Source organism: Microbacterium sp. CR_7, from assembly GCF_041954755.1.
Classification (GTDB): Bacteria; Actinomycetota; Actinomycetes; order Actinomycetales; family Microbacteriaceae; genus Microbacterium.
On record NZ_JAVAYF010000002.1, the window covers coordinates 169,143 to 284,485 of the forward strand.

Sequence of the window (115,343 nt, forward strand, 5' to 3'; positions counted from 1 at the left end):
GAATCCGAGGCCGATCGTGAGGATCGCGAGCCCTGCGAACAGGAGCCCGATCTCGCCCGTGTTGACCAGCGGGAACAGCGTGAACACGGCGACCAGCTGCATGACCCAGCCGATGATGTAGGTCGTGCGGCGGCCGATGCGGTCCGAGATCCAGCCGGCGAGCAGCGTGGTCAGCAACCAGGTCACGGCGGAGCCGGCGACGGCCCACAGCACGGGTCCGCGCTCGAGGCCGATCGGCCCCTCCGGGTTCGTGGCGTATCCCTGGATGTACCCGCCCGTGGTCATGTATCCCACGGCGTTGTTCCCGGCGAACACGAACGCGGCGATGACCACGAGCAGCAGGTGCTTCTTGAAGAGCTGCACGATCGGCATCCGCGCCCGCTCCTTGCGCTCGGCGAGTTCGGCGAACACCGGGCTCTCCTCGACGCGACGGCGCACGTAGTAGCCGACGAGGATGAGCACCACGCTCAGCAGGAACGGCACGCGCCATCCCCAGGCGAGGAACTGGTCGCCCGGCGCGATCGCCGTCATGAGGGCCATCACTCCCGAGGCGAGCAGCAAACCGAGCGGCACCCCGATCTGCGGCGAGGCGCCGAAGATGCCGCGCTTGGTCTTGGGGGCGTGCTCGACGGCCATGAGCACCGCACCGCCCCACTCGCCGCCGGCGGAGACGCCCTGGATGATGCGCAACAGCACCAGCAGCACGGGGGCGGTGATGCCGATCGCCTCGTAGGTGGGCAGGATGCCGATGAGGGCGGTGGCCGCACCCATGAGGATCAGGGTCCACATGAGCACGGTCTTGCGTCCGAGCTTGTCGCCGTAGTGGCCGGCGAGGAAGGCGCCGAGCGGACGGAACAGGAAGCTCACCCCGACCGTCGCGAACGCGATCAGCGCGCTGTTCGCGCCGAGCGGCGCGAAGAACAGCTGGCCGAACACGAGGCCGACGGCGGTGGCGTAGATGAAGAAGTCGTACCACTCGACGGTGGTGCCGACGACAGTGGCGAACACGACGCGTCGCCGGTCGGTCGCGGAGGCGATGGTGCCGGTGGGGGTGAACCCCGCCTGTGGCTGCCCGCTCATGGGTATCTCCTTTGATGGTGACGGCTCTGTCACGGCATCCGCGCGATCCGACTGAACGGGGAGGGCATGGTTGCCGGGGGTGATCATGATGATATACGATTTCGGATACGACGCAACACGGCGTCTGACAGAGCGCGAGGAGGCGCCCACCGTGACGGCACCTGTAACCCGCCCCGGCAAGATCATCGCGATCCATCTGAGCTACGGGTCCCGCGCCGACCAGCGCGGCCGGCGCCCGGCATCCCCCTCGTACTTCTTCAAGCCCGCGAGCTCGATCGGCGTCTCCGGCGGAACGGTCGAGCGCCCGGTCGGCACCGAGCTCCTCGCCTTCGAGGGTGAGATCGCGCTCGTGATCGGCGCGCCCGCGCGCCGCGTGTCACTCGCCGACGCGTGGGACCACGTCGCCTGGGTGACCGCCTCGAACGACCTCGGCCTCTACGACCTGCGCGCCAACGACAGGGGCTCGAACGTGCGCTCCAAGGGCGGCGACGGCTACACCCCGATGGGACCCGGGCTGATCGACGCCCGCGCGGTCGACCCCGCGGCTCTGCGCATCCGCGCCTGGGTCAACGGAGAGCTGCGTCAGGACGACACCACCGCAGGCCTGATCTTCCCGCTCACGCAGCTCGTCGCCGACCTGTCGCAGCACTTCACGCTGGAGACCGGCGACGTCATCCTCACCGGCACGCCCGCCGGGTCGTCGGTCATCGTGCCGGGCGACGTGGTCGAGATCGAGGTGGACGCGCCGGATGCCGAGGGCTCGCCCACCTCCGGGCGCCTCGTCACCACTGTGGTCCAGGGCGACGTGCCGTTCGACCCGGAGCTCGGGTCGCTCCCGGCGGTCGACGATCTGCAGCGCACCGAGGCCTGGGGGTCGCCCGAGGCAGCCGGACTCGCGGTATCGACCGACCGGTCGTTGGGCGAGGAGCGCAGCGACGAGACGAAACGCGGCGAGAGCCACGAGACCCTCTCCCCCGAACTCCGGGAGAAGCTCCTCGCGGCTCCGACCGCCGGCCTCTCGGCCCAGCTGCGCAAGCGCGGCCACCACGGCTGCTTCGTCGACGGCCTGACCGCGAACATCCCCGGCGCGAAGATCGTCGGCACCGCCAAGACTCTCCGATTCGTGCCGTTCCGCGAAGACCTGTTCGCATCGCACGGTGGCGGCTACAACGCCCAGAAGCGGGCGTTCGATGCGGTCGACGAGGGCGAGGTAATCGTGATCGAGGCGCGCGGCGACGCGACGAGCGGTACCCTCGGCGACGTCATGGCCCTCCGCGCCCAGGTGCGCGGGGCGGCCGGCGTGGTCACCGACGGCGGCGTCCGCGACTTCGATGCCGTGGCCGCACTCGGCTTCCCCGTCTTCTCCCAGGGCGGGCACCCCTCCGTCCTCGGCCGCCGGCACGTGCCATGGGAGGTCGACGTCACGATCGCGTGCGGCGGAGCGACCGTGCAGCCGGGAGATGTGATCGTCGGCGACGGCGACGGCGTGATCGTCATCCCGCCCGCTCTCGTCGGGGAGGTCGTCGACGCGGCGCTCGCCCAGGAGGACGAGGACTCCTGGGTCGCCGAGCAGGTCGCCGCCGGTCACCCGGTCGACGGGCTGTTCCCGATGAACGCCGAGTGGCGCGCTCGGTACGAGGCGCGTCGATGAGCACCACAGCGACGAGCAAGTCCGAGGTCGCGTACGAGTGGATCCGCTCGCGCATCACGGGTCATATGTTCAGCCCCGGGTACCGGCTCGTGCTCGGTTCGATCGCCGAAGACCTGAAGATGAGCGTCGTGCCGGTGCGCGAGGCGATCCGCCGCCTGGAGGCCGAAGGGCTCGTCACGTTCGAACGCAACGTCGGCGCGCGAGTCACGCTCGTCGACGAGAGCGAGTACGCGCACACGATGCAGACGCTGGGCATCGTCGAGGGCGCAGCCACCGCCCTGTCCGCTCCTCTGCTCGACGAGGACGCGCTGGATGAAGCGGTGCGCATCAACGACCGCATGGCGCGGATGCTGGAGCACTTCGACGCGCACGCGTTCACCGAGCTCAATCGGCAGTTCCACTCCGTGCTGTTCGAACCCTGCCCCAATCCGCACCTGCTCGAACTCGTGCATCGCGGATGGTCGCGGCTCTCCGGCATCCGCGACTCGACGTTCGCGTCGGTGCCCGGTCGTGCGCACCACTCCGTCGAGGAGCACACGCAGATCGTCGAGCTGATCCGCATCGGCGCCGATCCGCTGGAGATCGAACTCGCGGCCCGCAACCACCGCTGGCGCACGAGGGATGCCTTCCTCGACGCGCTGCACACCCGTACGCCTCACACCGGCATCCTTGACACCTCTGGAGACGAGTCATGACCGATTCCCGCATCCCCGCAGACCTGCCCGACCACATCCAGCACTACATCGACGGCGCCTTCGTCGACTCGGTCGACGGCGACACGTTCGACGTGCTCGACCCCGTCACGAACCGGGCGTACACGACGGCATCTGCCGGCAAGAAGGCCGACATCGACCTCGCGGTCGCCGCGGCGACGCGCGCGTTCCAAGATGGCCCGTGGCCGCGGATGCTGCCGCGCGAGCGCTCGCGCGTGCTGCACCGCATCGCCGACATCGTCGAGTCGCGCGACGCACGGCTCGCCGAGCTCGAGTCGTACGACTCGGGTCTTCCCACCACGCAGGCCCTCGGCCAGGCCCGTCGCGCCGCCGAGAACTTCCGCTTCTTCGCCGACCTGATCGTCGCGCAGTCCGACGACGCCTTCAAGGTGCCCGGCAAGCAGATGAACTACGTCAACCGCAAGCCGATCGGCGTCGCGGGGCTCATCACGCCGTGGAACACGCCCTTCATGCTCGAGTCGTGGAAGCTGGGCCCGGCGCTCGCCACCGGCAACACCGTCGTGCTCAAGCCCGCCGAGTTCACGCCGCTCTCGGCGTCGCTCTGGGCGGGCATCTTCGAGGAGGCAGGGCTCCCGCAGGGCGTGTTCAACCTCGTCAACGGACTCGGCGAGGATGCCGGCGACGCGCTCGTGAAGCATCCGGACGTCCCGCTCATCTCGTTCACCGGCGAGAGCCGCACGGGACAGATCATCTTCGGCAACGCAGCGCCGTACCTGAAGGGGCTGTCGATGGAACTGGGCGGCAAGTCACCCGCGGTCGTGTTCGCCGACGCCGACCTCGAGGCCGCCGTCGACGCCACCATCTTCGGCGTCTTCTCACTCAACGGCGAGCGCTGCACCGCCGGGTCCCGCATCATCGTCGAGCGGTCGATCTACGACGAGTTCGTCGAGCGCTACGCCGCGCAGGCGAAGCGCGTGAAGGTCGGGTACCCGCACGACCCCGCCACCGAGGTCGGCGCGCTCGTGCACCCCGAGCACTACGACAAGGTCATGAGCTACGTCGAGATCGGCAAGAGCGAGGCCCGCCTCGTCGCCGGCGGCGGCCGCCCAGAGGGATTCGACGAGGGGAACTTCGTCGCGCCGACCGTCTTCGCCGACGTCTCCCCCGACGCACGCATCTTCCAGGAGGAGATCTTCGGCCCGGTCGTCGCGATCACGCCGTTCGACTCCGACGAGGAAGCGCTCGCCCTCGCGAACAACACGAAGTACGGTCTCGCGGCGTACATCTGGACCAACGACCTCAAGCGCGCGCACAACTTCGCGCAGTCCGTCGAGGCCGGAATGGTGTGGCTGAACAGCAACAACGTGCGCGACCTGCGCACCCCATTCGGCGGTGTGAAGGCGTCGGGGCTGGGGCACGAGGGCGGCTACCGCTCGATCGACTTCTACACCGACCAGCAGAGCGTGCACATCACGCTCGGCGGGGCCCACAACCCCACCTTCGGCAAGAACTGACGCAGATACGAGACAGCAAGGACGCTGACATGACCGACCGCCACGAGATGACCCTCACCTCCGCCGGCTACTACGTGAGCCAGGAGGCGCCGATCCGCACGGAGAACCCGATCGCCACACCCCGGAGCACCCCGCCCGACGTGCTGCGCTGCGCGTACATGGAGCTCGTCGTCACCGACCTCGCCGCGTCGCGCGTGTTCTACGTCGACGTGCTGGGCCTGTACGTCACGGAGGAGGATGACGAGGCCATCTACCTGCGCTCCACCGAGGAGTTCATCCACCACAACCTCGTCCTGCGCAAGGGGCCGGTCGCCGCGGTGGCCGCGTTCTCGTACCGCGTGCGCACGCCCGAAGACCTCGACCTCGCCGTCGCGTTCTACAGGGAGCTGGGCTGCGACGTGCGCCGCAACCCGCAGGGCTTCGTGAAGGGCGTCGGAGACTCGGTGCGCGTGGTCGACCCGCTCGGCTTCCCGATCGAGTTCTTCCACCAGAGCGACCATGTCGAGCGGATGTCGTGGCGGTACGACCTGCACATCCCCGGCGAGCTCGTACGCCTCGACCACTTCAACCAGGTCACGCCCGACGTGCCGCGCGCGGTGAAGTTCATGCAGGATCTCGGCTTCCGCGTCACAGAGGACATCCAGGATGACGAGGGCACGGTGTACGCCGCCTGGATGCGGCGCAAGCCGACGGTGCACGACACCGCCATGACCGGCGGCGACGGACCCCGCATGCACCACGTCTGCTTCGCGACCCACGAGAAGCACAACATCCTCGCGATCTGCGACAAGCTCGGTGCACTGCGGCGTTCCGACGCGATCGAGCGCGGGCCCGGCCGCCACGGCGTGAGCAACGCGTTCTACCTGTACCTGCGCGACCCCGACGGGCACCGCGTCGAGGTCTACACCCAGGACTACTACACGGGCGACCCCGACAACCCCGTCATCACGTGGGACGTTCACGACAACCAGCGCCGCGACTGGTGGGGCAACCCCGTCGTGCCCTCCTGGTACACCGACGCCTCGCTCGTGCTCGACCTCGACGGCAACCCGCAGCCGGTCGTCGCGCGCACCGACAGCTCCGAGATGGCCGTGACGATCGGCGCCGACGGGTTCTCGTACACGCGCGCCGACGAGGGCGAGAAGAAGCTCGGCAACCAGCTGTAAGGGGAAACGGATGCTCTCTCACGACGACATCGCACGGATCGCCGCCGAGCTCGCGGAAGCCGACCGCACCCACGGCGTCATCCCGCGCATCACGGCCCGCTACCCGGAGGCGACGGTCGAGGACTCGTACGCCATCCAGGGCGTCTGGCGCGATGCGCAGATCGCGGCGGGTCGCCGTCTGGTCGGCCGCAAGATCGGCCTGACGTCGAAGGCGATGCAGCAGGCGACCGGCATCACCGAGCCCGACTACGGCGTCATGTTCGACGACACCGTGTACGAGTCAGGGGCCGAGATCCCGACCGAGCACTTCTCGAACGTGCGCATCGAGGTCGAGCTGGCCTTCGTGCTCGCCCGGCCTCTCGAAGGCCCCGACTGCACGCTCGTCGACGCGCTCGCGGCGATCGACTACGCCGTCCCTGCGCTCGAGGTGCTGAACTCCCACATCGAGCTCGAGGGGCGCACCATCGTCGACACGATCAGCGACAACGCGGCATACGGCGCGATGGTGCTGGGCGACGTGCACAAGCGACCCGACGAGATCGATCTGCGCTGGGTTCCGGGCGTGCTCTCGCGGAACGGCGACATCGAGGAGACCGGGGTCGCCGCGGGAGTGCTCGGTCATCCGGCGACGGGCGTGGCCTGGCTCGCGAACAAGTTCCACCAGCACGGCGCGCGCCTCGAAGCGGGCGAGATCATCCTGGCAGGATCGTTCACGCGCCCGATGTGGGTGTCGCGCGGCGACGAGGTGCTGTGCGACTACGGACCGATGGGAACCATCACATGCCGCTTCGTCTAGACCCGTCGTTCCGCGAGGCCCTCGCGGTATCCGCTCGCCCCCTCATCGGGATGTGGGCCTGCTCGGGAAGTCCGCTGGTGACCGAGGTCGCCGCGGGGTCGGGCCTGGACTGGCTGCTCATCGACATGGAGCACTCCGCCAACACCCTCGAGTCGACTCTCGTGCAGCTGCAGGTCGTCGCGGCGTATCCGATCACACCCGTCGTGCGGGTGCCGTCGAACGACCCCGTGTCGATCAAGCAGGTGCTGGATCTCGGGGCGCAGAACATCATCGTCCCGATGGTCTCCTCGGCCGAGGAGGCCCGCGCCGCGGTCGCCGCCACCCGCTACCCGCCGGAGGGCGTCCGCGGCGTCGGCAGCGCCCTCGCCCGTAGCGCCCGGTGGAACCGGGTAGACGGCTACCTCCGCGACTCCGCTCGGCACACCTCGCTCACGGTGCAAATCGAGACCGCGGCGGGCGTCGCCGCGGCATCCGAGATCGCAGCCGTCGACGGAGTGGATGCCGTCTTCGTCGGCCCCTCCGATCTCTCGGCGTCGATGGGGCTGCTGGGTCAGCAGACGCATCCCGACGTGCTCGCCGCCGTCGAGAGCGTATTCGCGGCCGTGCGGGCGGCGGGAAAGCCGGTCGGCGTGAACGCGTTCGATCCGACCGCCGCTGATGCGTACATCGCCGGAGGTGCCGACTTCGTGGCGGTCGGCGCGGACGTCGCGCTCCTCGCCCGGGCGTCCGAGGCCCTCGCGGCCCGGTTCATCCCGGCATCCGACGCGGCCGACCGCGCGAGCTACTGATCAGTCCCTTTCGAATCGCGCGAATGGCACTTTCGGCAGGTGTGCAGTCGCCATTCGCGCGATTCGAAGTCGGCCGGCCGGTGCCAGGATGGAGTGATGCACACGAGTGAGCCCGCGCGATGATCCGCGCTCTCGCCGCGATGCAGGACCGCGGGTTCCGCTGGTTCTTCCTCGCCCGCGCGATCACGATGATCACGGGATCCATGTCGTCCATCGCACTCGCGTTCGCGGTTCTCGAGATCGACAACGACCCGCAGTCGCTGTCTCTCGTGCTCGCCGCGTTCACGCTCAGCAACATCGTCTTCCTGCTGTTCGGCGGCGTCGTGGCCGACCGTCTGCCGCGGGCGCTCATCATCCAATCCTGCTACGTGATCGACATCGTCAGCATCGGCACGATGGCCGCACTGCTCTTCAGCGGTACCGCGACCATCCCGCTGCTCGCGCTGCTCTCGGTGCTGAACGGCGCATCGACCGCCTTCGTGCTCCCGGCGATGCAGGGCATCATCCCGCAGCTGACCACGCCCGAGCACCTACAGCAGGCCAATGCGATGCTGTCGTTCGTACGGTCGGCGACGACGATCGGCGGCCCCATCATCGCCGGCATCGTCGTCGCGACCGCGGGTCCCGCCTGGGTCATGGTCTCGCAGGCTGTCGCCTGGGCGCTCGCCATCCCGATCCTCGCGATGGTGCGACTCCCTCCCCCCGTGCACGGGGGCGGCACCTCCCTCTTCCACGATCTGCGCGTCGGCTGGCAGGAGTTCTCGAGCCGCACCTGGTTGTGGACGATCGTGGTGGCGTTCATGATCATGAACGCCATCCACATCGGCGCCTGGGGCGTCGTCGGCCCGTACATCGCGAAGAACGACGATCGGCTCGGCGTCGCCGGATGGGGGTGGGTCGTGAGCGCCGAGGGCCTCGGCATCCTGCTCATGACGCTCGTGCTGATGTGGTTCCCGCTGAAGCGCCCGCTGCGCTACGGCATGATCGGCATGGCGACGTTCGCCATCCCGCTCACGGTGCTCGGCGCTCACCCCGCCGTAGTGCTCCTCGCGATCGCCGCGTTCCTCGCGGGAGCGGGCGCCGAGGTCTTCAGCACCGGATGGAACGTCGCCATGATGGAGAACGTGCCGGGCGACAAGCTCTCGCGCGTCTACAGCTACGACATGCTCGGCAGCTACGTGGTGCTGCCGGTCGGCACCCTCGTCTACGGCTGGCTCGTCACGCACAGCGACGTCGTGACCGTGCTCATCTGGTCGGGTGCCGTGTACGCCGTGATCGCTGTGCTGGCTCTCGCCGTCCCCAGCGTCTGGCGCATGGGACGGCCCGCCGCGGCGCTCGGGCAATGACCCAGCGGGTTGGCGGATTCATAGCAATCCGGGTGAGACTGTGAGCATGACCTTCGCCGCGCTCCAGCCCCTCGCCGACCGTGCCGCACTGTTCACCGCCCTGCGTCAGGACGCCCTGGCGCAGGAGCTCGAGAAGCTCGGCGACAATCGCTGGGATGCCGACATGGCCGCCGGCACGATCACCTTCACGTCGAACGCCGACGCCGCGCGTCAGCTCGTCGCCCGTGTGCACCTCATCGCCACGATCGCCCCCGGTCCCCGCTCGCTGCTGTGGGCATGGGCGCACCCGCAGGGCGATGCCGCGGGGATCGCGGCCCAGCTGCGGGACTACGGCACCGAGCACGGCATCCCCGCGCTCAGCGACGCCGAGCTCCCCTTCCCCGCCGACGCCGGCGGCGACGAGTGGATCGCCTCGGCAGGCCACACCGTCGGCGCGGTCGCCGTCGAGCTGACCGGCCGCTCGCCCTACTACATCGCGCCGGTGGGCGGCGGGACCTCGGCCGTGTTCCTCCTCGACGCCCCGATCGCCCCGCTCACGGTCGCGTCCGCCGCGATCGCGCTCCCCCGCATCCTCTCCGGTCTCACTCTTCCCGACGCACGCACCTCCGTGTGGGATGCCGCGCGCCTCGCCGGCTGGAACCTCAGCTGGAGCGACGAGTCGTTCTCGGGCGCGACCGTGACCGACTCCAGCGGGTCGGCGACGTTCCGCTTCGACGACCAGGCTCGCATCACGAACATCGAGAGCAGCCTGCAGCCCCAGAGCTGAGAGAGACTCGTCGGCCCGTCAACGTCCCAGACGCTGGCGGGCCGTCTTCATGCCATCGCCGATCGGCACATGTCGGGTGGCGGCTGCGAGACCGAACTCCGGCATGTCGACGTACACGGCTTCCAGATCCTTCGTCGGCACCTGATACGTCTCGTGCCATACCCCCACGCTGCCCGTGCCCTGCAGCGTGCGCATGAAGTCACGCCAGGGCTGCAGGTGCGGCGCGTCGCGATCGGCCGCGAAGCGCTGCAGATGCTCGGGGCTCTCCCAGTACGTGAGCAGCAGCGTCGTCCTGCCGAACCAGTTCTGCATGCCGAGCATGCCCGCCTCGGGGTGCGTCATGAGGTGCTGCAACATCGGCGGCATCCTGCTCGCCGTCCACATCACCCGCCCGACCTGCCACCATCTGTTGGCGCGCATCCCGATCAAGAACACCGTGATGTCCGGGCGGTCGAGGGATGCCGTGAACCGACCGGGGAAGACCTGCTGAGCCACGAACGGCCACCTTTCGTCGACGTTTCGCTTACTGTAACGCTGTTACAAAACGACGTTACGGTATGCTCGCTCCCATGGCAAGGCCCCCGCTCTACGACGATGCTCTGCGAGAGCGCCTTCTTGCGGCGACCGCCGCCATGGTCGATGAGAAGGGCCCGGAGCGGGTCAGCCTCCGTGAGATAGCCCAGACCGCCGGCACGTCGACGTCGGCCGTGTACGCCCTGTTCGGCGGGAAGAACGAGATGCTCGTCGCCGTCATCGAGAACGGCTTCGCGTCGTTCGGCGACTCCCAGGCTGCTGTCGAGGCAGACGGGCTGCGCACGCTCGGTCTCGCCTATCGCGACTGGGCGACGAAGAACCCGGCCCTCTACCGGCTGATGTTCAACGGGTCCATCACGACGCTCATCGACTGTCGGCCCGACGACGAGAAGACCGGAGCCGCGATGGCACCGCTCATCCGCACGCTCGCTGATCGCGTTCCCGCAGACAGGGTGACCGCAGCCGCACTGACGGTCTGGGCGCAGGTGCACGGAGCCGTGAGCCTCGAACTCGCCGCCGTCACGCCGGTCGCGGTGGATTGGGATGCCGTCTACGACGAGGTCGTCACGGCTGTCGAACGGGCCTTTCCGGCATCCTGAGCCGCGACCCGCCGCCGGTCTTGCTGCCGATGTGCGAGTCTGGGCGCATGAAGAACGGAATCGTCCGGTTCGCCGCGCTCTATGTGTTCGACGTCGTCGTCCTGCTGCTGATCGGCTGGCTGTCGCCCGGCGTGTCCGTCGGCGTCAACGCCCTGTGGGCGTCGGTCATCCTGACCCTCGCGGCCCTCTTCCTCAAGCCGCTCCTGACGCGCGTGCTCCGGGGGATGGCGGCGAGGTCTGCGGCCGACCGTACGAGGGCGGGCGAGAAGGTCGTGCAGTACGTGCTCGTCTATCTCGTCGAGCTCATCGTCTGGGTCGCGGTCGTCTGGTTCAGCGGGGTGCGGGCGCACGGGTTCTGGAGCTACGTGCTCCCGCCGCTGCTCCTGCTGCTCGGCTGGGTGGTCTACGACCTCGTCGACGACCGGCTCCGCGCGAAGACGGGCGACCTGTATGACGTGGTGCGGTCGAAGATCTCGGGCAGGGCCTCCGACCACTGACCTGCGCGTCGCAGAAATGCGGCGGCGTCGCAGGAATCCGCAGAATCCCTGCGACGCCGAGACGCTTCTGCGACCGTAGCGCGCGTCAGACCAGCCGCTCCGCGGCCTCCACCACGTTCGTCATGAGCAGCGCGACCGTCATCGGCCCCACGCCGCCCGGGTTCGGCGACACCCAGCCCGCGACCTCGGCCACGTCGGGGTGCACGTCACCGAAGACGAGGTTCTTGCCCGTCTCGGGGTCGGTCTCGCGCGTCACTCCCACATCGAGCACCGCGGCGCCGGGCTTGACGTCCTCGGCGCGGATGAGGTGCTTCACCCCGGCGGCTGCCACGATCACGTCGGCCTCGCGCAGGTAGCGCGGCATGTCGACCGTGCCCGTGTGCGTCAGCGTGACGGTGGCGTTCAGGTCGCGGCGCGTCAGCAGCAGCCCGATCGAGCGACCGATCGTCACGCCGCGGCCGACGACGACCACGTGCTTGCCCTTCAGGTCGTAGTCGTTGCGCAGCAGCAGCTCGATCACTCCGCGCGGCGTGCACGGCAGCGGGGTGTGGATCGGGCTGTTCACGTTGAGCACGAGACGACCGAGGTTGGTCGGGTGCAGGCCGTCGGCATCCTTCGCCGGGTCGATCCGCTCGAGGATCGCGTCGGTGTCGATGTGCTTCGGCAGCGGCAGCTGCACGATGTAGCCGTGGCAGCTGTCGTCGGCGTTGAGCTCGTCGATCAGCGCCTCGACGTCGGCCTGCGTGGCATCGGCCGGCAGCTCGCGCTGGATCGAGTTCATGCCGATCGCCTCGGACTGCCGGTGCTTCATACCGACGTAGAGCTGGGATGCCGGGTCGGCGCCGACCAGCACCGTTGCGATGCCGGGGACGATCCCCTTCTCCTTCAGCGCAGCGACCCGTTCGGTCAGCTCGGCCTTGATCGCGGCGGACGCCGCCTTGCCGTCGAGAACGCGAGCAGTCACTGCTGCAGGTCCGGGTACAGCGGGAAGGCCGCGGCGAGCGCATCGACCCGTGCGCGGAGCGCCTCGATGTCGGCACCGGGAATGAGCGCCAGCGCGATCACGTCGGCGACCTCGGTGAACTCGGCGTCGCCGAACCCGCGCGTCGCGAGGGCGGGCGTGCCGATCCGAAGACCCGACGTCACCATCGGCGGACGGGGGTCGTTCGGCACCGCGTTGCGGTTCACGGTGATGTGGATCTCGTGCAGCAGGTCCTCGGCCTGCTTGCCGTCGAGCTCGGCGTCGCGCAGGTCGACCAGCACGAGGTGCACGTCGGTGCCGCCCGAGCGCACGCCGATGCCGGCATCCTTCACGTCCTGCTGCGACAGGCGCTCGGCGATGATCGAGGCGCCGCGCAGGACGCGCTGCTGACGCTCCGCGAACTCGGGCGTCGCGGCGAGCTTGAACGCGGTCGCCTTCGCGGCGATCACGTGCATGAGCGGGCCGCCCTGCTGACCGGGGAAGACGGCCGTGTTGATCTTCTTGGCGATGTCGGCGTCGTTGGTGAGGATGAAGCCCGAGCGCGGTCCGCCGATCGTCTTGTGCACGGTCGACGACACGACGTGCGCGTGCGGCACGGGGTTCGGGTGCAGGCCGGCGGCGACGAGCCCGGCGAAGTGCGCCATATCGACCCAGAGCAGCGCGCCGACCTCGTCGGCGATCGCGCGGAACGCCTCGAAGTCGAGGGTGCGGGGGTACGCCGACCAGCCGGCGATGATGACCTTGGGCTTGTGCTCGAGGGCAAGGCGGCGCACCTCGTCCATGTCGATGACGGAGGTCTCGGGGTTCACGCCGTAGGCGACGATGTCGTACAGACGGCCGGAGAAGTTGATCTTCATGCCGTGAGTGAGGTGGCCGCCCTGGTCGAGCGACAGGCCGAGCAGGGTGTCGCCCGGGCGGGCGATCGCGTGCAGGACGGCGGCGTTGGCGGACGCGCCGGAGTGCGGCTGAACGTTCGCGAACTCGGCGCCGAAGAGATCCTTCGCGCGCTGGATCGCGAGCTCCTCGGCGACGTCGACCTCTTCGCAGCCGCCGTAGTAGCGGCGGCCGGGGTAGCCCTCGGCGTACTTGTTCGTCAGGACAGAGCCCTGCGACTGCAGCACCGAGACGGGCACGAAGTTCTCGGACGCGATCATCTCGAGGAACGTCTGCTGACGCTTCAGCTCGCGGTCGAGGACCTCGGCGATCTCGGGGTCGACCTCGGCGAGCGGGGCGTTGAAGTAACGGTCGGTCATGGTGACATGCTCCTCTGACAACGGAATCGAAGGGTGTTCCTATCGGCCCAGGCGCGCGGTCGAAGTCCGTGGTCAGTCGCTCCCCGGTGGTAGTCCACCCAGACGCCAGTCGCGACGGTTCGAGCATACCGGATCGCCTCTGTCGTGGCGGCGTGTCCGCACGGTAGGTTTTGTTCATGGTCCTTCCCCTCCCCCTCGTCCCCCTCCCCGCCTCCGCCATCGTCGGCGAGGGTCGGATGCCGGTCACCGAGAGCATGCGAGTCATCGGCGACTCCCCCGCGGCGATCCAGCTGATGGATGCCGTGGCGCACCGCACCGGCATCCGTCTCACCACGACCGACGTCGCCGAGCCCGGCGCGATCACCCTGCGCGTGGAGTCCGGCGCCGCTCCGACGGAGGGATACCGCCTCTCGATCGGGGAGAACCTGCAGATCGTCGGCGGCGACGAGGCCGGACTGTTCTACGGCGTGCAGACGCTCGTGCAGCTGCTGACCGAGGAGAGCGGCGTCTGGAGCCTTCCCCGCGTCGAGATCGTCGACGCTCCGCGGTTCCCCCGCCGCGGAGTCATGCTCGACGTGACCCGCCACTTCTTCGACGTCGCCGAGGTCAAGCGCTTCATCGACGAGACGAGCGCTCTGAAGTACAACCACCTGCACCTGCATCTCAGCGACGACCAGGGGTGGCGCATCCAGATCGACTCGTGGCCGAAGCTCACCGAGCTGTCGTCGGCGTCTGCCGCCGACGGCGACCGCGGCGGTTTCTACACGAAGGACGAGTACCGCGAGATCGTGGCGTACGCGGCCGCGCGGCACATGATCGTCATCCCCGAGATCGATCTCCCCGGGCACACGCACGCGATCGGCGTCGCCTATCCCGATCTCGTGGAGGAGCCCGTGCTCAACGACGCCCTCGTGTCGCAGGCGAAGGAACTCGGCCAGCCGCTCCCCGTGAAGGGCGAGCCGTACCTCGGCTGGGGCGTCGGCCACTCGAGCGTCCGGATCCATGAGGAGCGCACCTACGAGTTCGTGCGCGACGTCATCCGCGAGCTCGTCGAGCTCACGCCCGGCCCGTACATCCACATCGGCGGCGACGAGTCGCTCGGCACGCCGCAGGCCGACTTCGATCTCTTCGCCGAGCGCGCCACCGCCATCGTGGTCGAGGAGGGGAAGATCCCCGTCGCCTGGCACGAGATGGGCTCGGCCGCCGGCATCGCCGAGGGCACCGTCGGTCAGTACTGGGGCATGACGACGCCCTCCGAGACCCACGCCGCCGAGGCGGCGCGCTTCGTGGAACGGGGCGGTGCACTGATCGTGTCCGCCGCTGATGCCGCCTACCTCGACATGAAGTACACGCCCGACTTCCCCCTCGGACTCACGTGGGCCGCCGTCGTCGACGTGCAGCGCGCGTACTCATGGGACCCGGTGGCCGTCCTCGACGTGCCCGACAGCGCCATCCTCGGCATCGAGGCACCGCTGTGGAGCGAGACCACCCGCACCTACGCCGACGTCGAGCAGCTCGTGTTCCCCCGCGCGGCGGCGCTCGCAGAGGTCGCTTGGTCGCCGCAGGAGGGCGAAGGCCGCGACTGGGAGTCGTTCCGCGGACGCATCGCTTCGCTCGCGCCTGGTTGGCGCGCCCGCGGCGTGAACTTCCACGCCTCCCCCGAGATCGACTGGGCCTCGCCCGAGATCGACTGGGCCTCGCCCGAGATCGACTGGGCCTCGCCCGAGATCGACGGGGTCGAGCAGTGACGGCGGAGCCGACCGGCTCGGGGTCGCTCGTCATCCACCGAGCGCGGCTGGTGGACAACGGCACCATCGCCGACGATGCCTGGGTGCGCATCGAGGACGGCCTCGTCGTCGCGACCGGCACCGGCAGCACGTGGGATCCCGCTGATCGCATCGTCGACGCGCGGGAGACTGCCGGGGAGGGAGCGGTCCTGACCCCCGGTTTCGTCGACATCCACGGGCACGGCGGCGCCGGCGCGGCCTTCGACGACGGGATCGACGCGATCCGCACGGCTCGTGCTCTGCATCGCGCGCACGGCACGACCCGCGCCGTGGTGTCGCTCGTCACGGCGCCGCTCGACGACCTCGCGCACCGCGTCGCCGAGATCGCGGAGCTCATGCGCAGCGACCGCGACATCCTCGGCTCGCACCTGGAGGGGCCGTTCCTCGACCCGGGACACCACGGCGCCCACGAACCGAGCCTGCTCCGGGCGCCGGTGGCGGACGACGTGAGCCGACTGCTCGACGCCGGCGCGGGCACCGTGCGCCAGGTCACGATCGCGCCCGAGCTGCCGGGAGGACTGGATGCCGTGCGGCTGATCGTCGAGTCGGGAGCGGCTGCGGCCGTCGGCCACACCGACGCCGACGCCGGGATGGCCCGCGCAGCATTCGACGCCGGGGCGTCGATCCTCACGCACGCGTTCAACGCGATGCCCGGCATCCATCACCGCGCGCCAGGGCCGGTGCTGACGGCGGCGGCCGACCACCGCGTCGTGCTCGAGGCGATCGCCGACGACGTGCACCTCGACCCGCACGTCGTGAAGCTGCTCTTCGACTCGGCTCCCGACCGCGTGGCGCTCATCACCGACGCGATGGCAGCCGCGGGAAGCGCCGACGGGCACTACGACCTGGGCGCCGTGAGCGTGACCGTGCAGGACGGCATCGCCCGCGCCGACGACACCGGATCGATCGCCGGTTCGACGCTCACGCAGGACGTCGCTCTGCAGCGCGCGGTGGCGGCCGGCATCCCGCTCTCTGTCGCAGTGCGCGCCCTCACCCGCACCCCCGCGTCCGCGGTCGGATACGGCGACCGGATCGGCGCACTCACCTCCGGGTACGCCGGTGACGCCGTGCTGCTGGATGCGGAGCTGCGCGTCGCGCGCGTCTGGGTGGGCGAACTCCCGTAGCCCGCTGCGCGACGACGCGCAGCTCTGCGCTCTCCGGTCTTCTTCAGGGTGGAGGGCCGCCTCTCCCCAGAACGGCGGCCCCCGCGCTTCCCCTCTCAGAGCCGGCGGGCCGGGAACTCCTCCCCCGAGGCGCCCGACCCGCCGTTCACCGGTGCTCATGCCCCTCGGCACCAGCGCCTGGTCCTACCGCCCCCGGTGGAGGACCATGGCTGTCTCTACGGGATGAGACGACGGCGCCGTCGATTCATTACGCGACTTCTCAGATTTTCTTCGGATTTATTTCCCGGCCCTGTGCGGAGCTTCTCTGACCGGGCTTTTTCCTGCACGCGCCCCGTCGATGAGAGTTCCATCCCGGGGTGGCGAACCTGGGAGATCGGAGGGAGAATGGGGGAGGCGCGTGATGAAGGACGGTCTCACGCGTCTCTTCATGTGGAGACGCATCCGCGCTCCATGACAGATGGATGACAGTGAGCCAGGACACCACCGCGAACCAGAGGGCCTCGAACGACGAGACCATCGCCGACGCCGACCTCGTGCTGCGCACCCGGTCGGGTGACGCCGCCGCCTTCGGCGAACTCTGGAGACGCCACTACCCGTCCGGCATGTCCGTCGCCCGATCGATCACCTCGTCCATCGACCCCGACGACCTCGTCCAGGAGTCGTACACGCGCATCTACCAGGCGATCATCAAGGGCGGCGGCCCCAACGGATCGTTCCGCGCGTACCTGTTCACCAGCATCCGCAACACCGCAGCCGCCTGGGGGCGCTCGCGCCGCGAATCGGCGATCGACGAGCTCGACACCGTCGCCGACCCCGACAGCACCGAGCAGGCCACCAACGAGGCCCTCGACCGCAGCCTCACCGCTCAGGCCTTCCGCAGCCTCCCCTCGAGGTGGCAGGAGGTGCTCTGGTACACCGAGATCGAGCAGATGAAGCCCGCCGAGGCCGGCCCCCTGCTCGGTATGAAGGCGGGCGCTGTCTCGCAGCTGGCGTTCCGCGCCCGCGAGGGTCTGCGCGAGGCATGGATCCAGGCGCATCTGCGCAGCGCGGAGCCGGGCTCCGACTGCCAGTGGACCATCGAGCACCTCGGCGCGTATTCGCGAGGCAACCTCGGTGTGCGTGACAAGAAGCGGCTCGAGGGACACCTCGAGGACTGCGCGCGCTGCATGATCGTCGCCGCGGAGGCCAAGGACGTCTCGACGCGCCTCGCCCTCGTGCTCCTTCCGCTCGTGCTCGGCGTCACTGGCGCGACCGGTTACCTGGCCACCCTGCAGGGCGGCGGAGCGCCGATCGTCGCGCTGGCCGCGATGCCGTCGGCTGTGACCGAGGGCGCCGTCGTCGTCGGCAGCGGCGCCGTGGTGGCCGGCGGCTCCGCGGGAGCGGGCGGCGCCGGAGCGGGCGCAGGCACCGGAGCAGGGGGCACAGGTGGTGCAGGCGCTGCCGGCGGCGGCGTGCTCAGCGGAGTGGGCGCCCTGGTCGGTGCGGGCTCGGCCGCCCTCATCGTCGCCGGTGTCGTGACCGCCGCGACCATCGTTCCCGGGCTCGTCGGCGCGAACCCGGCCGCGTCGTTGCCGAGCGCGGGCGACAGCGACTCGTCGTCGATCAGCGCCGATGTCGGCCCCGACGAAGCCATGGCCGCCGACGAGCCCGTCGTGGTCGAAGCCCCTGCGCCCGAGCCCGTCGTCCCCCCGGTCGAGACCCCGGAGACGCCCGAACCCGCCGAGGACCAGGCTCCCACGACGACTCCCGTCGCTGCCGTGCCCGTCGTTCCGGTCGCACCGCCCGTCACCGAACCCGGGAACGACGAGCCGGAGACCGAGCAACCCGGGAGCGGAGACCCCGGCACCGAAGAGCCGGGGACGGAGGAGCCCGGCACCGAAGAGCCGGGGACGGAAGAGCCCGGAACCGAAGAACCGGGGACCGAGGAGCCCGGCACCGAAGAACCGGGCACCGAAGAGCCCGGCACCGAAGAGCCCGGTACGGAGGAGCCCGAGACCCCCGTCGTTCCCACGGCACCACTGGAGTTCGGCGCGGCGGGCATCTGCCTCGACGACCGCCTCGTCACCCACGTCTCCGTCGGCGTGCTCGGCACGGCCGGCACCGAGGTGGACGCGCTCCTCGGAGGACAGACCGGCGGTGCCGACGGCACGCAGCTCGGAGCGTCCGGAGCCGGGACGATCAGCCTGCGACCGACTCTCACCCAGATCATCCTGGGCTCCACCGTCGAGGTGCACTACGTCACCCTCGACGGGCCCGTTCTGCCCAGCACGACGACGCTCGCGGGCCTGGGCGTGACCCTGGATGCCGTGCTCCTCGCGCCCGCCTGCGGGCTTCCCGCCGACGTCCCCGCCGACACCGAGGTGCCGGCGGACGCCGCGCCGCCGACGGATGCCGCGACGACGCCGACCGCAGTCGTCGAACCGGCGCAGGCACCGGCAGAACAGGCACCGGCAGAACAGGCGCCGGCAGAACAGGCGCCGACGCAGCAGGATCAGGCACCCGCCGAGCCCGCGCCCGCCGAGCCGGCGCCCGCCGAGCCGGCACCGATCGAGACCGAGACCGAGACGACCGTCGTCGAGGCTTCCGTCCAGGAGCTCCTCGTCGACGAGACAGCGGACTCCCTGCTCCCCCTCCCCTGAGCCGCGCCGGCACGACGGCGGGAGGCCTCGGAGGCGAATCGGCTCAGCCCCGGAGAATTAGACTGGGATCATGCCCGAGGAACCCTCCGCCGTACCCGGCGTGAACCGCCCGACCATCACCGCGCTCGACGTGATCCGCTCGATCGTCCTGGTGATCTCCGTCGCGACGCTCGCCCTCTGGGGCTTCGCCACCTGGCCGCTGCCCTGGAACATCGTCCTCGGCATCGGAGCACCGGTTCTCGTCATCCTCGTGTGGGCTCTGTTCCTCTCGCCGCGGGCCGTGCTCCGGCTGCATCCCTTTCTCCGGGCGGCCGTCGAGCTCCTCATCTACGTCAGCGTCACGATCGCCTGGTGGCTCATGGATCAGCCCGTCATCGGCCTGGCGTTCGCGCTCGTCGCCGTGGGCGCCGGGGTCGTGAGCGGCCGGCGGCGCATCGCATGACGACCCGCGCCTCCGGCATCCGCGCAGTCGAGCCCGCGCCTCGGGCGTGAGGGTGCGCCCATGACGACGGCGTCCCGCACCACGACCCTCGACCTGCTCGTCGACGCGCTCGGCGACCTCGTCGACACCCACAGCGCGTCGCTCGAACAGGCCAGGGCCGACAGCTCCGGCCACGCGGCGACGGGGCGACCGATCGCCGTGGTGCACGCGGAGACCGTGGAACACGTGCAGGCCGTCATGCGCATCGCCTCCGAGACGCGCACCCCGGTGGTCGTACGAGGAGCAGGCACCGGACTCGCCGGGGCGGCGAACGCCGGCGACGGCGAGATCGTCCTCTCCACACGCCGCATGACCGCGATCCGTGAGGTGCGCGCAGACGACCTGCTCGCGGTCGTCGAGCCGGGCATCCTCAACGCCGACCTCAACGCCACCCTCGCCGAGCACGGCCTCTGGTGGGCGCCCGACCCCGCGAGCCGTGCGATCTCGACGGTCGGCGGCAACATCGCCACGGGTGCGGGTGGCCTGTTGTGCGCGAAGTACGGCGTCGTGCGCGATGCCGTGCTCGGCGTCGACCTCGTGCTCGCCGACGGTCGCCTCCTGCACCTCGGCCACCGGAGCGTGAAGGGGGTCACCGGCCTCGACCTGACCTCCCTCGTCATCGGGTCCGAGGGCACGCTGGGCGTGGTCGTCGGCGCCACGCTGAAGCTGCGCCGCCTCGTCGCCGGGACGACGTGCACGATCGCCGCCGTCTTCCCCGACGTGCGCCGTGCGGCTGCCGCCTCCGCCGCCGTGACGGCATCCGGAGTCCAGCCCGCGATCATGGAGCTGATGGATGCCGCGAGCCTCGCCGCCGTCGCCGCGCTGCTCGACCTGCCCTCCCCCGGCGAGGGCAGCGCTCAGCTGACCATCCAGACCGACGGACCGGCCGCGGCCGCCGAGGCCGCGGTGATCGCCGACGTCCTCGCGGCCCACGACGGCGCGGTGCAGGTGTCGTCCGACCGCGAGGAGGGCGAGCGACTGCTGGCGATCCGCCGTTCTATGCACGCCGCGATGGCGTCGCTCGGCACGACCCTCATCGAAGACGTCTCCGTGCCCCGGAGCGCGATGCCCGCGATGTTCGACGAGATCGCCCGCATCGAGCAGGCGTACGGGATCACGATCCCCACCGTCGCGCACGCCGGCGACGGCAATCTGCACCCGAACTTCATCTTCGAGGGGTCGGAGACTCCCGCGCACATCTGGGCGGCTGCGGACGAGCTGTTCCGTGCCGCCATCGCCCTGGGAGGCACCCTGACGGGCGAGCACGGCATCGGCACGCTCAAGAGCCGCTGGCTCGCCGACGAACTCGGCGACGATCAGTGGCAGCTGCAGCGGCAGATCGCGCGTGTCTTCGATCCCCTCGGCATCCTCAATCCGGGGAAGGTGTTCGCCGCCCATGCCTGATATCCAGGTCAGCGCCGCCGTGATCGTCGACCCCGCCGGCCGCGTGCTCGTCGTCCGCAAGCACGGCACGACCCGGTTCATGCAGCCGGGCGGCAAGCCGGAAGCCGGTGAGACGCCGGCGGAGACGCTGATCCGCGAACTGCACGAGGAGCTCGGCCTCCGCCTCGTCGACGCCGACCTCGCCCCGCTCGGCCGCTTCGTATCGGCCGCCGCGAACGAGCCGGGTCATCGCGTGGTCGCCGACGCGTTCGCTGTCGACATCGCCCAGGCTGACGTGACCGTGCAGGCAGAGCTCGCCGAACTGCGCTGGATCACACCTCGGGATGCCGAGACGCTCCCGCTCGCCCCGCTCAGCGTCGAGCACCTGCTCCCGCTCGCCTGGGCGCGCCGGAGCTGAGAGCCCCCGGGGTCAGATGCCCTGCCAGGCGGGCTTGTTCGCGAAGGTGTAGCGGTAATAGTCCGCGAGCTTCAGTCGTGACGCCGCCGCCTCGTCGACCACGACGGTCGCGTGCGGGTGCAGCTGGATCGCCGAGCCGGGGAGGATCGCCGACAGCGGCCCCTCGACCGCATCCGCCACCGCCTGCGCCTTGCCCTCGCCGAACGCGAGCAGCACCAGGTGGCGTGCCCGCAGGATCGTGCCGAGGCCTTGGGTTATGCAGTGCATCGGCACGTCGTCGATCGAGTCGAAGAAGCGGGCGTTGTCCTCGCGGGTCTGCTCCGTGAGGGTCTTGACCCTCGTGCGCGAGGCGAACGACGACCCGGGCTCGTTGAAGCCGATGTGCCCGTCGGTGCCGATGCCGAGGATCTGCAGGTCGACGCCACCGGCCGCATCGATGGCCTTCTCGTAGTCCTCGCCCGCGTGCTGGATCGTCGCCTCGGCGCCGTTGGGCACGTGGATGCGCTGCGGGTCGAGTCCCAGCGGCTCCACGACCTCCCTGGTGATGACCGAGCGGTAGCTCTCCGGGTGCGCGGGGTCGAGACCGACGTACTCGTCGAGCGCGAAGCCGCGCACCCGCGAGACATCGCGACCGGCGAGCTGCGTGCGCAGCGCCTGGTACACGGGCAGCGGGGTGGATCCCGTCGCGAGGCCGAGAACGGCGTCGGGACGCGCGTCGATGAGTTCGACGATCTCCGCGGCGACCAGGGCGCCCGCGGCGGCGGCGTTCTCGACGATGACGACTTCAGCCATGGGTGACGATCTCCTTGAGTGGTGAGGTGGCTCCGACGAGCGCGGCGCCGACGGCAGCCGCCGGCGAGCCGAGCGGGAGCAGTTCGATCCGGTCGTCCAGGTGCAGGGAGCGCATGAACGCGGAGGCCTCCGCACCCGCGTGCAGGGCGTCTCGGACGCCTGCCTCGAGGCGGGCGCCGAGAGCCGTCAGGCCCCCGCCGATGATAACGCGCTCGACGTCGGCCGAGAGCACGAGTGCACGGACGGCCGCCGCCGCCCCGTGGAACAGGTCGGCGCGCAGCGACACCGCGAGCGGGTCGCCCTCGTCCGCGGCGTCGAGGATGTCGCGGACGGGGTGTGCGCCGGGGCGCCCCCAGGCCTTCGCCAGGGCACCGCCGCCGCAGAACGTCTCGATGCAGCCGCGCTGACCGCAGCCGCACAGGCGACCGGCCGGGTCGACCGAGAGATGGCCCACCTCCCCCGCCGTGCCGCGGGCGCCGCGCCAGATGGCGCCGTCGACGACGATGCCGGCGGCCACTCCCGTGCCGAGGTTCAGATACGCCATCGAACCCTCGATGCGGCGCAGTGCGGCGGCGCCGAGCGCGGCCGCCTTCACATCGTTCTCGACGCGCACGACCGCTCCGAGCCGAGCGGCGACGCGGTCGGCGAGGTCGAGCGACTCGACGCCGAGGTTCACCGCGTGCAGCACCCGTCCCGATACCGCGTCGACGAGTCCGGGGATGCCGATGCCGACCGAGTCGATGTCGGCGACGGTCAGACCCGCCTCGGCGGCGAGATCGACCACGGCCGCGGACACGCTCTCGACGACCGCATCCTCTCCCCACCCGGTCGGGCGGCGCAGGCGGGCGAGGATCTCACCCGATGGCGCGACGGCGACCGCGTCGATCTTGGTGCCTCCGACGTCGAGGCCGACGCGGATGCGTCGACCGGCGAGGTCGACGGTGATGGCATCCGTCATCGGATGGTGCTCCTGCCCGTGGTCGAGTCGAGGGCGCCGCTCACGAGACGCCCAGCTGGCCGGACAGGACCATCACGGCTGCACCGCGCAGCACGATGTCGGACTGCAGCGTGCGCCGGATCACGACGTCTTCGAACACGCCCTCGAGCGTGCGAGCGTGCAGGGTCTCCACCGCCGCGTCGATCAGGACGCCGTCGAGCAGGTCGCCCTGCCCCGACAGCACGACCTCGGAGAGGTCGAGGGCGGCGACGATGGGGGCGATGGCGATGGCCATCCGCGTCCCGGCGTCGCGGAGGATGTCGTCGCGGGAGTCCGGTGCGGCCTCGATGGCCGCGCGCAGGCGGCTCTCGCTGAGCCAGGCCTCGAGGCACCCGTCCTTGCCGCAGGCGCAGCGAGGGCCGCCGTCGGTGCCGACGACCACGTGCCCGATCTCGCCCGCCGCGAACCGGCTGCCGAGCAGCGGCTGACTGCCGGTGATGACGCCGGCGCCGACGCCCCGACCGATCTTGATCAGCATGAAATCGGCCTCGGCGTCGCCGAAGGTGTACTCGGCGAGCACGGCGGCGTTCGCGTCGTTGCGCACGAGCACGGGCAGATCGAGGTCGACGCCCAGCTTGGCCTCGAGCGGCAGGTCGGACCAGCCGAGGTTCGGCGAGCTGAGCACCATCCCGTCGGGGCGCACGACACCGGGCGTGCCGATGCCGACGCCGAGGATGGGCTGCGTGGCGTCCGCGACGAGCTCACGGGCGAGTTGGAGCAGGGCGGCGTACGCGGCGTCGCCATCCGGAGTCTCCGGGCGCGGCACCTCGCGGCGCCCGATCACGTCGCCGTCGAGGCTCAGCAGCGCGCCGGTGAAGGCGCTCGGGGCCGAGAGGTCGATGCCGATGATCTGGTGACCGACACGGTCGATGTCGATGAGGATGGGCGGCTTGCCGGGGCCCACCGTCTCGCGGACACCCATCTCGATCACGATGCCGTCGGCGATGAACTCCGCGACGAGGTCGGAGATCGTGACGCGGGTGAGCCCCGTCTCCCGGGAGAGGTCGGCGCGGCTCATCGCGCCGGAGTGATAGAGCGTCTGCAGCACGAGGGCCCGGTTGTGACCGCGGGCGTGCTCGGGCAGCACCTTGGCGCGCGAGCGCAGATGCCGCGCGGGGCCGAAGGCGTGTGCGTTCGTCCCGACGTACTCCGACGTCGTCGACGGGCGCGTTTCATCCGATACGGACATGTTTGTTAGTAGACCTTACGAACAAAAATTGTGCAACCCCACCGCGCAGAGCGCCCGGGAGGGTTACCGAAACGTTACATTACGATGACGGCCATGAGTCAGCCGTCCGAGTCGACCTCCCCCGCCCGCTCGACGAGCCGGGCGACGAGGCCTTCCACGATGTCCTCCCGCGCCTCCCGCGTGAGCGGCTTCCCGGGGATGCCGGGGCGGCGCTGATCGGGCGTCGGACCGTCGAGAGGACGATACCGCACCCCCCTCTCAGCCAGGCGTCGGAGGTGCGTCGGCAGCCGCCGCGCGAAGTCCTCGAACAGCGCCGGTTCCCCGCCCTCCCACAGCCGCTCCGCGACTGCGGACAGCCTCGGGAACATCGCGAAGTCCACACGGTCTCGCGACGGCAGATGCTCCGTCCAGACGTTCGCCTGCCCGCCGGAGGCCCCCTCCTCCACGCGCAGTCCGTACACCTGCTCGATCGGCAGCGGCGGTCCGACACGGATCGGCTCCTCCGCCGAGTCCGACTGCGGGTAGTCGAGGTAGACGTTCAGATCAGGGCACGCGATCACCGGGATGCCGCGGCGCAGCGCCTCCCGCATCGCGACCGGACCGCGCCAGGCGAGGATCTCGACGCCGTCGGGCACGTCGCCCTCCAGCACCTCGTCCCACGCGAGCGCCGTGCGCCCCCGTGCGCGGACGTGCGCGACGAAGTGCGCCGTGAACCACGGCTGCACGTCGTGGGCCGACGCGAGGCCCAGCTGCTGCATCCGCTCCTGCGCCGCCGCGCTGTGCTCCCACTCCGTCACGGGCACCTCGTCGCCGCCGATGCCGATCCACGGCGAGTCGAACAGGTCGCAGAGGGCGTCGATGGCCGCGCGGCCGAAGGCGAGCGACTCCTCGGTCGGCGCGAGCGTGCGGGGATTGACACCGAACCGCTCCCACGGTGCGGTGACGGGAGCGCCGACGTCGGTGTTGCCCAGCTCCGGGTAGGCGGCCAGGCCTGCCTGGATGTGACCGGGCAGCTCGACCTCCGGCACGAGCGTGACGTGGCGCGCTGCGGCGTACGCGACGAGGTCGTGCAGCTCGGCGTCCGTGTAATGACCCTCGTGCACGCCCGGCTCGATCGTCGCGAGCGGGCCGTGGCCGCGCTGCGTCGCCTCGCGTCGGGCACCCACCTCGGTGAGTCGCGGGTAGCCCGGCACCTCGAACCGCCACCCCTGGTCGTCGGTGAGATGCAGGTGCAGGACGTTGAGGTGGTGGTCGGCGAGCAGATCGACGAGTCGACGCACGTCGGCGGCCGGTCGGAAGTGCCGCGCCACGTCGAGCATCGCGCCGCGCCAGGCGTAGGCCGGGGCGCCGGCCCACTCCCCCGCGGGGATGCGTGACCACTCGGCGCCGGGCACGCGCAGCTGTCGCAGAGTCGTCGCGCCGCGGAAGACGCCCGCGACCGATGCGCCGGTCACGGAGACGCCGTCGGCGGAGACACGGATGCGGAACGCCTCCTCACCGACGCGTCCCTCGGCGAAGCGCGCGTCGGCCAGCCCGGCATCGATGCGGAGCGTGATCGCACGCTCGGCACTCCCGGAGGCCCGCACCCCGCCGAGACGCTCTGCACTCGCTTCCAGACCGTTCTCCGCGAGCACTGGCGTCTCCGCGGTCCAGACGAACGGAGCGGCCGCCGGGTCGATGCGCGAGTGCGCGAGCGGAACCGTCGCGCGATGAGCGGGCGGCGGCATGCGGAGCGCGCGCCCCGGAGTGCTGCCGGTGGCGCGCCCCTGCTGCACGACCGGCTCGCCGGCGACCAGCACCTCCACGACGCCGACGGACGCCGCGTGCGGGTCTTCGAACGTCGCGCCAGCGGCGATCGTCTCGGGGTCGAACAGCACGAGATCGGCCGTCGCCCCCTCGCGGATCACTCCGCGCGGCGCGTCTCCCCTGTCGAGACCCAGCCGCGCGGCCGGCGTGCCGGAGAGGTGCCGGACGGCCTCCTCGAGCGACAGGATGCCGAGGTCCCGCACGTAGTGCCCCAGGTAACGCGGGAAGGTGCCACGGCCCCGCGGATGCGGACGGGCGCCGATCAGGATGCCGTCGCTGCCGCCCGTATGACGAGGGTGCCGCATGATCTCGCGGACGTTCTCCTCATCGCCGATGTGCATGAGGATGCTCGTGGCACCGGCATCCTCGATGATCGTGTCGAGTACGACGTCGACGGCGCGCCGTCCCTCGGTCGCCGCGATCTCGGCGACCGTGCGGCCGACGAGCCCGGAGAGCGCGGCGTCGCCCGTGCCGGCGATCTGGATCGCCTCCCAGTCGGCTCGCTCGCCGTGGAAGCCGTCGCAGCCGATGTCCTCCAGCTCGACCCGCACCGCCTCGCGCCCTGCGGCGTCGAGCGCCGCGATCGTGCCGAGCAGGTCCCCGCTCTCCGACAGCCGGCTCGGCAGCAGCGCTGCGAGGGTCGTCGCACCAGGGAGGTACGGGTAGGTGTCGAGCGTGACGTCGACCCCGTCGGCGAGCGCCTCGTCGATGAGCGCGAGCAGCTCGTCGGCCCTGCCGCGGTTGGGGACGAAGTTCATGGTGGCGTGCGTGAGGTGGATCGGGCACCCGGTCCGCCGCCCGATGTCGAGCGCTTCGCGATACGCGTCCAGCGCCGCACCGCCGTAGCTGCGCGTGTGCGGCGACCAGTACCCGCCGCGCTCGGCGACCACGCGGCACAGGGCCTCGAGCTCCGCCGTGTCGGCGTACATGCCCGGCGTGTACGTCAGGCCGCTCGACATGCCGAAGGCGCCGGCGTCCATCGCCGCGCCCAGCAGCTCCCCCATCGCCGCGATCTCGGCATCGGTGGCTCGGCGGTTCTCGTGGCCGACCACCATCATGCGCAGGTTGCCCTGCGGCACGAGCACCGCGACGTTCGCGACCGCCGCGGCATCGAACGCCGCGAGCAGGTCGCCCATCGTGCGCCACGGCACCGACGTCGGAGCACCGTTCCAGCCGGCGATCTGCGCGGGGATGATCGCGGCCGCGGCGTCGTCGAGCGGCGCGTAGCCGAGCCCGTCCTGCCCGACGACCTCGGTGGTCACACCCTGCAGGATCTTCGCGGTGTGCGCCGCCCCCTCGAGCACCGCGAGCTCGCTGTGCGCGTGCATGTCGATGAACCCCGGTGCGAGGACCAGTCCCGCGGCATCGACCTCGACGGCGGCATCGGGCAGATCAGGCGCCGCGTCCACACCCTCTCGCACGACCGCGACGACGCGAGCGCCCTCGACGTACACGTCGGCGCGGTAGCGCTGCCCGCCCGTGCCGTCGACGACCGTGGCATCGCGGTAGACGCGCACCGGCTTCTCGCTGCTCAGAAGCACGTCGCCACCGCTCCGATCACGCGCGGGTCGTCGGCGTCGGGGTCGTCGATCACCGCGACCACCTTCCACTTGTCGAACGCGGTGCAGGGGTGCGAGAGCCCCAGCCGCACGACCTCGCCCTGCACGACCGACGCGTCGGCGCCGAGGCTAAGGAACGCATGCTGGTCGTTCAACGCGGTGATCGTGCCGGCCACCGACTGCGGGAGAGGCAGGTCGATGTCGAAGGGCACGTCGCGGCGCCCCGCGTCGAGCAGGGCGAGGCCCGGCTCGGGCTGCGAGACGACGCGCGACCACGCGTGCATGGCCGACCGCAGGGGCGCGGTGCCCGTCAGCGGACCGAACGGCGACATGCGGGAGTAGAAGCCGTCGTCGTGGATCTGGAACGCGCCGGAGCGCAGCACCACGTCGGCCGCGTCGGCGTGCGGTGCGAGCACGGCCGCCGCACGGTCGGGGAACGAGCTGCCACCGGCGCTGAGCACGGGCCGGACGCCGTCCGCATACGCCAGGCGCGAGTGCAGCTCGACCAGCGTGCCGAGATAGGCGTCGACGGCGGCGATGGAGCTGTCGCTGCGATCAGGGCCGAAGGGACCCTCGTAACCCGTGACGCCGGCGAGGCGGAGCCCGGATGCCGCGGCGATCGCGCCCGCGATGCGCTCGCCCTCCTCGACGGTCCGGGCGCCCGTGCGCCCACCTGCTCCGCCGAGCTCGACGAGCACGTCGAGGGGACGAGCGGCACCCTCGAGCGCACCCGCGAGGATCTCGACCGTCCGCTCGGAGTCGGCCCAGCACAGGATGCGCAGCTCGGGGTCGGCGGCGAGCATCTCCCCGAATCGCCGTGCTGCTGCCGCATCGGTGACGGCGTTCGCGATGAGCACGGTCGACACGCCGGCCTGAACCGCGACCTCCGCCTGCCACGGCGTGGCGACCGAGATCCCCCAGGCGCCCGCGTCCAGAAGACGCTGCCACAGCGCGGGAGCCATGGTCGTCTTGCCGTGCGGCGCGAGCCGGACGCCGTGCTCGGCCGCCCAGGAGAACACCGTCGCCTCATTGTGGGCCAGTGCCGCCTCGTGCACGGTGAGCACCGGCGTGACCAGATCCGAGAGGTGGAGGTCGGCGTCGGCGATCTCGGAGAGACGCAGTCCTCCCGCCAGGGCCGGGAAGCCCTTCGCCCAGGTGCCGATTTCGGGATCCGGAATTTGTAGAGGCATCTAACAAGGCTACTAGGCTTGCAGCATGACTTCGAAGACCCGCATCACGACAGACGCCGCCCCCGCCCCCGCCCACACCTTCTCGCAGGGCGTGCGCAAGGGCCCGTTCGTCCAGGTCTCCGGCCAGGGCCCGGTCGACGCCGTCACCAACGAGTACCTCTACCCCGGCGACGTCGCCGCGCAGACCACGCGCACGCTCGAGAACGTCAAGGCCATCGTCGAGGCCTCGGGAGCGACGTTCGACGACGTCGTGATGCTGCGCGTCTACCTCACCAAGCGCGAGGACTTCCCGATCATGAACGAGGCGTACGGCGCCTTCGTCGAGGCGAACACGCCGAGCGGCGTCCTCCCCTCGCGCACCACCGTCTTCACGGGTCTGCCCCGCGAGGAGATGCTCGTCGAGATCGACGGCATCGCCGTCGTCGAGTGACCGCGGGCGACTCCGTCGCCTGATCCGTGCGGGTCAGAGAGGGCCCGCACGACCGTTGCCCCCTCGTTACCTTCGATCCCGTAGCATTGAATGTGATAAAGGCCACGTGAGAACCGGGGGGTGAAGTTCGTGACCGATCTGATCTCAGCGCAGGATGCGAAGACTGAGAAACTGACCGAGGCGGGCTCCGCCGACACGGTCGCTCTGACTCCGTCGGGCGATGACGCCCCGACCGACTCGATGCCGCCGCAGAGCGGCGACCAGCCGTTGGCCTGGGCTCCCATCGAGCCCGCGCCCAAGAAGAAGCGCCTGGGACTGTGGATCGGCCTCGGCGTCGGCGCCGTCGTGATCGGCGTCGGTGCGGCCTCGATGATCCTCATCGCCCCCGGGACCACCGTGGCCGGGATCCCGGTGGGGTGGATGACGCCGGGTGCCGCCGCCGATGTCATCAGCGCCCACGTCGCCGAGACCGAGGTCACGCTCACCGGAGCAGGCGACGATGTCGTCCTCACCGGCGCCGAGCTCGGGGCTTCCGTAGACGCGAGCGCCCTCGCCGACAAGGCGTTCGCCGAGCACCCGATGTGGAACGTCGGCGCCTGGATGGGCGAGCCCGTCGCGGGTGAGATCACCCTCGACCCCTCGACCGCCGACGCCGCCCTGCGCGACGCTCTGCCCACGAGCTTCGAAGACCCGGTCGACGCAGGCGTGGTCTTCGACGCCGCCACCGGCAGCTACGTCATCACTCCGTCCGCGACCGGCACCGGCGTCGACGTCGCGGCGCTGAGCGAGGCGTTCACCGACACGATCGCCGGCGGCGGCAAGAGCTTCGAGTTCCCCGGCGGTCCCGCCGAGGCGGCTCCGGCCGTGACCGACGAGGACGCCACGACCCTGGCGACCTCGATCAACACGATGCTCGGCACGATCGGCTTCTACCTCGGCGAGGAGCGCACGGTCCCCGTCGACGCCGCCACCGCCTCGACCTGGTTCACCGTGGTCGACGACGACGGCACGCTCCGCATCGAGGCGGATCAGGCGGCGATCCAGGCGACCGTCGACGCGCTGCCCGCAGCCGTCGACCGCGCACCGGTCAACGCCACGCAGATCGTCGACTCGTCGGGCAAGGTGCTGCGCACCGAATCCGAGGGCGTCAACGGCCGCGCACTGAGCGACACCTCGAACCTCGCGTCCGACGTGGCCGACAAGCTCGAGGCCGGCGAGGGCGTGTTCCCGATCTCGGTCACCGAGACCCCGTTCACCGCCGTCACGCTCCTGCGCAAGATCGACGTGAACCTGAGCTCGCAGACCGCGACGCTCTACGAGAACGGCGCCGTCGTGCGGTCGTGGAAGATCTCCTCCGGCAAGGCTGCGACGCCGACCGACGTCGGCAACTTCAAGGTCTACGCCCATGTGCGCTCGCAGACCATGAAGAGCCGCGAGCCCGACGGATCGATCACCGAGACGCCGAACGTCCCCTGGGTCACGTACTTCAACGGCGACGAGGGCTTCCATGGCACCTACTGGCACAGCAACTTCGGCAACCGCATGAGCCACGGCTGCGTGAACATGCCGATCGATGTCGCCAGGTTCGTGTACGAGTGGTCCCCCGTGGGCATGGAGGTCTCGGTCCACAACTGAGTCGCTCGCCCGACGGGACGTCGGGGGATACGCGAAAGGGCCGGATGCTGAGCATCCGGCCCTTTCGCGTGCGTCAGCGCAGTGCGTCGACGATCTCGTTCAGCGTGGTCGACGGGCGCATGACCGCAGCCACGAGCGCGTCGTCGGGGCGGTAGTACCCGCCGATCTCGACGGCCGAGCCCTGCACGGCGTTGAGCTCGGAGACGATCTTCTCCTCGTTCTCGGCCAGCTTCGCGGCAACCGGCGCGAAGGCCGCGGCGAGCTCGGCATCCTTCGACTGCGCCGCCAGTTCCTGCGCCCAATACAGGCCCAGGTAGAAGTGGCTGCCGCGGTTGTCGATCGTGCCGAGGGCGCGGCCGGGCGAGCGGTCCTCCTCGAGGAAGGTGCCGGTCGCGGCATCCAGCGTCTCCGCGAGCACCCGTGCCTTCTCGTTGCCCGTGCGGTCGGCGAAGTGCTCGAGCGAGGCGGCCAGCGCGAAGAACTCTCCGAGCGAGTCCCAGCGCAGATAGTTCTGCTCGACCAGCTGCTGCACGTGCTTCGGTGCGGAGCCTCCCGCGCCCGTCTCGAACAGCCCGCCGCCGGCGAGCAGCGGCACGATCGAGAGCATCTTGGCGCTCGTGCCGACCTCGAGGATCGGGAACAGGTCGGTGAGGTAGTCGCGGAGCACGTTGCCGGTCACCGAGATGGTGTCGAGGCCGTGACGCATGCGCGCGAGCGTGTAGCGCGTGGCCTCCTCCGGAGCGAGGATCGTGATCGTGAGGCCCTTGGTGTCGAGCGTCGCGAGACCCTGGTGCACCTTCGCGATGATCTGGGCGTCGTGCGAGCGGTTCGCGTCGAGCCAGAACACCGCGGGCGCACCCGTCGCCCGCGCACGCGAGACCGCCAGCTTGACCCAGTCCATGACCGGGATGTGCTTGGTCTGCGTGGCGCGCCAGATGTCACCCTCGCCCACCTCGTGCTCGATGAGCACGGTTCCCTCGCTGTCGAGCACCTGCACGGTGCCCGCCGCGGCGATCTCGAAGGTCTTGTCGTGGCTGCCGTACTCCTCGGCCGCCTGAGCCATGAGCCCGACATTCGGGACGGTGCCGATGGTCGCGGGGTCGAGCGGGCCGTTGGCGATGACGTCGTCGATCACGGCCTGGTAGACACTCGCGTAGGAGGAATCCGGGATGACCGCGAGCGTGTCGGCCTCGCCGCCGTCCTTGCCCCACAGCTTGCCGCCGTTGCGCACGAGGGCAGGCATCGATGCGTCGACGATCACGTCGCTGGGGACGTGCAGGTTCGTGATGCCCTTGTCGGAGTTCACGTAGGAGAGACGCGGCCCCTCCGCGATCGCCTTCGCGAACGCGGCGGCGATTTCGTCGCCACCGGCGATGCCCTCGAGGCCTGCGAGGATCGAGCCGAGACCGTCGTTCGGGTTGAGTCCGGCGGCTGCGAGCTGCTCGCCGTACTGCGCGAACACGTCGGCGAAGAACGCCTTCACCACGTGACCGAAGATGATCGGGTCGCTGACCTTCATCATCGTGGCCTTGAGGTGCACGGAGTAGAGCACGTCGTCGGCCTTGGCCGTCTCGAGAGTCTCGGCCAGGAAGGCATCGAGGTGAGAGGCCGAGAGGAAGGTGGCGTCGACGATCTCGCGAGGCAGGACCTTGAGGCCCTCCTTCAGCACGGTGACCGTGCCGTCGGCGGCGATGTGGCGGAAGCTCAGCACGTCGTCGTGGGCGGCCACCCAGGAGCGCTCGTTGTGCTTGAAGTCGTCGTGACCGAGCGTCGCGACGCGGGTCTTCGACCCCTCGGCGAACGGCTTGTTGCGGTGCGGGTGCTTCTTGGCGTAGTTCTTCACGGCGAGGGGCGCACGGCGGTCGCTGTTGCCCTCACGGAGCACCGGGTTCACGGCCGACCCCTTGATGCGGTCGTAGCGGGCGCGGATGTCCTTCTCCTCGAGCGACGAGGGCTCGTCGGGGAAGTCGGGAATGTCGTAGCCCTGGGCCTGCAGCTCGGCGATCGCGCCCTTCAGCTGAGGGATGGATGCCGAGATGTTCGGAAGCTTGATGATGTTCGCCTCCGGCAGCGTGGCGAGCCCGCCGAGCTCGGCCAGCGCGTCGCCGACCTGCTGCTCGGGAGCCAGCTTCTGCGGGAACGCGGCGAGGATGCGACCCGCCAGAGAGATGTCACGCGTCTCGACGTCGATGCCCGCCTGGCCCGTGAAGGCCTGGATGATCGGAAGGAAGGAAGCTGTGGCGAGCGCGGGAGCCTCGTCCGTGTAGGTGTAGATGATGGCGTCGTCGGTCACCGGGAGGTTCTCCGTTCACGAGGGCAGAATTGTCTCGATACCAAGATACCTGAGCGCTTCTCGCCCCCGAGAATCTGCTCGTCTCTGGGACGCAGCGCACCGGAGGGGCTAGCCTGTCACTATGTCCGAACTGCGCATGGTCGAACTCTCCGCTGCGACGATCGTCGCCGTGAACAACCTGTCGCTCAAGCCCGGACAGGAGCAGTTCCTCGCTCCGGTGTCCTACGGCATCGCGGCCACCGTGATCAATCCGGCCACATCCTGGCAGCGCGTCGTGCTCGACGGCGACCAGGTCGTCGGCTTCGTCAGCGCGAACTTCGACCCGGAGGCACCCGAGGAGCACTTCCGCTCCGTCCTGTGGCGCATCAACGTCGACGCCGACGATCAGGGCAAGGGCGTGGGGCGCTTCGCCGTCGAGCAGCTGGTCGAGGAGGCGCGCTCGCGCGGCGTCGACCACGTCAACGTCATCTACGAAGCCGGGGAGGACGGGCCGGAGGCCTTCTTCCTGCGCGTCGGCTTCACGCCGGTCGGCGAGACCGAGTACTCCGAGGTCATCGCCGAGATCCGCGTCGAACCGTAGACCGGCGGCGGGGTCTCGAATCCCCTCCCCCATCGAGGCCCCGTCGCCCTGTCGGCGCGGGGCCGTCGGTCCGCCTGCGGTCGACATCACGGATTTGTTGCGAGTCGCCACAAAAAGCTTGCACGCGCTCGCGCGCCGTGGCTATCATCGCTTCAGAGCGCTGGCGAAGCGCTTCGATAATTTCCCCGAACGAGCGACGACGGAGTCCCGATGACGACGATCCATGAGGTGGCGCACGCCGCCGGTGTGTCGATCAGCACCGTCTCCTACGCGCTCAGCGGCAAGCGCCCGGTCTCCGAGAAGACGCGGCGCCGGATCGAGGACGCGGCTCGCACGCTCGGTTACGAGCCCGACGCCGGCGCACGGATGCTCGCGGGCCGCCGCACCCACATCTTCGCCCTCACCGAGCCGCTGCGCGCCGACACCCACGCACCCACCCATATGGCATTCGTGCTCGCCACAGCGGTGGCGGCGCGACGCCGAGGATACGACATCCTCCTCCTCACCGACGAGCAGACCTCGGACGGCATGAACCGTGTCGCCGCCAGCCGCCTCGTCGACGCGATCCTCGTGCTCGACGTCGCCCCAGACGACGATCGCGCGGCGATCGCGCGCAGTGTGCGCACGCCGACGGTGTTCATCGGCATCCCGAACGACGCCGAGGGCCTGACGTGCGTCGACCTCGACTTCGAGGCGGCGGGCGCGCTCGCGATCGACCGGCTCGCCGACGCCGGGCACCGACGAGTCATGCTGCTCGGCCAGACCGAAGTGTCGTACCGCAAGTCGAACTTCCCCCGGCGGCTGCTCGCCGGCGTCACCGACCGTGCCGCGCACCGCGACATCGCCCTCGAGTGGGCGACGACCGGCGACACGACGACGGATGCCGGGCTCGTGCGCTCCACGTGCGAGACCGCCCTGGACCGCGGCGACCGCGCGTTCGTCGTGCACGCCGTCGGCGACGTGCACGAGATCCTGCTCGAGACGATCGCCGCCCGCGGACTGCGGGTGGGTGAGGACGTCTCGGTCGTCTCGGCCGCGGCATCCTTCGACACGACCGAGCTGTCGGTCCCCGTCGACACCATCCCCCTCGTGCCGCAGCAGTCGTGCGAGCTCGCCGTCGACCTCGCGGTCGGCAGCGTCGAGAGCGGCGGCTCGACGCCTCGCATCCACCTCATCCCGCCCGAGTACCGCGCGGTCGGCTCGATCGCTCCCGCCCGGGAGTAGCGACCTGCTCCGCTTCCCGAACGCATGCGCATTGTCGAAACGCTTCGACGCTGCGCGTGATCCACAACTGAAGACGACCCGAAGAAGTGTCCCGGCCCGTGAGGCCACCGAGAAAGGAGTGCCGACGATGGCACGCAACATCCGCACGACCAAGACGCTGGCCGCCGTGGCTGCGCTCACAGCGGCAGGAGTGATCCTGAGCGGCTGCGGCGCCGGCTCAGGAGACGAGGGCGGCGACGGCCAGACCCTGAAGCTCTGGCACTACGAGGGCGCGGACAGCGCCATGGGCAAGGCCTGGGCCGAGGCCATCAAGATCTTCGAGGAGGAGACCGGAGCGACGGTCGAATTCGAGGAGAAGTCGTTCGAGCAGATCCAGAAGACGGCGAGCCAGGTGCTCGACACCGACGCCGCCCCCGACCTCATGGAGTTCAACAAGGGCAACGCGACCGCCGGGTTCCTGGCCTCGACCGGCCTGATCGCCGACATCTCCGACGCGGTCGACGAGTACGGCTGGGACGAGAAGCTCGCGCCTTCGCTGCAGACCACCGCGAAATACTCGGAGGACGGCGTGATGGGCGGCGACACGTGGTTCGGCATCCCGAACTACGGCGAGTTCGTGGGCGTGTACTACAACCAGGACGCGTTCGCCGAGGCCGGCCTCGAGATCCCCACCACGTACGAGGAGTTCGTGGCCGTGCTCGACGCGTTCGTCGCGAAGGGCGTCACCCCGCTCGCCGAGGCCGGCGCCGAGTATCCGCTCGGTCAGCTCTGGTACCAGCTCGCGCTGCTCGAGGGCGACCGCAGCTTCGTCGACGCCTACCAGCTGTACGACGGCGAGGTCGACTGGCAGGGGCCGGAGATCAGCTCCGCGACCGAGACGCTGAAGGAGTACGTCGACAAGGGCTACATCGCCTCCGACGTCTCGTCGGTCAAGGCCGAGGACGCCGGCGTCTCGTTCATCAACGGCACCTCGCCCATCTTCGTGTCGGGCTCGTGGTGGTTCGGCCGCTTCGTCGCCGAGGCGACCGGCTTCGACTGGACGATGACCGCGTTCCCCGGTGCCGACCTGTCGCTCGGATCCTCGGGCAACCTCTGGGTCGTCCCCGAGAACGCCGCGAACAAGGACCTGGCCTACCAGTTCATCGACATCACGATGCGTCCGGAGATCCAGGCCATCATCGGCAACAACGGCGGGCTGCCGGTCGCCGCCGACACGGCCGACATCACCGACGAGAAGAGCGCCGCGCTCATCGAGACGTTCAACGGCGTGCTCGACGCCGACGGCCTCTCCTTCTACCCGGACTGGCCCGCACCCGGCTTCTACGACGTGATCGTGCAGGAGCTCCAGGGCCTCATCACGGGATCGCAGGACGCGGAGACCACCGACAAGAACCTCGGCGAGCAGTACGACGAGGGCACAGCGGAATTCCGTTGATCGATTCGCGGAGGGCGGCGCCCGCGTCGCCCTCCGCATCCTTCCTGGAGAAGAACATGACACTCGCCACGCGCGAACCCCGCACGAGTACGGGCCGCACCAAGCTGCCGCCCGAACAGCCGTCGATCCCGCAGCGCCGCGGCGGCACCGGCGCCTACTGGATGTACCTGCTGCCCGGCTTCGTCCTGCTGCTGGTCGTCGTCATCGTGCCCCTGATCTGGAACGTGTACCTCACCTTCACGAAGTGGAAGGGCGTGCGCACACCGGAGTTCATCGGACTCGAGAACTGGCAGAAGATCCTCACCGACAGCGACTTCTGGACGTCGTTCGGGAACTCCGTGTGGATGATCATCGCGATGGTGGTCGTCCCCACGATCGTCGGCCTCGTCGTGGCCGCTCTCCTCTTCGACGTCGTCGGACGCAAGTTCGGCGGCAAGGTCGGCAGCTTCCTGCGGGCCACGTACTACCTCCCGCAGATCCTCCCCATCGCCGTCGCCGGCATCGTGATCGGCTGGATCGTGCGGCCGGGGGGCGACGGCGCCCTCAACCAGATCCTCGGCGCCTTCGGCATCCCCTCCTACGACTGGCTCGGCCAGATGCCCTCCGCGCTGATCGTTCTCATGGTCGTCATGGTCTGGGTGCAGCTCGGCTACCCCGTGGTGGTGTTCATGGCCGCCCTGCAGCGCGTCGATCCGGAGCTGTACGAAGCGGCCGAGCTCGACGGCGCGAACTGGTTCCAGCGCTTTTCGGCCATCACCATGAGCATCATCCGTCCCGAGATCTTCGTCGTGACGCTCACCTGCACGATCGCCGCGCTCAAGGTCTTCGGCCCGGTGTACATCATCACGCGCGGCGGGCCGGCAGGCTCGACTCTCGTGCCCGCGTACTACGCGTACCAGGAGTTCTTCACCAAGCGGAACGTCGGGTACGGCGCGACCATCGCGACCGTGCTCACCATCGTCGTGGTCATCGTGTCGATCATCTTCATCCGGGTGCAGAACTCGCTCGAGCGCAAGGAAAGGGCGGGTCTGTGATGCACGCCACCACCGCCATCGTCACCGGCAAGCCGGCCAAGACCCGTCCCCGCGGCGGCATGACCAAGAAGCGCCCGGTCGACTGGCTGCTGCTCGCGCTCATCGTGATCGGCGCCCTGCTCGTGATCGCGCCGTTCTACCTCGTGCTCGTGAACTCGTTCAAGTCGCCCGTCGACTACGCCACATCCGGGCCGCTCGCGTTCCCCGAGTCCCTCGACTTCGGCGGGATCATCAAGTTCTGGGAGCGCGTGAACTTCCCCGAGAAGGTCTGGAACTCGATCTTCATCTCGGGCATCGTCGCTGTGCTGGCGGTCGTGATCTCGATGCTGAACGCCTTCGCGATCGGCATCGGACGCGTGCGCGGTCGCTCCTGGATCGTGCTGCTCTTCCTGCTCGCGAACCTGCTGCCGCAGGAGGCGCTGCTTTACCCGCTCTACTACATGTTCAAATCCGTCGGGCTCTACGACAACGTGTGGTCGGTCATCATCGTGTTCACGGTGATCCAGGCGGCGTTCGGCACCTACCTGCTCTCGTCGGTCTACGGCACCTTCCCCAAGGAGGTGCTCGAAGCCGCGTCCCTCGACGGAGCCAACCGCTGGCAGATCCTCTGGCGCGTCGTGTTCCCGATCAGCCGCCCGACACTGTCGGTGCTGCTCATCTTCTTCTTCATCTGGACGTGGAACGAGTTCCTCATCCCCCTGACGTTCCTCGCCTCGAACGCCAACCAGACGGTACCGGTCGCGATCAGCGTGCTGCAGGGCGATCGCCTGATGGACGTCACCACCACGAGCGCGTCCGCGCTGCTCGGCATCATCCCCACGCTCATCTTCTTCCTCATCTTCCAGCGCACGCTGACACGCGGCATCACGGCAGGAGCAGTCAAGTAATGAAGTTCACCGACGGGTTCTGGCAGCTGCGTCCGGGCGTCACGGCGCTCTATGCGCAGGAGGCCTACGACATCGCCGAGACCTCCACCCCCGACGGTCCGGGCATCGTCGTCACCGCGCCGACCATGGTGATCGCCAAGCGAGGCGACACGCTCAACCGCCCCGTGCTCACGACGACGCTCTCCTCCCCCGCTGAGGGAGTGATCCGGGTGCGAATCGCCCACCACGTGGGCGGACGCTGGCACGGCGGCTTCGCTCTCACGGGCGCGGGGTCGGGATCGGCTCGCGTCATGCTCGACGACGCGGGCGGCGCTCTGGATGCCGGTGCGCTCGTCGCGCGCATAGCGCCGGGGGCGCCGTGGGACCTCTCGTTCGAGGTCGACGGACGCCGCGTCACGGGCAGCGGCCACAAGGCTCAGGGCTACATCCAGCTCGGCGCAGGAGCGCAGGTCGACCAGGGAATCGTGTCGAACGCCCGGCAGGGCGGACCCGCCCCTACGGCATCCGCGTTCGTGCACGAGCAGCTCGACCTCGGCGTCGGCGAGCTCGTGTACGGCCTCGGCGAGCGATTCGGCCCCCTGGTCAAGAACGGCCAGTCGGTCGACATCTGGAACGCCGACGGCGGCACATCGAGCGAGCAGGCGTACAAGAGCATCCCGTTCCACCTGTCGAACCGGGGCTACGGCGTGCTCGTGAACGATCCTGGGCACGTGTCGTACGAGATCGGCTCCGAAGCCGTCGAGCGGGTGCAGTTCTCCGTGCCCGGCGAGGTGCTGGAGTACTTCGTCATCGCCGGCCCCACCCCGAAGGACGTGCTCGGCCGCTACACCGCGCTCACGGGCCGCCCGCCCGTCGTACCGGCCTGGTCGTACGGCCTGTGGCTGTCGACGAGCTTCACCACCGACTACGACGAGCAGACGGTCACGTCGTTCATCGACGAGATGGCGGCGCGTGAACTGCCCGTGTCGGTGTTCCACTTCGACTGCTTCTGGATGCGCGAGTTCAACTGGTGCGACTTCGAGTGGGACCCCCGCGTGTTCCCCGACCCCGACGGGATGCTCGCACGCCTGCACGAGAAGGACCTGCGCGTCTGCGTGTGGATCAACCCGTACATCGGTCAGCGCTCGCCCCTGTTCCGCGAGGCGGCCGACCAGGGCTTCCTGGTGCGCCGCCCCGACGGCTCGGTGTGGCAGTGGGACCTGTGGCAGGCCGGCATGGGACTCGTCGACTTCACGAACCCCGAAGCGACGGCCTGGTACCAGGCGCACCTGCGCCGTCTCGTCGAGCAGGGCGTCGACTGCTTCAAGACCGACTTCGGCGAGCGCATCCCTACCGAAGTCGTCTGGGCCGACGGCTCCGACCCCGTCCGCATGCACAACCTCTACACCGACCTGTACAACCGGGCCGTGCACGATGTACTGACCGAGGCACGGGGTGCCGACGATGCGGTGCTGTTCGCCCGCTCCGCGACCGCGGGCGGCCAGAGCATGCCCGTGCACTGGGGCGGTGACTCGACATCGACGTACGCGTCGATGGCCGAGACCCTGCGCGGCGGACTCTCCCTCGCCCTCAGCGGCTTCGCGTTCTGGAGCCACGACATCGGCGGCTTCGAGGGCACACCCGACGCCGGGGTGTTCAAGCGCTGGACGGCCTTCGGTCTGCTGGGCTCGCACTCGCGCTTCCACGGATCCAGCTCGTACCGGGTGCCGTGGGCGTTCGACGACGAGGCCGTCGACGTGACCCGCCGGTTCACCCACCTGAAGATGCGACTCATGCCGTACCTGTACCAGCAGGGACTGGATGCCGCGGCGACCGGGATCCCCCTGATGCGGCCGATGCAGCTGGAGTTCCCCGACGACCCCGCAGTGGGCTACCTCGACCGCCAGTACATGCTCGGATCCAGCCTGCTCGTCGCTCCCGTGTTCTCGGCCGACGGGTCGGTGGAGTTCTACCTGCCCGAGGGCGAATGGACGTCGCTGCTCACGGGCGAGACGGTCACCGGGGGCGGATGGCGTCGCGAGACCCACGGCTTCGACTCGCTGCCCCTGTACGTACGCCCTGGCGCGGCGCTGCCGTGGGGTGCGCGCACCGACCGGCCCGACTACGACTACCACGAGGGTCTCGACGTCCGGGTCTTCCCCGGGGGGAGCGGTCACGGTTCGGTGACGGTCACGAGCCCCGACGGCGACCGGAGGACGTACGACGTCGATCTCAGCCAGGTCACTCGCTGAGGAGGGCGGGCCGCTCGGGACAGCTCGCTGGGGTGTCTCCCTGACGCTTGTCGGGCCGCTGCTCCGGCCAGATCACGCGGACAGCTCGCTGGGGCGTCTCCCTGACGCTTGTCGGGCCGCTGCTCCGGCCAGATCACGTGGGCCAGCTCGCCGAGGCCGGCTCGCCGAGGCCAGCTCGCGGACGCGTCTCCCTAACGCTTGTCGGGCCGCTGCTTCCGTTCGTTCCACGCGGCGAACGCGGAGGCAGCGGCCCCGGCGGCGCGGTCGAAGGCCTCCGCCGACCGCGAGATCATGTCCTGCGCGGCATCCTGCCAGGTCGATGCAGCCGGAGCCTCGCCCGCCTGCACTCGCGCCGCATACTCCGCCGCCTCGAACGCGCGCTCCAGGTCGGCGACTGCATCGCGATAGGCGGCGAACTCCGCCGGAGTCGTGACCTTGCCGCTCGCAGCACGGCGCGCGTCGACCGCGACACCCGCGGCACGCAGGTAGGCGGCCGTCGCGGGCTGCTTGACGTCGGTCATCGCGGGGTAGGCGATCTGCAGCGACGCATCCGTCTCGTACCGCATCCACCGTGCGGTGATCGCGTCGTGCTCGGCCTGCAGTCGCTCGAGCGGACGAGGAGCGGATGCCGCGGGCAGCGCTGCCCGCGCCGCGCTGAGCCGCACCTGCTTGGCACGGACGTCGGCCGCGGCGGCCTTGGCGTCGTTCTCCTTCTCGCGCAGCATCCGTTTGGCTCCGGCGACCTGCTCGGCCGTCGCGCGTCGCGCGCTGCGCTCGGCCGAGACGCGCGCATACTCCGCTCGTGCCAGCCGAGCGGCCATGCGACGCTCGGTCGCGAGCTGCTGCGCCTGTCTGAGGTCGTGCCGCGCGGCGTCGACCGCGAGCCGGCGTCCGCTCTTTATGCTCCGCCTCCGCATCCCGATGCCTCCCGCGGCGACCCCTCCGGCCGCGACGGGCGCGATCCACCACCACTCGATGAGCAGCAGTGGATCCATGCTTCGATGCTACCCAGTGCCCGCGACTCTGTCCCCGTCCCGTCCGCTGCGCTCCCCGCCCCGTCGCCTCCTCTGCTGCCTGCTCTTTTGCCCCGTCCGTTCTCGGACGGCCTCAGGTTCTTCGGATGATCGCGCCCGGACCATCCGATAAACCGCGATCTCCCCGCTCTACGCTCCGCGCGACGAGTTCTGCACCGACTCCCAGGCGCGACGGACTATAGACAGAGACCGCGTTTACGCGGAGACCGCGCACACCGTGGATCCCCCGAACACGGCACCGTGATCGCCATGGACCTCACGACATGGCTGCATGCACGCCAGGGCATCGCACATCGCGCCGACCTCCTCGACGCAGGATTCACGGTGAACGCCATCCGTCAAGCGATCGCCTCCGGCGTCGTTCGCAGACTGCGTGCGCGGTGGGTCGCCCTTCCCGACGCCCCGGTGTCGCTCGTCCGAGCCGCTGAGTCGGGCGGCCAACTGACGTGCGTGTCCGCCGGCCGACACCGCGGATGGTGGGTGCCTCCCGGCGTCTCCGACATCGTCCACGTGCACCTGTCTCCCCGATCAGCGTCTCCGACCGTCGAAGTCGTCGCACACTGGTCTCAAGCTCTCGCACCTGCTCGCCCGCGCGCGATTCTCGCCTCCGTCGAAGACTCGCTTGCTCACGCGGCCCGGTGCTTCCCTCTCGATCAGGCGGTAGCGATCTGGGAGAGCGCTATGCGAATGGAACGGCTGACGATCGAATCGCTGCGACTTGTTCGATGGCGTGACGCCGTCGCCAAGCGCTGTCTCAACCACTTGTGGCCGGGAACGGACTCATCCCTCGAAACGATCTTCCACGTTCGACTCAGCTCGTGGGGAGTCGCCATGCGAATGCAGGTACAGCTCGCCGGACATGCCGTCGACTTCCTCATCGGCACTCACCTCGTCGTCCAGATCGACGGGTGGAGCTATCACTCGTCCGCGTCCGACCGTACTCGCGATATCGCTCACGACGCCGCTTTGCGGATGCGCGGGTACACCGTCCTTCGCTTCTCCTATGACCAGGTCATCAACGGCTGGCCGCGCGTGGAACACGCACTCGCCGCCGCTGTCTCGCGCGGGCTGCACCTCGAACCCGCCTCGTGAAATCGGAGGGGCGCCCGATTTTCGGAAGCTTCCTGTCGGATGATCCGAAAATCCGGCACCCCTCCGAGAACGTCCGGCTAGACGAGCGTCTCCTGCCAGGCCGCATGCAGCTGTGCGAACTTGCCGGTGCCGCCGATGAGCGCGTCTGGGCTGTCGTCCTCGATGATGCGGCCGTGCTCCATCACGAGCACGCGGTCGGCGATCGCGACCGTCGACAGACGGTGCGCGATGATGATGGCCGTGCGGTCCTTGAGCAGCGTCTGCAGAGCATCCTGGATCAGTCGCTCCGACGGGATGTCGAGCGACGCCGTCGCCTCGTCGAGGATGAGCACCGACGGGTCGGCGAGGAATGCGCGCGCGAACGAGATCAGCTGTCGCTGCCCCGCCGACACCCGACCGCCACGCTTGTTGACATCGGTGTTGTAGCCGTCGGGCAGCGACGAGATGAACTCGTCGGCGCCGACCGCGCGGGCGGCCGCACGGATCTCGTCGAGCGACGCGTCGGGCTTGCCCAGCGCGATGTTGTCGGCCACCGTCCCGCTGAAGAGGTACGCCTCCTGCGTGACCATGACGATGGCGCGCCGCAGGTCCTTCGGGTGCAGGTCGCGCAGATCGACACCGTCGAGCGTGACTGTGCCGAGCGAGGGATCGTAGAACCGCGAGATCAGCTTGGCCAGCGTCGACTTGCCTGCGCCCGTCGTGCCGACGAGCGCGATGGTCTGCCCCGCGGGGATGTCGAGCGAGAAGTTCGGGAGGATCGTCTTCTCGCCGTTGTAGCCGAAGGTGACCTCGTCGAACCGGACATGTCCGCGCGACTCCCACAGGTCCACAGGCTTCTCGGGGTCGGGCACCGTCGGCACCTCTTCGAGGACCCCCGACACCTTCTCGAGCGCAGCCGTCGCCGACTGGTACGAGTTCAGGAACATCGCGATCTCCTGCATGGGCGCGAAGAAGTTGCGCACGTACAGCACCGCCGACAGCAGCACACCGACGGTGAGCGCATCGGCCGACACCCGGATGCCGCCCCACAGCACGACGATTCCGAGCACGAGGGCCGCGACCCCCATGAGCCCGGGCTCGAACGTGCCGAACAGCAGCATGGATCGACGGTTGACATCGCGGTACTCGCCTGCGATCTGCTGGAACGAGTCGTCGTTGCGGGGTTCCTTGCGGAACGCCTTGACCGCGCGAATGCCCGTCATGGTCTCGACGAACTGCACGATGACCTTCGCGCTGATGACGCGCGACTCGCGGTACACGAGCTGCGAGCGCGAGTAGAACCAGCGCATCAGGAAGAAGAGCGGGATGCCGCCGATGGCGAGGATCAGTCCCGACTGCCAGTCCCACACGCACAGGGCGATGAACGTGAACAGGCCGAACAGCACTCCGGAGACGAGCTCGTTGAGGCCGCCGTCGAGCAACTCGCGAATCGAGTCCAGGTCGCTCGTCTGCCGCGAGATGATGCGACCCGACGTGTACGACTCGTGGAACTCGAGGCTGAGTCGCTGGGTGTGCAGGAAGATCCGCTTGCGCAGGTCGAGCAGCACGGCCTGGGTGAGCTTGGCGGCGATGATGACGTACCAGGCGATCATGGCCGCGGCGACGGCACCCGCGAGCAGGTAGACGCCGCCGATCATGAACGTCGGCATCCAGTCGGCGCGGTCGAGCACGGCGGGCAGGGCGCGGTCCAGGCCGATGCTGATGAGGATTGGGCCCGACACCTGCAGCGCGGTGGAGATCACGAGCACGACCGCGGCGAGCACGATCTGCGGCTTCAACGGGCGCACGAGCGATCCGAGCAGACGCAGCGACCTGCGGCGGATCGCCCTGCTCTCCTCGCGCGTGTAGCGGGAGCGGTCCTCGTCCTGGGTTCCGGTGATCGCGGAGCTCATCGCTGCACCTCCTTCTCGGTGAACAGGTCTTCGTCGTCGGGCGTCTCCTCGCGGATGCCCTCGCGCACGGCATCCTCGATCTCGTCCTGCTCGTCGCGAATGATCGGGATCGCGCCGGTGCGCGCCGCCTCCTCGGCCTCGAGGCTCGAGATGACGTGCCGGTAGTGGCTGCTCGACTTCAGCAGCTCGGAGTGCGTGCCGACCGCCGTGACGCGTCCTGCCTCGAGCAGAGCGACCCGGTCGGCGAGCGCCACCGTCGAGGGGCGGTGGGCGACGATCAGAGCCGTCGTGTCTGCGAGCACATGGCGCAGCGCCTCTTCGACGAGCGCCTCCGTGTCGACATCGAGCGCCGACAGCGGGTCGTCGAGCACGAGGACCTTGGGCTTCGCGGCGACGGCACGGGCGAGGGCGAGTCGCTGACGCTGCCCACCGGACAGGCTCAGCCCCTCCTCGCCGATGATCGTCTCGACGCCCTCGGGGAGCGTGTCGACGAACGACGCCTGTGCGACCTCGAGCGCTTCGCGCAGCACCCGCTCGGCCTCGTCGCTGTGCACGTCGAGGTCGGCGCGGCCCAGCAGGACGTTCTCCCGCACGGATGCCGAGAACAGCGTCGCGTCCTCGAAGGCCATCGCTATGTGCTGACGCAACTCGGCGAGCGGCAGGTCGCGCACGTCGACGCCGTCGAGGGTCACGCGGCCGCCGGTCACGTCGTACAGACGCGTCGGCAGGGTCGTGAGCGTCGTCTTGCCGCTGCCGGTCAGACCGACGAGCGCCATGGTCTCACCCGGACGCAGCACGAGGTCGATGCCGTCGAGCAGGTCGCGCTCGTGCTCCCCTGCGTCCTGGTAGCGGAAGTGCGCACCATTGAAGGCGAGCTCGCCGCGCGGGTTCTCGATGTGCACCGGGTTCTCCGGATCGGTGATCGTGTTGATCTCGGCGTAGATGTCGAACACGCGGTCCGTCGCCGTGCGCGCGTCGAGCATGAACGAGAACAGGAACCCGATCGACTCGATGGGCCAGCGCAGCACGGTCGCCATGGCGAAGAACGCGAACAGCTCAGGCAGCTCGATGGCTCCCTGCGAGATCAGCCAGATGCCCGACATGAGGCTCAGACCGAACGCGATCTGCGGCATGAGGTCCAGCCAGAACCAGATCGACGAAATCGCTCCGGCCTTGCTCATCTCGGTCTCGCGCAGCGTCTCGGCCTGGCGGCTGAACCGACGGAGGGCGTGCTTGCCGCGCCCGAACGCCTTGAGCACGCGGATGCCGTGCACGCTCTCCTCGACGCTGGTGGCGAGGTCGCCGGCCTGGTCCTGGCTGCGACGGGTGAGGGCGCCGTAGCGCTTCTCGAACAGGTAGCCGCGGATCCACAGCGGGATCGCCGTGACGATGAAGATCGTGCCCAGCAGCCAGTGCCAGCGGAAGAGCAGCACGGCGCCGATGATGATGGTCAGGACGTTGACGACGAGCAGCACGAGACCGAACGCGAGCCAACGGCGGATCAGGCCGATGTCCTGCATCATGCGGCTCAGGAGCTGACCCGACTGCCAGCGATCGTGGAATGCGACGGGCAGTGTCTGCAGCCGCGAGTACAGCTCTGTGCGCATCTTGTACTCGACCTGGGTCGCGGGGTTGAGCACGAACTGACGGCGCAGCCAGACCATGAGCGCCTCGCCGAGGGCGAGGCCGAACACGGCGAGCGCGCCCCAGACGATGGCGTCGATGGCTCCGGTCTGCACGGGCCCGCGGATGATCTGCTCGAGAACGATCGGGATCATCAGGGCGATGACGGCGGCGGCGAGCGCGCTCAGCGCACCGCCCGCGAGACGCCAGATGACGGGCTTCACGAACGGCTTTAGCCGCCACAGGGCTGCCGGGGTGGAGAGGGATGACGAGGGTGAGCTGTTCGACGATGAAGGCGAGGAAGACATGTCTCTCAGACGAGTTTCGTATGGAAAGCGGTTACTGAACGGACGCGCGCGGGCGCGAAGAAGACTCTCGGAGCCCGGCGCCGGAACGGTGAAGTCGCGAGCGGTGAGTCGCGACGCGACTCCGAGGTGGGCTCTAGCGGAGCGGACGCGCCGGGGTCGAGCCGTGAGCGGCGATCGGCGCGATGACGATCGATGTCATGATGTCCTCCTCAGGGGCTCGGCGATGTCGTCCGGTCGGCGCGACAGCCCATCAGCCTATTCCTGAGAACCAGCTGAGCGCAAGAGAGATTCCCGATCTGCAGAAAGTTGCGGATCCGCCTCTCGACCCGGGCGCCGAGTCAGATCCCTGCCGCTTCCCGCGCGAGGAGGCTCTGCTTCACCGGCAGCCCCCACGCGAAGCCGCCGAGCGAGCCGTCCGTGCGCAGCACCCGATGGCAGGGCACGAACAGCGCCGGGGCGTTGCGCGCGCAGATCGAGGCCGCGGCGCGCACGGCTTTCGGGTTGCCGAGGCGGGCGGCGAAGGAGGTGTACGTCAACGGCTCCCCCGCGGTGATATCCCGCAGCGCCGCCCACCCCAGCTGCTGCAGCGCGGTTCCGTACTGCGCCACCGCCACGGCGTCGATCGCCGTCACGTCGCCGGCGTAGTACGCGTGCGCAGCCGCTGCGGCATAGGTCTCGCCGTCTCGCACGTCGACAGGGCGGTGCGCGGACGGGAGACGGACGAGGATGGCCTCGTGATCCCCCGTCCAGCCGGAGGCGAGCACGCGCTGCTGCTCGTCGGCGAGGATCGTGAACGGCCCGTCGGGAGTGTCGATGGTCTGGATGAGGGCGGTCATGAGGACTCCTTTACAGGGGACGGGACGCTCGCACGGGGCGGGGTGTCCGCGAGAGACGGCGCAGGTGCGAGAGACGGCATAGGTGGGACAGACGGCGCAGGTGCGCTCGCAGCCGCCGCACGACCGCCGCGGGTGGGACGCTCTCGCACAGGACGGACCGGTGCCGCGCGCCACAGGTGCGCGCTGAGGTAACTCCGCCACGGCGCCACGCGCTCCGCCCACGCCACCAGCGGCTTCGGGTCGACCGGCAGTCCCGAGGCCGCCGCGCCGGCGCGCAGCGCGACGTCGCCGGGAAGCATCACGTCGGGGTCGCCGAGCACCCGCATCCGCACGTAGTCGGCGGTCCACGGCCCGATGCCGGGCATGGCGAGCAGTGCCGCGCGCTGCTCGCCGGCGTCGTCGCCGACTGTGAGCGTCAGCGAGCCGTCGGCGAGGGCCCGCGCCGCTCCGACGATCGACCTGATGCGTGCGGCGGGCCCGCGGAGGACCTCGGCGCCACGCTCGGCGATCTCCGACATGGTCGGGAACAGGAGGCCGCCGTCGATGCGCTCGCCCAGTGCCTCGGTGAGCGCGGTCAGCGTGGTGCGGGCTGCGACCACCGTGATCTGCTGCCCCACCATCGCCCTGATCAGCATCTCGTGCGGGTCGGCCGAACCGGGTACCCGGATCCCCGGCGTGCGTGCCACGAGGGGCGCGAGCTCCTGGTGTGCACTCAGCGCCTCGTCGATCGCGAGCGGATCAGCATCCAGATCGAAGATGCGTCGTGCGGTCGCGACGAGCGGCGCGAGGTCGCCGAGTCGGCTGACGCGCGCTCGGAGGTGCAGGCGCTCATCGGCATCCCGCCGCACCTCGAACCAGGCGGGGCCGCCGCCCATTCGCAGGTGCCGGGAGAAAGACGCCTCTCCCGCCTCCTCCACGCCGGGAACCGCGCGCGCGGCCATCCACGCGAAGATCCCCGACGAGTCGAGCGGTCCGCGATACGGCAGCACCAGGTCGATGGACCCCGGCACGCCGGTGATGCTCCCCCGTCGCCGCGCGCGCAGCTCGCCCGGCGTGAGGCCGAACACCTCGCGGATCGTGTCGTTGCACTGCCGGATGCTCGCGAAACCCGCGGAGAACGCGACCTCCGACACCGCCATGCTCGTGCCGACGAGCAGCATCCGGGCGGTGTGAGCGCGATGGGCGCGCGCCAGGGCGAGCGGTCCGGCGCCGAGCTCGGCCGTGAGCAGCCGCGTGAGATGTCTGGTTGAGTATCCGAGGCGCACGGCGAGACCCGAGACGCCCTCGCGCTCGACCACCCCTGTGGAGATCAGGCGCATGGCCCGCGCGGCGACGTCGCTGCGCACGTCCCACGCGGGCGATCCCGGCGCCGCCTCGGGCAGACACCGTTTGCAGGCGCGGTAGCCCGCCTCGTGCGCGGCCGCGCTCGTCGGGTAGAACGTGACGTTCTCGGGCTTGGGCGTACGCGCAGGGCAACTGGGGCGACAGTAGATGCCGGTCGTGCGCACCGCCGTGACGAACTGCCCGTCGAAGCGGGTGTCGCGCGCACTGATCGCGCGGTACCGCTCGTCGAAGTCCACCACGGGGAAGGTCATGACTCCACTCTGTCACGCGCCTCCGACATCGGCTGGCGGAAATCGGACACAGCTGTGAGGGCTCACGAATGACCTGCGAACGAACGAGAGGACCCTGCAGCCAGAGCCGCGGGGTCCTCTCGTTCTCAGTCGGTACAGACGATCCGTCAGTTGCCGGGACCGTAGAGATCCCAGAGGATCTGCGCGTCGCAGGTCTGCCACCACGGGTCGTCGAAGGGCGGGAACTCGAACATGGGGACTCCTTGTGTCTGATAGCCACCCGTCAGGGTGACGCTGAGCGGCCACGCTCGACAGCGGGCACTCGGTCCACGGTAGGCGGGCGCCGCAGGGTGCTCAAGGGATCCGTCGTCGAGCATCCCGATACACCGGAATGCCTCATCGTCGCCGCACGTCTGACGCGCGGCGTCGAGACACCGAGACCTTTCACTCGCGCCGAGACCCCCTCCCGCCGACGTAGGCAGAAGGGGGTCTCGGCGCGGATGTGGGGTCTCGGCGAAGAGATCCCGAGTGTCAGTGGAAGAAGTGACGCTCCCCGGTGAAGAACATCGTCACGCCGGCCTTGCGCGCGGCGTCGACGACCTCCTCGTCGCGCACCGATCCACCCGGCTGGACGATCGCCGTGATGCCGGCGTCGATGAGCACCTGGGGGCCGTCGGCGAAGGGGAAGAAGGCATCGGATGCCGCGACCGAGCCGGCCGCACGGTCACCGGCGCGCTCGACGGCGAGACGGCAGGAGTCCACCCGGTTGACCTGGCCCATGCCGACGCCGACCGTCGCATTGTCCTTCGCGAGCACGATCGCGTTCGACTTCACCGCACGGCACGCCTTCCACGCGAAGATGAGGTTCTCCATCTCCTCCTCGCTCGGACGCTCGCCGGACACGAGCTCCCAGTTCTTCGCGACCGAGCCGATGTCGTCGGGGAAGCGGTCGGCGTCCTGCAGCAGCAGTCCGCCCGAGACGAGGCGCACGTCCATCCGCTCCTGCTGCCAGTCCGCGGGCAGCTGCAGCAGACGCAGGTTCTTCTTGGCCTTGAAGACCTCCAGCGCGGCCGGCTCGAACGACGGCGCCACGATCACCTCGGTGAAGATGTCCTTGAGGTTCTCCGCCATCTTCAGGGTCACGGTGCCGTTCGCGGCGATCACACCGCCGTAGGCCGAGACCGGGTCGCACTCGTGGGCGCGCAGGTGGGCACTGGCGATCGGGTCGAGGGCGTTCGGGGCGGTCGTCGCGATGCCGCACGGGTTGGCGTGCTTGATGATCGCCACGGCCGGCTTCACCATGTCGTATGCGGCGCGCAGCGCGGCATCCGCATCGACGTAGTTGTTGTACGACATCTCCTTGCCCTGCAGCTGCGTCGCCTGGGCGATGCCATGGCCGCCCGATCGCGTGTAGATCGCGCCGCGCTGATGCGAGTTCTCGCCGTAGCGGAGGGTCGCGAGGCGCTCCGCCTGGATCGTGAGGTGCGCGGGCAGGTCGTCGCCGTCGTTCAGCGTGCCCTCCGCGAACCACGAGGCGACGGCGGTGTCGTAGGCCGCCGTGTGGGCGAAGGCGCGCGCAGCGAGCTCGCGCCGCTGGGTGAGCCCCGTGCCCCCCGCCTCGATGGCGCTGATGATGCCGGGGTAGGACTGCGGCGAGACGACGATCGCGACGTTCGCGTGGTTCTTCGCCGCCGCGCGCACCATCGCCGGACCGCCGATGTCGATCTGCTCGACGACGTCGTCGCCCTCGGCACCCGAGGCGACGGTCTCGACGAACGGGTACAGGTTGACGACCACGAGCTCGAAGGGCTCGATGCCGAGCTCGGCGAGCTGACGCTCGTGGTCCTCGAGGCGCAGATCAGCGAGCACGGCGCCGTGCACCTTCGGGTGCAGGGTCTTCACGCGGCCGTCGAGCATCTCGGCGACGCCCGTCACCGCAGCGACGTCGGTCACGTCGAAACCCGCGTCGCGGATCGCGGCGGCGGTCGAGCCGGTCGACACGATCTCGACGCCAGCGTCGGCGAGCGCCTTCGCGAGCACGAGCAGGTCGGTCTTGTCGCTCACCGAGACGAGTGCACGGCGGATCCGGACGGTGTCGCGGTCGCGGTACAGCGAGTGGTCGTGGCGGGGGCCGGCCATGAAGTGCTCCTTCTGCGAGAGGTCGTGGTACGAGAGGTCGTGCGTGATGGGGTTCAGGAGGTGAGCGACAACTCACCGGTCGCGATGCGGCGCACCACGTCGATGAGCAGGCGCCGCTCGACGGGCTTGATGCGCTCGTGCAGGGTGTGCTCGCTGTCGCCGTCGAGCACGGGCACGCGCTCCTGGGCGAGGATGGGGCCGGTGTCGACGCCGTCGTCGACGACGATGACGCTCGCGCCGGTCTCGGAGACTCCCGCGGCCAGTGCATCGCGCACGCCGTGGGCTCCGGGGAACTCGGGCAGATATGCGGGGTGCGTGTTGATGAGTCGCGGCGAGTACGCGGCGACCAGGTCGTGCGGCAGCAGACGCATGAGACCGCTCAGCACCACGAGGTCGGGCTTCCAGACGGCGAGCTGGTTCCCCAGCTCCTTCCCCCAGGCCTCCCTGCTCTCGTGCTCGTGCCACGGCACGGTGAAGCTGGGGATGCCGAACTCCTCGGCGTGCGCGAGACCGTCGGCCTGCCGATCGGCGCCGACGACGACGACCCGTGCGGGGAAATCGGGGTCACGAGCGGCCTCGAGAAGGGCACGAAGATTCGAGCCGGTGCCCGAGATGAGAACGGCGACCGTGAGCACGCGCCCAGTCTACCCGGGGCCTCGCACCGCCCCCGACCGCGAGTCAGGCGAGCGGATCGTCGGGATCGCGGCGCGGCAGGCGGAATCCTGGCGCGTCGCCGGAGGGCTCTGGGTCGGTCCACGACGAGCGGTTCGGATCCTCCCAGGACCGACGGTCGGGGTCGTCCCACGAGATCGCGACCCCCTCGTCGGAGGAGATGTCGGATGCCGCCATCGCGGCCACCCACCGATCGGTGCGCTCCTCGGCGACCTCGTCGCGGTGGCGGGGGGACAGCAGCAGGATCGCCGCACCCAGCATCACCTCGCCGCCGAGCGCGAGCGCGAACGGAAGCGGCGCGGGTCCGGCCTCCGCCAGGCGGCCCGGCCCGATCGACCCGGAGGCGAGGACCGCGGCGAGCGCCGCGATGATCGCCGTGACGGCGCCCGTGCCGACCGCGATGACCGCACGAGGGGCGGTGCGGAGCGGGGTACCCTCCCACACGAGTCGCGAGCGGACGGCCCATCCGGCGAACGCGCCGGCGCCGATCGGGAGCAGCACGACGATCAGCATCCAGATCGTGGTGTGCTCGGGGAGCAGCCCGAAGACGGGAATGCCCGGCACGACTCCGAGCTGCGTTCCGGCGGGTGAGACGGCCGAGCCCACGCCCACCGAGAATCCGGGGCCGGCGATCCACGACGTCGCCCACACGAGCATGGTGGGCAGGTAGGCGAGCTGGCCGAGGGTGATCACCGTGGCGCCGAGAGCGTCGACCCGTGTCGCCTGGAACAGGGCGACGACCTCGCCTCCCCGGACGAGCGTGAGGATCGCGAGGGAGAGTCCGGCGATCGCGGCGGTCGTCATGACGGCGAACGCCGCTCCACGGGCGATGGATGCCGGCACCGGACCCCACTCGCCCCACGAGTCCACGACGTCGTGCACGCGGTCGACGACGCTGCCGTCGCCGTCCTGCCAGGCGACGCGCACCGCGCCGACGAGCGCTCCCACGAGATACACCGCGGGAGGCAGCGCGATCGCGAGAAGCAAGGGCGTCTCTGCGGCGGCGAGGCGGCCCGTGAACGCGACCGCCGCGGCGATCACCGCCATCGTCACGGTGCCGGAGGCCACGCCGAGCACCCACGCCCCCGCCCGGGCCGCGCGGGCACCGGAGCGCGCGGCGAAGAGCAGCGTGAACAGCAGGAAGGCGAGCGGTGTCACCGACAGGGTGAAGACCGCGGCATCCGGGGCCACGCCCGCCGCGCGCAGTACCTCCGTGCCGATCTCGATATCGACGGGAGCACCGTGGCCGTACTGCCACAGAGTGCCGGCGAGCGGCCACAGCGCTCCCCAGTCGGCCGTCGCACCGAACGCCAGCGTCCAGAGCAGGGTGAGCGGTGCCAGTAGCGCGGCGAGCCCGACCGCGGCCGCGATGGCGGCGTCGAAAGCGGCGAGGAGCGCGACGAGGAGGCGTTGCATGACGTTTCGAGACTACGACGAGATGCCGCCTGTCGCCCGCGGGCGCGCGCGGGGCGGCGGACACGATATCGTCTCCTCCGGAGGTTCCCCGATGTCAACTGCCCCGTCCCCCACCACCTCAGAGACCGAACCGGCGAACGCGCTCGATCGCTTCTTCGAGATCAGCAAGCGCGGTTCCACCCTCGGCACCGAGATCCGAGGCGGCCTGGTGACGTTCGTCACCATGGCCTACATCGTGATCCTCAACCCGATCATCCTGTCCGGCTCCGCCGACGTCGACGGGAACTCGCTCGACTTCAGCGCCGTCGGCGCCGCCACGGCCCTGACCGCCGGCATTATGACGATCCTCTTCGGCGTCATCACGCGCCTGCCGTTCGGTTTCGCCGCGGGACTCGGCATCAACGCCTTCGTCGCGTTCTCCGTCGTCGGCCAGGTCACCTGGCCCGAGGCCATGGCGCTCGTGATGATCAACGGCGTCGTGATCGTGCTGCTCGCCGTCACCGGCCTGCGCAAGATGATCTTCGACGCCGTGCCGTTCCAGCTCAAGATCGCGATCACGGTCGGCATCGGCCTGTTCATCGCCTTCATCGGCTTCGTGAACTCCGGCTTCGTCACCGCGACCGGTTCTGCATCCCCGCCCGTCGGCCTGGGCGTCGGCGGATCCGTCGCCACCGTGCCGACGGTGCTCTTCATCGTGACCCTGATCGTCACCGGCATCCTCGTCGCCCGCAAGGTCAAGGGCGGGCTGCTGATCGGTCTCGTCTCCGGCACCGTGCTCGCGGTGATCGTCGAGGCGATCTGGCACCTGGGGGCCGCCGCCGAAGGCAACGCCGGCGGCTGGGGCCTCACCGTGCCCTCCCTCTCGGGTGCGCCGTTCAGCCTGCCGGACCTCAGCCTGGTCGGCGCCGTCGACTTCGGGTTCGACCTGAGCAAGGTCAGCCTGGTCGCGATCGTCATGATCGTCTTCACCCTCGTGTTCTCGAACTTCTTCGACGCCATGGGCACCATGACCGGTCTCGCCAAGGAGGCGGACCTGGCCGACGAGAAGGGCGACTTCCCCCGCATCAAGTCGGCCCTGGTCGTCGAGGGCGTCGGCGCGATCGTCGGCGGCGGCACCTCGTCGTCGTCGAGCACCGTGTTCATCGAGTCCGGCGCCGGCATCGGCGAGGGCGCGCGCACCGGCTTCGCGAACGTCATCACGGGCGCGATGTTCCTGCTGGCGATGTTCCTCACGCCGCTCACGTCGATCGTGCCGACCGAGATCGCCGCCGCAGCGCTCGTGATCGTCGGCGCGATGATGATGGCGCAGATCAAGTACATCGACCTGACCGACTTCAGCGTGCTGCTGCCGGTCTTCCTCACGGTCACCGTGATGCCTCTGACGTACTCGATCGCCAACGGCATCGGAGCGGGCTTCGTGAGCTGGGTGCTCGTGCAGGCGCTGTCCGGCAAGGCGAAGCGCATCAGCCCGCTGCTGTGGGTCGTCGCGGTCGGCTTCGTCCTGTTCTTCGCCCGCGGACCCATCGAGGCTCTGTTCGGCGTCGCCTGATCCCGCGACGACACCAGAGGGGCGGATGCTGCGGCATCCGCCCCTCTTCGTCTATGCATGCCGAGGAAGGGCGCCCCGAGCATGAGAAAGGCCCCGGGGTGGAGCCCGGGGCCTTCTCGTACAGCTTAGCGCGTCAGAGCGACTCGACGATCTCGCGCATCAGGGCTGCGGTCTCGGACGGCGTCTTGCCGACCTTGACCCCGGCGGCCTCGAGGGCCTCCTTCTTCGCCTGCGCGGTGCCGGCGGAACCCGAGACGATGGCGCCGGCGTGGCCCATGGTCTTGCCCTCGGGAGCCGTGAAGCCCGCGACGTAGCCGACGACCGGCTTCGTGACGTGCGCCTTGATGTAGTCGGCGGCACGCTCCTCGGCGTCGCCGCCGATCTCGCCGATCATGACGATGGCCTTGGTCTCGGGGTCGGCCTCGAACGCGGCGAGCGCGTCGATGTGGGTGGTGCCGATGACCGGGTCGCCGCCGATGCCGATGGCGGTCGAGAAGCCGAGGTCGCGCAGCTCGAACATCATCTGGTACGTCAGGGTGCCCGACTTCGACACGAGGCCGATCGGGCCCTTGCCGGTGATGTTCGCCGGGGTGATGCCGACGAGCGCCTCACGGGGGGTGATGATGCCGGGGCAGTTCGGACCGATGATGCGGGTCTTGTTGCCCTTGCTCTGGGCGTACGCCCACGCCTCGGCCGAGTCGCCCACGGGGACGCCCTCGGTGATGACGACCAGCAGCGGGATCTCGGCGTCGATGGCCTCGATCATCGCGTCCTTGGTGAAGGCGCCCGGCACGAACGCGATCGACACGTCGGCGCCGGTCTCCTTCATGGCCTCGGCGACCGAGCCGAACACGGGCAGCTCGACGGCCGCGCCGTCCTTGTCGGTGTGCGAGACCGTGGTGCCGGCCTTGCGGGCGTTCACGCCGCCGACGACCTGGGTGCCGGCCTTGAGCATCAGTGCGGTGTGCTTGGTTCCCTCACCGCCGGTGATGCCCTGGACGATGACCTTGGAGTCCTTGTTGAGGTAGATCGACATTCTTCTCGTCCTTCAGTCTCAGGCGTTGGCGAGCTCGGCGGCCTTGTCGGCGCCCTCGTCCATGGTGGCGGCCAGGGTCACGAGCGGGTGCGCGTACTCGGCGAGGATCGCGCGTCCCTCCTCGACGCGGTTGCCGTCGAGGCGCACGACGAGCGGCTTGGAGGCCGCGGAGCCGAGGGTCTCGAGGGCGCCCTTGATGCCGTTCGCGACGGCGTCGCAGGCGGTGATGCCGCCGAAGACGTTCACGAACACGCTCTTGACCTGCGGGTCGCCGAGGATGACATCGAGGCCGTTGGCCATGACCTCCGCCGAGGCGCCGCCGCCGATGTCGAGGAAGTTCGCGGGCTTGACACCGTTGTGGTTCTCACCGGCGTAGGCGACGACGTCGAGCGTCGACATGACGAGTCCGGCGCCGTTGCCGATGATGCCGACCTCGCCGTCGAGCTTCACGTAGTTGAGACCCGACTTCTTGGCCTTGGCCTCGAGCGGATCGGCGGCGTCCTTGTCCTCGAGCTCCTCGTGCTCCGGGTGACGGATCTCGGAGGCGTTGTCGTCGAGCGTGACCTTGCCGTCGAGGGCGATGATGTCGCCCTCCTCGGTACGGACGAGCGGGTTGACCTCGACGAGCGTCGCGTCCTCGCCCTTGTAGACGTCGAACAGCTTCACGAAGACGTCGGAGACCTTCTCGACGAGGTCCTCGGGGAAGTTCGCCGCGCGGGCGATCTCGACGGCCTTCTCCTTGTCGATGCCCGTCAGCGGGTTGACCTCGACGCGGGCCAGGGCCTCGGGTCGCTCGACCGCGAGCTCCTCGATCTCCATGCCGCCCTCGACCGAGCAGAGGCTGAGGTACGAGCGGTTGGCGCGGTCGAGCAGGACCGAGAAGTAGAACTCCTCGGCGATGCGCGCACCCTGCGCGACCATGACGCGCTTGACCACATGGCCCTTGATGTCGAGACCGAGGATGGCCTTGGCTGCCTCGTACGCCTCGTCGGGGGTCTTGGCGACCTTGACGCCGCCCGCCTTGCCACGGCCGCCGGTCTTCACCTGAGCCTTGACGACGACCACTCCGCCGATCTTCTCGGCTGCCGCCCTCACCTCCTCAGGGGTGTCCGCGACGATGCCGGCGAGGACCGGCACTCCGTACTTCTCGAAAACGTCTCGTGCCTGGTACTCGTACAGATCCACTGTGGTTCCTTCACTGGGCTGCTGTCTGGTAATTCTCTCGATGTCGAGACATCGACCAGTCCCCCAGCCTACTACCTCGGCCTGAGCGCCCCCGAGCGCGGGAACCGCTGGCGCGAGGCCACGGAGGTTCTAGGCTTTCGCTATGCGAGACTTCTCCGATTCGCGCGACGCCGTCGTCGCCGCAGCACTCGAGCTCTTCCAGGCCCAGGGCTTCGATCAGACCTCCGTCGAGCAGATCGCGAAGGCCGCCGGTGTCTCCCGCTCGACGTTCTTCCGCCAGTTCGGCGGCAAGGAAGACGTCGTGTTCGCCGACCACGAGGTCATGCTCGGCCAGCTCCGCGAGTACCTCGCCGAGGGTCACGACGATCCGTGGGGCGCCGTCTGCGCGGCATCCGAGTCGGTCTTCGCGCATTTCGCGCGCGATCCCGAGCTGGCTCGCCGCCGCTACCAGGTGGTGCGGCAGGTGCCGGTGCTGCGCGAGCGCGAGATCATCACGGTGTTCCGCTACGAGCGCCTCTTCGACGACTACCTGCGCACCGCGCTGCCCGGAGTCGATCCACTGGATGCCGTCGGCTTCGCCGCCCTCGTCACCGCGGTGCACAACCACGTGCTTCGGCAGCTGCTCCGCGGCAAGAAGAAGGTGCCGCTGTCGACGCTGCAGACCGCCCTCGCCGACGTGCGTCGGCGTTACGGCGTGCCCGCCGAGGCCGAGACCGGCGCGCCCGACGACGTCGTGGTCGCCGTGTTCCCCCGGTCGATGCCGGTCGCGGAGATCACGCGCCGCCTGCGGTCGCAGCTCGACTGACCCGTCGGCTCCACGCACCGAGCGGTGCTTCGCACGCCCGCCTTCGTGAAACCGAGTACCGAGGAGTACGATACTCAGGTCCACGAAGGAGTCCCCATGAGCACCGAAGCCTCCCCCGTCCCCGGCGAGCGGATCGCCTCGTACGACATCACCGCCCGGCAGGACAGCGACTACTACGCGGTGTTCGCCGACATCCCCGAGGCCGACCGCGCGGCGTGGGACCGCGCCAAGGCCTACATCGACGAGGTCGGACCGCAGATGGCGGATGCCTGGGACCGGGCCGAGTACCCCCTCGACGCCGCCCGCCGCATGGGTGAGATGGACCTCGTCGTCGACGGGATCGAGCACCCGTCCCTCACGCACCTCTCGCCGCTCGCCGCCGGCCTCGTCAACATGGAGATCTCGCGAGGCGACGGGTCGCTCGGCACCGTGCTCGCCGTGCAGGGCGGTCTCGCCCTGCGCACCCTCGCCCTGTTCGGGTCGCCCGCCCAGCAGGAGCACTGGCTGACGGCGCTCGCCGACGGCTCGGTCCTCGGCTCCTTCGCCCTCACCGAGCCCGACCACGGCTCCGACTCGGTGTCGCTCGAGACGGTCGCCCGGCGCGACGGCGAGGAGTGGGTCATCCGCGGAGCGAAGAAGTGGATCGGCAACGGCGCCTCCGGCGGCATCACGTTCGTCTGGGCGCGCGTCGACGACGAGACCGCCGCGGAGCACGGGGCCGTGCGCTGCTTCCTCGTGGAGCAGGAGACCCCCGGATACACGGGCACCGCGATCCGCGGCAAGGCGTCGCTGCGGGCCATCCACCAGGCGCACATCCGCCTCGACGACGTGCGGGTGCCGCTCGACGCGGTGCTGCCGGGCACGAAGAGCTTCAAGGATGCCTCGACCGTCCTCTACGCGACGCGCTCCGGTGTCGCGTGGTCGGCCCTCGGACACGCGACCGCCTGCTACGAGGCCGCCCTCGCCTACGCCAAGACGCGGGTCCAGTTCGGCAAGCCCATCGCCGGGTTCCAGATGGTGCAGGAACGACTCACCCACATGCTGGAAGACCTCACGGCGATGCAGCTGTACTGCCGTCGCCTCGCCGACCTCGAGACCGCGGGACAGCTGCGGCCCACCCAGGCGTCGCTCGCCAAGTTCCACAACACCCGCGCGGCGCGGCGCGTGGCGGCGACCGCACGCGACCTGCTCGGCGGCAACGGCATCCTGCTCGAGTACGGCGTCATGCAGCACATGGCCGACATCGAGGCCATCCACACCTACGAGGGCACAGAGAGCGTGCAGGCCCTGCTGCTCGGGCGTGACATCACCGGGAAGAGCGCGTTCGCCTGAGCGCTCGCGTGACGCGGGGGCCGGTCAGTCGCAGCCGCAGCCGCCGGCCGGCGTCTTCACCATGAAGCACACGTCGCAGACGCCGTAGTCGCGCTCGACCGGCTTGGGCGTCGCCGCGACGCGGGGTGCGGCGGCCGCTCGAGGTGTCGAGGACCGCTTCGCCTTGACCGGGGCCATCGGGCGGAACTCGCTCGGGTGCGTGACGTAGAAGTACGGCGCGCGACCCTCGCTCGCCCGCAGGCGCAGCGGCGTCGACCCGACGACGACGAGCTCGTCCTCGGCGAAGCCGTTGGTGTAGGTCTTCCCGATGTGCAGGCTCGCACCCTCGCCGCGACGGATCGCCTCGATGTACCGGCCGCGGTCGATGTAGGAGGAGATGCCGACGGCATCCATGATCGCCGTGATGAACTCGTGGTTCTCTTCGGCGATGCGGTGGGCGCGGAGCGCCTCGCGGAGCGATCGGTACGGACGGGAGGTGCCGGTGGGGGTCGGGCCCTGGACTTCGTTCATCTCCTCCAGGATCTCACGTCCTGACGTGGAAGACTGGCGGCATGGTTCGCGCGACGATCATCGGATCCGGCCCGAACGGCCTCGCGGCGGGGGTCTCCCTCGCCCGAGCCGGCTACGAGGTGCGCGTGCTCGAAGCCGCGGACACGATCGGCGGCGGCGTCCGCAGCGCCGAGACGACGCTGCCCGGGTTCGTGCACGACATCTGCTCCGCCGTGCACCCCGCCGCACTGTCGTCGCCGTTCTTCCAGGCGTTCGGGCTCGCGGACCGCATCGACTGGATCGTGCCGGACATCTCGTACGCGCACCCGCTCGACGGCGGCCGCGCGGGCGTCGCCTGGCGCGACATCGAGAAGACCGCGGCAAGCCTGGGCGTCGACGGCAAGGCTTGGCTGGCGCTGCTGCGCCCGTTGAGTCGGCACATCGAGGGCGTCGTCGACTTCACCGGCAACCAGATGCTGCGCATCCCCCGGGAGCCGCTCACCGCGCTGCGCTTCGGCCTGCGGATGATCGACCAGGGCACGCCGTTCGCCCGCCTCTCGTTCCGGACCGATGAGGCCGCCGGTCTCATCTCCGGCGTGCTCGCGCACGCGCCGGCGCGGATGCCGTCGCTCGCCGCCTCCGCGGCGGGGCTGCTGCTCGCTGCCGCAGGGCACGCCGGCGGCTGGATGTACCCGCGCGGCGGTGCCCAGCGCATCGCCGACACCATGGTCGCCGACATCGAGGCGCACGGCGGCACGATCGAGTCGGGCGTCCACGTCACCGATCTCGGCGATCTCGACTGGGGCGATCCGGATGCCGGCGACCTGCTGCTGCTCAACACGTCGCCGCGCCTGCTGCTCACCCATCCCGAGATCCCGAGCCGATACGCCCGCGCGATCCAGGGCTACCGCTACGGCGCGGCTGCGGCCAAAGTCGACTTCGCGCTCGACGGCCCCATCCCCTGGACCAACCCCGACGTCGCCCAGGCGCCCACCGTGCACCTCGGCGGCACGAGGGCCGAGGTCGCCGCAAGCGAGAACGCCGTCGCGCGTGGCCGGGTCAGCGACCGTCCGTACGTGCTCACCGTGCAGCCGTCGGTCTTCGACCCGACCCGCGCCCCCGAGGGCAAGGCCGTGCTGTGGGCGTACATCCACGTGCCGGCGAACTCCGACCTCGATGCGACCGAGCTCATCACGCGGCAGGTCGAGCGCTTCGCCCCCGGGTTCCGCGACCGCATCCTCGCGCATCATTCGGTTCCGGCTTCGGCGCGGGAGGCGGTGAACCCCGCCGAGATCGGCGGTGACATCCTCGGCGGCGCATTCACGATCCCCCAGGCCATCCGGCGTCCGGTGCTGAGCGTCGCGCCGTGGCGCACTCCGATGCGCGGCGTGTACCTCGCCTCGTCGTCGACCCCGCCCGGTCCCGGCGTCAACGGCATGGCCGGGTGGCACGCCGCGCGCACAGCGCTCGCGGACGCGGGTGAGCGGGCCACGCTCGCCGACCTGTTCTGACGTCTCCGCTCGCCGTCCACCCCCTTCTGCGCCCGCCCATCCCGGGCCAGGATGGGTGCATGCGCTACGACATCCCCGCCCCCATGCTCGCCAAGGCGGCGGCATCCGTCCCCGACCCGGCGAAGACGAGCGGCGGGTTGCTGTTCGAGCCGAAGTGGGACGGTTTCCGCGGCCTGATCGCGTGGGACGGCGAGACGGTCGAGATCGGATCTCGGGGCGCGAAGCCGCTCACCCGCTACTTTCCGGAGCTCGTCGAAGCGATCCCGGACCTGCTCCCGGGTCCGTGCCTGCTCGACGGCGAGATCGTCGTCGCCAGCGGCCGCGAGGGCTCGCAGCGCCTCGACTGGGAGGCGCTGAGCCAGCGCATCCATCCGGCCGCGTCACGCGTCGCGAAGCTGGCGGCGGAGACCCCCGCGATGTTCATCGCCTTCGACCTGCTCGCCGAGGGCGACGACGACCTGCTGCAGACGCCCTTCCGCGAGCGACGAGAGCGCCTCGAAGCGCTGATGGCGGCGGTCGAGCATCCACTGCACATCACCCGCACCACCACCGACCGCGACGCGGCCGTCCGCTGGCTCGCCGAGTTCGAAGGTGCGGGACTCGACGGCGTCGTCGCGAAGCCGCTGGACCAGCCCTACGCGCCGGGCAAGCGCACGCTCATCAAGGTCAAGCACGCGCGGACGGCCGACGTCGTGGCGCTGGGCTACCGCATCCACAAATCGGGCAGCGGGGTCGGGTCGCTGCTGGTCGGGCTGTACGACGCCGACGGACGGCTGCGCCAGGTCGGCGGCGTCGCCGCGTGGAGCGACAAGCGACGGCAGGAGCTCGTCGACGAGCTCGCTCCCCTGGTCGAACGCGACGAGGACGGCGCCGCCGTGACGGGTGAGAGCGAGCGCTCGCGGTTCAGCGGGTCGAAGGACGTGTCGTTCGTGCGGCTGCGCCCGGAGCGGGTGCTCGAGGTGCGATACGACCAGCTCGAAGGCGACCGGTTCCGGCACACCGTGCAGTTCGATCGCTGGCGGCCCGACCGCGACGCGCGCTCCTGCACCTACGACCAGCTCGACACCGTCGCCGGATACGACCTCGCCGACGTGATCGGCTGACGCGCGGCATCCGGAGCCTCCGCTTCACTCCCCGGTCGGCTCGCCGTTCTCGTCCCAGTTCGCGGCGACCTTCTTGCTCGGCTGCACACGCGGCGGCTCGCCCGGCATCTTCGGGAACTCCGGAGGGAAAGGCAGCTCGCCGAGTCCGTCGGCCTTGTCGCGCTCCCACCACTCGAGCAGCGTGTCGATGCGCCCCGGGGACGTCTGCTTCTCGGCCCACGGGTCGCCGATCTCGTCGAGCCGCTTCGGGATGCTGCGCACGGTGAACTGCGACGGATCGAGATCGTCCAGCTCATCCCAGTGCACCGGCGTCGACACCGTCGCCTTCGGCAGAGCGCGCGGGCTGTAGGCGCCCGCCATCGTGCGATCCCGGTTCGCCTGGTTGAAGTCCACGAAGATCCGCTGACCGCGCTCCTCCTTCCACCAGTTCGTGGTCACCTGCTCCGGCATCCGACGCTCGAGCTCACGTCCGGCCGCGATCACCGCGTGCCGCACGTCGAGGAACTCGTGCGTCGGCTCGATCGGCGCGAAGACGTGGAGGCCGCGGTTGCCGCTCGTCTTCGCGAACGCCTCCAGACCGGCCTCGCGCAGCACCGTCCGCAGCTCGTGGGCGGCGGTCACGGCATCCGCGAAATCCGTGCCCGGCTGGGGATCGAGGTCGATGCGCAACTCGATCGGGTTGTCGGGGTCGGTCGCGAGCGACGCCCACGGGTGGAAGACGATCGTGTTCATCTGAGCGGCCCACACGATCGCGCTCCGTCGGTTCAGCACGATCTGCGGATGCCGTCGCCCGCTGTTGTACGTCAGCGTCACCGCGTCGACGAAGTCAGGCGTGCCCTTCGGCGGGTTCTTCGAGAAGAAGCCCTCGCTGCCGACGCCGTCGCGGAACCGCTCCAGTGAGACGGGGCGGTTGCCGTTGGCCGCGAGGAACGGCACACTCGCGAGCTGGAAGTACTCGGCCAGTTCCGCCTTGGTGATGCCGACCTCCGGCCAGACGACGCGGTTCGGGCTCGACAGCGCGACCTCGCGCTCTCCATCCGGATCGACGACGGTCAGGGTCACGCGTTCGGAGGCCATGCTCCGACCCTAGGGCGCGAGCGAGACGCGCGGAACCCCCGCGCACGGCGACGTGCGCCGAGCGTCATCCGCCGGATCGCGCGTCGGTCGCCCGGGTGGCGCGTCAGTCGCTCGGGTCGTGCGTCAGTCGCCGAGGTCCACCGCGAGCACCAGCACCGGCGCGAGGGCGTCGCGCTCGATGAGCAGCGTCGGCCCCGCAGGGTCGAGGATCACACCCGCCATCTCCGGGTGGCCGGCGAAGAGCTTGGCCAGCTGCTCGGGGTCGAACGGCAGCGGACGATCGCCTCGACCGAGCGCCAGCACCTCGAGGGGGTGCGAGAACAGCTGCAGGAACCGCTTGCCGTCGGCCGTCTGCGCCTCCGCGATACCGGGCTGGCCGGTGCCGGTGCCGTCGTTCACGGCCACCCACATCCGCTTGGTGGCGAGCGCCTGAGCGAGCTTCGCCGCTGTGTCCTGCTCCCGGGGCTGGGCGAGCAGCGACTTGACCGTCATCTCGACGTCGGCCTGTTCGAGCGCCTTCTCGAGCAGTTCGGTGGGGAAGACGACGCGGTGCGGCGCCGAGGCGTTGTCGACGATGAGCCCGGCGAAATCGCCTGCGACGACCTGCTGCAGCACCGAGGTGACCGGCTGGGCGACGGCCGAGGTCGCCGTGGGGTCCTGCTCGAGCTGCACGGAGTCGCGCACGGCGCCTGCGGAGCTGAACGCGAGCATGAACTGCCGGTCGCCATCGCGCACGACAGCGACCGAGAGCGGCTTGCCCTCGCTGATCTGCGCGCGCGCATCGCCGTTCACCCGGATGTACAGGTGCGCCTGCAGCGCCTGGCGCAGCAAGCCGAGGAGCTGCTCGTTCGTGGCACCCTGCTCGATCTGCGCCAGGGCCTCACGGAGCAGGACGTTGTCCTTCATGCCGGCGACGGTCTCGGTCTGCTCCGGCGGGAGGGCGGGCGCGAGCGGCAGCCGGCGTTCGCGCTGCGCGTCGGTCGGCGGCTGAGCCGGGGCTCCCCCGAAAGTGGGGGCGACGGGGGCCGTGGACGCCGGAGTCGAAGCGGAAGGCGCGACGTTCGGGTCGGGCAACGAGACCTCGGGACCGGCCTGCGCGCCGACCCCGCGGAAGGCCTGGACCGAGATCCCGACGGCAGGGGCTACCTCTTCGGCGGGCGCTTCCGTCGGACCAGGAGCCGCCTCCTCGGCGCCGGTCGCGGTGGTCGATCCGGAGGCGGTTGCCGAATCGGATGCGGTGCCGGTGGCGCTCTGCGGATCGACCGTCGCGGTGTCGCCCGACTGCAACGCGGTCCCGCCGATCTCGTCGATGGGCGCGGTCGCGTCTGCCTCGGTCTGGTCGGCGACGACGTCGTCAGCGGACTTCTTGCGGCGGGAGAACAGGGCCATATCAGCCAGCCTAACCCGCGATCCCGTCAGATCTTCTCGATCGGCGCGACCTTGATCAGCAGCTTCTTCTGCCCTGCGGAGTCGAAGCGCACATGCGCGATCCGCTTCGCGCCCTCGCCCGTGACGGCATCCACTCGTCCCTCACCGAAGTCGGAGTGGCGGATGCGGTCGCCCGCCGCCAGCTCGAGGTCGCCGTTGTCGCGCATCTTCGCCGTGACACGGTTCGGGAACTTGTCCATCGCGGTCGACAGGGGCTTCAGCGAGTCGCTGCCGGGCAGCGGCTTCACACCGAAGCGGTCGCCCGATCCGCCGAACCCGCCGCCGCCTCGTCGAGCGTTCAGAGCGCGCGACTGCGTGCCGCCGCGGGAGTTGACGTCGCCGGGCGACTGCCTCCAGTCGATGAGTCCGGCGGGGATCTCCTGCAGGAACCGGCTCGGCATCGCGACCGAGACCTCGCCGAACTGGGCGCGCGTCATGGCGAGCGACAGGTGCAGGCGCTTGCGCGCGCGCGTGATGCCCACGTAGAAGAGACGGCGCTCCTCCTGCGGCCCGCCCGGCTCGCCCGCCGAGATGCGGTGCGGGATGAGGTCCTCCTCGACTCCCGTCACGAACACCGCGTCGTATTCGAGCCCCTTCGCGGTGTGCATCGTCATGAGCGACACGGTGCCCGACTCGTCGTCGAGGTCGTCGGCATCCGAAACCAACGCCACCTCGGTGAGGAAGTCGACGATCGTGCCCTCGGGGTTGTTGCGCGCGAAGTCCCTCGCGACCGCGACGAACTCGTCGAGGTTCTCGACCCGCGCCTCGTCCTGAGGGTCGCGGCTCGCGCGCAGCGCGTCGAGGTACCCGCTCTTCGACAGCAGCACGCTGAGGCCGTCGGCGACAGAGGTCGGCGGCGGCACCTCCCCCGAAGCGGGGAGCATGATCTCGGTCGCCTCCGCGAGCGTCGCGTCGAGCTGCGCGATGGCCGCCTGGATCTTCGGCCCCACCCCGAGCTGACCGGGCACCGACAGCGCCTGCCGGAACGTGATGTCGTGATCCTCGGCGAACCGGGCGATCGCCGTCTCGGTCACGTCGCCGATGCCTCGGCGCGGCTTGTTGAGGATGCGACGGACCGCCATCTCGTCGGCGGGGTTCGCGACCGCCACGAGGTAAGCCAGCGCGTCCTTGATCTCGGCGCGCTCGTAGAACTTCGTGCCGCCCATGATCTTGTACGGCACGGCCGAGCGGATGAAGATCTCCTCCAGCGCTCGCGACTGCGAGTTCGTGCGGTAGAACACCGCGATCTCGGAGTAGGGCATGCCGGCGCGGCGCAGCGCCTCGATCTCATCGGCGACGAACTGGGCCTCGTCGTGCTGCGAGTAGCCCGTGAAGCCGATGATCTTGTCGCCGTCGCCCTTGTCGCTCCAGAGCTTCTTGTCCTTGCGGTCGAAGTTGTTGCCGATGACCGAGTTCGCCGCGGAGAGGATGTTCTGCGTCGACCGGTAGTTCTGCTCGAGCAGCACCACCTTGGCTCCGGGGAAGTCGCGCTCGAACTCGCTGATGTTGCGGATGTCGGCGCCGCGGAAGGCGTAGATCGACTGGTCGGAGTCGCCGACCACCGTCAGCGACGCGCCCTCGAGCTCGGGGGTCGTCTCGGGCTCGAAGATCATCATGCCGTTCGAGGCATACGGGTCGGGGGCGTCCCCGGAGACCGGACGCGTCAGCTCGTGGATGAGCGCGTACTGCGCGTGGTTGGTGTCCTGGTACTCGTCGACGAGCACATGACGGAAGCGCCGACGGTATGTGTCCGCCACCTGCGGGAAGGCGCGGAACAGATACACGGTCTGGCCGATGAGGTCGTCGAAGTCGAACGCGTTCGCCCTCTGCAGCTGCCGCTGGTAGTCGGTGAAGAGCTCGACGAAGATGCGTTCGGCGGGGTCGCTCATGTTCGCCTGGCGCGCGTACGCCTCGGCATCCGACAGCTCGTTCTTGAGCTTCGAGATGCGCCCCTGCACCGACGCGGGGGTCAGACCGTAGGCGTCGGCCTCGTGTTCCTTGACCAGGCGCTTGATGAGGGCGCGCGAGTCGCCAGAGTCGTAGATCGTGAACGACTTTGTGAAGCCGAACTGCTGCGCCTCACGGCGGAGGATTCGGACGCACGCGGAATGGAAGGTCGAGATCCACATGCCGCGGGCGGCCTCGCCGACGATGCCCTCGACCCGCTCGCGCATCTCGCCGGCGGCCTTGTTCGTGAACGTGATCGCGAGGATCTGGCTCGGCCACGCCTCGCGCGATCGCAGCAGCGAGGCGATGCGTCGGGTGAGCACGCTGGTCTTGCCGGAACCTGCGCCCGCGACGATGAGCAGCGCGGGGCCTCGGTAGGTGACGGCCTCGAGCTGCTGGGGGTTGAGGCCGGCGAGGAGGTCGTCCTGACCCTGCTCCCCGGTGGAGCGCGGGCCGACGGATCCGGGAACGATGAGGGGGGCTTCGGTCATGGCCTTACGAGTCTAGGCGTCGCCACCGACACCGGGACCCGGGGTCGTCCGGCGCGCGCGCGGCGGGCGGGTCCGTTCGCACCCCGCCCGCCTCGCGCACCTCAGATCGATCGACGACGGCGCCGCACGGCCACTGCGCCCGCTCCGAGGAGCGCGATCGCGAACAGGATGCCGAGCGTCGGCACCTCCGCGCCCGTCACCGCGAGTGCTCCCGTGGCCGTGATGCGGATGTCGGCCCAGCCGATCAGTGCGCCGGAGTCGGAGTACACCGCGATCCGGTGAGCGCCCAGCGCGGCATCCGTCGGAATCGTGACCGAGAAGGCCCCTGCCGCCGACGCCGTGCCGCTCGCGAGGAGCACCGGGTCGGAGTACATCCAGACCGCGATCCGCTCCCCCGCGTGATCGCCGCCGAGAGTCACGGTGACGGTCGCGCCGCGCGCGGCCGTGCTCGGGTTCACCGTCACGCCGTTGCGGTTGTCATCCGTCAGCGCAGTGCCCGGCAGGGGCGGTGCCTCGACGCCGGGATTCCCGCCACCCGGATTCTCGCCGCCGGGGTTCGCCGGAGCCGGCAGGGTGCCCGCCCGCAGGGCTTCGGAGGCGAAGCCGTCCGCGAACCACCACACGGGGCGCTGTCCGTTCACCGCGAGCGAGGCCGGTGCCGTGGCGAAGCCCTCGTTGTTGATGTCGGGCATGCCCGCAGGACGAGCGAAGTGAGCGATCCCCGGCGCGTCCGTGCCGTTCAGCGTGATCTGGGCGGAGCGTCCGCCGCATCCGTCGTCGCACACCGCCCACAGGACGCCGAGCACGCTGTCGTAGTCCAGAGCCATGACCCCGGCCAGTCCCGGCGCGATCTCGGAGACGAGAGTGGCCGACCCGTCGCCGTTCAGCGCGAACGCGTACACGTGTCCGTTGTCCTCGACCGCGACGAAGAACAGCCCGCCACCATGGCCCGAGTAGTCGGCAGGGTCGTAGGCCGCACCCGTGTTCTGATCGAACAGCTTCCCGGTGAGCGCCGAGTCCGGCACCCACTGGACCGCTTCCATGCCGAGGTTCGCTCCCACCGCGGGCAGCTGCGATGTGAGATCCCACTCCTGCTGCGCGACGAGGTCGCCGGCTGCCGCATCGGGGTCGACCTTGAGGATGGTGTTGAGGTTCACGCCCTTCGCGTTGTTGTCGCGCTCCGAGGCGACGTACACGAACCCGTCGCCGTCGACCGTGATCCCCTCGGTGTCAGGGCCGGCGGCCGAGGGGTTCGCGGCATCCTTCTGGAATCGGACGCGCTTGCCCGCCTCCCAGCCGGAGATCGCCGAGAACGACCCGTCCGCGTGCGCATCGAGCTTCCAGATGCGGCCCTCGCCGTTGTCGACGGCCCAGAGGAACGTCCCGTCGGCCGTCTCCTGGACGTCGAGGCCGGAGCTGTCCTCGAGGAACGTGGGTGCGGTGTCGAGCACGCGTACCTCGGCCGAGCCCGGCCACGGCGAGACCGCGATCTCACCCGCGCACACGTTCGCCTCGCCCTTGGTGCTCTTCGCGGTGACCGCGAAGGGTCCGGTCGCGTCGGGGCACCGACCCCAGGTGGTGGCCGCGTGGCCGACGCCCCACGTGGTGGAGTCCACCAGCAGATCGCCGTCGAAGACGCGCACGGCGTCTCCGTCACCGAGTCCGAATCCGAGCTGGGCGCGCTCGATCACGAGGTAGCCACCCGCCGCGATCGTCGTCCCCGCCGGGACGGCGTAGGAGTGCGCGTCGTCGTCGTCCTTCACGACGATGCCCGACACGTCGAGCGCGGCATCCGTCGGGTTCACGAGCTCGATCCAGTCATCGGGCGATCCGCCGTCCGACTCGACCTCGTTGATGCGCACGGGATTGCCGCAGGCGTTGCGCAGCCCCTTCGTGGATACGGCGATGTCGACGAAGTCGCCGGTGCCGTCGGCACAACGCGCCAGCACTCCGGCTGCATGCGCCGCGTAGACGTGCTCGTCGACCGTGTTGCCGTTCGCGTCGCGGAGGGTCGCGGTGTCGCCGTTGCCCAGACCGAAGACGAAGTTCGTCGGCTGGTCGAACACGAAGTACGCGCCCGGCGCGAGCACGGTGCCCGCAGGCAACGGCGTGGCCTCGCCCGCGTGACCGACGGGATCGTTGTCCATGACGGTCCAGCCCGACAGGTCGACGGGCGTGCTGCCCGTGTTGAGCACCTCCACCCAGTCGGTCGTGTCGCCGTTCGACTCGATCTCGTTGATCACCACGTCGGGCACCACGCAGGAGTTCGGGGCGCCCTGGGTTACATAGGCGAGGGCGAAGACTCCCTTGCCGTCGGGGCAGCGCGCGAAGGTGGCCGCCGCGACGTCGCCGTCGATCGCGGCGTGGCCCGTCCACGGCAGCGTGTCGTCGATCATGGCGCCCGTCGCGTCGAACAGACGGATGCGGTCGGCGCTGCCGATGCCGATCGGCTCGCGGAACGGCGCCTCGACGCCGCCCACGATGCCGACGGACGCCTCGTCGACGACGAGGAACTCGCCGGCTCCGATCGTCGTGCCGGGAAGGAACTGCCACCGATGATCGTCGGAGTTGTCGCGGATCTCGTACCCCGAGATGTCGAGCGCCTCGTCGCCCGGGTTGTAGAACTCCACCCAGTCGGCCGGCTGCGAGTCGACCTCGTTGATGACGATGGATCCGCTGACGGGTTCGTTCGACGGGAAGACGTTCACGGCTCCCTTGGTGGGCTCGGCGGTGACCGCCCACTCGACGGCGCCGTCGACATCGTGCGCGCCCCACGTCGATGCGGCGTGCCCGGTCCAGGCGGTCTCGTCGACGGTCGCGCCGAGCGGATCGAACAGGCGCACCTGGTCGTCCTTGCCGAGCCCGAAGTCGAACTGCCCGGCGCCCGAGCCGGAGTCCAGCTGGTCGATCACGAGGTAGGCACCGGATGCGACGACGGTGCCCGCGGGGAACGTGTAGGAGTTCGCGTCGCTGTTGTCCTTGACGACGAAGCCGCCGAGATCGACCTCGGTCCCCGACGTGTTCAGGAACTCGATCCAGTCGCCGGGGACTCCCCCGTCGGACTCGACCTCGTTGATGCGGATGCCGGCTTCGGCACCGGTGGCGGACAGGGGGACGGCGAGCAGTGCGGCGGCGCCGAGCGCGCCGACCATGGTGATCGCCGCCGCGGAACGCAGGCGGGACATGGGTCTCCTGAAGGGATGCAGACGGGTGTCACCCCAGACCACCGAGCGCGGTTTGCCGCACGGCATCCTCCTGGTGCACGGAGGGTGAACGCGAGGTTGCCATTGCGCGCGACACCCGAGCCTCTCCCGTCGTGTACGCCCAGGCCCGCTCCGAGCCCCTCAGCCGCGGAAGAACGCCACCCCGAGGTCGGCGTGGTCGACGAAGACGCCGTCGACGCCCGTGCCCGCGATGACGGCCCACTCCGCCTCGTAGTCGCCGAAGGCTTCCTTGCCGCCCGCGCCGCGGAACTCCTTGGCGAGGAAGCGGTTCTCCGGTCGGCATGTCCAGGTGAAGACCCGCAGGCCCCTGGCGTGTGCGTCGGCCACGATCGTATTGCCCTTCGCGAGCAGCATCTTCTTGTCGACGCTGATGCCGTCGACCGATCCGACCAGCGCGTCCAGTCCTCGCGGAGACACGGTCTGCGCGTAGGTCAGGGCGCGGGACCCCTGGGCGACCGCCAGATCGTACGGCCGCCCGTCCGCCTCGATCAGGTACACGTACGACGCGGGGATGCCGAGGTCGCGCAGCTCACCCAGAACGGTCGACTCGAACGACTCGACGATGAGCGGCAGCTCGCCCTCGCCCCAGCCTGCGGCGCGCAGTTCCGCGGCGATGACGGGTGCGAGCGGCATCCCGATGCTCGTGAAGTACGTGGCATGCTTCACCTCGAGCACCACGCCGATCTCGCGCCCGTGCTCGATGGACCCCTCGCGCACGATGTCGAGCACGTCGACGAGACGCAGGATCGGCTGGGCGCCGTCGAAGCTCGCGCTCGACGGGCGCACCTCCGAGAGCCGCTCGCGGCTGCGCAGCGTCGACAGCTCATCCCACGTGAAGTCCTCGGTGAACCAGCCGGTCAGGGCTTCGCCGTCGATGCGCTTGGTCGTCTTGCGATCCGCGAACTCCGGATGCTGCGCCACGTCCGTCGTCCCGGAGATCTCGTTCTCGTGACGGACGACGAGCACGCCGTCCTTCGTGGCCACGACGTCGGGTTCGACGGCATCCACCCCCATCGCGAGCGCGAGCTCGTACGAGGACCGCGTGTGCTCGGGTCGATAGCCGGGGGCACCGCGATGCCCGATGACGAGGGGGGAATTCCTGGGCACGCTCTCAGCGTAGAACACGCGCGCGACACGCCAGGGCGGGTATCGTGGAGGAAAGCGACCTACAACCCCTTTGGAGTGAGGCCCACCATGAGCAATTTCGCTTTCAACAACCCGGCGTTCCAGCAGCAGGATCCGCGGAACGTCGCGACCTACCCCGGGGCTCCGCAGGGCGCTCAGGGTGCGCAGGCCGCCTCGTTCCAGCACGGGACGATGGATGCCGCCGCGAACGCGCAGCTGGAGGGCATGTACGCCGCTCCGCCGGCCGGCGCCATCGAGACCGACCGCATGTCGGTCGAGGACACGGTCTGGAAGACCGCCGGTCTCTTCGCGATCCTCCTCGTCACGGCGGCCGTCGGCTGGTTCGTGACCCTCGGCGGCGTCAGCGCACCGGTGCAGAACCCGTACGACCAGTTCCAGCCGAACATGCTGCCGTGGATCGTCGGCGCGCTCGGCGGCTTCGTTCTCGCCATGGTGATCTCGTTCACCTCGCGCAAGAAGGTCCGTCCCGCGCTGATCTTCGCCTACGCGGCGTTCGAGGGTCTCTTCATCGGAGGGATCTCGGCGTTCTTCGAGGTCCTGTACCCCGGCATCGTCTTCCAGGCGACGCTCGCGACGGTCTCGGTCGTCGGCGTGACCCTCGCGCTCTTCGCGAGCGGCAAGATCCGCGCGACGAAGAAGGCGACGAAGATCTTCATGATCGCGCTGGTGGGCTACCTCGTCTTCTCGCTCATCAACGTCATCCTGACCTGGACCGGCGTGCTGGGCGAAGGCGCGGCGTTCGGCCTGCTGAGCAAGGTCGAGATCCTCGGCATCCCGCTCGGTGTCATCATCGGCGTCCTCGTCGTCATCATGGCGGCGTACTCGCTGGTGCTCGACTTCGACCAGATCCAGCAGGGCGTGCGCAACGGCGCTCCCCGTAAGTACGGCTGGCTCGGCGCCTTCGGCATCATGGTCACGGTCGTCTGGCTGTACGTGGAGATCCTGCGCATCATCGCGATCGTCCGCGGCAACAACTGACCGCAGCGCTCCACGAGAGGCCCGTCTCCTCACGGAGGCGGGCCTTTTGCCATACCCGGGGCGGGAAACGCAAGGGGTTGCAGCGATTTCTCAGCAACGGCACGCTGGTTAACACGAAGCCCCGGCACCCCGGGGCTCCCGATTTATAGGAGCTGACCATGAGTTTTCTCGGCTTTCTTCTTCTCGGCCTCATCGCCGGAGCCATCGCCAAGCTGATCCTTCCGGGCAAGCAGGGCGGGGGCTGGTTCGTGACCCTTCTGCTCGGCGTCGTGGGTGCCCTGCTCGGCGGCTGGCTCGGCAGCCTGATCCTGAACCGTCCGCTCACGGAGTTCTGGGACCTGGGCACGTGGCTCCTCGCCATCGGCGGCTCGATCATCGTGCTGCTGATCTACGGCCTCATCGTCGGCCGCGGAAGCAAGTCGCGCGCCTGACACCAGCTGCATCAGCGGCGAGACCGCAGAGAACCCCCTCGGATCATCCGAGGGGGTTCTCGTGTGTTCAGGCTCCCGACGCCTTCGCCTCCAGCAGCGCACGCTCTCGATCGTTGCCTGCGAGGGCGGCGGCCGTGGCGAACTCGCTGCGCGCTTCCGCATCCCGTCCCAGTCGCAAGAGCAGCTCCCCTCTCGTCGCCGGCAGCAGGTGATACCCGCGCAGGGCTCCGGATGCCGAGAGCTCGTCGATGATGCGCAGGGCCGATGCCGGCCCCGTGGCCATCGCGACGGCCGCCGCCCGGTTGAGCTCGACCACGGGCGACGGCGCGATGCGCCCGAGCGCCTCGTAGAGCAGCACGATGCGATCCCAATCGGTCTCCTCGACCGACGGCGCCACGGCATGGCATTCCGCGATCGCCGCCTGCAGTCCGTAGGCGCCGCGCCCGGTGCCGCGCGCGTCCGCCTCCGCGAGGGCCGCTCGACCCCGTGCGATGCGGCCTCGGTCCCAGCGGCCGCGGTCCTGCTCGGCGAGCAGCACCGGATCGCCGTTCCTGTCGACCCGGGCGGGAAAACGCGCGGCCGTGAGCTCCATCAGGGCGAGCAGGCTGTGCACGTCACGCTCCCCGGGCATGAGCGCTGCCAGCACTCGCGCGAGACGGATCGCCTCGATGCTGAGCTCGGGACGCATCCAGTCGGAGCCGCTCGACGCCGAGTGGCCCTCGTTGAAGATGAGGTAGAGGACGCCGAGGATCGCCCCGAGACGCGCGGCATGCTCTTCGCGCGGCGGCACCTCGAACGGCACGCCCGCCGCCGCGAGGGTCTTCTTCGCCCGCACGATGCGCTGCTGCACGGTGGCGGTCGGCACGAGGAACGCGCGGGCGATCTCCTCGCTCGACAGGCCGCCGACGACGCGCAGCGTGAGAGCCACCTGCGCCTCCCGCGACAGCACCGGGTGGCACGAGATGAAGATCAGGCGCAGCACGTCGTCGTCGACCGCATCCGGGTCCCAGGGCACCGCGTCGGCCGCCTCATCCTGCTCGCGCTCGAGGTCGTGCGCGATGACCGCGATCCGGTCGTCGAGGCGCTCCCTGCGCCGCCACCCGTCGACGGCCTTGCGCTTCGCGACCGCGGTGAGCCAGGCCGCGCCGTTGCGCGGCACGCCGTCACGCGGCCACTGTCGCAGCGCATCCACCAGGGCCTCCTGGGCGAGGTCCTCGGCGAGACCGAAGTCGCCGACCAGGCGTGTGAGCGTGGCGACGATCTTCGCCGACTCGATGCGCCACACGGCGGCGACGGCGCGCTCCGCTGCATCCCCGTCGGGGGCGGTGCGCGCCGTCGCGCTGTCGTGCGGGTCGGTCATGTCACTGCTGGGCGCGCTGCGCCTGCTCCTGCCGCCAGCCCTCTTCCTTCTCGATCCACTCGTTGTCGGCGGGGAAGTCTGAGGCGTCGGTCACCCGGCGCACCTCGAGGAAGTTGCCGGGCGTGAGTGGGGCACGACTGGCCCACTCGGCCGCCTCCTCGCGGCTGGACACCTCGAGGATCCAGAAGCCGTTGAACAGCTCCTTGGTCTCGCCGTAGGGGCCGTCGGTGATGAGCGGGGTCTCGGCGCTGAAGTCGACCACGAAGCCCTCGGCGGCATCCGTGAGACCTTCGCCTGCGGCGAGCACGCCGGCCTTGATCATCGACTCGTTGTACTTCCCCATGGCTTCGATGACCTGCTCGAACGGCATCTCCTTGTACGCCTCGACGGCCTCGTCGGTCGCGCGCATGATGAGCATGTACTTCATGGTGTTCTCCTCTGTGGGTGGGGCCGCGATTCGACCCTCTCATTGAAGACGTCGAACGGGAACGTCGCAGATCGACATCGCTCCCGGATTTTCTCGAACTTTTTTCGCGGGATGCCCGAGCGTGCTCAGATCAGCGCGTCGGCGGCCGTGCGGATGGCGTCGGCCGACGCCCTCAGCAGACCGAGTTCGCGCTCGTCCATCGGCGTCTCGCCGAGCGGCACCGCCCCTGCCGCTCCCACCACCGAGGGGACAGACAGCGCGACGCCTTCGATGCCGTACTCGCCGCCCAGCACGGTCGCGACCGGCAGCACGGCCCGTTCGTCGCGCAATACGGCCTCGGCGATGCGCGCACAGCTCACGCCGATCGCGAGGTTCGTCGCGCCCTTGCCCTGGATGACCGTGTACGCGGCGTCTCGCACCTCGACGGCGATGCGGTCGAGCTCCTCGGCCGTGAACGGCTCCTCGGCCGGCCAGTCGAGGATCGGGACGGAGCCGATCGTCGCGTTCGACCACAGCGGGAATTCGGTGTCGCCGTGCTCGCCCACGATGTCGGCGTGCACACTCGACGTGCTCACCTGTGCGCGGTGCGCGAGCCGCCACCGCAGCCGCGAGGTGTCGAGCACCGTGCCCGACCCGAACACCCGGTGCGGCGGGAGGCCGGTGACCCGCTGCGCGACGACCGTCATGACGTCGGCAGGGTTGGTGACGATCAGGAAGACGGCGTCCGGAGCCCGCTCGACGAGCTGGGGCAGCAGGCGCTCCAGCAGGCGCGCGTTCGTGCTCGCGAGCTCCATGCGCGTCTGCCCCGGCTGCTGCTTCGCACCGGCGGTCACCACGACCACGTCGCTGCCGTCCACGACCGAGAGATCCGACCCTCCGCTCACGGCCGCGGACGTGAACTGCGTGCCGTGCGCGAGGTCGAGCACCTCGGCATCCACCTTGGCCGTGGCGATGTCGTAGAGCGCGACCTCTGCCGCACTCCCCCGGATCAGCGCCGCGTACGCGACGCTCACCCCCACGCTTCCCGCACCGATCACCGTGAGCTTCGTCCGCGCTGTCGTCATACGGCCATCCTGCCCGAAGACACGAGAGCGGGCACGGACCTATCGGCCCGTGCCCGTTCATCGTCAACGGCGGAGGAGCGTCCTGCTCACTCCCACTCGCCCGCTGGCGCGGCCGAGTGCCACCAGCGCTCGTCAGACGAGCGGGAGCTCCTTCGTCACTCCCACTCGATGGTCCCCGGCGGCTTCGACGTCACGTCGAGCACGACACGGTTGACGTCGCGGACGCTGTTCGTGATCCGGTTCGAGATCTTCGACAGCACGTCGTAGGGCAGACGCGTCCAGTCGGCGGTCATGGCGTCCTCGCTGGAGACGGGCCGCAGCACGATCGGGTGCCCGTAGGTGCGGCCGTCGCCCTGCACGCCCACCGAGCGGACGTCGGCGAGGAGTACGACGGGGCACTGCCAGATCTCCTGGTCGAGCCCGGCCTTGGTGAGCTCCTCACGGGCGATGGCGTCGGCCTCGCGCAGGATCTCGAGGCGGTCCTTCGTGACCTCGCCGATGATGCGGATGCCGAGACCGGGCCCCGGGAAGGGCTGGCGGCCGACGATCGCCTCGGGGATGCCGAGCTCGCGGCCGATCGCGCGCACCTCGTCCTTGAACAGGGCGCGCAGCGGCTCGATGAGCTCGAAGTCGAGGTCGTCGGGCAGACCGCCGACGTTGTGGTGGGACTTGATGTTCGCGGTGCCGGCACCGCCGCCGGACTCGACCACGTCGGGGTAGAGCGTGCCCTGCACGAGGAACTTCACCGGGGCGCCGCCCGAGGCCTTCGCCTCGGCGACCAGGTCGAGCTGCACCTTCTCGAACGCGCGGATGAACTCGCGGCCGATGATCTTGCGCTTCTCCTCCGGGTCGGTCACGCCCGCGAGGTGGCCGAGGAACGTGTCGGCCGCGTCGACCGTGATGAGCCGGACTCCGGTGGACTCGACGTAGTCCTTCTCGACCTGCTCGCGCTCGCCCTTGCGCAGCAGGCCGTGGTCGACGAACACCGCGGTGAGCTGGTCGCCGATCGCCTTGTGCACGAGGGCCGTGGAGACGGCCGAGTCGACACCGCCCGACAGCGCGGAGATGACGCGCGCGTCACCGACCTGCTCGCGGATGCGCTCGACCTGCTCGGCGATGACGTTGTCGGGGTTCCAGTCGGAGGCCAGTCCCGCTCCCTTGTGCAGGAAGTTCTCGAGCACGCGCTGACCGTGGTCGGAGTGCTTGACCTCGGGGTGCCACTGCACGCCGTAGAACCGACGCTCCTCGTCGGCGAACGCCGCGACCTTCGTGGCCTCGGTGGTGGCGAGCACTTCGAAGCCCTCGGGCGCCGTGGCGACCTGGTCGCCGTGGCTCATCCACACGTTCTGCTCGTTCGGCTGGCCGCCGAGCAGCGTGCCGCCGTCACCGGAGATGACGGCATCCGTGGCGCCGTACTCTCGCAGGCCGGTGTGGGCGACCTCGCCCCCGAGCGTCTGCGCCATGTACTGGAAGCCGTAGCAGATGCCGAGCGTCGGGACGCCGAGCTCGAACACCGCCGGGTCGAGGCGCGGAGCACCCTCCTCGTACACCGACGACGGGCCGCCCGACAGGATGATCGCGACCGGGTTCTTCTCGGCGATCTCGGCGGCGGTCGCGGTGTGCGGCACGATCTCGCTGTAGACGCCGGCCTCGCGGACGCGGCGGGCGATCAGCTGCGCGTACTGCGCGCCGAAGTCGACGACGAGCGCTGGGCGCTGCTGGGTCTCGGTCTGTTCGGTCACCGGGCACCTTCCGTGGCGGGGGCGGAGGCCTCGGCGGCCTCCCGAGTAGCGAGGTAGGCCTTGACGTCGCGGGCGACGACGGCCTCCATGAAGAACGAGAGCAGCGGGATGACGCCGCCGAGCGCGAGGAGGATGAACCGCAGGAACGGCCACCGCATCAGGCTCCACATGCGGAAGCACGCGAAGAGGTAGACGACGTAGAACCAGCCGTGCGCGACGAGGATGCCGAGCGAGAGGTTGAATCCGTCACCGGTCGACTCGAGCCCCTCAGGGCCCTCGACGACCTGGGCGAACCACAGCGGCCCGCCGGAACCGCCCGCGAAGAGCTCGAGGTGGATCGGGGTGTACTTCAGCACCATCTCGGCGACCAGCAGGAGCAGCATGACTCCCGTGATGATCGCCGCGATCTGGTAGAACTTCAGCGCACCACGGATCGCCGGAAAGCTGGCGACTTTCGGTTCGGGCATGGGTCCAGTCTAGTCGGCGTCGCCCGGTGCCCGACGGAGGGCAGGATGCTGGTCTGGTCAACCTGACCAGACCAGGTCTATCCTAGAGCGATGACGACGACCGTGAACGTGCAGGACGCCAAGACCCGGCTGTCCGAGCTGCTCCGACGGGTCGAGTCGGGTGAGGATGTCGTGATCGCCCGCGCAGGTACGCCGATCGCGCGAATCAGTGCAGCGACGCCGCCCCGGCGGTCCCTCGACGCACCACTGCTCCCTGAGATCCCGCCGATCGCGGGTGACGCCCTGCTCGAGGATGCCACGGCGGAAGAACTCGCGGACTGGGAGGGCGACGCCGACGACCCGCTGAATGCGGCTCGATCGTGAGCGCCTATCTGCTCGACACGCACGTCGTGCTGTGGCTGGCGACCGACCCGGAGCGTGTCCCGAGCACCCTCCGCGCCCTGCTCACCGAGGCCGAGTCGGTGTACGTGTCAGCGGCCAGCCCTTACGAGATCGCGCAGAAGACCCGGCTGGGGCGCCTGCCGCACGGCGGTCGGGTGCTGACGCGATGGCAGCCCTTGATGCAGCTGCTGTTCGCGACCGAGCTCCCGCTGAGCACCGCGCACATGCGCGCCGCCGGCGAGCTCGCGTGGGAGCATCGCGACCCGTTCGACCGGATGCTTGTGGCGCAGGCGCAGCTCGACGGGCTGATCCTGGTCACCGCCGACGAACGGATCCTCGCGTACCCCGAGGTGTCGTGCGCAGAGTGGACGTGATCGCCGCCGTTATGGCGCGGGTGGCCGGGCTATCAGCAGCTCACCCGCACCTGTGACGTCGAGCGCGCCCGCGGCGTGCGGCACCAGCAGGGTGCTTCCCGCGCCGACCGCGTCTGAGCCGACGGTGAGCGCACCGCTCGCCACCACCGCGATCAAGAACCCCTCGTCGATCACCGCTTCGCCGTCGACCGGCATCCGCTCGAGTCGGAAGTAGCGATCGGCATCCGCAGGGAACACGGACCCGGATGCCGGGGCGGCGCCCACGAGCGTGCGCACCCCCTGCGGGGATCGCGCCGTGCGGTTCACCGCGGCGAGCGCGACCTCGAAACCCAGTCCGAGGTGTCCGAGGGCGGGGCCGTCGATCGCGAACCCCTGCCATTCGAGCAGGATCGACAGATCCTCCGGCTGCTGGAGTTCGAGCAGCAGCACGCCCTCCCCGATCGCGTGGAGCTCGCCCGGCGGCACCCAGACCACGTCGCCCGGCACCACGTCGACCGCGTGCAGGAGTGCGAGCAGGGCGTCCACGTCCTGCCTCGCCACGAGGTCGGCAAGCTCGGCGGACTCGACGTCGCGCTGCAGCCCGACGTGCACCCTGCCGCCCTGCAGGATGTACCAGGCCTCGGCCTTGCCGTGCGCGCGACCCAGGTGCGAGGCGGCGAAGTCGTCGTGCGGATGCGCGTGCACGGGCAGCCGCTGCCCGGCGTCGAGCAGCTTCACCAGCAGGCGGGTGTCGGCTCCCCAGCGACGGACGTGCTCCTCGCCGAGCCAGCCGACCGGGTCGGCCTCGACGGCATCCCGCAGCAGTCGTCCGTCCGGCAGACGAGTGAGCCCGACCTCGCTCTCACCGTTGACGGTGGTGGTCGATCCGATCCAGTCCTCGGGCTCGCGCGGGGCGCTGCCGCTCTCGCCCCGGAACGCGCTGATGCGCGCTCCCCCGAGATAGAAGCGCTCGGCGGGGCGGTTCGAGGGGAGGATAACGGGTCGCGAAATCATGCTCTCTCCTGCTCGTGCTCGTGCTCGTGCTCGTGCTGCTGATTCTGATCGGCGACGACCCCCGCCAGGAAGCCGCCGACGAACGTGTCGCCGAGTCCGATCGTGGTGGGAGTCGCGACATCGAGGTCGAAGGCGGCGACGCCGACGGCCCCCGCGAGACGCTGTTCGACCGAGGCGACGACCGCCTCGCCGCCGCCGTGCTGCGGCATCCCGCGCGTCTCCTCGACGTCTCGTGCGGTCAGCGCGTCGCCGGCCCGGTACCGCGTCGCGGCCACGACGACCGCGCTCGCGAGAGCGGACCGGTGGCGGTGCGCCGCCTCCCCCACAGCGATGGCCCAGTACCGGGTGTGCACGACCAGGGTCGCCGCGGGGACGATCCGACGCACCTCGGCAAGCGCCCGAGCGACGTCATCGGCGTCGAGCAGGTCGACGTCGCGTCCGAGATACTCCTGCAGCTCGTCCTCGTTCATGCCGTACACGTCGACCAGCGACAGCAGTCGTGACCGCACCGTGGCCGCGAACTCGCGCGTGTAGAAGCCCGCATCCTCGTAGTACACGAGCGCCTCCGCGGGCAGCGATGCCATCGCCGTCCTCACGTCGTGGAGCCGCTGTTCGAGCAGGTCGTGGTCCTGCATCGTGTTGAAGCCCGACACGAGGAACACCCGCGCCCGCGCGAGCTCGTCGGTCAGAGCGGGCGCGATCACCATGGTGCGGTTCGGCGCGTCGTTGGCGAAGATGAGGCGGTTCGACGCAGGAGCCACGATGACGCCGTCGTCGAGCTGCACGCGGGTTCCCGCCGGATACTGGACGATCAGATGCGGATCGAGGGTGTCCTCCGCCGCGGACGACACGTACGTGATCGCGGGCGGGAGGAGCCGCCGCACGGTGTCGTCGATGCTGACCAGATGCTGGACGCTGGGGATACCGAGCGCGTCCAGCACGAGGCCGGCGCGCACGCCCGTGCCGCCGAGCGTCACGGCGAAGGAGAAGTGGGCGGCGAATCGCTCGACGATGTCCGACGACGCGACGAACCGCTCCGCCCCTGCGCCCGAATCGACGAACGCCAGGACCGTGAGGAGCAGCGACCGCTCGTCGACGATCGGCGCCGTGGTGGTGAGCTCACTGTGGCGCACGCCGTGGTCGCGGGCGAGGCGCTCGATCACCCCGGCATCCCAGGCCAGCTCGTAGTCGACGGTACCGCCGAGCCCCAGCACGAGCGTGCCGCCCGCGACCCCGGCGGATCCGTCGCCCATGCGCGAAGTCGTTCCGTCCACGACGCCGATCATCCCCCGTCGACCGCTCAGTACAGCGACGCCTTGCCGTCGGCGCCGAAGAGCTCGATCTTCTCGGCGGCCGTCGCCTTCATGGCGGTGAGCGCCTCCGGCTGGATCGCGTTCGGCTCGCGCAGACGGCGGTCGGTGCCGAGCACCTCGCGCATGCGGTCGTGGTACGAGACCTTGATGTCGCTCGAGATGTTGATCTTGTTGACGCCGAGCTCGACGGCCCGCCGCAGCTCGGCATCCGGGTTCGACGATCCGCCGTGCAGGACGAGCGGGATCCGCACGGCCGCCTTGATCTGCTCGAGCAGATCGTGGCGCAGCTCGGGATTCTTGTCGCTCGGGTACAGGCCGTGCGAGGTGCCGATCGCGATGGCGAGGCTGTCGACGCCGGTCTCCTCGACGAAGCGCACCGCGTCATCCGGGTTGGTGTAGATGATCTCCGCCGCCCCCGACTCGCCGTAGCTGTCGTTCGCGCCGATGGTGCCGAGCTCGCCCTCGACCTGGATGCCCGCGGCGTGCGCGGCCTCGACCACCTTGCGCGTGATCGCGACGTTCTGCTCGAACGGTTCGAGCGAGGCGTCGATCATCACCGACGTGAAACCGGCCTGGATCGCGCGGATGATCTGCTCGTAGCTGCCGCCGTGGTCCCAGTGGATCGCCACCGGCACGCTCGACCGGTGAGCGCGCGCGTGCATCGCCGGGATCAGGTCGGTCGTGATGTGCGAGACCTCGTCGGGGTGGATCGCGATGATGACCGGGGCGGCCTTCTCCTCGCTGATGTCCATGATGCCGTTGAACATCGCCCAGTCGCTGATGTTGAAGGCCGGGATGGCGAAGTCGTGCGCGTTGGCGACGTCGAGGATGGATTTGCCGGTGTAGAGCACTTGTGTTTCTCCTGTTTTCGTGATGGTCGTGAAAGGTCGAGCGGGGCTCAGCTCTTGACGGACCCGGCCGTGAGCCCGCTGATGAAGTACCGCTGGAAGAAGAGGAAGAGGATCAGCACCGGGATCGACCCGAGCACGCTCATCGCCATGATCTGGTTCCAGTCGTACGAGTGCTGCCCCATCAGGAGCTGGATGCCGATCGGCACCGTGCGCATGTCGATCGACCGCGTGAGCGTGAGCGCGAAGAGATACTCGTTCCACGCGATCATGAACGTGTAGATGCCGACAGAGACGATGCCGGGCACCGAGATCGGGACGAGGATGCGCCACAGCGCCGTCATGGAACCGGCGCCGTCGACGCGGACGGCCTCGTCGAGCTCCTTCGGCAGCGTGTTGAAGTACCCGGTCATCATGATGATCGCGTAGGGCAGCGTGAACACCATGTAGGTGAGGATCAGGCCCGCGTACGAGTTGTACAGCCCGAGCGCCACCATGAGCCCGAAGTACGGGATGAGCAGCGTGATCGGCGGCACGGCCTGCACGCTGACGATGACCACGTTGAGGATGCGCTTGCCGCGGAACTCGAAGCGGCTGAAGGCGTACGCCGCCTGGATCGCCACGAGCAGCGTGAGGATCGTCACGGAGCCGGCGACGACGTAGCTGTTCAGGAAGAACCGCATGGTCTCGGGGTTCGTGAAGATCGCGACGTACGCGTCGAACGAGAACGTGTCGGTGAGGAGTCGCGGCGGGAGCTCGAAGATCTGCGTGTTCGACTTGAACGAGCTCGACAGCATCCACAGCACCGGACCGGCGGCGAACACCGCTCCGAGGATCAGCGCGACGATCAGACCGGACTTCGCGAGAAGGTGGGACCTGGTGCGCCGGGGCCGGGTGTCGACGGTGAGAGCCATGATCAGTCCCTCGCTTTCTGGTGACGGACGTAGAAGACGGCGAGCACCATCGACATCAGCAGCACGAGCACCGCGGAGGTCGCGGCGAGAGAGAAGTCGTACTTGGCGAACGCGAGCTTGTAGGTGAAGGTGCTGAGGACCTCGGTGACGTCGATCGGACCGCCGCCCGTCGTCATCCAGATCAGGGCGAACTGCTGCGAGGTCCAGATGAGGTCGAGCAGCACCAGGCTGATGATGATCGGACGCAGCTGCGGGATCGTGACGTTCCAGAAGCGCTGCACGGCATTGGCGCCGTCGACGCGGGCCGCCTCATGCAGGTCGGCCGGCACACCCTGGAGCCCCGCCAGCAGGCTGACCATGAAGAACGGATACCCGGCCCAGATGTTGATGAAGATGATGGTGCCGAGCGCGAGCTGCGGCGAGGCCAGCCACTCGATGTCGGTGTTCAGCAGAAAGTTCACGACGCCGTTGGGCGCCAGGAGCATGCGCCACAGGACCGCGATGACCGCGACCGTGAACAGCCACGGGAGCACGTACAGCGCCCGGAAGATCGAGCGCGAGAACCGGCCGAGCAGCGGGCTGTTGAGCATCATCGCGAAGGCGAGGCCCAGCATCAGGTGCGCCGCGACGCTCGTCACCGTGAAGAGGACCGTGTTGCCCGTGGCCTTCCAGAACCCGGGGTCGGAGAGGATCTCCACGTAGTTCGCGATGCCGACGAACTCGGGCGACTTGTTCAGGATGACGTTGTCCTGGAACGAGTAGCCGATGACCATCACGATCGGGACGATCATGAGGACGAACAGCAGGATGAGAGTCGGCGAGAGGAAGCCGTACGACTCGGTGGTCTTGCGCAGCTGCCGCCTGCGCCGCGACGGGGCGACGCCGGTGACGATCACCTCGGTGTCGTCGGACAGTTTCAGGCTCATGGGAACCGGTGCTCCTTGGTTGGTCGGGTGCCGCACCGCCGCTGCGGTGCGGCACCCCGTTCATGCGGGAGTCGGGAGGAGGGTCAGAACTCCTTCAGCCACGACTCCTGCGCCTTCTTCAAGGCGTCGTCGATCGACTGCTGACCGTCGAAGGCGGACTGCAGCTGCTCGCCGAGCTGGCGCATCAGGTCCTCCGCGACGGGCAGACCCGTGAACTCGTTGGCCGGGTACCCGGCTTGGTAGATCTCGAAGGCCTTCGCGAAGAGCTCGTCGTCGTTCACGAAGTCCGGAACCGACTCGGAGTTGCCGGGGAACGCCTTCGCCATGGTCGACAGCTCGGAGTTCGTGTCCTGGCTCATGAGGAACTCCACGAGCTTGAACGCAGCCTCCTTGTGCTCGCTGTTCTCGGCGACGCCGATGCCCCAGGATGCGTAGGGGATGCCGCGCTCGCCGTCGTACCCGTCTTCAGCGGGGATCGCCGAGATCGAGAACTGCAGGTCGGGGTTCGACTCGCGGATCAGGTTGATGTGCGCGAGCGAGTCGATCATCATGCCGACGCGGCCGTTGGTGAACTCCTCGACCTTGTCCTGCTCCTTCATGGTGAACGATCCGGAGGCGATCACGCCGTCGTCCCACAGACCGCCGATGTAGTCGATCGCCGAGGTCACGTCGTCGTTCGTGAGGTCGGGCTGGCCGTCCTTCAGCATGGAGCCGCCGGAGGCCCACACCCACGACATGACGTCGTTCTGCACGCCGTTGGGCGCCTCGAGCGAGAGCGGGAGCACCCAGCCGGAGACGTCGCCGCCGAGAGCGGTCACCTTGGCTGCCGCGTCCGCGAACTCGGTGCGCGTGGTGGGCGGGGCCGTCACGCCCGCGTCGGCGAGAAGGGTGTCGTTCGTGAACATCGGGTAGACGAAGTTCACGACAGGGATCATGTAGGTACTGCCGTCGACCTGGATCTGGCTGGCCAGCTCGCTGTCGTCGTAGTCGTTCTCCTTCATGAGCTCGGTCAGGTCGGCGATCACGCCCTGCGAGGCGAAGTCGTTGACCCACGCGCCGTCGAGGCCCACGACGTCGGGCATGGTGCCGGATGCCGCGCCGGCGAAGAGCTGCTCCTTGGTGGAGGCGTACGGTCCGCTGACCAGGTCGACAGTGATACCGGGGTTCTCGTCTTCGAACTTGTCGATGAGCGCACGGAACTCGCCGTCGGGGAGTTCGGGCTCCCACCACTGTGCGAACTCGATCGTGACGTCGCCGCCGTCTGCGCCGCCGTCGCCGGAACCGCCGGACGAGCATCCGGCCACGGCCAGCACCGTCAGAGCTGCGGTCGCTGCGCCGGCGAGCTTCAGGGTGCGTCGCCCACGTCCTGCTGTGATCATCACTTCTCCTCTTCGAGATCGTGCCGCATCACGCGCTTCAATGCTTGTTCATGCGGTTTTGAGCCATGTTATGCCGTGATGTGCGGCTGCGCAAGCAGATCATGGAGTCGTTACCGCGGCGATATCCGACTTTCGGTCTGGCTTTCGGCGAAGCAGGACCGTGGATCGATGCAGTTTTATGCAGAATTGTGCGGGATTCTGGCCCATCTGTGCTAGAGATGTCTGCATGGATGCTGTTGGCCCCTCGCCCAAACGCCGCCTCCCCGCGGGCCGCAAAGCCGATCTGGCCGCCTACGTCGAACAGACGGGACAGGTCACGGTCGGCGATCTCGCCGAGCATTTCGCGGTGTCGATCGACACGATCAGGCGCGATCTCGACCAGCTCGACCGCGAGGGCGTGCTGGTGCGCACCCACGGCGGCGCCGTCAGCGCCGCGAGCGGAGCGCTGAAGGACAAGGGGCTCGACGTGCGCATGCGGGTCCAGACGGAGGAGAAGGAGCGCATCGCGCGGATCGCGGCCGGACTCGTCGAGGACGGCTCGGTCATCATGCTCAACGCGGGAACGACGACACTCGCGGTCGCGCGCGCCCTGCGGAACCACCACGATCTCACCATCGCGACGAACAACCTGCGGATACCGGGCGAACTCGCCCCGACCGTCTTCCGGGACCTGTACGTGTTCGGAGGCGCCGTGCGCTCGATCACGCAGGCGACGACCGGGCCCGTCGCCTTCACCATGACGCCGGGCGGTCCCGAGGTCGACATCCGCTGCGATCTCGCCCTCATCGCCGTCGGGGCCGTCGACGAGGCGGGGTACTCGACGTCGAATCTCGGGGACGCCGCGATGATGTCGGAGATGATCGAACGCGCCGAGCGCACGGCGATCCTCGCCGATTCCAGCAAGCTCGGACGACGCTTCTTCGCCCAGATCGCACTGCTGGAACGCGCGGACTACCTCATCACCGACGCGCCGCCACCCCCGCGCATCGCCGCGGCCCTCGCGCAGGCCGACGTCGAGGTGCTCACCGCCTGACCCGGCGAGATCGCATGCGGGCGGCTGCCGGACCCCTGCCAGTCGCGACACACGCCACACGACGGAGGCCGCCGGGATCTCTCCCGACGGCCTTCGCCTGCGTCATCCGATCAGCGGATCAGAACCACCCGGTGATGAGGTCCCAGATCCAGTCGATGATGCCGCCGATGATCCCGCCGATCCCGCCCGCGCGGTTCACGGTGACGGTGGCCGTCGCCGCGTCCCCGTCGGCCTGCGAGACGACGACCGTGTACTTGCCCGGCTGCGTGTTCTTCGGAACCGTCACGCTCGTCGAGAAGGTTCCGTCGGCGGTGACCTGCACGGTGCCGACCTGGATCGGCTTACCCTTCTTCGGCTCGAGCACGACCGTCAGGGTCTCGCCCGGCTCGAAGTCCGCGCCGGTGATGCGCAGCTTCTTGCCCGCGGCGACCTTCGAGTCGGTCGTGATCGTGCCGGCGAACTCCTCGGGCTCCTCACCCGAGATCGTGAACGGCACCTGCACGGTCGTCCCGGTCGACGGAACCGTCACGGTGAGCGGCTGCTCGCCGAACACACCGGACGGGACCGTGAACGTGAGCGACGCGCGTCCGGCCTCGTCGGTCGTGTCGACGATCGTCGGATCGATCGCGCCTGCGGCGACCTGCGTGCCGCCGAGAGACAGCGTCACCTCGCCGGGTGCCGCCTCACCCCCGCTGAACGCGAGCGACGAAAGCCCGACGGTGACCTGATCGCCGGCGGTGTAGCCGTCGGCATCCGGAGCACTCACCGTGACACCGACCGCGCGCTGCGCGAGGTCGGGCGTCCCGGTCTTGTTCGCGTCGAACCAGTCGACCATCGACTGCAGGTCGATCTTGCCGGTGTCGCGCTTGCCCGTGCCCTCGCGGAAGGTGAAGAAGTTGTCTCCACCCGCGGCGAGGAACGAGTTCGCGGCGACCGTGTAGCTCGCCGACGGGTCGATCGGTGTGCCGTTCAGCGTGATCGAGGTGATGCGCGAACCCTGCGCCGCGGTCGGGTCGTACGTGTAGACGAGCCCCTCCGAGACACCCAGCTTGAGGAACGGACGCGCCGCTCCCGACGGCTGCCACTGCTCCTCGAGCACGCCCTTCAGCTGCGTGCCGGTGAGCGTCAGCGTGACGAGCGTGTTGGCGAACGGCTGCACCGTCGCCGCCTCACGGTACGTGACGTTGCCCGCCGGATCGTTCGCATTCGACGACGCGTACGTGAGGTTCGCGCGGATCCCGCCCGGGTTCATGAGCGCGATGTCCGCACCCGTCGACCACTTCTGCACGTCGGCGACGAAGTTGCCGATCGTCGACTCGCCACCGCGGTTCTCCGACCCGTTCGCCTGACGCGCCCGGTTGAAGTCGGCGGTGATGTCGCCCACCTTGACGGCGCCGAGCACGTCGGCGTCGGCCTTCGCCTTGGCCACGATGTCGGCCACCTCCGGAACGGCCGGGTACAGCGGCTGGCCGTTGGCGGTGAGCGGCTTGATCTGGTTGGTGATCGAGAGCAGCTCCTTGGACTTCGGGTCGACCTGGATGTTCATCAGCCCGAGGTTCTCGCCGTACTGACCGGCGGAGATCACCGGACGACCGTCGATCACGTGGTTGTACGCGAGGTGCGTGTGCGCCGAGACGATCGCGTCGACATCCTCATCCACTCCGTAGACGATCTCGCCGAGCGGCGTCTCCGGGGTGATGCTGGCCAGCTCGACGCTGGCCGCGCCCTCGTGCACGAGCAGGATCACGACGTCCGCCTCACCGTTGGACTCGTCCCCGTCACGCAGGTCGTCGGCCACGGCGTTCACCGAGTCGACGATGCTGCGCACCTCGAGGTCGGCGATCCCCTCCGGCGAGACCAGCGAGTCGAGGTCTTCCGTGACGGCGCCGACGAAGCCCACGCGCACCCCGTCGAGCTCCTTCACCCAGGCCGGTGCGAGAGCGGGCTCGCCCGTCTCGGTGAGGAACACGTTCGACGAGATGTACTCCCAGTCCGCGCGGTCCTGCACGCGGTCGCGCAGGTCCTCCCAGCCCTGGTCGAACTCGTGGTTGCCCGCAGCGCTGACGTCGAGACCGGCCGCGTTGAGCGCGTCGATCGTGGGGTTGTCGTCGTTGATGAAGGAGGTGAACGTCGACGCGCCGATCAGGTCGCCGACACCGGCGAAGATCGTGTTCGGGTTCGCCTCGCGGAACTGCTTGACGGCTCCCGCGACCACCGCGGCACCGGCGGCGGCGCCGTCGGCCTCGATGCGGCCGTGGAAGTCGTTCATCGTGACCACGTCGATGCTCACCGGCGGAACCTCGGAGGAGACGCCGACGATGATCGGGTCGTGGTCGCTCGACCGGAACGGGGTGCCCGCCTCGGTGGCGCCGAACGCGTAGCCGCGGTCGCTCCACTCCGGCGAGTTGATGCTCCAGACGCCCGCACCCGTGATCGAGGCGGCCAGCGACGGCGACGCGAGCACGTGGTCGAGCGAGCCGAGCTCGCCGTCGAACGAGTACGTGTGCTGCCCCGGCGCCTTCTCGGGTGCGACGTCGCTCCAGCCCGCGCTCGTGAAGACGTCGATCGGGTCTTCCTTGGCGTAGGCGTTGAAGTCGCCGATCAGCAGGATGTCGCTGCTGCCGGTCTTCTCCTCGATCGTCGCCGTGAAGCCCTTGAGCGAGTTCGCCTGGGCCACGCGGTCGGCGTTGAAGAAGCCCTGGCCGTCGGCCGGCTCCGCTCCGCCGCCCTCAGGGGCGGACTTCGACTTGAAGTGGTTCGCGACGACGGTGACGGTACGGCCGTCGATGTCGAACGCCTGGGCGATCGGCTCGCGGGCGTTGCCCCATACGGTCTCGTCGGTGACGGTGAGGCTGTCGCCGACGGTCGACACGTCATCCTTCTTGTAGATGATGGCGCTCGTGATGAAGTCGGTCGTGGCCGCGTTGTTCAGAGCCGCCGGGGTGCGGACGTAATCCCACACATCGTCGCCGAGAGCATCGTTGAGACCGTCGACGAGATCGGCCAGCGCCTCGTCGAGCGAGCCGCCGAGCTTGATCGAGTTCTCGATCTCCATGAGCGAGACGATCTCGGCGTCGAGCCCGTTGATGGCCGCGACGATCTTGGACTTCTGGATCGCGAACTGCGCAGCGTTCGCTGCACCGCGCGCGTTCGAGTTCTCGCTCTTGAGCGTCGTGAAGTAGTTGAAGACGTTGAACGAGGCGACCTGCACATCGCCGCCGACCTCGGGTGCCGATTCGACGCGCGGGTTGGTCGCCTCGAAGCCGACCTTCGCGTCCTCGGGCGAGGTGCTGTCGATCGGGACGACCGGCTGCAGACGCCAGTCGTCGAAGCCGTACGACAGCACATAGCCGTTGTCGCGGAAGTCGACGGTGTCGCCGTTACGCACCACGAGGTCCTTCGTGAAGTACGGCTGGTCGTTCGGGTGGCCGTTGTTCGTGACCTGGATGGACCAGCCGTCGTCGAGCAGCAGGCGGTTCGCGCGGTTGGCCGCCGCGATCGCCGCGGCCTCCGCACCCGGACGTGCGAGCTCGGTGCTCTTCACGTTCAGGTCGGCGCCGGCGTTCAGCCACAGAGTGCCGAAGTTGTAGAGCTGGTGGCTGGAGGCGACGCGGTAGGTACCGGTCGGAGCGACGAGCATGCTCTCGTACTGCTCACGGTCGGCACCGACCACGGTGTCCGGCAGAGGCGTGACCGCCGGTGCGCCGACGCCCGCCTGCACGACCGAGATGCCGGCCAGGGATGCCGGATTGATCTGCGTCTGGCCGAAGTACTCGCTCACCGAGCCCGTGACCGAGACGAGGTCGCCGATCGCGAGCGTCGGGGTCAGAGCGTTCAGGAAGACGAAGACGCCGTCGGAGGCGCCGGGAGTCGCGTCGGTCGCTCCGCCCGAGCCCTGCGTCTGGATGACGATGCCCTTGTAGCCGCCGGTGCGGTAGTCGGCCGTCACGACACCCTCGACCGTCACGGTCTGGCCGTTGAGCGGCGACACGTCCGCCGTGCCCTGCACCTCGGCGATCGACACCTTCGCGGGGTCGGTTCCCGGCTCCTCGGGCTCTTCGGGCTCCTCCGAGCCTCCGCCGGAGTTCTGCGGGGTGATCGTGGCCGAGAGCGCGAAGTCGACGCTGTTGTCGTCGGTGTCCGTGCCGTTCGTGCGGTTCAGCGACTTCACGTCGGTGTTGCCGGCGGGAGCCGGTGCCGCCTTGGTCTCGAAGGTGTTCGAGGTGCCGTAGCCGAGCACGTCGATCACACCGTCGACTCCGGTCACCGACCCCGGCGTGAGAGCCACGGCCGTGGTGCCCTTCACGAGCGCAAGGGTGCCCGCGCTTCCGCTCGGGTTGAGGTTGCCCGTCGCGTCGGGCGCAGGCAGCGCCGCGCCGTTCGCGCCGTTGCTCCCACCCTGCACGAGGTAGTGGCCGCCGGCCGGAATGCTGCCGCTCAGCGGCGCGACGCCGGTGAAGTTCCCGGTGCCGGTCGCTGACCGGTACTGCAGCGTGAGGCCGTCGAGCGCGACCGGAGCGTCGGTCGGGTTGTAGAGCTCGACGAACTTGTTCGTGTACGCGGCCCCTGCGCTGCCTCCGGACAGGTACGCCTCGTTGATGACGACCCCCGTCCCTGCGACATCGGCGGAGGCGGGCGTCGCGATCAGGGCACTGGCGCCCAGAGCTGCGACGCAGGTGGCGGCGAGGACGCCGAGACGCCCCCGGCTTCTGCGATCGGACCCGTGAACCTCGCGGTTCGCGGCGTCGGAAGCGGACATCATCGGTGTTGTCTCCTCGGTCTCATCGGGCGACGGCTCTCGTGGAGCCACGACTGCGCACCCTCACAGCCGGCGCACATGATGCGAGCTTATGAAGGCCCTCCGACATCATCAACGGAGTTTTCCCATTGGTCACCGAGCGCTAACCGAATGGCCGGAGCGAACCCCTGACGAAGGTGGAATATCGGATCGCCGGTCGCTCGGATGCGCGGCGCGGCCTGCGCAGATGCGCGGGGCGCGGGGACGCGGGGGGGCGGGGGCGCGGGGGGCGCGGGGGCGCGGGGGCGCCGATGAGCGGAGCGTCAGGCGGACTCGGATGCCGCGGAGTCCTCGAACTCCTCGACCTCGCGCTCCCACGCATCCTTCGCGAGGCGGTACCAGAGGTAGAAGGCGAAGCCCGCGAAGATCGCCCACTCGGCGGCGTAGAACACGTTGAGCCAGTTGACCGGCGACTGCTCGGCCGGTGCGGGAGACGCGATGTCGGTGAGTCCGGCGGACGCCGTCGACGACGCGAGGTAGGGCCGGTACATGTCGAGCCCCTCGACGTCGTGCCACACGCTCAGCAGGGCGGCCGGCGACATGCGGTCGATGCGATGGGGGTCGTCCTCCGGCGGCACCGACGGGCCCTCGTCGGAGATGATCCGCCCTGTGACCTCGACGACCGAGCCGTCGGCGTCCTCGTTCAGGGTGTCGACGGCATCCTGAGCGACATCACGGTCGGCGGTCCAGCCGATCGCGACCGCGATCGACGTCTTCTCGGCGACGCGCAGCTGGCCGGTGACCCAGTACCCCGAGACATCGTCGTTGAACCGGCTCGACACGATCACGAAATCGTCGGCGACCCAGGACCCCGACGTCTCGACGCGCTGACCGACGAGCGGCTCGGCGAGGTACTCCCCCGGCTCGACCACCTCGGCGAGCGGACGCACGTTCTCCGTCGCTCCCGCCGGCGGCGGATCCGTCTCGATCGCCCGCTCCAGCTGCCACTGGCCGAGCCACGCGAACACACCGGCGACGATCAGGCACAGCACGAGCATCCCGATCCAGCGACCGCGGAGCATGACCTCGCGGAGGGTGGGCGGGAAGAGAGCCGGGGATGTCACGGTGATGCGCGGGACCTCAGGCCTCGTAGGGAGCGAGCACGACCTCGACCCGCTGGAACTCCTTGAGGTCGGAGTACCCGGTGGTCGCCATCGACTTGCGCAGTGCGCCGATGAGGTTCGCGGTGCCGTCGGCGACCGGAGCAGGACCGTAGAGGATCTCCTCGAGCGTGCCGATGCCGCCGACCTCGACGCGGCGACCGCGCGGAAGCTGCGGGTGGTGCGCCTCGGGTCCCCAGTGGAAACCGTGTCCGGGAGCGTCGGTGGCTCGGGCGAGCGCGACGCCGAGCATGACGGCGTCCGCGCCCATCGCGAGCGCCTTCACGATGTCACCCGAGGTGCCGACACCGCCGTCGGCGATCACGTGCACGTAGCGCCCGCCCGACTCGTCGAGGTAGTCGCGCCGAGCGGCGGCGACATCGGACACGGCCGTCGCCATCGGAGCGTGGATGCCGAGGGTGGCGCGCGTCGTCGACGCCGCTCCTCCGCCGAAGCCCACCAGCACACCGGCGGCGCCCGTGCGCATCAGGTGCAGCGCGGCGGTGTACGTCGCTGCGCCGCCGACGATCACGGGCACGTCGAGGTCGTAGATGAACTTCTTCAGGTTCAGCGGCTCGTCGACGCTCGACACGTGCTCGGCCGACACCGTCGTGCCGCGGATGACGAACAGGTCGACCCCGGCCGCAGCGACCGTGTCATAGAACTGCTGGGTGCGCTGCGGCGTCAGCGAACCGGCCACCGTGACGCCGGCCTCACGGATCTCGGCCAGACGGCGGGTGATCAGTTCGGGCTTGATCGGCTCCGAGTACAGCTGCTGCATCCGCACCGTCGCGGAGTCGCCGGCCAGTCCCGCGATCTCGGCGAGCAACGGCTCGGGGTCTTCGTAGCGGGTCCACAGGCCCTCGAGGTCGAGGACGCCGAGACCGCCGAGCTGACCCAGCATGATCGCGGTGCGCGGGCTCACGACGGAGTCCATCGGCGCACCGAGCACGGGGATGTCGAAGCCGAACGCGTCGATCGTCCACGCGGTCGACACATCCTCCGGGTTGCGTGTGCGCCGCGACGGCACCACCGCGATGTCGTCGAACGTGTATGCGCGGCGCGCGCGCTTGCCTCGGCCGAGCTCGATCTCCATGGTCACCCCACCAGACTACCGGGCGCGCACGACGGCCGACGGCGGCGGGATGCCGGCGACCTCACCGCGCGCGCACGACGCGGCGCTCGTCCCAGACCGGCTCGTCCGCCTCGTACACCCGACCGTCCGACCCGAACACGAGGAACCGGTCGAACGATCTCGCGAACCACCGGTCGTGCGTCACGGCCAGCACCGTCCCCTCGAACCGGCTGAGGGCGTCCTCCAGCGCCTCGGCCGATTCCAGGTCGAGGTTGTCGGTGGGCTCGTCGAGCAGCAGCAGGGTCGCCCCCGAGAGCTCGAGCAGCAGCACCTGGAACCGCGCCTGCTGTCCGCCGGACAGCGACTCGAACGTCTGCTGCGCCTGCCGCACGAGGCCGTATCTGTCGAGCGCCGAGCTCGCGGCATCCCTCGGCATCCCCGCCCGCCGTTCGTCGCCACGGTGCAGGATCTCCAGCAGAGTGCGCCCGACGAACTCGGGGTGCGCGTGCGTCTGCGCGAAGAGGCCGGGAACGACGCGCGCGCCCAGGACCGCCGCTCCGGTATGCGCGACCTCCGACAGTTGCTCCCCCGTCGACGTGACGTGCCCGAGGCTCGGGTCGGGGTCGCTGCCGCCGCGCGCGAGCAGCCTCAGGAAGTGCGACTTGCCCGACCCGTTCGACCCGAGCACGGCGACGCGGTCGCCGTACCAGACCTCGACGTCGAAGGGCTGCATGAGCCCGGTCAGCTCGAGCCGGTGGGCGACGACCGCGCGCTTGCCGGTGCGCGAGCCGCGCAGCCGCATATCGAAGTCCTGCGCGGGTGGGCGCTCCTGCGGCGGCCCCGCGTCCTCGAACCGGCGAAGACGTGTCTGCGCTGCCTGATACCGCGACGCGAAGCCGTCGTTCGCCGACGCTTTCACCTTCAGTGTCGCGACGAGAACGAGCAGCTTCTCGTGCTGCTCGTCCCATCGGCGACGCAGTTCGTCGAGGCGGTCCATCCGGTCGGTGCGCGCCTGCTGGTATGTGGCGAAGCCGCCGCCGTGCACCCACGCGGTCGCGCCGGCCCCGCCCGGTTCGAGCGTGACGAGGCGGTCGACGGCGCGGGCGAGCAGCTCGCGGTCGTGCGACACGAGCAGCACGGTCTTCGGCATCTGCCGCAGCTGTTCCTCGAGCCAGCGCTTGGTCGGCACGTCGAGGTAGTTGTCGGGCTCGTCGAGCAGCAGCACCTCGTCCGGCCCGCGGAGCAGGGCTTCGAGTGCGAGCCGCTTCTGCTCGCCGCCCGAGAGCGTCGTCAGCTCGCGGTAGCGCGCGCGGTCGTACGGCACGCCCAGCGCGGCGACGGTGCACTGATCCCAGACGGTCTCGTGCTCGTACCCGCCGGCGTCGGCGTACTCGGCGATCGCCGCGGCGTAGGCCATCTGCGTGTCGTGCTCGTCGCGCTCGATCAGCGCGTTCTCCGCGGCCTCGAGCGACTGCGCTGCCTGCCGGATGCGCGAGGGCGCGACGCGTACGAGCAGGTCGTGCACGGTCTCGCCCGCCTCGCCGTGGCCCACGAACTGGTCCATGACACCGAGGCCGCCGTCGATCGTCACGACTCCGGCATCCGCCGCCTGGTCGCCGCGGATGATCCGCAGCAGGGTGGTCTTGCCCGCGCCGTTAGGGCCGATCAGAGCGCTCGTCGACCCGGAGCCGACGCGGAACGTCACCTCGTCGAGCAGCGGTCTCCCGTCGGGCAGGGTCAGCGAGACCCCTGCGATGTCGATGTATCCCACGGTGCGGGCCGTCCTTCCGCCCGCCTGGCGAGCCGACCAGAATATCAGGCGGGCGACGCCCGACGATCACACCGTGCTCGTGACCACCTGCACGGCCTCGGTGCGCGGCGTCGTCGGCAGGTACATGCGGAACTCGGTACCGACGCCCTCCTTGCTCGTGACGTCCATCGACCCGCCGTGCGCGAGCACGATCGCCCGCGTGATGGTGAGCCCCAGGCCCACGCCGGGGACCGCGTTGCGCGTCGCCGTCGATGCGCGGAAGAAGCGCGTGAACAACATCCCCTGCTCGTCTTCGGGGATGCCGAGGCCCGTGTCGCGGACGGCCAGCTCGACGCCGCCGTCGCGCGGCCGGACGGCCGCCGTGACCCGACCGCCCGACGGCGTGAACTTGATCGCGTTGGAGAGCAGGTTGTCGAGGGCCTGTCCGATGCGGCCGGGATCGGCGACCACGCGAACCGGCGTCGGCGGGGTCTCCGCCACGAGCTCGACGCCCTCGCGCTGCGCGTGCGGCCCCGACGACGTCACGGCGGTGCGCACGATCTCGGCGAGGTCGATCTCGGAGCGGTCGAGCGGGAAGCGTCCCGACTCGACCTGGGCGGTGAAGAGCAGGTCGCCGACGAGCGTCAGCAGTCGCTGCGCGTTGCGCTCGATGATCCCGACGAACTCCTCCTGCTCCTCGGAGAGCGGCTGCCCAGGGTCGTTGCGCAGAAGATCGAGGAATCCGATGATCGCACTCAGCGGCGTCCGCAGCTCGTGCGAGATCATGCCGACGAATTCGTCCTTCATCCGCGCGACCTCGACGGCACGTGTCTCGTCGGTCAGCACGAGCAGATACCCCTGGGTCTCGCCGGTCGCGCCCCGACGCGGGCTGATGGTGACGCGGGCGGGCACGACGGTGCCGCCGGCCGTCGTGACGTCGACGTCGCCCTCGACGCTGCGCTCGGCCTCGGCCCGTGCGAAGAGCGCCTTGAGGCCCGACGGGAGGTCGGCCCCCGCCGCCGCGCACGGGGCGTCACCGACGAGCTGCGACAGTGCCGACACGGTGAAGAAGCGGTCGACGCGCACGTCGTCCTGCGCTTCCTGCACCGTCAGGCCCAGCAACCGCACCGCTCCGGGGTTCCACTCCGTGATGCGTCCGGTCAGGTCGACCGCCACGACCGCCTGCACCGTGATCGACGCCCAGAGGCTCTGGAAGGAGTCGAGCAGCTGTCGGTACTCCCGCTCCTTCTCCTGCAGTCTCTCGAGCACCATCACGTTCTCGCCGAGGGCCGAGGTGCGTTCGGCCACGAGCAGTTCCGCCTGCCGCACGCGGAGGCGCTGCTGGCGGGAGAGCTCGTTGACGACGGCGGCGAGCGCGGAGAAGACGAGCGGGCCCACGACGCCGCGCAGCCACTCGACCGAGCTGCTCGGCGGCTCGGTGATGTACGGCATGAGCAGGGCGAAGGAGGTCAGCGCACCCACCGCGAAGACGTAGCGGATGCCGGGGGCCGCGGCGATCCACACCACCGGCAGCAGCACGAGGGAGGTGAACACCGACGTCGGCCCGCCCGTGCCCGCACGGAAGAGGCCCAGTCCGATGATGTCGATCATCGGGATGACGAGCACGATCCAGCCGTCGTATACGCGGCGGGCGCTGAGGATGCCGGCGTGCACGGTCGCGAACAGCACGAGCAGCAGCCCGGCGAGGGCAGCGTTGAAGTCGGAGAACGGAAGCTCGGGATAGAGCCACGTGAACAGGGCGGCGAGCGCGGCCGCGATCGCCGTGGGCGCCTGCTTGATCAGGGGGCTCGGGTTGTCGAAGATGCCGTACCAGCTGTTCTCCGCGCGGCGGAGAGGCGTCGCGTTCACCGCGCTATCCCGCGGAGGATGCCGCGCAGGTCGGCGCCCACGATCGGCTTCGGCAGGGCCGCATCGGCCGCGGGGTAGTCGGTGGCGTCGAGCACCGAGCTGACGATGAGGAAGCAGTCCGGGAACCGCGTGCGCACCAGATGCGCGCACTCGGCGCCGGAGATCCCCGGAAGCAGGAGGTCGATCACCGCGACCGCCGGTGCGATGTCGTCGAAGGCGGCGATGGCCGTCTCGGCATCCGCCGCGGCGAAGACGTCGAAACCCTCCCGGTCGAGGTACCGACGCAGTAGTGCCGTCTGGTCGGCGCTGTCCTCGACCACGAGTGCGAGCGGCCGGTCGTTCACAGCAGCAGCTCTCGCACGATGACGATGACGACGACGACGGCCGCCGACAGCAGCGCCTGCCAGATCAGCCGCCTCTCTCGGCGGGCGTCCGCGGCGATCTCCTGCTCCTCCTCCGCGCGTGTGAGTGGCTCGCTCATGACTCGACCCGTCCGACCTTCTCGGTCTTGATCCAGGCGGCGTCGGCACGACGCCACTCCTTGATGTAGGAGTCCACGGTGATGGCGCACAGCAGCGAGCCGTATCCGCAGATGTAGAGCAGGAGCCCGGCGAAGAAGCGCCCGGCGGGCAGCTTCTCGACCACGCGGGCGAGCCAGATGCCGAGCATCGAGATCGGCCCCCACAGATAGAAGCCGATCGCCCAGAGGATGCGCGTCTCGTCGTTCAGCGGCAGTCCGAGGGCGGCGAGCCCGTCCTCGAAGAGGTGCGGGAACAGGGCGATCGCCATGAGGAGCAGGGCCCCGAGCCCGGGAAACATGAGCGCCTCGCGCCACGACTGGCGGCCGATCCGCGGATCGAGCTGCACGGCGAAGAGCATCGAGAACAGGTAGATGCACGCGGCGGAGATCCACATGAAGCGGAACACGAACTCCGCGATGTCGCTGTGCAGGAGCAGCAGGGCGAGCATCCCGGCCGCTGCGAGGATCATGAAGGCCGGCAGGAGCAGGATCGTGAACCAGGCGAGGCCGAAGGCGAAGCTGCCGAGGTTGTGCTGATCGCTGGGACGGAACCAGAGCCTCTTGTAGATCGACGTGAGCTGCACGTTCCCTCGCGCCCACCGCAGGCGCTGCTTCCAGAGCGAGTCGATCGTGCGCGGTTCCTCCGCGAGCACGACGGCGTGCGGCTCGAACACCATGCGGCGTCCTTTGAGCTGCCCCTCGAACGTCGTCATGGTGTCTTCGGCGAGCGTGCCGGTGGGGATCCGCCCTCCGATCGCCTCGAGGTTCGCCCGAGAGTGCAGCTGCGCTCCCCCGGCGAGGCACGCGATCGCGCCCCCGACGTTCTGCGTGCGGCGTGCCGACAGCTGCCCGATGACATACTCGATCGCGATGAACCGGGTGAGGTAGTTGCGGTCGCGACTGCCCTCGGCGATGTACGCGGTGACCGCGCCGACCTTCTCGTCGGCGAGGTGGCGGCTGAGCTTGCGCAGCGAGTCGCGTGCGAAGATCACGTCGGCGTCCATGATGAGCACGGCCTCGGTCCACTCGTCCGCGAGCACGACATCGAGCCCGTGGTTGAGCGTGTGCGCCTTGCCCTGCCCGCCCTGCTCGCGCCGCAGGTGCACCACGCGTCCGGGGTGGGCCTCGATCTTGGCCGCCACGACCGCGGGGGTGTCGTCGGTCGAGGCGTCGTCGATCACGAAGACCCGGAGGCGGTCGGCGGGGTATTCGAGCTGCAGGAGCCTCTCGATCGCGGGGCCGAGCACGAGCGCCTCGTTCCAGGCGGGGATCAGGACGGCGATGCGCGGATGGTGCGGAGCGGCCTTGCCGTAGTGGTTGCGGAACGCGTGCACGGGCAGGAGCAGGAACTGCAGCCCGGTGTTGATCACGGGCAGCGTCCCGACCAGGACGCACAGGATGAGCACGACGACCAGCGCGGTCTCGGCACCGGTGAGCACGGGCATCAGAGGCTCCGTCCGTCGAGCAGGGCGACGACACGGTCGTATCGACCGACGTCCGATGCCTCGTGACTGTCGGTCGACGCGACGACGACGGCTCCGGCATCCCGCAGCGCGTCGAGCAGCGCGCTACCCGGACAGCCCCACTTCTCGTTGACCTCGACGAGGGTGTCGGTCTCGGCGGCTGTGCGCGCCCAGCTCGCGATCCGCTCGGCCCCGAGGTCGTCCTGCGTCAGACCGACCTTCGGCAGGATCGAGAAGCAGTGTGCGAGCTGGTTGCCGGGGTACCGCGTCATCGAGGCGTTCAGCGCGGTCACCAGCTGGTCGAGGACGTCGTCCGTCGCCCATCCGGCGGTGATCCGCTCGCGCACCGCGGTCGGTCCGAGCGGACCGTCGTCGCCCGGGAACTGGTGGTCGGCGATGAGGATGCGGTCGATCCCATCCGGGAGGACGGGGATGTCGAGTTCGCCCGAGACGTCGAGGATCTTCGCCTCGACACCGGTGAGCACCGTGATGCCCTCCGGCACCCGCAGCCCTCGGACGGCCGCGAGATACTCGGGAACCCAGGCGGTGTCGCGGCGCACGTGGTCGACGAGACGGAGGGTCGTCAGCCCCCGTTCGGCAGCCGCCGCGACGTTCTCCTCGAGGGTCGACACGGCGTCGTCGGAGAACGTGGAGTGCACGTGGTGGTCGCCGCGCAGCAGGTCTTGGCTCACAGTTCGTCCTGATGACCGGCGTGCTCGGAGACCAGCACCTCGTCGACCTCGACGATGACGTCTTCGAGGAAGCGCACCGAGGCGAGTTCGCGGAACGGCACGGATGCCGGGATGTCGACGCCGAGGAACAGGTCGGCCACGAGCGAGGGGATGTCGACGCCCGCCGCGATCGTGAGCGGCAGGGCGCCGGGGAACCGCGGGTTCACCTCGAGCAGCATCGCGCGCCCGGAGCGGTCGCGTCGCAGCTGCACGTTCGCGACGCCGACGAGTCCGATCGCTTCCGCGACGTCGGTCGCGGTCTGCTCGAGCTCCTCGTCGTGCACCGTGCGGCCGGCGATGGCGACGCCCGAATCCACGCGAGCGCGGGTCCGCGGCACAGCGGCCACCACGCGACCAGAGGCATCGGCGAGCACGTCGACCGAGTACTCCTCGCCGGGGAGGAAGTCCTGCACGATCAGCCCCTCGTCGACCGGCAGCGCATCGAGCGCCGCACGGTCGGGGACGAGACGGATGCCGCGGCTCCCCGCTCCCTGACGGGGTTTGGCGAACACCGGGAACTCCCACTCGGCGGCCAGCGCCTCGGGCCCTGCGAGCAGCGTCCGCGGGCTGCGTCCGGTCGATGCGCACCGCTCCGCGAGGACGTACTTGTCGAGCGCGGCGTGCAGGGTGTCCTCCGAGGGCGCGGCGAGCACCGCCGGGGCGAGCTCGTCCCGGCGCCCGGCAAGCGCTGTGAGCTCGACGTCGACCGTGGAGATCACGAGGTCGAGCCGATCGTCGCGCACCATCCGCGCGATCGCGGGGACGAAGTCGTCGGCCCGACCGGGCGGCACGAGCCGTCGCTGCTCGGGCGGGACGAGATAGATGCCGCTGGCCCAGCCGTCCATGTCGGCGGCGAACACCGTGAGGTCGTCACGGCGGAGCAGCGAGCGGATCACGGCGACGCCCGCGGGACCGCCGGCGCCGGTGACGAGGATGCGGGCGGCCATCAGCCCTCCTGCCTGGTGAGCTCGTGGGCGCCGATGAACTCGGCGGTCTCACGCACGACTTCGAGCGGCTCGACGGCCGCTCCCCCGCCGAAACGCGACCAGTACCGTGCGGTCGCGGTGACGAAGCCGGGGTCGAGGTAGTCGCGCGTCGCCGTCTGCGAGGCGAAGCACTCGAGCAGCTGCAGCTTCTCGCCGAGGTAGTCGTCGATGCGGACGAACCGTGTCGGACGGAAGTCGATCGTGGCGGACGGGCTCTGGTAGCACGCGACCGTGCCGACCTTGCGGGTCGCGACGAGCGTCGCCTCGCTCACGGCACGGTGGTCCTGGTGACGGTCGTGCTCGGAGTGCGTGTAGACGATGGTCGGCTGGATCTCGTTCACGACTTCCTCGATCAAGCGCACGGTCGTCCCGCCGCCGGAGATCTCGGTGTCGATGAGGTCTTTGAGGAACAGGCGGGCGCCCAGCCGATCGGCCGATGCGAGCGACTCGTGCTGACGGCTGTCGGCGTCGCCTCCGCGCGAGCCGCGCGACAGCGTGAGGATCGTGACCGAGTCGCCGGCGCGGGAGTGCGCGGCGAGGATCCCGCCGACTCCGATCTCGACGTCGTCGGGGTGCGCGCCGATCGCGAGAACGACCTGCTTCGCACGGCTGGCTGTGCGCCGAGCGCGACCGTCCGCGGCCAGACGGGTGACGGCCTCGACGAGCCGCACGTTGTCGAGGGGCTTGGTGAGGAACTCGTCCGCCTGGGCGCGGAGCGCCGAGACGGCGTACTCGACCGAGACGTGGGCGGTCATCACGACGACGGGCACGACGGGGTCACGGCGACGCAGCTCTGCGACAAGTTCGAGGCCGTCGAGGCCGGGCATCTCGATGTCGGTGACGACCACGTCGGGTTCGAACTCGGCGATGCGCTCGACGGCGGTCAGTCCGTCGCCGGCGGTGAGCACGACGCAGCCGGCCCGGCGTTCGAGCACGGTCTTGACCAGCAGGGCGACGTCGGGGTCGTCGTCGACGACGAGGACGCGGGGTGCATCGTCAGACATATGCGGCTCTCCATGGGGATGTCCCCTGCCGGCGGGGACCGGCGATGCGCCACCGGAGGCCTTCTCCACCGGGAGCCCGAGGGGAAGTCGAGCGAGTATCCCTAAATATTGGCATATCAGGGATGCGGGGGCGTCATCGCACCGCGGCATCCCGCCTGATCCGCGAGGGGGTCAGGATGCGGCGCGTGCTGCGCGCTTCTCCTCCTGGTAGACCCGGATCGCCTCGTAGCGCTCCGCGGACCGCGCACGCCGCTTGTCAGCCTCCTGCTCGCGGTTCTTGGGAGGGGCCGGAGTCACGAGACCGTCGATGAGCTCCCTCGTCGCGCGGGCGATCTCTTCGACGGCACGGTCGAACACCTCGCGGTTCGCGCGGGAGGGCGCGTTCGACCCCGAGATCTTGCGGACGAACTGCAGCGCGGCGTCATGGCACTCGTCGTCGGTGGCGGCCGGTTCGAGATTGTTCAGCGGAACGATGTTGCGGCACATACCGGCACGGTACGCCGCGCCGCCGACATGCGGAAGGGGCGGATGCCGCAGCATCCGCCCCTTCCGCCGAGCCGAATGCTCAGCGCTTGTAGTTCGGCGCCTCGACGACGATCTGCACGTCGTGCGGGTGCGACTCCTTGAGCCCGGCGGCGGTGATGCGCACGAAGCGTCCGCGCTGCTTGAGCTCCTCGATCGTGCGGGCGCCGACGTAGAACATCGACTGCCGCAGCCCGCCGACCAGCTGGTACGCCACGGCCGAGACCGGCCCGCGGTAGGGCACCTGACCCTCGATGCCCTCGGGGATCAGCTTGTCGTCGCTCGGTACGTCGGCCTGGAAGTAGCGGTCCTTCGAGTACGAGGTCTGCTTGCCGCGGGTCTGCATGGCACCCAGCGAGCCCATGCCGCGGTACTGCTTGAACTGCTTGCCCGACTGGAACACGATCTCGCCCGGCGACTCGTCGGTGCCGGCGAGCAGGGAACCGAGCATCACGGCGTCGGCACCGGCGACGAGTGCCTTCGCGATGTCGCCGGAGTACTGCAGACCGCCGTCGGCGATCACCGGGATGCCTGCCGGACCGGCGGCGAGCGACGCCTCGTACACCGCGGTGACCTGCGGAACGCCGACTCCCGCGACCACGCGCGTGGTGCAGATCGAACCGGGGCCCACGCCGACCTTGACGGCGTCCACGCCCGCGTCGACGAGCGCCTGAGCGCCCTCGCGCGTCGCGACGTTGCCGCCGATGACGTCGATGTGGGCGAAGCTCTCGTCGGCCTTGAGGCGCTTCACGAGATCGATCACACCCTGCGACTGGCCGTTGGCCGTGTCCACGACGAGCACGTCGACGCCCGCGTCGCGCAGCGCCTCGGCGCGTTCCCACGCGTCGCCGAAGAAGCCGATGGCCGCGCCCACGCGCAGACGACCCTGGTCGTCCTTGGTGGCGAGCGGATACTTCTCGCTCTTGTCGAAGTCCTTGATCGTGATGAGTCCGGCGAGCTTGCCGTCGTCGTCGATGAGGGGGAGCTTCTCGACGCGGTGCTTCGCGAAGAGCGCGATCACCTCGCCCGCCGCGACGCCGACGCGAGCCGTCACGAGGCCCTCGGAGGTCATGACGTCCTTCACGAACGTGGTCTGGCGCTCGAAGCCCGAGACGAAGCGCATGTCGCGGTTGGTGACGATGCCCACGAGTCGGCCGTCCGGGTCGACGACCGGCAGGCCGGAGATGCGGTACTTGGCGCACAGGGCGTCGACCTCTTCGACCGTGGCGTCCGGGGTCGTCGTGATCGGGTCGGTGATCATGCCCGACTCGCTGCGCTTCACGCGGTCGACGTGCGCGGCCTGGTCGGCGATCGAGAGGTTGCGGTGCAGGATGCCGATGCCGCCCTCGCGCGCCATCGCGATGGCCATGCGCGACTCGGTGACGGTGTCCATGGCGCTGGAGAGCAGCGGGGTGGCGACCGAGATCCGGCGCGTGATCCGCGACGAGGTGTCCGCCTCGCTGGGGATGACGTCGGTGTGCCCCGGAAGGAGCAGCACATCGTCGTACGTGAGTCCGACGAATCCGAAGGGGTCGTGCTGATCCATTGATGCTCCTCCTGGGCGCTGACTGGCGAGACTGGTACCAATTCTAAGCGTCGGACGGCTGAGGAAATTCCCGGACTCCGCGCGGGCGTCGCTCGCCGTCCCCCTCGCTCGTGAGCAGATCGTGCCTTGGCCGAAACAGATTCGACACATTACGCTCATATCGTCGTACACCGAGGTCGACGATTCGCATCGGCCTCGGTCTGCGCTCCCGACAGGAGGCCCTGTGAGTCCAACGACCACGACCGTGAGGCGAACCGCACCCGTAGCGCTCGCCATCCTCGGCACATTGCTCGCCGCGATCCTGGTGCTCTTCGCCGCACCGACATCGGCGAGCGCCGCGGTGCCCGACACCCCTGGGGCCGATCAGGAGGAGACCGACTTCTACTTCGCCGGGGTGATCCAGTTCGACGGCGCCGCGGTGCCTGACGTGACCATCTCGGTCGAGGGCGGCGGCTTCGACGCCGAAACCGTGACGAACGCCGACGGCGCATGGCGCCTGTACGTCCCGGAGAAGGACACGTACACCATCACCGTCGACGAGGACACTCTTCCCGACGGCGTCATCGTCGACGCGGGTCAGCTCCCCGAGGGCATCCAGCCCATCCAGGGCACCACCGCCTCCTTCGAGGCCGAGTTCGGTCTGACAGGCTCGAAGATCCTCAACCTCTTCCTCGGCGAAGGGGAGCGGGTCACGACCTCGTTCGTCGACCAGCTCGTGGAGCGCCTCATCAACGGCCTCAACTTCGGACTGCTGCTGGCGCTCGCCGCCATCGGGGTGTCGTTGATCTTCGGCACGACCGGCCTCACGAACTTCGCGCACGCGGAGATGGTCACCTTCGGGGCCGTCGTCGCCGTCATCTTCGGGTCGTTCCTGCAGGTGCCGATGTGGCTCACCATCCCGATCGTGCTCATCCTCGGAGCGGCGTTCGGCTGGGGTCTGGATGCCGGCCTCTGGCGTCCACTGCGTCGCAAGGGCCTCGGAATGGTCCAGCTCATGATCGTCAGCATCGGTCTGTCCCTCTTCGTCCGGTACCTGTTCCAGTTCTTCCTCGGCGGCTCCACCTACCAGCTCCCCGGGGCGGACTCGCCCAACATCCAGATCTGGGGGCCGATCAAGCTCTCCGTCGTCGACATGATGTCGATGGGCATCAGCATCGTCGTCATCGTCGCCGTCGCCTTCTGGCTGCTTCGCACTCGCGTCGGCAAGGCGACCCGCGCCATCTCCGACAATCCCGGCCTGGCCGCGGCGTCCGGGATCAACGTCGACCGGGTCATCCGCACCGTGTGGATCCTCTCCGCGTCGCTCGCGGGCCTGGCAGGCGTCCTGTGGGGCTACTTCCGCCCCGGGGTGAAATGGGACATGGGCGTGCACATCCTGCTGCTCATGTTCGCCGCCGTGACGCTCGGCGGCCTCGGGACCGCGTTCGGCGCGCTCGTGGGCGCCCTCATCGTCGGCATCCTCGTCGAGGTCTCGACGCTCTGGCTGCCGTCGGATCTCAAGTACGTCGGTGCACTCGTCGTACTCATCCTCATCCTGTTGGTGCGGCCCCAGGGAATCCTGGGCCGACGAGAGAGAATCGGTTAGGAGCCGCACATGGATTGGGGCGGAATCCTCAGCAACACCGCGGGCTGGCTGTTCAGCCCGACGACCATCGCCTACGCGCTGGCCGCGACCGGCCTCGCCGTGCACTTCGGCTACGCCGGACTGCTCAACTTCGGCATGGCCGGCTTCATGGCGATCGGCGCCTACAGCTACGCGATCTCGATCCTGTCGTTCGGGCTCCCCTGGTGGCTCGGCATCATCATCGGCATGATCGGAGCGGCCGTCTTCGCCGTCATCCTCGGCATCCCGACCCTGCGATTGCGCGCCGACTACCTCGCGATCGTGACGATCGCCGCTGCGGAGATCGTGCGTCTGCTCTTCACGACGACCGTCTTCGACGAGTACACCAACTCGGCCGACGGCCTCGGCGGCTATCACGCGGGCTTCCGCGCGGCGAATCCGTTCCCCGAGGGGACGTACGGATTCGGCCCGTGGACCTACTCGGCCGACGATCTGTGGGTGCGCGTCTTCGGCCTCTTCCTGCTCGCCGTCGCGATCTTCATGGTCTGGGCCCTGATGCGCAGCCCATGGGGCCGTGTGCTCAAGGGCATCCGCGAGGACGAGGACGCCGTGCGCTCGCTGGGCAAGAACGTGTTCAGCTACAAGATGCAGGCACTCGTGATCGGCGGCATCTTCGGCTCGCTGGGCGGACTGGTGTTCGCTCTTCCGAGCGCCGTCGTGCCTGCCACGTACACGACGAGCCTCACCTTCTTCATCTGGACCATCCTGCTGCTCGGCGGTGCCGCCACCGTCTTCGGTCCGGTGCTGGGCGCCGTCATCTTCTGGGTGATCATGGCGTTCCTCGACGGCGTCCTGCCGGCTCTCGCCGCCCAGGGGATCCTGCCGATCTCGTCCATCCAGGCGGGAACGCTGCGATTCGTCCTCGTGGGACTCGCCCTCATGCTGCTGGTGATCTTCCGCCCGCAGGGAATCCTCGGAAACAAGAGGGAGCTGACCTTTGTCAAGTAACGCCTCCGACGACGTCTCCACGGGAGCGGTCCGCCGCGCCAAGACCACCGGCCTCGCCACGGGTCCGGCCGCTCCCGGCGTGCCCAAGGTCGACCCCATCCTCGTCGCCGATCACGTGACCCGGCGCTTCGGAGGTCTCACGGCCGTCGACGTCGAGCACCTCGAGATCCCGCGCGGCGCGATCACGGCCCTGATCGGCCCGAACGGCGCGGGCAAGACCACGCTGTTCAATCTGCTGTGCGGCTTCGACAAGCCCAACGACGGCAGCTGGGCGTTCGATGGGCGCGACCTGAGCGGTGTGCCCTCGTTCAAGGTCGCTCGCATGGGGCAGGTGCGGACGTTCCAGCTGACGAAGTCGCTGTCGCTACTCACCGTCCTCGAGAACATGAAGCTCGGCGCGCCGCGACAGCGCGGCGAGCGCTTCTGGTCGAGCCTGATCCCGCCGCTCTGGCGCCGCCAGGAGAGCGAGATCGAGGAGAAGGCGAAGGGGCTGCTCGCCCGCTTCAAGCTCGACGCCAAGCAGGAGGATTACGCGGCATCGTTGTCCGGCGGTCAGCGCAAGCTGCTGGAGATGGCGCGGGCGCTGATGAACGACCCGACGCTCGTGATGCTCGACGAGCCCATGGCGGGCGTGAACCCCGCACTCACCCAATCGCTCCTCGACCACATCCTCGACCTGAAAGACCTCGGCATGACCGTGCTCTTCGTCGAGCACGACATGCATATGGTGCGCCACATCGCCGACTGGGTGGTCGTGATGGCCGAAGGTCGCGTCGTCGCCGAGGGCCCGCCGGACGAGGTGATGCAGGATCAGGCGGTGATCGACGCCTACCTCGGCGCGCATCAGGACGTCGATCTCGGCGTCGTCACCGGCCGCGTCAGCGGAGAGCTGGGCGCGGAGGGCGAGACGCTCCTCGCCGAGATCCAGCAGGAAGAGGCGGTGTCCCTCGGGGATGCCGAGGAGGAGAAGCCGTGAGCACAACCGCCAGCGTTCCCGTCGACGAAGCGGCGAAGACCGAGCGAGTCGTCGTCGAGGTCTCGAACCTCACCGCGGGGTACCTTCCCGGCATCAACATCATCAACAGCGCCAATCTCATCGCGCGCAAGGGCGAGCTGATCGGCATCATCGGACCGAACGGCGCCGGGAAGTCGACCCTCCTGAAGGCTATCTTCGGCATGGTCAACGTCCGAGACGGCGACATCACGGTCAACGGCGAGAGCATCGTCGGACTGAAGTCCGACAAGCTCGTCGCTCGCGGCGTCGGTTTCGTCCCTCAGACGAACAACGTCTTCCCCTCGCTCACCATCGAGGAGAACCTTCAGATGGGGCTCTACCAGAACCCCAAGGCGTTCTCGGAGCGACTCGACTTCGTCACCGGGATCTTCGCCGAGCTGGGAAAGCGGCTCAAGCAGCGCGCCGGCTCGCTGTCGGGCGGCGAGCGGCAGATGGTGGCGATGGGGCGTGCGCTGATGATGGACCCCGCCGTGCTGCTGCTCGACGAGCCCTCCGCCGGCCTGAGCCCCGTGCGCCAGGACGACGCGTTCATCCGGGTGTCCGACATCAACAAGGCCGGCGTCACCACGATCATGGTCGAGCAGAACGCACGACGCTGCCTGCAGATCTGCGACCGCGGCTACGTGCTCGATCAGGGTCACGACGCACACACGGGCAGTGGGCGGGAGCTGCTCGCCGACCCGAAGGTCATCGGTCTGTACCTGGGCACACTCGGGCAGGACGCCTGACGCCTCATCGCCTCATCGCCTCATACAAAAGATCCCGGCCCCGAGAGATTCTCGGGGCCGGGATCTTTTCGTGTCGCGCGTGTCAGTCGAGACGCGTGTGCGTGTTGTCAGCGCCGTACTGGAAGACGCCGATGGTCGCCTCGGTCGGGTCTCCGGCCTCGTCGAAGGCGATTCCGCCGGAGTATCCGTCGTAATCGATCGCCTTGCCGTCGAGGATCAGGTCGGCGCAGTCCGCGAACGACTCGCACTTCTCACCGTCGCCCGTGCCGCCCGAGACCTCCTGCAGCTTGCCGGCGATGTCGGCCGGTTCGCTCGAGTTGGCGGCGAGGGAGGCGAGCGCGAGCAGCACCGTGGCGTCGTAGGACTCGGCCGCGTAGTTGAAGTCGACCAGTTCGCTGCCGTCGCCCTGGCTCAGCCACTGCTCCTTCAGACGCTCCTGGAAGTCGTCTGCGAGCACCGGGCCGGGCTGCGTGCCCTTGGATCCCTCGATCGAGACCGGCATGTCCGCGCCCCACTGCGAGGTGTTGCCGTCGACGAAGTAGAACTTCGATCCGTCGAATCCGCTGTTCACGAACGACGGAACGATGGTCGACGTCTCCTCGAAGCCGATCACCGCGATCGCGTCGGGGTTCTGGGCCATGATCGACGACACCTGCGCACTGAAGTTCGTGTCGCCGGCGTTGTAGGGCTCGCTGGCCACGACCTCGCCACCCGAACCGGTGAAGGTCTCGTTGACGACCCCCTCGAGTCCCGTGCCGTACGCGTCGTTCAGATAGATGATGCCCAACGTGGCGTTGCCGTCTTCGGCGATGAGGTTGCCGAGGACCTCGCCCTGGAGCAGGTCGCTGGGCGCGGTACGCCAGTAGAGGTTGTCATCGTCCCACGTGGTGAAGTCGGGAGAGGTGTTCGCGGGAGAGAACGTGATGACTCCCGCGCTCACGGCCTGGTCGAGGAACAGCTTCGTCACCCCGGAGGACGCAGCGCCGATGAGAGCCTGCACATCGCCGCCCAGCAGGCGGGGAACGGTGGTCTCGTAGGCCTTGTTGTCCGGGTCGCCCGAGTCACCGTACTCGACTTCGACGGTGATGCCCTTGGCGGCCTCGTTGATCTCGGCCGTCGCGAGTCCGACACCCGCCTCCTCGGGCGGGCCGAGGTAGCTCAGCGCTCCGGTCTGCGGGAGGACCGTGCCGATGTTGAGGGTGAGATCCTCACGGTCTACCGGCGGGGCGGACGACTCGCTGGGGGTCGTGCCCCCCGAGCATCCGGCCAGGATGAGTGCGCTCGCGCCGACTGCGGCGATCGAGCCGTAGACCTTCCGCGCACGCGAGCTAGAGAAGACGCTCATACTGCTCCTTGTTGTTTCTGTTGGTCCGGCACGACTCGGGCGCTTACCGGTTCCCCCCAAAGTAGCCTCGACATGAGCACGCGAATGTTGCGATGTGTTAACGGTGTGAAACAGTCCGATCTCGGGTCGATAACGACCCACGAGAGCGTCGGTACGTCAGCACCAGATCGGCGATGAACACCCCGATCGCCACCCAGACGATGACGAACCCGGCCCATCTCTCCGGCGGCATCGGCTCGTGGAGGACGAGCACTCCGATGAGGAACTGCATGATCGGCGCGATGAACTGCAGCATGCCGACGACGGCGAGGTTCACCCGGCGGGTCCCCGCGGCGAAGAGCAGCAGCGGCACTGCGGTCACCACCCCCGCCAGTCCGAGGAGCAGCGCGTGAGGCCAGCCATGGGCTCCCATCGTGATGCCGGGTGGCGTGACGGCGACGATGATCAGCTGCACCGCCGCGATGGGCACCAACCAGAACGACTCCAGCGTCAGCCCGCTCACGGCATCGACCGCCGGACCGATCTGCTTCTTGATCAACCCGTAGATGCCGAACGAGGCGGCGAGCGTCAGAGCGATCCAGGGGAAGGCCCGGTAGGCGACCACGATGACCACGACCGCGAGCGTCGCGATGCCGACGGCTGCCCATTGCAGAGGGCGTATGCGCTCTTTCAGCACGACCACCCCCAGGATGATCGTCGCGATCGGATTGATGAAGTAGCCCAGGCTGGTCTCCACCACGTGGCCCGAGAGTGTGCCGATGAGGAACACCTGCCAGTTGACGTAGATCAGCAATCCCGCCAGGGCGGTCCATCCGAGGAGGCGCGGCCGGCGGACGATGGCGAAGAGCGCCGTCCATCCGTGGGTCACGGTCAGCAGAAGCGCGCAGAAGACCAACGACAGCAGCACTCGCCACGCCACCACCTCCCACGGGCCGGTGGGAGCCAACAGCACGAAGTACAGCGGCAGGAAGCCCCAGAGCAGGTAGGCGCCGCCGGCGAAGGCCACCCCGGCGGTCTGTGCGGAACGGTGTGCGGCGGTCGACGAGGTCACCGCACAACCCTAGTCCCGACGGAGCGCCCCGCCTTCGCCCGGCGTCGTCGCCGCGGAGGAATGGCAGGATCGAGACGCACTGTGGCCGGATGCGGGGCCGAGGCCGGACGCAGAAAGGGCCCGGATGCGTGATGCACCCGGGCCCTTCCGAGAGACGCTGTCTCAGCGGACGACGACCGCCAGGACGTCGCGAGCCGACAGGACGAGGAACTCGTCTGCGCCGAACTTCACCTCGGTGCCGCCGTACTTGCTGTAGAGCACGCGGTCGCCGACGGCGACATCGAGCGGAACGCGGTTGCCGTTGTCGTCGATACGACCGGGGCCGACCGCCACGACCTCGCCCTCCTGGGGCTTCTCCTTGGCGGTGTCGGGGATGACCAGGCCACTAGCGGTGGTCTGCTCGGCCTCGACCTGCTTGATGACGATGCGGTCCTCGAGCGGCTTGATGGAAACCGACACGGTCTACCTCTTCTTTCTTGACGCTGACACGAAAGACTTGTTCGCACTCTCAACCCGAGAGTGCTAACTGCAAGTGTAGGCGGTCGGCTGGCACTCATGCAATGCGAGTGCCAACGGCGGTACTCGGCCCGTCGGGATCCGCCGCCTAAGCTGAGGGCGTGGAGATGTCGGAGTTGCGCGCACTGCTCACCCCGGAAGGGCTCGGGCTCCTCGACGATCTGGGTCCCGTCGACCAGGTGGCCGACGTCGCGCGGACGGTCTCGCGCCTGCGAGCGGCCGGCCACTCCCCCGATCTCGTCTCCGCCGTCGTCGGACAGGCGCGGCTGCGCGCCAAGGCGCCTGCGAAGTTCGGCGAGTTCGCCCAGCGGATGCTGTTCACGCGCGCGGGGCTGGAGCAGGCGACGCGCCTCGGCGTCGCCGCGCGGCACGCGCAGCGACTGCGCCGCGCGGGGATGACGGCGGTCGCCGACCTCGGCTGCGGGATCGGCGGGGATGCGCTCGCGTTCGCCGGTGCGGGCCTCGGCGTCGAGGCCGTCGACGCCGACGAGGTCACCGCCGCGATCGCCGCCTACAACCTCGCCCCGTTCGGCGACTCGGCGCACGTGCAGCACGGAACGGCCGAGGCGAACCTGCCCGCGCCAGCCGACGGACTCGCCGTGTGGATGGATCCGGCCCGGCGCACCGCAGGTCACAGTGAGACCCGGCGGGTGACGGCCGACGACTACTCCCCCTCGCTCGACTGGGCGTTCGCAGTCGCGGCGGAGCGCCCCACCGGCATCAAGCTCGGCCCCGGGCACGACCGAGACGCGCTGCCCGACGACGCCGAGGCTCAGTGGGTCAGCGCCGACGGCAGCGTGGTGGAGCTCGTCCTCTGGACCGGCGCCCTCGCCCGCGAGGGCGTGCGCCGCGCCGCGCTCGTCATCCGCGGCGAGCGCTCGCACGAGCTGACGGCGGGAGCGGATGCCGAGGACGCCCCCGAGCGCGAGCTCGGCGCCTTCCTGCACGAGCCGGACGGCGCGGTCATCCGTGCCCGCCTGATCGGCGACGTCGCGCGGAGTCTGCAGGCCGGGATGCTCGATCAGCGCATCGCGTACCTCACCTCGGACGCCGCCCTGACCAGCCCCTTCGTGCAGTCGTTCCGGGTGCGCGAGACCATGCCGGCGAATCCCAAGGCGATCAACGCCGTGCTCCGGTCGCACGGCATCGGCACCGTCGAGATCAAGAAGCGCGGCATGGACGTCGATCCGGCCGCCTTCCGGAAGAAGCTCACGCTGCGCGGAGACGCCTCCGCGACGCTCATCCTCACTCGCGTCGGAGATCAGCGCCGCGCGATCCTCACCGACCGGGTGCCCGCTGCGGAGTAGCTCAGCCTCCGCCCTCGGCGGGAATCTCGACGAGGATCGGATCCCCGTACTCGCCGCCGAGCTCGATCGATGCGCCCTCCGCGTCGACGGGCACCCCCTGCTCGATGGTCAGGTACGGGTTCATCCAGTTCGTGAATCGCACGTGCAGCGACCAGGTCTCGGTGGTGCCGTCCGCGGCCGTCTCGACGCTCAGCGCGCGGAGGTCGGCGGTGCTGTCCTGCGACGCCTGACATGCGGCGGCCTCATCGGTGGCGTCGACGATCATGCAGCGCAGCATCCCCCCGCTCTGCGTGCCGTCGGCGGGCTTCTCGGCGACCCAGACCGGCTGATCGTGGAAGTACCCCACGATCGACAGGCTCGGCAGATACCCCTGGTCGACGAGCTCCTCCGCGCGCTCACGATCCGGGCCGTCGAACTGACCGAGCATCGAGTCCTGCGGATCCCATCTCTGCACCCACGCCAGCGGCTCTCCGGTGGTGGCGCGCGCGAGCACCGCCGACACGGACGCGCCGGACGCGTCGGCCGGGTCGTCGGGGTCGTCGACGGGCACCGACACGGACACGCTCAGCGCCATGTCGTCGACTCCGTCCGTCGGCCGGCACTGCTCCTGCGACGCCTCCCCGACGTCGAGGATCACGCAGGTCTCGTCGGCGCCGTCGCGCGTGGCGTACCAGACGACCGCGTCGTCGTCCTGGGTGACGAGGCGCACGGAGCCGTCGTCGTACTTCCCTTCGACCTGCAGCTCGAGACGTCGCTCCTGCTGCCCAGCGGTGAGCGCGGATTCGATGCCCCTGGCGCCGAACAGAGCCCAGCCCGCGGCCACCCCGATGAGGAGGAGAGCGGCGGACGCCGCGACGACGGTCTTCGCGTGGTCGCGCACGGCGGCGCCGAGACCTGACCGCGCAGGGGTACCTGCTCCGCGGCCCTCGTCGGCGGGGTCCGACGCGGTAGTGGGGCGCTGACTGGCCGAGTCCCGGGTCTCGGGCAGGGCATCCGCCGTCTCGCGGTCGGGTGCCGCAGAGGCGTGTGTCTCAGGGGCGGCGGGCGTCGCGGGGACGGATGCCTCAGCGGTGTCTGTCTCTGTCGCGCGCGCGGCGCTCCGCGACCACTCCAGCTCGGTGAGCCGCCGTGATTCTGCATCCGTCAGCCCGCCTCCGCGGCCGTAGGCCCGCGCCTGGAGGCTCCGCAGCTCAGCCTCGTCACTCGGGCCCATCGCCGACCCCCTTCGAGATCGTGAGGTATTGGCGGCCGATGCCGAGCTGGTACTCGTATCTGGTCGTGGATCCGTCGTCCGCGACGCGGTCCAGCACCAGCGGGAGTCCCTCCGGTGCGCTCCAGAGCCCGTCCACGCACGCCTGGAGCGGATCAGGCTGCGACCCGTCGTAGATCAGACAGGCGCGCTGGGAGTTCTTCTCCGTGGCGAACCACACGGGAACCTCGCCGTCGTACCCGACCACCGAGAGGGAGCGCTCATCGAATCCGGAGTCGCCGAGCCGCACAGCGGTCTCCGCCTCGACCGGCGACGCGAACTGCGCACCGCTGGACTGCGAGGAGGTGATGTAGTTGTAGGAGATGACTGCGGGGTCGCCGCCGGCGGCGAGGTACATCTGCGCGTCCACGACGTTCTGCAGCTCGCCCTCCCCGGCCGACGTGATCGACGCGTACAGCCCCTGCGCGCGCACCTGTTCCTCCGTCGAGCACACCGGCGCGGAGCTCTGCCCGTCGGCGAGGATGAGGCAGACGTTCTCACCGCCCTTCTGCGTGGCGAACCAGATCACCACGCCCTCCTCCTCGCGGATCGCGCGCAGCGACCCGGAGTCGTAGAGGCCGGTCGCCAGGAGTTCGCTCTGCCGCTGCTGCTGCTCCGCCGTCAGGGCGATCGGCTCAGGGCCCCGGTCGGCGAACACGAGCCAGCCGGTGAGCACCCCGAGGCCGACGAGCGCCGCGACCGAGGCCGCGACGACCGGCCAGCGACGGGGCAGCGCGCTTCGGACGGTGTCGGGGCGCGTCGGACGGTCGGATGGCGGTGCGACGGCGTCGTGCGGCGGCGCCGTCCCGTCGGGTTCGGTGCGGAGATCGTCGGGCGGCGTGGTGCGCAGCGGCACCGCATCGATGAGGGGTTCGCGCTCGGCATCCGATATCGGACCGGACCCCGGCTCGGACTGAGCCACCGGACTCCGTGTGTCCTCGAGCTGACGAAGGCGATCGGCGTCGGCGTCGGTGAGCCCGCCGCCGCGACCGTACGCGCGCGCCTGCAGGGCGCGCAGCTCCTCGATCTCGTCGGCGTGCAGCATCCGCTATCCGAGCCTCTCGAACTGCATGCCCGCCCAGACGAGCCATGCAAGGCTGTAGACCGTGGCGGCGAGGCCGAGCACGAGCGCCCACCGGGCGATCGCACGGCTCTCGACGGGACGGCGCAGCGACATGATCGCGGCGATCACCGCGACCACGGCGATCGGGATGCCCCACCCCACGAAGAACGACGCCCCCAGCGCGACGATCGCCGCGGTGAGCGCCCACGGCGCGAGCCGGGTGTCATCGCCGGCGACGGCGTCTGCCGCGGGCTGCCAGTCGTCGTGTCGGGTGTCATCCGCGATCGGGCCCGTCGCGACCACCGGTTCCACGGTCACGGGTCCGGTGGGGAGCTTCGCATAGCCGTCGCGCCGCGCGCCCGGGAGACGCGCGGAACCCGCCGGACGCTCGACCTCGCCGCTCGGTCCCTCGACCGTCGTTCGCGGAACTGGTCTTTCGTGGGACGACGGATCCGACGGTCCTCCGGGCGCGGAGCGCGATCGGTCGGTCATGACGACACCGGCACGCGCTCGGCCACCTGGATCTCGGTGACCGGCAGCGTCGAATCGGCGCCGAAGGCGAGCGTCGACGGACGGCGACCCGACGAGATGAGTTCCGCGGCGAGCGCGGCGATCATGGCCCCGTTGTCGGTGCACAGCGACAGCGGCGGGATGCGCACCGTCACCCCTGCGGCCTCGGCGCGCGCCAGCGCGACCTCGCGCAGCCGTCGGTTGGCGATCACGCCGCCGCCGAGCAGCAGGCGCGGGACGCCGAGGTCGGCGCAGGCCGCGAGGGCCTTCGTCACGAGCACGTCGACGACGGCCTCGCGGAAGCTCGCCGCCACGTCGGCCACG

The 115,343-nt window shown here is 69.6% G+C and carries 97 protein-coding genes and 1 riboswitch (2 of these 98 cut by a window edge); of the genes, 40 read left to right on the forward strand and 57 right to left on the reverse strand.

Annotated features, from left to right (window positions below):
- Positions 1–1,080: the 5' portion of an MFS transporter gene (locus RAC81_RS04065; protein ID WP_375081135.1), read on the reverse strand. It extends 300 nt beyond the left edge of the window; the window shows 1,080 of its 1,380 coding nt (coding positions 1–1,080); its start codon is at positions 1,078–1,080; its stop codon lies beyond the left edge, outside the window.
- A gap of 88 nt (positions 1,081–1,168) precedes the next feature.
- On the opposite strand from RAC81_RS04065, the gene RAC81_RS04070 reads away from it, so the two are divergent.
- From RAC81_RS04070 to RAC81_RS04105, 8 genes are all read left to right on the forward strand, one after another.
- Entirely contained in the window at positions 1,169–2,731 is a 1,563-nt protein-coding gene (locus tag RAC81_RS04070) for a fumarylacetoacetate hydrolase family protein (protein ID WP_375081508.1), read from the forward strand.
- Entirely contained in the window at positions 2,728–3,426 is a 699-nt protein-coding gene (locus tag RAC81_RS04075) for a GntR family transcriptional regulator (RefSeq protein ID WP_375081136.1), read from the forward strand. Before RAC81_RS04070 ends, RAC81_RS04075 begins: the two co-directional genes overlap by 4 nt.
- Entirely contained in the window at positions 3,423–4,919 is a 1,497-nt protein-coding gene (gene hpaE / locus RAC81_RS04080; RefSeq protein WP_375081137.1) for a 5-carboxymethyl-2-hydroxymuconate semialdehyde dehydrogenase, read from the forward strand. The genes RAC81_RS04075 and hpaE overlap by 4 nt, the downstream gene beginning before the upstream one ends.
- Positions 4,920–4,948: 29 nt before the next feature.
- Positions 4,949–6,085, forward strand: coding sequence for a 3,4-dihydroxyphenylacetate 2,3-dioxygenase (hpaD, locus tag RAC81_RS04085; protein ID WP_375081138.1), 1,137 nt, complete (start codon positions 4,949–4,951; stop codon positions 6,083–6,085).
- 10 nt (positions 6,086–6,095) lie between these two features.
- Positions 6,096–6,881, forward strand: a complete 786-nt coding sequence (locus RAC81_RS04090; protein WP_375081139.1) for a 2-keto-4-pentenoate hydratase — start codon at positions 6,096–6,098, stop codon at positions 6,879–6,881.
- A complete protein-coding gene (locus RAC81_RS04095) occupies positions 6,866–7,669 on the forward strand; it encodes an HpcH/HpaI aldolase/citrate lyase family protein (RefSeq protein WP_375081140.1) in 804 nt (267 codons plus the stop codon). The genes RAC81_RS04090 and RAC81_RS04095 overlap by 16 nt, the downstream gene beginning before the upstream one ends.
- 119 nt (positions 7,670–7,788) lie before the next feature.
- Positions 7,789–9,015: an MFS transporter gene (locus RAC81_RS04100; RefSeq protein WP_375081141.1), complete on the forward strand. Its 1,227-nt coding sequence runs from the start codon at positions 7,789–7,791 to the stop codon at positions 9,013–9,015.
- A 46-nt stretch (positions 9,016–9,061) separates the two neighbouring features.
- On the forward strand, positions 9,062–9,781 hold the full coding sequence (locus RAC81_RS04105; RefSeq protein ID WP_375081142.1) for a DUF6882 domain-containing protein: 720 nt from the start codon (positions 9,062–9,064) through the stop codon (positions 9,779–9,781).
- Positions 9,782–9,799: 18 nt separating this feature from the next.
- Here RAC81_RS04105 and RAC81_RS04110 read toward each other — a convergent pair whose 3' ends face one another.
- Complete coding sequence (locus RAC81_RS04110) at positions 9,800–10,276, reverse strand: DUF4188 domain-containing protein (RefSeq protein WP_375081143.1); 477 nt, start codon at positions 10,274–10,276, stop codon at positions 9,800–9,802.
- Between the two features lie 74 nt (positions 10,277–10,350).
- On the opposite strand from RAC81_RS04110, the gene RAC81_RS04115 reads away from it, so the two are divergent.
- Both RAC81_RS04115 and RAC81_RS04120 read left to right on the forward strand, forming a co-directional pair.
- A complete protein-coding gene (locus tag RAC81_RS04115) occupies positions 10,351–10,914 on the forward strand; it encodes a TetR/AcrR family transcriptional regulator (RefSeq protein ID WP_375081144.1) in 564 nt (187 codons plus the stop codon).
- A 47-nt stretch (positions 10,915–10,961) separates the two neighbouring features.
- Positions 10,962–11,411, forward strand: a complete 450-nt coding sequence (locus tag RAC81_RS04120; protein ID WP_375081145.1) for a hypothetical protein — start codon at positions 10,962–10,964, stop codon at positions 11,409–11,411.
- An 85-nt stretch (positions 11,412–11,496) separates the two neighbouring features.
- Here RAC81_RS04120 and RAC81_RS04125 read toward each other — a convergent pair whose 3' ends face one another.
- Together RAC81_RS04125 and glyA are read right to left on the reverse strand one after the other, a co-directional pair.
- A complete protein-coding gene (locus RAC81_RS04125) occupies positions 11,497–12,375 on the reverse strand; it encodes a bifunctional methylenetetrahydrofolate dehydrogenase/methenyltetrahydrofolate cyclohydrolase (RefSeq protein WP_375081146.1) in 879 nt (292 codons plus the stop codon).
- Positions 12,372–13,646 (reverse strand): serine hydroxymethyltransferase, encoded by a 1,275-nt coding sequence (gene glyA, locus RAC81_RS04130; protein ID WP_096715323.1) that lies wholly within the window; start codon positions 13,644–13,646, stop codon positions 12,372–12,374. The genes RAC81_RS04125 and glyA overlap by 4 nt, the downstream gene beginning before the upstream one ends.
- Before the next feature lie 38 nt (positions 13,647–13,684).
- Positions 13,685–13,769, reverse strand: a riboswitch (ZMP/ZTP riboswitch).
- Positions 13,770–13,822: 53 nt separating this feature from the next.
- Here glyA and RAC81_RS04135 point away from each other — a divergent pair.
- The 6 genes from RAC81_RS04135 (at position 13,823) to RAC81_RS04160 (ending at position 21,478) form a co-directional block, all read left to right on the forward strand.
- Positions 13,823–15,394 carry a family 20 glycosylhydrolase gene (locus RAC81_RS04135; protein ID WP_375081147.1) on the forward strand — a complete coding sequence of 524 codons (1,572 nt, stop codon included), beginning with the start codon at positions 13,823–13,825 and terminating at the stop codon, positions 15,392–15,394.
- Positions 15,391–16,557, forward strand: coding sequence for an N-acetylglucosamine-6-phosphate deacetylase (locus RAC81_RS04140; protein WP_375081148.1), 1,167 nt, complete (start codon positions 15,391–15,393; stop codon positions 16,555–16,557). The genes RAC81_RS04135 and RAC81_RS04140 overlap by 4 nt, the downstream gene beginning before the upstream one ends.
- A 467-nt stretch (positions 16,558–17,024) precedes the next feature.
- A complete protein-coding gene (locus tag RAC81_RS04145) occupies positions 17,025–19,196 on the forward strand; it encodes a sigma-70 family RNA polymerase sigma factor (RefSeq protein ID WP_375081149.1) in 2,172 nt (723 codons plus the stop codon).
- A 70-nt stretch (positions 19,197–19,266) separates the two neighbouring features.
- Positions 19,267–19,638: a YrdB family protein gene (locus RAC81_RS04150; protein ID WP_375081150.1), complete on the forward strand. Its 372-nt coding sequence runs from the start codon at positions 19,267–19,269 to the stop codon at positions 19,636–19,638.
- 60 nt (positions 19,639–19,698) lie between these two features.
- A complete protein-coding gene (locus RAC81_RS04155; protein ID WP_375081151.1) occupies positions 19,699–21,081 on the forward strand; it encodes an FAD-binding oxidoreductase in 1,383 nt (460 codons plus the stop codon).
- The gene (locus RAC81_RS04160; RefSeq protein WP_375081152.1) at positions 21,074–21,478 is read left to right on the forward strand and encodes an NUDIX domain-containing protein; all 405 of its coding nucleotides are present in this window, start codon (positions 21,074–21,076) and stop codon (positions 21,476–21,478) included. The genes RAC81_RS04155 and RAC81_RS04160 overlap by 8 nt, the downstream gene beginning before the upstream one ends.
- A gap of 12 nt (positions 21,479–21,490) precedes the next feature.
- On the opposite strand, the gene nagB is transcribed toward RAC81_RS04160, so the two are convergent.
- The 5 genes from nagB to RAC81_RS04185 all read right to left on the reverse strand — a co-directional run bounded on the left by nagB (position 21,491) and on the right by RAC81_RS04185 (position 29,011).
- On the reverse strand, positions 21,491–22,270 hold the full coding sequence (gene nagB / locus RAC81_RS04165; RefSeq protein WP_375081153.1) for a glucosamine-6-phosphate deaminase: 780 nt from the start codon (positions 22,268–22,270) through the stop codon (positions 21,491–21,493).
- The gene (locus tag RAC81_RS04170) at positions 22,263–23,228 is read right to left on the reverse strand and encodes an ROK family protein (RefSeq protein WP_375081154.1); all 966 of its coding nucleotides are present in this window, start codon (positions 23,226–23,228) and stop codon (positions 22,263–22,265) included. Before RAC81_RS04170 ends, nagB begins: the two co-directional genes overlap by 8 nt.
- 40 nt (positions 23,229–23,268) lie before the next feature.
- Positions 23,269–24,456, reverse strand: a complete 1,188-nt coding sequence (locus tag RAC81_RS04175) for an ROK family protein (RefSeq protein WP_375081155.1) — start codon at positions 24,454–24,456, stop codon at positions 23,269–23,271.
- A gap of 98 nt (positions 24,457–24,554) precedes the next feature.
- On the reverse strand, positions 24,555–27,803 hold the full coding sequence (locus RAC81_RS04180) for a family 20 glycosylhydrolase (RefSeq protein ID WP_375081156.1): 3,249 nt from the start codon (positions 27,801–27,803) through the stop codon (positions 24,555–24,557).
- Positions 27,794–29,011, reverse strand: a complete 1,218-nt coding sequence (locus RAC81_RS04185) for an alanine racemase (protein ID WP_375081157.1) — start codon at positions 29,009–29,011, stop codon at positions 27,794–27,796. The genes RAC81_RS04180 and RAC81_RS04185 overlap by 10 nt, the downstream gene beginning before the upstream one ends.
- Positions 29,012–29,036: 25 nt before the next feature.
- Here RAC81_RS04185 and RAC81_RS04190 point away from each other — a divergent pair, with 25 nt between their 5' ends.
- Both RAC81_RS04190 and RAC81_RS04195 read left to right on the forward strand, forming a co-directional pair.
- A complete protein-coding gene (locus tag RAC81_RS04190) occupies positions 29,037–29,441 on the forward strand; it encodes a RidA family protein (protein WP_341935172.1) in 405 nt (134 codons plus the stop codon).
- 120 nt (positions 29,442–29,561) lie between these two features.
- Entirely contained in the window at positions 29,562–31,076 is a 1,515-nt protein-coding gene (locus RAC81_RS04195) for a L,D-transpeptidase family protein (protein WP_375081158.1), read from the forward strand.
- A 73-nt stretch (positions 31,077–31,149) separates the two neighbouring features.
- Here RAC81_RS04195 and RAC81_RS04200 read toward each other — a convergent pair whose 3' ends face one another.
- Positions 31,150–33,369 (reverse strand): NADP-dependent isocitrate dehydrogenase, encoded by a 2,220-nt coding sequence (locus RAC81_RS04200; protein ID WP_375081159.1) that lies wholly within the window; start codon positions 33,367–33,369, stop codon positions 31,150–31,152.
- A 121-nt stretch (positions 33,370–33,490) separates the two neighbouring features.
- Here RAC81_RS04200 and RAC81_RS04205 point away from each other — a divergent pair, with 121 nt between their 5' ends.
- The 6 genes from RAC81_RS04205 (at position 33,491) to yicI (ending at position 40,760) form a co-directional block, all read left to right on the forward strand.
- On the forward strand, positions 33,491–33,949 hold the full coding sequence (locus RAC81_RS04205; RefSeq protein ID WP_375081160.1) for a GNAT family N-acetyltransferase: 459 nt from the start codon (positions 33,491–33,493) through the stop codon (positions 33,947–33,949).
- Positions 33,950–34,159: 210 nt separating this feature from the next.
- Positions 34,160–35,173 carry a LacI family DNA-binding transcriptional regulator gene (locus RAC81_RS04210; protein WP_375081161.1) on the forward strand — a complete coding sequence of 338 codons (1,014 nt, stop codon included), beginning with the start codon at positions 34,160–34,162 and terminating at the stop codon, positions 35,171–35,173.
- Between the two features lie 127 nt (positions 35,174–35,300).
- Positions 35,301–36,608 carry an ABC transporter substrate-binding protein gene (locus RAC81_RS04215; protein ID WP_375081162.1) on the forward strand — a complete coding sequence of 436 codons (1,308 nt, stop codon included), beginning with the start codon at positions 35,301–35,303 and terminating at the stop codon, positions 36,606–36,608.
- A gap of 56 nt (positions 36,609–36,664) precedes the next feature.
- Positions 36,665–37,642: a carbohydrate ABC transporter permease gene (locus RAC81_RS04220; RefSeq protein WP_375081163.1), complete on the forward strand. Its 978-nt coding sequence runs from the start codon at positions 36,665–36,667 to the stop codon at positions 37,640–37,642.
- The gene (locus RAC81_RS04225) at positions 37,642–38,529 is read left to right on the forward strand and encodes a carbohydrate ABC transporter permease (protein ID WP_375081164.1); all 888 of its coding nucleotides are present in this window, start codon (positions 37,642–37,644) and stop codon (positions 38,527–38,529) included. Before RAC81_RS04220 ends, RAC81_RS04225 begins: the two co-directional genes overlap by 1 nt.
- The gene (yicI, locus tag RAC81_RS04230) at positions 38,529–40,760 is read left to right on the forward strand and encodes an alpha-xylosidase (RefSeq protein WP_375081165.1); all 2,232 of its coding nucleotides are present in this window, start codon (positions 38,529–38,531) and stop codon (positions 40,758–40,760) included. The genes RAC81_RS04225 and yicI overlap by 1 nt, the downstream gene beginning before the upstream one ends.
- A gap of 191 nt (positions 40,761–40,951) precedes the next feature.
- On the opposite strand, the gene RAC81_RS04235 is transcribed toward yicI, so the two are convergent.
- Positions 40,952–41,755 (reverse strand): hypothetical protein, encoded by an 804-nt coding sequence (locus RAC81_RS04235; protein ID WP_375081166.1) that lies wholly within the window; start codon positions 41,753–41,755, stop codon positions 40,952–40,954.
- A gap of 870 nt (positions 41,756–42,625) precedes the next feature.
- Between RAC81_RS04235 and RAC81_RS04240 the strand changes: the two genes are divergently transcribed.
- Positions 42,626–42,886 carry an endonuclease domain-containing protein gene (locus tag RAC81_RS04240; protein ID WP_375081167.1) on the forward strand — a complete coding sequence of 87 codons (261 nt, stop codon included), beginning with the start codon at positions 42,626–42,628 and terminating at the stop codon, positions 42,884–42,886.
- Between the two features lie 77 nt (positions 42,887–42,963).
- Here RAC81_RS04240 and RAC81_RS04245 read toward each other — a convergent pair whose 3' ends face one another.
- The 7 genes from RAC81_RS04245 to RAC81_RS04275 form a co-directional block, all read right to left on the reverse strand.
- Positions 42,964–44,778, reverse strand: a complete 1,815-nt coding sequence (locus RAC81_RS04245) for an ABC transporter ATP-binding protein (RefSeq protein WP_375081168.1) — start codon at positions 44,776–44,778, stop codon at positions 42,964–42,966.
- Entirely contained in the window at positions 44,775–46,709 is a 1,935-nt protein-coding gene (locus tag RAC81_RS04250; protein WP_375081169.1) for an ABC transporter ATP-binding protein, read from the reverse strand. Before RAC81_RS04250 ends, RAC81_RS04245 begins: the two co-directional genes overlap by 4 nt.
- A gap of 338 nt (positions 46,710–47,047) precedes the next feature.
- Entirely contained in the window at positions 47,048–47,545 is a 498-nt protein-coding gene (locus tag RAC81_RS04255; protein WP_375081170.1) for a methylated-DNA--[protein]-cysteine S-methyltransferase, read from the reverse strand.
- Positions 47,542–49,140 (reverse strand): AlkA N-terminal domain-containing protein, encoded by a 1,599-nt coding sequence (locus tag RAC81_RS04260; RefSeq protein ID WP_375081171.1) that lies wholly within the window; start codon positions 49,138–49,140, stop codon positions 47,542–47,544. The genes RAC81_RS04255 and RAC81_RS04260 overlap by 4 nt, the downstream gene beginning before the upstream one ends.
- Positions 49,141–49,650: 510 nt before the next feature.
- The gene (purH, locus tag RAC81_RS04265) at positions 49,651–51,258 is read right to left on the reverse strand and encodes a bifunctional phosphoribosylaminoimidazolecarboxamide formyltransferase/IMP cyclohydrolase (RefSeq protein ID WP_375081172.1); all 1,608 of its coding nucleotides are present in this window, start codon (positions 51,256–51,258) and stop codon (positions 49,651–49,653) included.
- A gap of 53 nt (positions 51,259–51,311) precedes the next feature.
- A complete protein-coding gene (gene purN, locus RAC81_RS04270) occupies positions 51,312–51,893 on the reverse strand; it encodes a phosphoribosylglycinamide formyltransferase (RefSeq protein ID WP_375081173.1) in 582 nt (193 codons plus the stop codon).
- 43 nt (positions 51,894–51,936) lie between these two features.
- Positions 51,937–53,346, reverse strand: a complete 1,410-nt coding sequence (locus RAC81_RS04275) for a DUF6350 family protein (RefSeq protein WP_375081174.1) — start codon at positions 53,344–53,346, stop codon at positions 51,937–51,939.
- Between the two features lie 91 nt (positions 53,347–53,437).
- Between RAC81_RS04275 and RAC81_RS04280 the strand changes: the two genes are divergently transcribed.
- Positions 53,438–54,895 (forward strand): NCS2 family permease, encoded by a 1,458-nt coding sequence (locus RAC81_RS04280; protein ID WP_375081175.1) that lies wholly within the window; start codon positions 53,438–53,440, stop codon positions 54,893–54,895.
- Positions 54,896–55,028: 133 nt separating this feature from the next.
- On the opposite strand, the gene sucD is transcribed toward RAC81_RS04280, so the two are convergent.
- Positions 55,029–55,931: a succinate--CoA ligase subunit alpha gene (gene sucD / locus RAC81_RS04285; RefSeq protein WP_375081176.1), complete on the reverse strand. Its 903-nt coding sequence runs from the start codon at positions 55,929–55,931 to the stop codon at positions 55,029–55,031.
- 18 nt (positions 55,932–55,949) lie between these two features.
- Positions 55,950–57,116 (reverse strand): ADP-forming succinate--CoA ligase subunit beta, encoded by a 1,167-nt coding sequence (sucC, locus tag RAC81_RS04290; RefSeq protein ID WP_096714262.1) that lies wholly within the window; start codon positions 57,114–57,116, stop codon positions 55,950–55,952.
- A gap of 142 nt (positions 57,117–57,258) precedes the next feature.
- Here sucC and RAC81_RS04295 point away from each other — a divergent pair, with 142 nt between their 5' ends.
- Positions 57,259–57,921: a TetR/AcrR family transcriptional regulator gene (locus RAC81_RS04295; protein ID WP_251586204.1), complete on the forward strand. Its 663-nt coding sequence runs from the start codon at positions 57,259–57,261 to the stop codon at positions 57,919–57,921.
- A gap of 96 nt (positions 57,922–58,017) precedes the next feature.
- Entirely contained in the window at positions 58,018–59,253 is a 1,236-nt protein-coding gene (locus RAC81_RS04300) for an acyl-CoA dehydrogenase family protein (protein ID WP_375081177.1), read from the forward strand.
- Positions 59,254–59,277: 24 nt separating this feature from the next.
- On the opposite strand, the gene RAC81_RS04305 is transcribed toward RAC81_RS04300, so the two are convergent.
- Positions 59,278–59,763, reverse strand: coding sequence for a hypothetical protein (locus RAC81_RS04305; protein WP_375081178.1), 486 nt, complete (start codon positions 59,761–59,763; stop codon positions 59,278–59,280).
- Between the two features lie 41 nt (positions 59,764–59,804).
- On the opposite strand from RAC81_RS04305, the gene RAC81_RS04310 reads away from it, so the two are divergent.
- Both RAC81_RS04310 and RAC81_RS04315 read left to right on the forward strand, forming a co-directional pair.
- A complete protein-coding gene (locus RAC81_RS04310; RefSeq protein WP_375081179.1) occupies positions 59,805–61,253 on the forward strand; it encodes a phytoene desaturase family protein in 1,449 nt (482 codons plus the stop codon).
- A 59-nt stretch (positions 61,254–61,312) separates the two neighbouring features.
- Positions 61,313–62,356 carry an ATP-dependent DNA ligase gene (locus RAC81_RS04315; protein WP_375081180.1) on the forward strand — a complete coding sequence of 348 codons (1,044 nt, stop codon included), beginning with the start codon at positions 61,313–61,315 and terminating at the stop codon, positions 62,354–62,356.
- Between the two features lie 24 nt (positions 62,357–62,380).
- Here RAC81_RS04315 and ligD read toward each other — a convergent pair whose 3' ends face one another.
- From ligD to RAC81_RS04340, 5 genes are all read right to left on the reverse strand, one after another.
- A complete protein-coding gene (gene ligD, locus RAC81_RS04320) occupies positions 62,381–63,433 on the reverse strand; it encodes a non-homologous end-joining DNA ligase (RefSeq protein ID WP_375081181.1) in 1,053 nt (350 codons plus the stop codon).
- A gap of 123 nt (positions 63,434–63,556) precedes the next feature.
- Positions 63,557–64,822, reverse strand: a complete 1,266-nt coding sequence (locus tag RAC81_RS04325) for an SseB family protein (protein WP_375081182.1) — start codon at positions 64,820–64,822, stop codon at positions 63,557–63,559.
- 26 nt (positions 64,823–64,848) lie between these two features.
- Positions 64,849–67,299, reverse strand: coding sequence for an ATP-dependent helicase (locus RAC81_RS04330; RefSeq protein ID WP_375081183.1), 2,451 nt, complete (start codon positions 67,297–67,299; stop codon positions 64,849–64,851).
- Positions 67,300–67,400: 101 nt separating this feature from the next.
- On the reverse strand, positions 67,401–70,484 hold the full coding sequence (locus RAC81_RS04335) for a lamin tail domain-containing protein (protein WP_375081184.1): 3,084 nt from the start codon (positions 70,482–70,484) through the stop codon (positions 67,401–67,403).
- Positions 70,485–70,643: 159 nt separating this feature from the next.
- Entirely contained in the window at positions 70,644–71,630 is a 987-nt protein-coding gene (locus tag RAC81_RS04340; RefSeq protein ID WP_375081185.1) for a glycerophosphodiester phosphodiesterase family protein, read from the reverse strand.
- Between the two features lie 87 nt (positions 71,631–71,717).
- Between RAC81_RS04340 and RAC81_RS04345 the strand changes: the two genes are divergently transcribed.
- Entirely contained in the window at positions 71,718–72,647 is a 930-nt protein-coding gene (locus tag RAC81_RS04345; protein WP_341935210.1) for a Bax inhibitor-1/YccA family protein, read from the forward strand.
- Between the two features lie 158 nt (positions 72,648–72,805).
- Complete coding sequence (locus RAC81_RS04350; RefSeq protein ID WP_050721623.1) at positions 72,806–73,078, forward strand: GlsB/YeaQ/YmgE family stress response membrane protein; 273 nt, start codon at positions 72,806–72,808, stop codon at positions 73,076–73,078.
- Positions 73,079–73,145: 67 nt separating this feature from the next.
- On the opposite strand, the gene RAC81_RS04355 is transcribed toward RAC81_RS04350, so the two are convergent.
- The 5 genes from RAC81_RS04355 to RAC81_RS04375 form a co-directional block, all read right to left on the reverse strand.
- Positions 73,146–74,438, reverse strand: coding sequence for an RNA polymerase sigma factor (locus RAC81_RS04355; protein WP_375081186.1), 1,293 nt, complete (start codon positions 74,436–74,438; stop codon positions 73,146–73,148).
- Between the two features lies 1 nt (position 74,439).
- Positions 74,440–74,865 carry a YciI family protein gene (locus tag RAC81_RS04360; RefSeq protein WP_375081187.1) on the reverse strand — a complete coding sequence of 142 codons (426 nt, stop codon included), beginning with the start codon at positions 74,863–74,865 and terminating at the stop codon, positions 74,440–74,442.
- A gap of 125 nt (positions 74,866–74,990) precedes the next feature.
- Positions 74,991–75,929, reverse strand: coding sequence for an L-lactate dehydrogenase (locus tag RAC81_RS04365; protein ID WP_375081188.1), 939 nt, complete (start codon positions 75,927–75,929; stop codon positions 74,991–74,993).
- A gap of 155 nt (positions 75,930–76,084) precedes the next feature.
- The gene (gene guaA / locus RAC81_RS04370) at positions 76,085–77,671 is read right to left on the reverse strand and encodes a glutamine-hydrolyzing GMP synthase (RefSeq protein ID WP_375081189.1); all 1,587 of its coding nucleotides are present in this window, start codon (positions 77,669–77,671) and stop codon (positions 76,085–76,087) included.
- Entirely contained in the window at positions 77,668–78,138 is a 471-nt protein-coding gene (locus tag RAC81_RS04375) for a DUF3817 domain-containing protein (RefSeq protein WP_375081190.1), read from the reverse strand. The genes guaA and RAC81_RS04375 overlap by 4 nt, the downstream gene beginning before the upstream one ends.
- Positions 78,139–78,228: 90 nt before the next feature.
- Here RAC81_RS04375 and RAC81_RS04380 point away from each other — a divergent pair, with 90 nt between their 5' ends.
- Together RAC81_RS04380 and RAC81_RS04385 are read left to right on the forward strand one after the other, a co-directional pair.
- Positions 78,229–78,501 carry a type II toxin-antitoxin system Phd/YefM family antitoxin gene (locus RAC81_RS04380; RefSeq protein WP_375081191.1) on the forward strand — a complete coding sequence of 91 codons (273 nt, stop codon included), beginning with the start codon at positions 78,229–78,231 and terminating at the stop codon, positions 78,499–78,501.
- A complete protein-coding gene (locus RAC81_RS04385) occupies positions 78,498–78,893 on the forward strand; it encodes a type II toxin-antitoxin system VapC family toxin (RefSeq protein WP_375081192.1) in 396 nt (131 codons plus the stop codon). The genes RAC81_RS04380 and RAC81_RS04385 overlap by 4 nt, the downstream gene beginning before the upstream one ends.
- Positions 78,894–78,902: 9 nt before the next feature.
- On the opposite strand, the gene RAC81_RS04390 is transcribed toward RAC81_RS04385, so the two are convergent.
- The 6 genes from RAC81_RS04390 to RAC81_RS04415 form a co-directional block, all read right to left on the reverse strand.
- On the reverse strand, positions 78,903–79,886 hold the full coding sequence (locus RAC81_RS04390; RefSeq protein WP_375081193.1) for a class I mannose-6-phosphate isomerase: 984 nt from the start codon (positions 79,884–79,886) through the stop codon (positions 78,903–78,905).
- The gene (locus RAC81_RS04395; RefSeq protein WP_375081194.1) at positions 79,883–81,160 is read right to left on the reverse strand and encodes an ADP-dependent glucokinase/phosphofructokinase; all 1,278 of its coding nucleotides are present in this window, start codon (positions 81,158–81,160) and stop codon (positions 79,883–79,885) included. Before RAC81_RS04395 ends, RAC81_RS04390 begins: the two co-directional genes overlap by 4 nt.
- 26 nt (positions 81,161–81,186) lie before the next feature.
- A complete protein-coding gene (locus RAC81_RS04400) occupies positions 81,187–82,050 on the reverse strand; it encodes a ketose-bisphosphate aldolase (protein WP_375081195.1) in 864 nt (287 codons plus the stop codon).
- Between the two features lie 47 nt (positions 82,051–82,097).
- Positions 82,098–82,961, reverse strand: a complete 864-nt coding sequence (locus tag RAC81_RS04405) for a carbohydrate ABC transporter permease (RefSeq protein ID WP_375081196.1) — start codon at positions 82,959–82,961, stop codon at positions 82,098–82,100.
- 2 nt (positions 82,962–82,963) lie between these two features.
- The gene (locus RAC81_RS04410) at positions 82,964–83,887 is read right to left on the reverse strand and encodes a carbohydrate ABC transporter permease (protein ID WP_375081197.1); all 924 of its coding nucleotides are present in this window, start codon (positions 83,885–83,887) and stop codon (positions 82,964–82,966) included.
- A gap of 83 nt (positions 83,888–83,970) precedes the next feature.
- Positions 83,971–85,266 carry an ABC transporter substrate-binding protein gene (locus RAC81_RS04415; protein WP_375081198.1) on the reverse strand — a complete coding sequence of 432 codons (1,296 nt, stop codon included), beginning with the start codon at positions 85,264–85,266 and terminating at the stop codon, positions 83,971–83,973.
- A gap of 226 nt (positions 85,267–85,492) precedes the next feature.
- On the opposite strand from RAC81_RS04415, the gene RAC81_RS04420 reads away from it, so the two are divergent.
- The gene (locus RAC81_RS04420; RefSeq protein WP_375081199.1) at positions 85,493–86,299 is read left to right on the forward strand and encodes a DeoR/GlpR family DNA-binding transcription regulator; all 807 of its coding nucleotides are present in this window, start codon (positions 85,493–85,495) and stop codon (positions 86,297–86,299) included.
- 118 nt (positions 86,300–86,417) lie between these two features.
- On the opposite strand, the gene RAC81_RS04425 is transcribed toward RAC81_RS04420, so the two are convergent.
- The 13 genes from RAC81_RS04425 to guaB form a co-directional block, all read right to left on the reverse strand.
- Positions 86,418–91,061, reverse strand: a complete 4,644-nt coding sequence (locus RAC81_RS04425; protein ID WP_375081200.1) for an ExeM/NucH family extracellular endonuclease — start codon at positions 91,059–91,061, stop codon at positions 86,418–86,420.
- Between the two features lie 299 nt (positions 91,062–91,360).
- Complete coding sequence (locus RAC81_RS04430; RefSeq protein WP_375081509.1) at positions 91,361–92,119, reverse strand: SURF1 family protein; 759 nt, start codon at positions 92,117–92,119, stop codon at positions 91,361–91,363.
- Positions 92,120–92,177: 58 nt separating this feature from the next.
- Positions 92,178–93,293 carry a GuaB3 family IMP dehydrogenase-related protein gene (locus RAC81_RS04435; RefSeq protein ID WP_341936161.1) on the reverse strand — a complete coding sequence of 372 codons (1,116 nt, stop codon included), beginning with the start codon at positions 93,291–93,293 and terminating at the stop codon, positions 92,178–92,180.
- 61 nt (positions 93,294–93,354) lie between these two features.
- Positions 93,355–95,043 (reverse strand): ABC-F family ATP-binding cassette domain-containing protein, encoded by a 1,689-nt coding sequence (locus RAC81_RS04440; protein WP_375081201.1) that lies wholly within the window; start codon positions 95,041–95,043, stop codon positions 93,355–93,357.
- Between the two features lie 66 nt (positions 95,044–95,109).
- The gene (locus RAC81_RS04445) at positions 95,110–96,891 is read right to left on the reverse strand and encodes a sensor histidine kinase (protein WP_375081202.1); all 1,782 of its coding nucleotides are present in this window, start codon (positions 96,889–96,891) and stop codon (positions 95,110–95,112) included.
- Positions 96,888–97,235: a response regulator gene (locus RAC81_RS04450; RefSeq protein WP_375081203.1), complete on the reverse strand. Its 348-nt coding sequence runs from the start codon at positions 97,233–97,235 to the stop codon at positions 96,888–96,890. Before RAC81_RS04450 ends, RAC81_RS04445 begins: the two co-directional genes overlap by 4 nt.
- The gene (locus tag RAC81_RS04455; RefSeq protein ID WP_375081204.1) at positions 97,232–97,372 is read right to left on the reverse strand and encodes a hypothetical protein; all 141 of its coding nucleotides are present in this window, start codon (positions 97,370–97,372) and stop codon (positions 97,232–97,234) included. The genes RAC81_RS04450 and RAC81_RS04455 overlap by 4 nt, the downstream gene beginning before the upstream one ends.
- On the reverse strand, positions 97,369–98,856 hold the full coding sequence (locus RAC81_RS04460; RefSeq protein WP_375081205.1) for a glycosyltransferase: 1,488 nt from the start codon (positions 98,854–98,856) through the stop codon (positions 97,369–97,371). The genes RAC81_RS04455 and RAC81_RS04460 overlap by 4 nt, the downstream gene beginning before the upstream one ends.
- Positions 98,856–99,566: a PHP domain-containing protein gene (locus RAC81_RS04465; RefSeq protein WP_375081206.1), complete on the reverse strand. Its 711-nt coding sequence runs from the start codon at positions 99,564–99,566 to the stop codon at positions 98,856–98,858. Before RAC81_RS04465 ends, RAC81_RS04460 begins: the two co-directional genes overlap by 1 nt.
- Positions 99,563–100,552, reverse strand: a complete 990-nt coding sequence (locus tag RAC81_RS04470; protein ID WP_375081207.1) for an ATP-grasp domain-containing protein — start codon at positions 100,550–100,552, stop codon at positions 99,563–99,565. The genes RAC81_RS04465 and RAC81_RS04470 overlap by 4 nt, the downstream gene beginning before the upstream one ends.
- Positions 100,552–101,595 (reverse strand): response regulator, encoded by a 1,044-nt coding sequence (locus RAC81_RS04475; RefSeq protein WP_375081208.1) that lies wholly within the window; start codon positions 101,593–101,595, stop codon positions 100,552–100,554. Before RAC81_RS04475 ends, RAC81_RS04470 begins: the two co-directional genes overlap by 1 nt.
- Before the next feature lie 171 nt (positions 101,596–101,766).
- Positions 101,767–102,081: a DUF2277 domain-containing protein gene (locus tag RAC81_RS04480; protein ID WP_251586276.1), complete on the reverse strand. Its 315-nt coding sequence runs from the start codon at positions 102,079–102,081 to the stop codon at positions 101,767–101,769.
- 79 nt (positions 102,082–102,160) lie between these two features.
- Positions 102,161–103,663 (reverse strand): IMP dehydrogenase, encoded by a 1,503-nt coding sequence (gene guaB, locus RAC81_RS04485; RefSeq protein WP_375081209.1) that lies wholly within the window; start codon positions 103,661–103,663, stop codon positions 102,161–102,163.
- Positions 103,664–103,907: 244 nt separating this feature from the next.
- Here guaB and RAC81_RS04490 point away from each other — a divergent pair, with 244 nt between their 5' ends.
- From RAC81_RS04490 to RAC81_RS04505, 4 genes are read left to right on the forward strand one after another with little or no spacing between them, the layout of a single operon-like run.
- Positions 103,908–105,248 carry a branched-chain amino acid ABC transporter permease gene (locus tag RAC81_RS04490; RefSeq protein ID WP_375081210.1) on the forward strand — a complete coding sequence of 447 codons (1,341 nt, stop codon included), beginning with the start codon at positions 103,908–103,910 and terminating at the stop codon, positions 105,246–105,248.
- Positions 105,249–105,257: 9 nt separating this feature from the next.
- Complete coding sequence (locus RAC81_RS04495; protein WP_375081211.1) at positions 105,258–106,235, forward strand: branched-chain amino acid ABC transporter permease; 978 nt, start codon at positions 105,258–105,260, stop codon at positions 106,233–106,235.
- Positions 106,225–107,211 (forward strand): ABC transporter ATP-binding protein, encoded by a 987-nt coding sequence (locus RAC81_RS04500; protein ID WP_375081212.1) that lies wholly within the window; start codon positions 106,225–106,227, stop codon positions 107,209–107,211. Before RAC81_RS04495 ends, RAC81_RS04500 begins: the two co-directional genes overlap by 11 nt.
- On the forward strand, positions 107,208–107,978 hold the full coding sequence (locus RAC81_RS04505; protein WP_375081213.1) for an ABC transporter ATP-binding protein: 771 nt from the start codon (positions 107,208–107,210) through the stop codon (positions 107,976–107,978). Before RAC81_RS04500 ends, RAC81_RS04505 begins: the two co-directional genes overlap by 4 nt.
- An 82-nt stretch (positions 107,979–108,060) precedes the next feature.
- Here the strand turns inward: RAC81_RS04505 and RAC81_RS04510 are convergent, their stop codons facing one another.
- From RAC81_RS04510 to groES, 3 genes are all read right to left on the reverse strand, one after another.
- The gene (locus RAC81_RS04510) at positions 108,061–109,323 is read right to left on the reverse strand and encodes an ABC transporter substrate-binding protein (RefSeq protein WP_375081214.1); all 1,263 of its coding nucleotides are present in this window, start codon (positions 109,321–109,323) and stop codon (positions 108,061–108,063) included.
- Positions 109,324–109,420: 97 nt separating this feature from the next.
- Complete coding sequence (rarD, locus tag RAC81_RS04515) at positions 109,421–110,374, reverse strand: EamA family transporter RarD (protein WP_375081215.1); 954 nt, start codon at positions 110,372–110,374, stop codon at positions 109,421–109,423.
- Positions 110,375–110,536: 162 nt separating this feature from the next.
- A complete protein-coding gene (gene groES, locus RAC81_RS04520; RefSeq protein ID WP_017203655.1) occupies positions 110,537–110,833 on the reverse strand; it encodes a co-chaperone GroES in 297 nt (98 codons plus the stop codon).
- A 158-nt stretch (positions 110,834–110,991) separates the two neighbouring features.
- Between groES and RAC81_RS04525 the strand changes: the two genes are divergently transcribed.
- Positions 110,992–112,197: a class I SAM-dependent methyltransferase gene (locus RAC81_RS04525; RefSeq protein ID WP_375081216.1), complete on the forward strand. Its 1,206-nt coding sequence runs from the start codon at positions 110,992–110,994 to the stop codon at positions 112,195–112,197.
- Between the two features lies 1 nt (position 112,198).
- Here the strand turns inward: RAC81_RS04525 and RAC81_RS04530 are convergent, their stop codons facing one another.
- From RAC81_RS04530 to tsaD, 4 genes are all read right to left on the reverse strand, one after another.
- The gene (locus RAC81_RS04530) at positions 112,199–113,410 is read right to left on the reverse strand and encodes a hypothetical protein (RefSeq protein ID WP_375081217.1); all 1,212 of its coding nucleotides are present in this window, start codon (positions 113,408–113,410) and stop codon (positions 112,199–112,201) included.
- Positions 113,397–114,491: a hypothetical protein gene (locus tag RAC81_RS04535; RefSeq protein ID WP_375081218.1), complete on the reverse strand. Its 1,095-nt coding sequence runs from the start codon at positions 114,489–114,491 to the stop codon at positions 113,397–113,399. The genes RAC81_RS04530 and RAC81_RS04535 overlap by 14 nt, the downstream gene beginning before the upstream one ends.
- A gap of 3 nt (positions 114,492–114,494) precedes the next feature.
- Positions 114,495–114,827, reverse strand: a complete 333-nt coding sequence (locus RAC81_RS04540) for a hypothetical protein (protein ID WP_375081219.1) — start codon at positions 114,825–114,827, stop codon at positions 114,495–114,497.
- 170 nt (positions 114,828–114,997) lie between these two features.
- Positions 114,998–115,343, reverse strand: the 3' end of a protein-coding gene (gene tsaD, locus RAC81_RS04545) for a tRNA (adenosine(37)-N6)-threonylcarbamoyltransferase complex transferase subunit TsaD (protein ID WP_375081220.1). It continues 728 nt past the right edge of the window; only the last 346 of its 1,074 coding nucleotides appear in the window; its start codon lies beyond the right edge, outside the window; it ends in the stop codon at positions 114,998–115,000.

Bases quoted from the DNA above. Each gene is read 5' to 3' on its own strand.
- RAC81_RS04070 (WP_375081508.1), top strand. From the start codon at position 1,169: ATGATATACGATTTCGGATACGACGCAACACGGCGTCTGACAGAGCGC.
- RAC81_RS04075 (WP_375081136.1), top strand. From the start codon at position 2,728: ATGAGCACCACAGCGACGAGCAAGTCCGAGGTCGCGTACGAGTGGATC.
- hpaE (WP_375081137.1), top strand. From the start codon at position 3,423: ATGACCGATTCCCGCATCCCCGCAGACCTGCCCGACCACATCCAGCAC.
- hpaD (WP_375081138.1), top strand. From the start codon at position 4,949: ATGACCGACCGCCACGAGATGACCCTCACCTCCGCCGGCTACTACGTG.
- RAC81_RS04090 (WP_375081139.1), top strand. From the start codon at position 6,096: ATGCTCTCTCACGACGACATCGCACGGATCGCCGCCGAGCTCGCGGAA.
- RAC81_RS04095 (WP_375081140.1), top strand. From the start codon at position 6,866: ATGCCGCTTCGTCTAGACCCGTCGTTCCGCGAGGCCCTCGCGGTATCC.
- RAC81_RS04100 (WP_375081141.1), top strand. From the start codon at position 7,789: ATGATCCGCGCTCTCGCCGCGATGCAGGACCGCGGGTTCCGCTGGTTC.
- RAC81_RS04105 (WP_375081142.1), top strand. From the start codon at position 9,062: ATGACCTTCGCCGCGCTCCAGCCCCTCGCCGACCGTGCCGCACTGTTC.
- RAC81_RS04115 (WP_375081144.1), top strand. From the start codon at position 10,351: ATGGCAAGGCCCCCGCTCTACGACGATGCTCTGCGAGAGCGCCTTCTT.
- RAC81_RS04120 (WP_375081145.1), top strand. From the start codon at position 10,962: ATGAAGAACGGAATCGTCCGGTTCGCCGCGCTCTATGTGTTCGACGTC.
- glyA (WP_096715323.1), bottom strand. From the start codon at position 13,646: ATGACCGACCGTTACTTCAACGCCCCGCTCGCCGAGGTCGACCCCGAG.
- RAC81_RS04135 (WP_375081147.1), top strand. From the start codon at position 13,823: ATGGTCCTTCCCCTCCCCCTCGTCCCCCTCCCCGCCTCCGCCATCGTC.
- RAC81_RS04150 (WP_375081150.1), top strand. From the start codon at position 19,267: ATGCCCGAGGAACCCTCCGCCGTACCCGGCGTGAACCGCCCGACCATC.
- RAC81_RS04155 (WP_375081151.1), top strand. From the start codon at position 19,699: ATGACGACGGCGTCCCGCACCACGACCCTCGACCTGCTCGTCGACGCG.
- RAC81_RS04160 (WP_375081152.1), top strand. From the start codon at position 21,074: ATGCCTGATATCCAGGTCAGCGCCGCCGTGATCGTCGACCCCGCCGGC.
- nagB (WP_375081153.1), bottom strand. From the start codon at position 22,270: ATGGCTGAAGTCGTCATCGTCGAGAACGCCGCCGCCGCGGGCGCCCTG.
- RAC81_RS04170 (WP_375081154.1), bottom strand. From the start codon at position 23,228: ATGACGGATGCCATCACCGTCGACCTCGCCGGTCGACGCATCCGCGTC.
- RAC81_RS04175 (WP_375081155.1), bottom strand. From the start codon at position 24,456: ATGTCCGTATCGGATGAAACGCGCCCGTCGACGACGTCGGAGTACGTC.
- RAC81_RS04185 (WP_375081157.1), bottom strand. From the start codon at position 29,011: ATGCCTCTACAAATTCCGGATCCCGAAATCGGCACCTGGGCGAAGGGC.
- RAC81_RS04190 (WP_341935172.1), top strand. From the start codon at position 29,037: ATGACTTCGAAGACCCGCATCACGACAGACGCCGCCCCCGCCCCCGCC.
- RAC81_RS04205 (WP_375081160.1), top strand. From the start codon at position 33,491: ATGTCCGAACTGCGCATGGTCGAACTCTCCGCTGCGACGATCGTCGCC.
- RAC81_RS04210 (WP_375081161.1), top strand. From the start codon at position 34,160: ATGACGACGATCCATGAGGTGGCGCACGCCGCCGGTGTGTCGATCAGC.
- RAC81_RS04215 (WP_375081162.1), top strand. From the start codon at position 35,301: ATGGCACGCAACATCCGCACGACCAAGACGCTGGCCGCCGTGGCTGCG.
- RAC81_RS04220 (WP_375081163.1), top strand. From the start codon at position 36,665: ATGACACTCGCCACGCGCGAACCCCGCACGAGTACGGGCCGCACCAAG.
- RAC81_RS04225 (WP_375081164.1), top strand. From the start codon at position 37,642: ATGCACGCCACCACCGCCATCGTCACCGGCAAGCCGGCCAAGACCCGT.
- yicI (WP_375081165.1), top strand. From the start codon at position 38,529: ATGAAGTTCACCGACGGGTTCTGGCAGCTGCGTCCGGGCGTCACGGCG.
- RAC81_RS04235 (WP_375081166.1), bottom strand. From the start codon at position 41,755: ATGGATCCACTGCTGCTCATCGAGTGGTGGTGGATCGCGCCCGTCGCG.
- RAC81_RS04240 (WP_375081167.1), top strand. From the start codon at position 42,626: ATGCGAATGCAGGTACAGCTCGCCGGACATGCCGTCGACTTCCTCATC.
- RAC81_RS04245 (WP_375081168.1), bottom strand. From the start codon at position 44,778: ATGAGCTCCGCGATCACCGGAACCCAGGACGAGGACCGCTCCCGCTAC.
- RAC81_RS04250 (WP_375081169.1), bottom strand. From the start codon at position 46,709: ATGTCTTCCTCGCCTTCATCGTCGAACAGCTCACCCTCGTCATCCCTC.
- RAC81_RS04255 (WP_375081170.1), bottom strand. From the start codon at position 47,545: ATGACCGCCCTCATCCAGACCATCGACACTCCCGACGGGCCGTTCACG.
- RAC81_RS04260 (WP_375081171.1), bottom strand. From the start codon at position 49,140: ATGACCTTCCCCGTGGTGGACTTCGACGAGCGGTACCGCGCGATCAGT.
- purH (WP_375081172.1), bottom strand. From the start codon at position 51,258: ATGGCCGGCCCCCGCCACGACCACTCGCTGTACCGCGACCGCGACACC.
- RAC81_RS04275 (WP_375081174.1), bottom strand. From the start codon at position 53,346: ATGCAACGCCTCCTCGTCGCGCTCCTCGCCGCTTTCGACGCCGCCATC.
- RAC81_RS04280 (WP_375081175.1), top strand. From the start codon at position 53,438: ATGTCAACTGCCCCGTCCCCCACCACCTCAGAGACCGAACCGGCGAAC.
- sucD (WP_375081176.1), bottom strand. From the start codon at position 55,931: ATGTCGATCTACCTCAACAAGGACTCCAAGGTCATCGTCCAGGGCATC.
- RAC81_RS04295 (WP_251586204.1), top strand. From the start codon at position 57,259: ATGCGAGACTTCTCCGATTCGCGCGACGCCGTCGTCGCCGCAGCACTC.
- RAC81_RS04300 (WP_375081177.1), top strand. From the start codon at position 58,018: ATGAGCACCGAAGCCTCCCCCGTCCCCGGCGAGCGGATCGCCTCGTAC.
- RAC81_RS04305 (WP_375081178.1), bottom strand. From the start codon at position 59,763: ATGAACGAAGTCCAGGGCCCGACCCCCACCGGCACCTCCCGTCCGTAC.
- RAC81_RS04310 (WP_375081179.1), top strand. From the start codon at position 59,805: ATGGTTCGCGCGACGATCATCGGATCCGGCCCGAACGGCCTCGCGGCG.
- RAC81_RS04315 (WP_375081180.1), top strand. From the start codon at position 61,313: ATGCGCTACGACATCCCCGCCCCCATGCTCGCCAAGGCGGCGGCATCC.
- ligD (WP_375081181.1), bottom strand. From the start codon at position 63,433: ATGGCCTCCGAACGCGTGACCCTGACCGTCGTCGATCCGGATGGAGAG.
- RAC81_RS04325 (WP_375081182.1), bottom strand. From the start codon at position 64,822: ATGGCCCTGTTCTCCCGCCGCAAGAAGTCCGCTGACGACGTCGTCGCC.
- RAC81_RS04330 (WP_375081183.1), bottom strand. From the start codon at position 67,299: ATGACCGAAGCCCCCCTCATCGTTCCCGGATCCGTCGGCCCGCGCTCC.
- RAC81_RS04335 (WP_375081184.1), bottom strand. From the start codon at position 70,484: ATGTCCCGCCTGCGTTCCGCGGCGGCGATCACCATGGTCGGCGCGCTC.
- RAC81_RS04345 (WP_341935210.1), top strand. From the start codon at position 71,718: ATGAGCAATTTCGCTTTCAACAACCCGGCGTTCCAGCAGCAGGATCCG.
- RAC81_RS04350 (WP_050721623.1), top strand. From the start codon at position 72,806: ATGAGTTTTCTCGGCTTTCTTCTTCTCGGCCTCATCGCCGGAGCCATC.
- RAC81_RS04355 (WP_375081186.1), bottom strand. From the start codon at position 74,438: ATGACCGACCCGCACGACAGCGCGACGGCGCGCACCGCCCCCGACGGG.
- RAC81_RS04360 (WP_375081187.1), bottom strand. From the start codon at position 74,865: ATGAAGTACATGCTCATCATGCGCGCGACCGACGAGGCCGTCGAGGCG.
- RAC81_RS04365 (WP_375081188.1), bottom strand. From the start codon at position 75,929: ATGACGACAGCGCGGACGAAGCTCACGGTGATCGGTGCGGGAAGCGTG.
- RAC81_RS04375 (WP_375081190.1), bottom strand. From the start codon at position 78,138: ATGCCCGAACCGAAAGTCGCCAGCTTTCCGGCGATCCGTGGTGCGCTG.
- RAC81_RS04380 (WP_375081191.1), top strand. From the start codon at position 78,229: ATGACGACGACCGTGAACGTGCAGGACGCCAAGACCCGGCTGTCCGAG.
- RAC81_RS04390 (WP_375081193.1), bottom strand. From the start codon at position 79,886: ATGATTTCGCGACCCGTTATCCTCCCCTCGAACCGCCCCGCCGAGCGC.
- RAC81_RS04405 (WP_375081196.1), bottom strand. From the start codon at position 82,961: ATGGCTCTCACCGTCGACACCCGGCCCCGGCGCACCAGGTCCCACCTT.
- RAC81_RS04410 (WP_375081197.1), bottom strand. From the start codon at position 83,887: ATGAGCCTGAAACTGTCCGACGACACCGAGGTGATCGTCACCGGCGTC.
- RAC81_RS04415 (WP_375081198.1), bottom strand. From the start codon at position 85,266: ATGATCACAGCAGGACGTGGGCGACGCACCCTGAAGCTCGCCGGCGCA.
- RAC81_RS04420 (WP_375081199.1), top strand. From the start codon at position 85,493: ATGGATGCTGTTGGCCCCTCGCCCAAACGCCGCCTCCCCGCGGGCCGC.
- RAC81_RS04425 (WP_375081200.1), bottom strand. From the start codon at position 91,061: ATGATGTCCGCTTCCGACGCCGCGAACCGCGAGGTTCACGGGTCCGAT.
- RAC81_RS04430 (WP_375081509.1), bottom strand. From the start codon at position 92,119: ATGCTCCGCGGTCGCTGGATCGGGATGCTCGTGCTGTGCCTGATCGTC.
- RAC81_RS04435 (WP_341936161.1), bottom strand. From the start codon at position 93,293: ATGGAGATCGAGCTCGGCCGAGGCAAGCGCGCGCGCCGCGCATACACG.
- RAC81_RS04455 (WP_375081204.1), bottom strand. From the start codon at position 97,372: ATGAGCGAGCCACTCACACGCGCGGAGGAGGAGCAGGAGATCGCCGCG.
- RAC81_RS04460 (WP_375081205.1), bottom strand. From the start codon at position 98,856: ATGCCCGTGCTCACCGGTGCCGAGACCGCGCTGGTCGTCGTGCTCATC.
- RAC81_RS04470 (WP_375081207.1), bottom strand. From the start codon at position 100,552: ATGGCCGCCCGCATCCTCGTCACCGGCGCCGGCGGTCCCGCGGGCGTC.
- RAC81_RS04475 (WP_375081208.1), bottom strand. From the start codon at position 101,595: ATGTCTGACGATGCACCCCGCGTCCTCGTCGTCGACGACGACCCCGAC.
- RAC81_RS04480 (WP_251586276.1), bottom strand. From the start codon at position 102,081: ATGTGCCGCAACATCGTTCCGCTGAACAATCTCGAACCGGCCGCCACC.
- guaB (WP_375081209.1), bottom strand. From the start codon at position 103,663: ATGGATCAGCACGACCCCTTCGGATTCGTCGGACTCACGTACGACGAT.
- RAC81_RS04495 (WP_375081211.1), top strand. From the start codon at position 105,258: ATGGATTGGGGCGGAATCCTCAGCAACACCGCGGGCTGGCTGTTCAGC.
- RAC81_RS04510 (WP_375081214.1), bottom strand. From the start codon at position 109,323: ATGAGCGTCTTCTCTAGCTCGCGTGCGCGGAAGGTCTACGGCTCGATC.
- RAC81_RS04530 (WP_375081217.1), bottom strand. From the start codon at position 113,410: ATGGGCCCGAGTGACGAGGCTGAGCTGCGGAGCCTCCAGGCGCGGGCC.
- RAC81_RS04535 (WP_375081218.1), bottom strand. From the start codon at position 114,491: ATGCTGCACGCCGACGAGATCGAGGAGCTGCGCGCCCTGCAGGCGCGC.